At 33.0% G+C, this 115,343-nt stretch carries 96 protein-coding genes and 1 pseudogene (2 of these 97 cut by a window edge); 42 read left to right on the top strand and 55 right to left on the bottom strand.

Features of this window, described 5'->3' with window-relative positions; genetic code table 11:
* From NH26_RS07500 to NH26_RS07525, 6 genes are all read left to right on the top strand, one after another.
* A protein-coding gene (locus NH26_RS07500; protein WP_084812091.1) for a sensor histidine kinase crosses the window boundary here: on the top strand, positions 1 to 864 show its 3' portion. The gene continues 783 nt to the left of window position 1, outside the view; only the last 864 of its 1,647 coding nucleotides appear in the window; its start codon lies beyond the left edge, outside the window; it ends in the stop codon at positions 862 to 864.
* On the top strand, positions 857 to 1,564 hold the full coding sequence (locus NH26_RS07505) for a response regulator transcription factor (protein WP_044218371.1): 708 nt from the start codon (positions 857 to 859) through the stop codon (positions 1,562 to 1,564). Before NH26_RS07500 ends, NH26_RS07505 begins: the two co-directional genes overlap by 8 nt.
* Before the next feature lie 237 nt (positions 1,565 to 1,801).
* Positions 1,802 to 2,737, top strand: a complete 936-nt coding sequence (locus NH26_RS07510) for a bifunctional methionine sulfoxide reductase B/A protein (RefSeq protein ID WP_174549707.1) — start codon at positions 1,802 to 1,804, stop codon at positions 2,735 to 2,737.
* 323 nt (positions 2,738 to 3,060) lie between these two features.
* On the top strand, positions 3,061 to 5,265 hold the full coding sequence (locus NH26_RS07515) for an autotransporter outer membrane beta-barrel domain-containing protein (RefSeq protein WP_158021898.1): 2,205 nt from the start codon (positions 3,061 to 3,063) through the stop codon (positions 5,263 to 5,265).
* Between the two features lie 99 nt (positions 5,266 to 5,364).
* Entirely contained in the window at positions 5,365 to 5,937 is a 573-nt protein-coding gene (locus tag NH26_RS07520) for a glutamine amidotransferase-related protein (RefSeq protein ID WP_044218366.1), read from the top strand.
* A gap of 36 nt (positions 5,938 to 5,973) precedes the next feature.
* Entirely contained in the window at positions 5,974 to 8,238 is a 2,265-nt protein-coding gene (locus NH26_RS07525; RefSeq protein WP_044218363.1) for a SpoIIE family protein phosphatase, read from the top strand.
* A 133-nt stretch (positions 8,239 to 8,371) separates the two neighbouring features.
* Here the strand turns inward: NH26_RS07525 and trhA are convergent, their stop codons facing one another.
* The 4 genes from trhA to NH26_RS07545 form a co-directional block, all read right to left on the bottom strand.
* Positions 8,372 to 8,989 carry a PAQR family membrane homeostasis protein TrhA gene (gene trhA, locus NH26_RS07530; protein WP_044218360.1) on the bottom strand — a complete coding sequence of 206 codons (618 nt, stop codon included), beginning with the start codon at positions 8,987 to 8,989 and terminating at the stop codon, positions 8,372 to 8,374.
* Between the two features lie 235 nt (positions 8,990 to 9,224).
* The gene (gene nqrF / locus NH26_RS07535; protein ID WP_044218357.1) at positions 9,225 to 10,535 is read right to left on the bottom strand and encodes an NADH:ubiquinone reductase (Na(+)-transporting) subunit F; all 1,311 of its coding nucleotides are present in this window, start codon (positions 10,533 to 10,535) and stop codon (positions 9,225 to 9,227) included.
* Positions 10,536 to 10,781: 246 nt separating this feature from the next.
* Positions 10,782 to 12,083: an ABC transporter permease gene (locus tag NH26_RS07540; protein ID WP_044218354.1), complete on the bottom strand. Its 1,302-nt coding sequence runs from the start codon at positions 12,081 to 12,083 to the stop codon at positions 10,782 to 10,784.
* Positions 12,076 to 13,014, bottom strand: coding sequence for an ABC transporter ATP-binding protein (locus tag NH26_RS07545; RefSeq protein WP_044218352.1), 939 nt, complete (start codon positions 13,012 to 13,014; stop codon positions 12,076 to 12,078). Before NH26_RS07545 ends, NH26_RS07540 begins: the two co-directional genes overlap by 8 nt.
* 243 nt (positions 13,015 to 13,257) lie before the next feature.
* On the opposite strand from NH26_RS07545, the gene NH26_RS07550 reads away from it, so the two are divergent.
* A complete protein-coding gene (locus tag NH26_RS07550; protein WP_044218347.1) occupies positions 13,258 to 13,467 on the top strand; it encodes a hypothetical protein in 210 nt (69 codons plus the stop codon).
* Positions 13,468 to 13,657: 190 nt separating this feature from the next.
* Complete coding sequence (locus NH26_RS07555) at positions 13,658 to 14,251, top strand: YtfJ family protein (protein ID WP_044218344.1); 594 nt, start codon at positions 13,658 to 13,660, stop codon at positions 14,249 to 14,251.
* A gap of 87 nt (positions 14,252 to 14,338) precedes the next feature.
* Here the strand turns inward: NH26_RS07555 and NH26_RS07560 are convergent, their stop codons facing one another.
* The 3 genes from NH26_RS07560 to NH26_RS07570 form a co-directional block, all read right to left on the bottom strand.
* On the bottom strand, positions 14,339 to 15,523 hold the full coding sequence (locus NH26_RS07560) for an RluA family pseudouridine synthase (RefSeq protein WP_242427307.1): 1,185 nt from the start codon (positions 15,521 to 15,523) through the stop codon (positions 14,339 to 14,341).
* Between the two features lie 207 nt (positions 15,524 to 15,730).
* Positions 15,731 to 16,489 carry a tetratricopeptide repeat protein gene (locus tag NH26_RS07565; protein ID WP_044218341.1) on the bottom strand — a complete coding sequence of 253 codons (759 nt, stop codon included), beginning with the start codon at positions 16,487 to 16,489 and terminating at the stop codon, positions 15,731 to 15,733.
* A gap of 114 nt (positions 16,490 to 16,603) precedes the next feature.
* Entirely contained in the window at positions 16,604 to 17,479 is an 876-nt protein-coding gene (locus NH26_RS07570; protein ID WP_158021899.1) for a prephenate dehydrogenase/arogenate dehydrogenase family protein, read from the bottom strand.
* Positions 17,480 to 17,623: 144 nt separating this feature from the next.
* On the opposite strand from NH26_RS07570, the gene NH26_RS07575 reads away from it, so the two are divergent.
* Together NH26_RS07575 and NH26_RS07580 are read left to right on the top strand one after the other, a co-directional pair.
* Entirely contained in the window at positions 17,624 to 18,922 is a 1,299-nt protein-coding gene (locus tag NH26_RS07575) for a hypothetical protein (protein WP_044218335.1), read from the top strand.
* A 29-nt stretch (positions 18,923 to 18,951) separates the two neighbouring features.
* On the top strand, positions 18,952 to 20,964 hold the full coding sequence (locus tag NH26_RS07580) for a M13 family metallopeptidase (protein WP_084812093.1): 2,013 nt from the start codon (positions 18,952 to 18,954) through the stop codon (positions 20,962 to 20,964).
* A gap of 19 nt (positions 20,965 to 20,983) precedes the next feature.
* Here NH26_RS07580 and NH26_RS07585 read toward each other — a convergent pair whose 3' ends face one another.
* Together NH26_RS07585 and ppk1 are read right to left on the bottom strand one after the other, a co-directional pair.
* Positions 20,984 to 21,472 (bottom strand): regulatory protein RecX, encoded by a 489-nt coding sequence (locus tag NH26_RS07585; protein WP_044218332.1) that lies wholly within the window; start codon positions 21,470 to 21,472, stop codon positions 20,984 to 20,986.
* 113 nt (positions 21,473 to 21,585) lie between these two features.
* Positions 21,586 to 23,706 carry a polyphosphate kinase 1 gene (ppk1, locus tag NH26_RS07590; protein WP_044218329.1) on the bottom strand — a complete coding sequence of 707 codons (2,121 nt, stop codon included), beginning with the start codon at positions 23,704 to 23,706 and terminating at the stop codon, positions 21,586 to 21,588.
* A gap of 453 nt (positions 23,707 to 24,159) precedes the next feature.
* Between ppk1 and NH26_RS07595 the strand changes: the two genes are divergently transcribed.
* The gene (locus NH26_RS07595) at positions 24,160 to 25,464 is read left to right on the top strand and encodes a pyridoxal phosphate-dependent aminotransferase (protein WP_044218326.1); all 1,305 of its coding nucleotides are present in this window, start codon (positions 24,160 to 24,162) and stop codon (positions 25,462 to 25,464) included.
* 123 nt (positions 25,465 to 25,587) lie between these two features.
* Here NH26_RS07595 and NH26_RS07600 read toward each other — a convergent pair whose 3' ends face one another.
* Together NH26_RS07600 and NH26_RS07605 are read right to left on the bottom strand one after the other, a co-directional pair.
* On the bottom strand, positions 25,588 to 26,979 hold the full coding sequence (locus NH26_RS07600) for a DUF5723 family protein (RefSeq protein WP_139262934.1): 1,392 nt from the start codon (positions 26,977 to 26,979) through the stop codon (positions 25,588 to 25,590).
* Positions 26,980 to 27,023: 44 nt separating this feature from the next.
* Entirely contained in the window at positions 27,024 to 28,718 is a 1,695-nt protein-coding gene (locus NH26_RS07605; RefSeq protein ID WP_139262936.1) for a hypothetical protein, read from the bottom strand.
* A 277-nt stretch (positions 28,719 to 28,995) separates the two neighbouring features.
* On the opposite strand from NH26_RS07605, the gene NH26_RS07610 reads away from it, so the two are divergent.
* Genes NH26_RS07610 through NH26_RS07620 form a run of 3 tightly spaced genes read left to right on the top strand, consistent with a single transcriptional unit; the run spans position 28,996 to position 33,330 of the window.
* Complete coding sequence (locus tag NH26_RS07610) at positions 28,996 to 32,421, top strand: AAA domain-containing protein (protein ID WP_044218319.1); 3,426 nt, start codon at positions 28,996 to 28,998, stop codon at positions 32,419 to 32,421.
* A 38-nt stretch (positions 32,422 to 32,459) separates the two neighbouring features.
* A complete protein-coding gene (locus NH26_RS07615; RefSeq protein ID WP_044218316.1) occupies positions 32,460 to 33,035 on the top strand; it encodes a hypothetical protein in 576 nt (191 codons plus the stop codon).
* 43 nt (positions 33,036 to 33,078) lie between these two features.
* A complete protein-coding gene (locus tag NH26_RS07620; RefSeq protein WP_044218314.1) occupies positions 33,079 to 33,330 on the top strand; it encodes a hypothetical protein in 252 nt (83 codons plus the stop codon).
* Positions 33,331 to 33,437: 107 nt separating this feature from the next.
* On the opposite strand, the gene NH26_RS07625 is transcribed toward NH26_RS07620, so the two are convergent.
* The 3 genes from NH26_RS07625 to NH26_RS07630 are packed head-to-tail and all read right to left on the bottom strand — an operon-like array spanning position 33,438 to position 35,343.
* Positions 33,438 to 34,436: a GRP family sugar transporter gene (locus NH26_RS07625; protein WP_044218311.1), complete on the bottom strand. Its 999-nt coding sequence runs from the start codon at positions 34,434 to 34,436 to the stop codon at positions 33,438 to 33,440.
* Between the two features lie 12 nt (positions 34,437 to 34,448).
* On the bottom strand, positions 34,449 to 34,571 hold the full coding sequence (locus NH26_RS25785; RefSeq protein ID WP_262494264.1) for a hypothetical protein: 123 nt from the start codon (positions 34,569 to 34,571) through the stop codon (positions 34,449 to 34,451).
* A 37-nt stretch (positions 34,572 to 34,608) separates the two neighbouring features.
* Positions 34,609 to 35,343, bottom strand: a complete 735-nt coding sequence (locus NH26_RS07630) for a ribokinase (RefSeq protein ID WP_262494265.1) — start codon at positions 35,341 to 35,343, stop codon at positions 34,609 to 34,611.
* A 472-nt stretch (positions 35,344 to 35,815) separates the two neighbouring features.
* Between NH26_RS07630 and NH26_RS07635 the strand changes: the two genes are divergently transcribed.
* Entirely contained in the window at positions 35,816 to 36,184 is a 369-nt protein-coding gene (locus NH26_RS07635; protein WP_044218309.1) for a winged helix-turn-helix transcriptional regulator, read from the top strand.
* On the opposite strand, the gene NH26_RS07640 is transcribed toward NH26_RS07635, so the two are convergent.
* Complete coding sequence (locus tag NH26_RS07640) at positions 36,160 to 36,672, bottom strand: lactoylglutathione lyase family protein (protein WP_044218306.1); 513 nt, start codon at positions 36,670 to 36,672, stop codon at positions 36,160 to 36,162. The two genes, NH26_RS07635 and NH26_RS07640, sit on opposite strands and share 25 nt — an antisense overlap.
* A 468-nt stretch (positions 36,673 to 37,140) precedes the next feature.
* Here NH26_RS07640 and NH26_RS07645 point away from each other — a divergent pair, with 468 nt between their 5' ends.
* The 3 genes from NH26_RS07645 to NH26_RS07655 all read left to right on the top strand — a co-directional run bounded on the left by NH26_RS07645 (position 37,141) and on the right by NH26_RS07655 (position 44,705).
* Complete coding sequence (locus NH26_RS07645; protein WP_071397115.1) at positions 37,141 to 37,764, top strand: DUF4251 domain-containing protein; 624 nt, start codon at positions 37,141 to 37,143, stop codon at positions 37,762 to 37,764.
* 162 nt (positions 37,765 to 37,926) lie between these two features.
* Positions 37,927 to 39,000, top strand: a complete 1,074-nt coding sequence (locus NH26_RS07650) for a PorP/SprF family type IX secretion system membrane protein (protein WP_052431773.1) — start codon at positions 37,927 to 37,929, stop codon at positions 38,998 to 39,000.
* Positions 39,001 to 39,017: 17 nt separating this feature from the next.
* Entirely contained in the window at positions 39,018 to 44,705 is a 5,688-nt protein-coding gene (locus NH26_RS07655) for a PKD domain-containing protein (protein ID WP_044218302.1), read from the top strand.
* 49 nt (positions 44,706 to 44,754) lie between these two features.
* Here NH26_RS07655 and hemF read toward each other — a convergent pair whose 3' ends face one another.
* The 4 genes from hemF to NH26_RS07675 form a co-directional block, all read right to left on the bottom strand.
* A complete protein-coding gene (gene hemF, locus NH26_RS07660) occupies positions 44,755 to 45,666 on the bottom strand; it encodes an oxygen-dependent coproporphyrinogen oxidase (protein ID WP_044218299.1) in 912 nt (303 codons plus the stop codon).
* A complete protein-coding gene (locus tag NH26_RS07665; RefSeq protein ID WP_044218297.1) occupies positions 45,647 to 50,209 on the bottom strand; it encodes a translocation/assembly module TamB domain-containing protein in 4,563 nt (1,520 codons plus the stop codon). Before NH26_RS07665 ends, hemF begins: the two co-directional genes overlap by 20 nt.
* 257 nt (positions 50,210 to 50,466) lie before the next feature.
* Positions 50,467 to 51,006, bottom strand: a complete 540-nt coding sequence (locus NH26_RS07670; protein WP_044218294.1) for a 5-formyltetrahydrofolate cyclo-ligase — start codon at positions 51,004 to 51,006, stop codon at positions 50,467 to 50,469.
* Positions 51,007 to 52,380 (bottom strand): MATE family efflux transporter, encoded by a 1,374-nt coding sequence (locus NH26_RS07675; protein ID WP_044218293.1) that lies wholly within the window; start codon positions 52,378 to 52,380, stop codon positions 51,007 to 51,009.
* 218 nt (positions 52,381 to 52,598) lie between these two features.
* Here NH26_RS07675 and NH26_RS07680 point away from each other — a divergent pair, with 218 nt between their 5' ends.
* Positions 52,599 to 55,037, top strand: a complete 2,439-nt coding sequence (locus tag NH26_RS07680; protein ID WP_044218290.1) for a bifunctional UDP-N-acetylmuramoyl-tripeptide:D-alanyl-D-alanine ligase/alanine racemase — start codon at positions 52,599 to 52,601, stop codon at positions 55,035 to 55,037.
* 38 nt (positions 55,038 to 55,075) lie between these two features.
* Here NH26_RS07680 and NH26_RS07685 read toward each other — a convergent pair whose 3' ends face one another.
* The 5 genes from NH26_RS07685 to ribD form a co-directional block, all read right to left on the bottom strand.
* Positions 55,076 to 55,537 carry a hypothetical protein gene (locus NH26_RS07685; protein ID WP_044218287.1) on the bottom strand — a complete coding sequence of 154 codons (462 nt, stop codon included), beginning with the start codon at positions 55,535 to 55,537 and terminating at the stop codon, positions 55,076 to 55,078.
* Between the two features lie 104 nt (positions 55,538 to 55,641).
* On the bottom strand, positions 55,642 to 56,886 hold the full coding sequence (gene ltrA, locus NH26_RS07690; RefSeq protein ID WP_242427308.1) for a group II intron reverse transcriptase/maturase: 1,245 nt from the start codon (positions 56,884 to 56,886) through the stop codon (positions 55,642 to 55,644).
* A gap of 673 nt (positions 56,887 to 57,559) precedes the next feature.
* Positions 57,560 to 58,828, bottom strand: a complete 1,269-nt coding sequence (locus tag NH26_RS07700) for a bifunctional folylpolyglutamate synthase/dihydrofolate synthase (RefSeq protein WP_044225206.1) — start codon at positions 58,826 to 58,828, stop codon at positions 57,560 to 57,562.
* 126 nt (positions 58,829 to 58,954) lie between these two features.
* A complete protein-coding gene (locus NH26_RS07705) occupies positions 58,955 to 59,662 on the bottom strand; it encodes a DNA alkylation repair protein (RefSeq protein ID WP_044225113.1) in 708 nt (235 codons plus the stop codon).
* Between the two features lie 4 nt (positions 59,663 to 59,666).
* Positions 59,667 to 60,704, bottom strand: coding sequence for a bifunctional diaminohydroxyphosphoribosylaminopyrimidine deaminase/5-amino-6-(5-phosphoribosylamino)uracil reductase RibD (gene ribD, locus NH26_RS07710; protein WP_242427309.1), 1,038 nt, complete (start codon positions 60,702 to 60,704; stop codon positions 59,667 to 59,669).
* A gap of 151 nt (positions 60,705 to 60,855) precedes the next feature.
* Here ribD and NH26_RS07715 point away from each other — a divergent pair, with 151 nt between their 5' ends.
* The gene (locus NH26_RS07715) at positions 60,856 to 61,758 is read left to right on the top strand and encodes an RluA family pseudouridine synthase (RefSeq protein ID WP_044225110.1); all 903 of its coding nucleotides are present in this window, start codon (positions 60,856 to 60,858) and stop codon (positions 61,756 to 61,758) included.
* On the opposite strand, the gene NH26_RS07720 is transcribed toward NH26_RS07715, so the two are convergent.
* Positions 61,750 to 62,415, bottom strand: coding sequence for an alpha/beta hydrolase (locus tag NH26_RS07720; RefSeq protein WP_044225106.1), 666 nt, complete (start codon positions 62,413 to 62,415; stop codon positions 61,750 to 61,752). The genes NH26_RS07715 and NH26_RS07720 overlap by 9 nt on opposite strands.
* A 56-nt stretch (positions 62,416 to 62,471) precedes the next feature.
* On the bottom strand, positions 62,472 to 64,169 hold the full coding sequence (locus NH26_RS07725; protein ID WP_044225201.1) for an AMP-binding protein: 1,698 nt from the start codon (positions 64,167 to 64,169) through the stop codon (positions 62,472 to 62,474).
* A gap of 538 nt (positions 64,170 to 64,707) precedes the next feature.
* Between NH26_RS07725 and NH26_RS07730 the strand changes: the two genes are divergently transcribed.
* The 3 genes from NH26_RS07730 (at position 64,708) to NH26_RS07740 (ending at position 66,679) form a co-directional block, all read left to right on the top strand.
* Entirely contained in the window at positions 64,708 to 65,142 is a 435-nt protein-coding gene (locus tag NH26_RS07730) for a J domain-containing protein (RefSeq protein ID WP_052432091.1), read from the top strand.
* A gap of 19 nt (positions 65,143 to 65,161) precedes the next feature.
* On the top strand, positions 65,162 to 65,887 hold the full coding sequence (locus tag NH26_RS07735; RefSeq protein ID WP_158021900.1) for a PspA/IM30 family protein: 726 nt from the start codon (positions 65,162 to 65,164) through the stop codon (positions 65,885 to 65,887).
* Positions 65,888 to 66,148: 261 nt separating this feature from the next.
* Positions 66,149 to 66,679 carry a hypothetical protein gene (locus NH26_RS07740; RefSeq protein ID WP_139262938.1) on the top strand — a complete coding sequence of 177 codons (531 nt, stop codon included), beginning with the start codon at positions 66,149 to 66,151 and terminating at the stop codon, positions 66,677 to 66,679.
* Between the two features lie 50 nt (positions 66,680 to 66,729).
* On the opposite strand, the gene NH26_RS07745 is transcribed toward NH26_RS07740, so the two are convergent.
* From NH26_RS07745 to NH26_RS07770, 6 genes are all read right to left on the bottom strand, one after another.
* Complete coding sequence (locus tag NH26_RS07745; RefSeq protein ID WP_044225098.1) at positions 66,730 to 67,548, bottom strand: serine O-acetyltransferase; 819 nt, start codon at positions 67,546 to 67,548, stop codon at positions 66,730 to 66,732.
* A gap of 153 nt (positions 67,549 to 67,701) precedes the next feature.
* Complete coding sequence (locus NH26_RS07750; protein ID WP_044225095.1) at positions 67,702 to 68,301, bottom strand: 1-acyl-sn-glycerol-3-phosphate acyltransferase; 600 nt, start codon at positions 68,299 to 68,301, stop codon at positions 67,702 to 67,704.
* Positions 68,302 to 68,419: 118 nt separating this feature from the next.
* Positions 68,420 to 69,145: a tRNA threonylcarbamoyladenosine dehydratase gene (locus NH26_RS07755; protein WP_044225090.1), complete on the bottom strand. Its 726-nt coding sequence runs from the start codon at positions 69,143 to 69,145 to the stop codon at positions 68,420 to 68,422.
* Between the two features lie 34 nt (positions 69,146 to 69,179).
* Complete coding sequence (locus NH26_RS07760; RefSeq protein ID WP_044225088.1) at positions 69,180 to 69,845, bottom strand: TatD family hydrolase; 666 nt, start codon at positions 69,843 to 69,845, stop codon at positions 69,180 to 69,182.
* Positions 69,846 to 69,930: 85 nt separating this feature from the next.
* Positions 69,931 to 70,839: a PfkB family carbohydrate kinase gene (locus NH26_RS07765; protein WP_044225083.1), complete on the bottom strand. Its 909-nt coding sequence runs from the start codon at positions 70,837 to 70,839 to the stop codon at positions 69,931 to 69,933.
* Positions 70,840 to 70,968: 129 nt separating this feature from the next.
* Positions 70,969 to 71,337: a hypothetical protein gene (locus NH26_RS07770; protein WP_071397118.1), complete on the bottom strand. Its 369-nt coding sequence runs from the start codon at positions 71,335 to 71,337 to the stop codon at positions 70,969 to 70,971.
* Positions 71,338 to 71,592: 255 nt separating this feature from the next.
* Here NH26_RS07770 and NH26_RS07775 point away from each other — a divergent pair, with 255 nt between their 5' ends.
* Positions 71,593 to 72,594 (top strand): META domain-containing protein, encoded by a 1,002-nt coding sequence (locus NH26_RS07775; RefSeq protein WP_052432090.1) that lies wholly within the window; start codon positions 71,593 to 71,595, stop codon positions 72,592 to 72,594.
* A 174-nt stretch (positions 72,595 to 72,768) separates the two neighbouring features.
* Positions 72,769 to 76,215, top strand: a complete 3,447-nt coding sequence (locus NH26_RS07780; RefSeq protein ID WP_044225078.1) for a CHAT domain-containing protein — start codon at positions 72,769 to 72,771, stop codon at positions 76,213 to 76,215.
* On the opposite strand, the gene NH26_RS07785 is transcribed toward NH26_RS07780, so the two are convergent.
* The 4 genes from NH26_RS07785 to NH26_RS07800 all read right to left on the bottom strand — a co-directional run bounded on the left by NH26_RS07785 (position 76,216) and on the right by NH26_RS07800 (position 86,354).
* Positions 76,216 to 78,690: an OmpA family protein gene (locus tag NH26_RS07785; protein WP_084812095.1), complete on the bottom strand. Its 2,475-nt coding sequence runs from the start codon at positions 78,688 to 78,690 to the stop codon at positions 76,216 to 76,218. It abuts the gene before it with no gap.
* Positions 78,691 to 78,696: 6 nt separating this feature from the next.
* Positions 78,697 to 79,611 (bottom strand): PorP/SprF family type IX secretion system membrane protein, encoded by a 915-nt coding sequence (locus NH26_RS07790; protein WP_084812096.1) that lies wholly within the window; start codon positions 79,609 to 79,611, stop codon positions 78,697 to 78,699.
* Positions 79,612 to 79,631: 20 nt separating this feature from the next.
* The gene (locus tag NH26_RS07795; RefSeq protein ID WP_044225070.1) at positions 79,632 to 85,127 is read right to left on the bottom strand and encodes an Ig-like domain-containing protein; all 5,496 of its coding nucleotides are present in this window, start codon (positions 85,125 to 85,127) and stop codon (positions 79,632 to 79,634) included.
* 165 nt (positions 85,128 to 85,292) lie between these two features.
* Positions 85,293 to 86,354, bottom strand: coding sequence for a lactonase family protein (locus NH26_RS07800; RefSeq protein WP_044225067.1), 1,062 nt, complete (start codon positions 86,352 to 86,354; stop codon positions 85,293 to 85,295).
* Positions 86,355 to 86,513: 159 nt separating this feature from the next.
* Here NH26_RS07800 and NH26_RS07805 point away from each other — a divergent pair, with 159 nt between their 5' ends.
* The 4 genes from NH26_RS07805 (at position 86,514) to NH26_RS07820 (ending at position 89,682) form a co-directional block, all read left to right on the top strand.
* Entirely contained in the window at positions 86,514 to 86,792 is a 279-nt protein-coding gene (locus NH26_RS07805; RefSeq protein ID WP_044225065.1) for a SelT/SelW/SelH family protein, read from the top strand.
* A gap of 143 nt (positions 86,793 to 86,935) precedes the next feature.
* On the top strand, positions 86,936 to 87,844 hold the full coding sequence (gene gldA / locus NH26_RS07810) for a gliding motility-associated ABC transporter ATP-binding subunit GldA (RefSeq protein WP_044225062.1): 909 nt from the start codon (positions 86,936 to 86,938) through the stop codon (positions 87,842 to 87,844).
* Positions 87,845 to 87,972: 128 nt separating this feature from the next.
* Positions 87,973 to 88,782, top strand: coding sequence for a DUF2490 domain-containing protein (locus NH26_RS07815; protein ID WP_044225060.1), 810 nt, complete (start codon positions 87,973 to 87,975; stop codon positions 88,780 to 88,782).
* Between the two features lie 9 nt (positions 88,783 to 88,791).
* Positions 88,792 to 89,682: an MORN repeat-containing protein gene (locus NH26_RS07820; RefSeq protein ID WP_084812098.1), complete on the top strand. Its 891-nt coding sequence runs from the start codon at positions 88,792 to 88,794 to the stop codon at positions 89,680 to 89,682.
* 71 nt (positions 89,683 to 89,753) lie between these two features.
* Here NH26_RS07820 and NH26_RS07825 read toward each other — a convergent pair whose 3' ends face one another.
* From NH26_RS07825 to NH26_RS07840, 4 genes are all read right to left on the bottom strand, one after another.
* Positions 89,754 to 91,307: a M20/M25/M40 family metallo-hydrolase gene (locus NH26_RS07825; protein ID WP_158021901.1), complete on the bottom strand. Its 1,554-nt coding sequence runs from the start codon at positions 91,305 to 91,307 to the stop codon at positions 89,754 to 89,756.
* A gap of 197 nt (positions 91,308 to 91,504) precedes the next feature.
* Complete coding sequence (gene murI / locus NH26_RS07830; RefSeq protein ID WP_044225054.1) at positions 91,505 to 92,284, bottom strand: glutamate racemase; 780 nt, start codon at positions 92,282 to 92,284, stop codon at positions 91,505 to 91,507.
* Positions 92,284 to 93,198, bottom strand: coding sequence for a hypothetical protein (locus tag NH26_RS07835; RefSeq protein WP_044225051.1), 915 nt, complete (start codon positions 93,196 to 93,198; stop codon positions 92,284 to 92,286). Before NH26_RS07835 ends, murI begins: the two co-directional genes overlap by 1 nt.
* A gap of 3 nt (positions 93,199 to 93,201) precedes the next feature.
* Complete coding sequence (locus NH26_RS07840) at positions 93,202 to 94,296, bottom strand: DUF1573 domain-containing protein (RefSeq protein ID WP_044225048.1); 1,095 nt, start codon at positions 94,294 to 94,296, stop codon at positions 93,202 to 93,204.
* A gap of 407 nt (positions 94,297 to 94,703) precedes the next feature.
* On the opposite strand from NH26_RS07840, the gene NH26_RS07845 reads away from it, so the two are divergent.
* Together NH26_RS07845 and NH26_RS07850 are read left to right on the top strand one after the other, a co-directional pair.
* Positions 94,704 to 95,261: a SiaB family protein kinase gene (locus NH26_RS07845; RefSeq protein WP_044225046.1), complete on the top strand. Its 558-nt coding sequence runs from the start codon at positions 94,704 to 94,706 to the stop codon at positions 95,259 to 95,261.
* A gap of 12 nt (positions 95,262 to 95,273) precedes the next feature.
* Complete coding sequence (locus NH26_RS07850) at positions 95,274 to 95,651, top strand: DUF1987 domain-containing protein (RefSeq protein ID WP_044225043.1); 378 nt, start codon at positions 95,274 to 95,276, stop codon at positions 95,649 to 95,651.
* A gap of 59 nt (positions 95,652 to 95,710) precedes the next feature.
* Here the strand turns inward: NH26_RS07850 and xerD are convergent, their stop codons facing one another.
* The 3 genes from xerD to NH26_RS07865 form a co-directional block, all read right to left on the bottom strand.
* Positions 95,711 to 96,628 (bottom strand): site-specific tyrosine recombinase XerD, encoded by a 918-nt coding sequence (gene xerD / locus NH26_RS07855; RefSeq protein WP_044225042.1) that lies wholly within the window; start codon positions 96,626 to 96,628, stop codon positions 95,711 to 95,713.
* 2 nt (positions 96,629 to 96,630) lie between these two features.
* Positions 96,631 to 96,927, bottom strand: coding sequence for a hypothetical protein (locus tag NH26_RS07860; RefSeq protein ID WP_044225039.1), 297 nt, complete (start codon positions 96,925 to 96,927; stop codon positions 96,631 to 96,633).
* Between the two features lie 214 nt (positions 96,928 to 97,141).
* Positions 97,142 to 97,750 (bottom strand): beta/alpha barrel domain-containing protein, encoded by a 609-nt coding sequence (locus NH26_RS07865; protein WP_052432088.1) that lies wholly within the window; start codon positions 97,748 to 97,750, stop codon positions 97,142 to 97,144.
* 214 nt (positions 97,751 to 97,964) lie between these two features.
* On the opposite strand from NH26_RS07865, the gene NH26_RS07870 reads away from it, so the two are divergent.
* The 7 genes and pseudogenes from NH26_RS07870 to NH26_RS07900 all read left to right on the top strand — a co-directional run bounded on the left by NH26_RS07870 (position 97,965) and on the right by NH26_RS07900 (position 104,740).
* Positions 97,965 to 98,282 (top strand): thioredoxin family protein, encoded by a 318-nt coding sequence (locus NH26_RS07870; protein WP_044225035.1) that lies wholly within the window; start codon positions 97,965 to 97,967, stop codon positions 98,280 to 98,282.
* Entirely contained in the window at positions 98,282 to 98,521 is a 240-nt protein-coding gene (locus tag NH26_RS07875) for a DUF6952 family protein (protein ID WP_044225032.1), read from the top strand. The genes NH26_RS07870 and NH26_RS07875 overlap by 1 nt, the downstream gene beginning before the upstream one ends.
* A 62-nt stretch (positions 98,522 to 98,583) precedes the next feature.
* A pseudogene (hisE, locus tag NH26_RS07880) lies at positions 98,584 to 98,856 on the top strand (phosphoribosyl-ATP diphosphatase); the annotation flags it as partial.
* 80 nt (positions 98,857 to 98,936) lie between these two features.
* On the top strand, positions 98,937 to 99,287 hold the full coding sequence (locus NH26_RS07885) for a hypothetical protein (RefSeq protein WP_044225030.1): 351 nt from the start codon (positions 98,937 to 98,939) through the stop codon (positions 99,285 to 99,287).
* Positions 99,288 to 99,698: 411 nt separating this feature from the next.
* Complete coding sequence (locus NH26_RS07890; protein ID WP_262494266.1) at positions 99,699 to 101,204, top strand: helix-turn-helix domain-containing protein; 1,506 nt, start codon at positions 99,699 to 99,701, stop codon at positions 101,202 to 101,204.
* An 84-nt stretch (positions 101,205 to 101,288) separates the two neighbouring features.
* Positions 101,289 to 103,877, top strand: coding sequence for a TonB-dependent receptor (locus NH26_RS07895; protein WP_044225026.1), 2,589 nt, complete (start codon positions 101,289 to 101,291; stop codon positions 103,875 to 103,877).
* A 2-nt stretch (positions 103,878 to 103,879) separates the two neighbouring features.
* Positions 103,880 to 104,740, top strand: coding sequence for a DUF4249 family protein (locus NH26_RS07900; RefSeq protein WP_044225023.1), 861 nt, complete (start codon positions 103,880 to 103,882; stop codon positions 104,738 to 104,740).
* A gap of 8 nt (positions 104,741 to 104,748) precedes the next feature.
* On the opposite strand, the gene NH26_RS07905 is transcribed toward NH26_RS07900, so the two are convergent.
* The 3 genes from NH26_RS07905 to NH26_RS25610 are packed head-to-tail and all read right to left on the bottom strand — an operon-like array spanning position 104,749 to position 106,763.
* Entirely contained in the window at positions 104,749 to 105,300 is a 552-nt protein-coding gene (locus tag NH26_RS07905) for a hypothetical protein (RefSeq protein ID WP_044225021.1), read from the bottom strand.
* Positions 105,301 to 105,305: 5 nt separating this feature from the next.
* A complete protein-coding gene (locus tag NH26_RS07910) occupies positions 105,306 to 106,154 on the bottom strand; it encodes a hypothetical protein (protein WP_044225019.1) in 849 nt (282 codons plus the stop codon).
* A gap of 6 nt (positions 106,155 to 106,160) precedes the next feature.
* Positions 106,161 to 106,763 carry a hypothetical protein gene (locus NH26_RS25610; RefSeq protein ID WP_071397120.1) on the bottom strand — a complete coding sequence of 201 codons (603 nt, stop codon included), beginning with the start codon at positions 106,761 to 106,763 and terminating at the stop codon, positions 106,161 to 106,163.
* A 232-nt stretch (positions 106,764 to 106,995) separates the two neighbouring features.
* Between NH26_RS25610 and hpt the strand changes: the two genes are divergently transcribed.
* A complete protein-coding gene (gene hpt, locus NH26_RS07920) occupies positions 106,996 to 107,541 on the top strand; it encodes a hypoxanthine phosphoribosyltransferase (RefSeq protein ID WP_044225017.1) in 546 nt (181 codons plus the stop codon).
* 347 nt (positions 107,542 to 107,888) lie between these two features.
* Here the strand turns inward: hpt and NH26_RS07925 are convergent, their stop codons facing one another.
* The 6 genes from NH26_RS07925 to NH26_RS07950 all read right to left on the bottom strand — a co-directional run bounded on the left by NH26_RS07925 (position 107,889) and on the right by NH26_RS07950 (position 112,175).
* Positions 107,889 to 109,178, bottom strand: a complete 1,290-nt coding sequence (locus tag NH26_RS07925) for a DEAD/DEAH box helicase (protein ID WP_044225015.1) — start codon at positions 109,176 to 109,178, stop codon at positions 107,889 to 107,891.
* Positions 109,179 to 109,271: 93 nt separating this feature from the next.
* On the bottom strand, positions 109,272 to 109,478 hold the full coding sequence (locus NH26_RS07930; protein ID WP_044225013.1) for a YwbE family protein: 207 nt from the start codon (positions 109,476 to 109,478) through the stop codon (positions 109,272 to 109,274).
* Positions 109,479 to 109,482: 4 nt separating this feature from the next.
* Positions 109,483 to 109,992, bottom strand: coding sequence for an FKBP-type peptidyl-prolyl cis-trans isomerase (locus NH26_RS07935; protein ID WP_044225010.1), 510 nt, complete (start codon positions 109,990 to 109,992; stop codon positions 109,483 to 109,485).
* A gap of 147 nt (positions 109,993 to 110,139) precedes the next feature.
* Positions 110,140 to 110,679, bottom strand: a complete 540-nt coding sequence (locus NH26_RS07940) for an FKBP-type peptidyl-prolyl cis-trans isomerase (RefSeq protein ID WP_052432087.1) — start codon at positions 110,677 to 110,679, stop codon at positions 110,140 to 110,142.
* Positions 110,680 to 110,847: 168 nt separating this feature from the next.
* Entirely contained in the window at positions 110,848 to 111,288 is a 441-nt protein-coding gene (locus NH26_RS07945) for a hypothetical protein (protein WP_044225008.1), read from the bottom strand.
* 23 nt (positions 111,289 to 111,311) lie between these two features.
* Positions 111,312 to 112,175, bottom strand: a complete 864-nt coding sequence (locus NH26_RS07950; RefSeq protein ID WP_044225175.1) for a lysophospholipid acyltransferase family protein — start codon at positions 112,173 to 112,175, stop codon at positions 111,312 to 111,314.
* A 144-nt stretch (positions 112,176 to 112,319) separates the two neighbouring features.
* Here NH26_RS07950 and NH26_RS07955 point away from each other — a divergent pair, with 144 nt between their 5' ends.
* Positions 112,320 to 112,907, top strand: coding sequence for a Crp/Fnr family transcriptional regulator (locus NH26_RS07955; protein WP_044225172.1), 588 nt, complete (start codon positions 112,320 to 112,322; stop codon positions 112,905 to 112,907).
* Positions 112,908 to 112,945: 38 nt separating this feature from the next.
* Here the strand turns inward: NH26_RS07955 and NH26_RS07960 are convergent, their stop codons facing one another.
* Together NH26_RS07960 and NH26_RS07965 are read right to left on the bottom strand one after the other, a co-directional pair.
* The gene (locus tag NH26_RS07960) at positions 112,946 to 113,473 is read right to left on the bottom strand and encodes an NADPH-dependent FMN reductase (protein WP_044225005.1); all 528 of its coding nucleotides are present in this window, start codon (positions 113,471 to 113,473) and stop codon (positions 112,946 to 112,948) included.
* 1 nt (position 113,474) lies between these two features.
* Positions 113,475 to 113,894, bottom strand: a complete 420-nt coding sequence (locus NH26_RS07965; RefSeq protein WP_044225002.1) for a MarR family winged helix-turn-helix transcriptional regulator — start codon at positions 113,892 to 113,894, stop codon at positions 113,475 to 113,477.
* Positions 113,895 to 114,040: 146 nt separating this feature from the next.
* Between NH26_RS07965 and NH26_RS07970 the strand changes: the two genes are divergently transcribed.
* Together NH26_RS07970 and NH26_RS07975 are read left to right on the top strand one after the other, a co-directional pair.
* Positions 114,041 to 114,631 carry a Crp/Fnr family transcriptional regulator gene (locus NH26_RS07970; protein WP_044225000.1) on the top strand — a complete coding sequence of 197 codons (591 nt, stop codon included), beginning with the start codon at positions 114,041 to 114,043 and terminating at the stop codon, positions 114,629 to 114,631.
* 41 nt (positions 114,632 to 114,672) lie between these two features.
* A complete protein-coding gene (locus NH26_RS07975) occupies positions 114,673 to 115,251 on the top strand; it encodes an NAD(P)H-dependent oxidoreductase (protein WP_044224998.1) in 579 nt (192 codons plus the stop codon).
* Between the two features lie 76 nt (positions 115,252 to 115,327).
* Here NH26_RS07975 and NH26_RS07980 read toward each other — a convergent pair whose 3' ends face one another.
* On the bottom strand, positions 115,328 to 115,343 hold the 3' portion of the coding sequence (locus NH26_RS07980) for a cytochrome-c peroxidase (protein ID WP_044224996.1). The gene runs 1,757 nt beyond the window's last position; the window shows 16 of its 1,773 coding nt (coding positions 1,758-1,773); its start codon lies off the right edge, out of view; its stop codon occupies positions 115,328 to 115,330.

Raw genomic sequence — 115,343 nt, forward strand, 5'->3', positions numbered from 1 at the left:
AAAGATATCTTCGATGAATCAAATATCCTTTACCTTCAATTTCCTGAAGAAAATAGGTTTTTGATAAGTAAAATGCGTTTTGTTCTTTTTTCTTCTTTAGGGTTTATTTTGTTAACACTTCTTACTTTTGTGTTTGCAGCTAGAACTATAATTGAGCAAAAACGTATTTCAGAAATAACTAATGATTTTATTTCTAACATGACACATGAACTAAAGACACCAATATCCACTGTTGCTCTTGCTACTGAAGCGTTATTGGATCCAGATGTTCAAAAGATGCCTAGTATTACAGGTAGGTATTTAAGTGTAATTAAGGATGAAAATCAAAGATTAAGCCGACAAGTCGAAAGAGTACTTCAAATTGCTCGAATCGAAAAAGGCGATCTTAAGTTAAGAATGGTTCCTGTAGAAATGCAGAAAGTATTAAAAACCGCCTACGAAAACACTTTAATTAAAATTGAAGACCGTGGTGGACAATTAAGCTTAAACTGGGACGCTAATTCAGCAAAAGTTACTGGTGATGAGTTACATTTATCTAATATTATTTTTAACTTGTTAGATAATGCTAATAAGTATTCTCCTGAGACTCCTAAAATAGATCTTTCAGCATCGATTAAAGGGGAAAACTTAGAGATTAGAGTAAAAGACTCTGGTCAGGGAATACCGAAAGAACATATTTCAAAGATCTTTGATAAATTTTACAGAGTGCCTACAGGAAATGTACATAATGTAAAAGGATTCGGTTTAGGTCTTAGTTATGTAAAAAATATAGTCCAAGCCCACAAAGGCACAATAAAATGCAAAAGTGAACTTGGCCGAGGAAGTGAATTTATAATACAACTACCAATATCTGAAAATGGATAAAACGAGAATTTTACTTGCAGAGGATGATCCTAACTTAGGGATGTTATTAACAGAGTATCTTGAAGTTAAAAATTTTGAAGTTACTCGTGCGCAAGACGGGGAAGAAGCATTAAGAGCTTACCAAGATGGCGATCACGATTTATGTATCTTTGATGTAATGATGCCTAAGATGGACGGATTTACATTAGCAGAACGTATCCGTAAATCTGATGTTGATATTCCAATATTTTTCTTGACGGCTAAGTCGATGAAAGAGGATACATTAAGAGGATTTGAAGTAGGTGCCGATGACTATATCACTAAGCCATTTAGTATGGAAGAGTTATTAGCTCGTATTACTTCAATTTTACGTAGAACTAAAAGCAAAACTGATTCAAAAGAGAAACAAACTATTTTTGAAGTTGGACAGTTTACTTTTGACTTTAATGCTCAAATGTTGAAGCATAATGTTGACGGAGCTGAACAACGTTTAACTTCTAAAGAGTCTGCGTTATTACGTCTATTAGCGATCCATAAAAATGAAATCATGGACCGTTCTTTAGCTCTTAAGAAAATTTGGTTAGATGATAACTACTTCAACTCAAGAAGTATGGATGTATATATTACTAAGCTTAGAAAATTCTTAAAGCCTGATGATAACTTAAGAATCGTGAACGTTCACGGTCAAGGTTTCAAATTGGTTGAATTGACTTCTGAGTAATAATCACAGAATATATTTTAAGCCACCTATTTTAGGTGGCTTTTTTTATGCCTAGTATTTTTTAAACTTATCAAATACCCTTTTATTAACCATAAAATTCTGTTAAAATCATCCATATTATAAACAAATGTGAACTCTACCACATTTCATTTTAGATGACTTGCTTAAAATTGCAATATCAAATTATTATTACACCTATACGATAGCTCAGTCGCTTATCAACAAAACATTAAAATTATGCAAAAGATATTCAAGTTTATTACTCTACTATTATTTATATCCATACAAATAAACGCTCAAAATATGAACGATAAATCTACTTGGAACAAGTTAAACGATTTTGAAAAATATGTCATCGTAAATAAAGGGACAGAACGTCCTGGTACAGGTAAATTTGATGCATTTTTTGAAGATGGTACATATACTTGTAAAAGATGTAATGCTCCATTATACAAATCAACAGATAAATTTGACGCTCATTGTGGATGGCCCGCTTTTGATGATGAAATCGAGGGTGCCGTAAAAAGAAAGACAGATGCAGATGGTCGAAGAACTGAGATTTTATGTGCTAATTGTGATGCTCATTTAGGACATGTATTCGAAGGAGAAAGAATAACTGATAAAAATGTTAGACATTGTGTGAACTCAGTATCTTTAAATTTCACACCAGAAGAAGAAAAAGCAGTAGTCAAAACGGAAGAAGCCATTTTTGCAGGTGGTTGCTTTTGGGGAGTTGAATATTTCTTTACAGAACTAGATGGCGTTCTAGCGACAAGCGTTGGGTATACAGGAGGTGCTAAAAACAACCCTACTTACAAAGAGGTATGTTATACTGATACAGGTCATGCGGAAGCATTAAAAGTTACCTATGATCCATCTAAAGTATCCTACGAAGAATTAGCACGTTTATTCTTTGAAATACATGATCCAACACAAGTAGATCGTCAAGGTCCTGATGTAGGTAAACAATATAGATCAGAAATATTCTACACCAGTGCCACACAAAAAGAAGTTGCCAATAAATTAATTGGTGAATTAAAAGGTAAAGGTTTTAAAGTAGCCACTCAAGTTACTAAAGCTGATACTTTTTGGGATGCGGAAGAATATCATCAAAAATATTACATAAAACACAAGAAAGAGCCTTACTGTCATGTAAAAATTGAAAGATTCTAAGTGAACATTAATTGATAAAAAATTCTATCAAAATATAATTAGAGTTTCAAATACATTCGAAAGAAAGCCTAAACACAAGAGGTTGTCACATTTAGCTATGAGACAACCTCTTTTTTATTTATAAATTTTCATTTCATATGAAAATACAAATGGATTACCCCTACTAAAACAGCTTCGTAAAATTGAATTTATCCAATTTCGATTATCAGAATACTATTAATAAGTCCAACTACTAATTACTTCATGAACCTGATACCATTCAAATCTGTTTTAAAAATTACAACCAGTATTCCCAAACTATGAAAATCACCCAATTAACTTTCATGTTACTATTTTTAGTGACATCACTATCGAATGCAACAACAATTACTTGGAACGGTACAAAAAGTCAGGATTGGCAAGACCCAGACAATTGGAGCACTAATTCTGTCCCCTCTACTTTAGATGATGTTGTTATCTCGGCAAGTGCTAGTGACACACTTGTCATTGATGAAAACGTAACAGTAAGCACAGTAACCATAATTGGCGATATTAAAATTATTACAGGCGGTGAATTAAATTGTAATTATTTTTTTATGGACAACGGATGTTCCTTTACTATGACCGGAGGGCAATTGGATGTTAATTATAATTTTACTGGTGATGGAAGTTATGAAGCAGAAGGAACAATGACTTTATCAGGTGGTAGAATAAATGTAGGAGCAAATTTCTTATTTAGCTCACGAAGTAGTAGACAAATTGTCAACATATCTGATGGAACAATCGCAATTGGAGGCAACTATCAAGCTGATAGTTACACATGGACAATTACTGGTGGTGAGACCATATTTACCACTACAAATTCTACGAAAGCCACCATTCAATCTGCCACTGAGTCTCCAGGCGGAAGTAAATTCCCTACTTTTTATAATTTAACTATATCTGCTGATGTTGCTACCGACTCCATCATTACAACATCTAGTTATGCCAAGTTCTTTAAAGTAAAAGCTATAACAACAATTAATCAAGGCATATTTGCCCCTGTTGCAGATAAAGATATTGAAATGGATAGCTCATTAATAATCAATGGAGGCTCATTTATCCCAACAGTTGGGAGTTCTAATAGAACCTTGTTCATAAACGGTTTAACTGTAAACGCTGGAACAATAGATTTAAGTAACATCCCTGGAACATCTGATGTGCATTTAGAACAGTCAACAAAATTTAATGGCGGAAATTTAGTTCTATTTGAGTATAATTCTAATAACTATTTCGAAATCTATGATGATGCCGATTTTAGTGGAGCATCTATATCAGGTACAGGAACCTCTTTATTAGTAGATGGTACTACTAATAGCAATATCAAATTAACCTCAGGAAGTAATACTTTTGAACATTTCTTTATATATAATAATGTGGATGTAGAACTTCAGGATAATTTGACAATATCAGGAAGCTTAAATTTTGAATATGGACATATCAGTACTAGTAGCAATGCTGTAGGAGTAATTTTAGAAGACAATGCAACTGTAACTGACAATAGTAATTACTACCCTGAAAATATAGCCCATGTTAATTGTAAAGTAACAAAAAAGGGAGACGATGCCTTTATTTACCCTATTGGTGATGGGATAAGATATAGGCCAATTAGTATATCCGCTCCATCAAATACTACAGATCAATTTACAGGTACTTATTTCTATTCTTCACCAAATGACGCAGGGTATGATTCGACATCACATGTAGGGTCTATCACAAAAAGCATCAATGCCAATGAGTACTGGACTTTAGATCGTGACAACGGTTCTTCTAATGTGACTGTTACATTAACTTGGGATGATAGAACGACCAACACTCCAGAAGCTGATAACTTAAAAGTTGTTCGATGGGATGGTTCAAAATGGGATGATCATGAAGGAGTTGCATCAGGAGATGCTAGTAGTGGTGCAATAGTCTCTAATACAATTTCTAGTTTTAGTCCTTTTGCCATTCACTATGAAGGAAGTTTAGACCTTCCTGTTGAGTTAATTGATTTTTCTGCTAAACTAGTAGAGGATGATGTTTTTATAAAATGGGCTACTGCTACAGAGATTAATAATAAGGAATTTATTGTTCAGAAAAGTCAAGATAAAAAACATTGGGATGAGGTAGGTAGAATTACCGGTGCAGGTAATAGTAGTATTAGAAATGATTATCATTTACTAGATGCTTGGAATCCCGCTTTTGGAGTATTCTATTACAGACTTGTACAAATAGATTTTGATGGAACAAAAACCTACTTCACTCCGGTTATGGTTAAAAATAACGATACGAATCACATCGTTTCTACTTACCCAAACCCTATTAAAAATGGTGATTATTTGAATATAAATCTCAACAGTTATGATCATTATAAAGTGAGAGTATTTAATTATCATGGACAATTAATTGATGAATTCGATGCAGAACATTCTCATCACTACTTAGTACAAGGTCATCACGGAATTATATTTATAGAAGTAATCCTACCAGATAAAAGGTTTACAGAAAGAATTTTGATAAAGAATTGATCAAACTTTTCTAAATTACATCCACTAATTAATCGAGTACAGCCGTAATAACTATAATTACGGCTGTTTTTTTTAATTTGTAACTAAACAACAAAACATATGAATTCGACAAAACACCTTATTATTAATTGTGGATCAATAAAAACACCTCAAATTACAGCATTGCTTGAAAAGGAAGGCTTATTAAACACTTGTATTCCTCTCTCAGAACTTAAAGATGAAGACTTTAACCACTATGATAAAATAATAATTAGCGGAGCTCCAATTCTTCTTCATAAAGAAGATCCCACATCCTATATCAAAGCATTACAACCTTTAATCTCTATCAATAAACCTGTGCTTGGAATTTGTTTTGGGCATCAGATGCTTGGGCTTTTAGAAGGTGGAGAAGTTACATTAACACAGGAAAAAAGAGATAAAGAAATTATCCATCAGTTAATATCTGATCCTCTTTTTGAAGAAATAGAACAAAATTCAGAATTTGAAGAAGATCATTGTGAAAGTGTATCGCTACCATCTTGTTTTCTTTTATTAGCTGATTCTGAAAGTTGTAGTAATGAAGCTATGAAACATAAATCAAAACCTTGGTATGGAGTTCAATTTCATCCTGAAGTCACTTCCCCTATTGGCCATCAATTAATAAAAAATTGGCTCAATCTATGTTCTATATAAACAGAATATATAGAATTACTAACTACACATCGAAAAGTGCATTCAACAATTAAGACATTTATAGCTATTACAATTCATCTTTTTCTATGCTTAACTTTTAATAGTTTTGCACTAGATATTGATGACAAAACCACCTTAAAAGAAATAGAAAAATTGGAAGACTCTCCTCATAAGGTTTCTCAATTATCTCAATTAGCATTAAGGTATCAAATCAATGCTCCTCATCAACATAGTATGCCTATTTCGATTGCAAATAAAGCAATTAAGATCGCAAAAAAACTTAGAAATAATACTGCTATCATTGAGGCTACTAATACTAAAGCTATTGTTTTTCGTAACTTTTCTACCTTTGAAGAGGCAATCCAATTACACCAAGAAGCATTAGAACTAGCTAAAAAGATTAAAAGTGATGCTTTAACAATAGAAATTCTACTGGATTTAGGTTCTACTTATAATGCTGAAAACAATCATGAAAAAGCTGATGAACTGTATAAATCAGCTCGTTCTTTATCTAAATTAAGTATGGATTTTGAGATGGAATGTATCTCTATCCTAAACCTTGGATTTTTAGAATTAGAAAAAGGAGAAAACAGTACAGCTGGTTCTTACTTTAGTGTTTCCAAAAAAATATCGACAAAATATAAATACAAAGAGATCTATATTATGTCTGAAATGGGTTTAGGAAAAGCAAATTACACCAACTCTACTAAACAGAGAAAAAAAGCTAAAACCTATTTATTAGGTGCTGTTTCAGCCTCTAAATCTAGAAAAAAACCTTATTTAGAAGCCATTGGTAAAGTCACTTTAGGAAGAGTTTACCTTAGAGAGAATAACTTATCAAAAGCCAATACATATTTTGTTAGTGCAGCAAATATTCTTGAGAAATTTAAAAATACAACCTATCTCAAAAAAAGATACAGAAGTTTAGATGAACCCTTCAATTTTAAATCTAATTATGCTGATGCTCTTTCGTACAAAAACTCATTACGATATTATAGAGGAGAAATATCCCAATCGCAATACAACAGAGCCGTTAAAGAAGAATTAGCATTATTCGGAAATCCTGATCAAGAAGAATTAGAACATCTAAGAAATGCACTACAGGAACTTAAACAACACTATACCTTCTTAGATTCTATTAATCAGTTGGATGAAGAAGCTGCAGCAGTTTTACTAAAAACTTATCTTGATCAACAAAAAACAAAATTAAATAATTTAGAAGGCGACAGATCATATTTAAAAAACCTTCTAGAGGAAACTGAAAAACAAGCAGAAGAGAAAATTGAACTCCTTGAGAGAAAAAATGAACTTCAAGGTGTCTTCATTGAAAAACAAAAATGGGCGTCATTATCCTTAGCTTTACTAGTCATATTTATTGCGTCTGTCGGATTTTTTCAATTTAGAATCGCCACCAATAAGAAAAAGGCAAATAGAGAATTAGAGAAACAAAATGTCAAAATTTCTGAACAAAATATTGAGATTAGTGTAGCTGCAGACAAGCTTAAAGATGCATTAACCTCATTACAGTATCAGAACAAAAAAACAGAGGAAAGTATTCAAGCAGGATGGAAAATACAAAATGCGATGCTTCCCGATCCTTCATATATTACAAATCTCATCGATCACTATTTTGTGTTATATAAACCAAGAGACATTGTTTCTGGTGATTTTTATTGGGTCGGTAAAAAGAAAAAACACATCATTATTGCAGCGTTAGATTGTACAGGTCATGGTATTCCTGGAGCATTTATGTCTATGATGGGTAATACTTTATTTAATCAAGTAGTCAATATTGAAGGTGAAATTTCTCCTGATAAAATTTTAATGAAAATTGATAGGTACATTGCTGAAGCTCTTCATCAAAACAAAAACACACATTCTAGGGAAGGAATGGACGCATCTATTGTAGTGATTCCGCCTGAGAAAAATGAAATTGAATATGCAGGTGCCAAAAATCCTTTAGTTATCGTCAGAGAAGGAGTGGCTCAAATTCACAAAGGAGTAAATAGACATGTTGGAGGTAATCTTATGAAAGGCAAACAAATCCAGTTTATAAAACATGCTATTCCTGTTGAAGAAAATGACACATTCTATATTTATTCTGATGGTTTCCAAGATCAATTTGGAGGACCTGAAAATAAAAAATTCATGAGAAAAAAATTATTAGAGGTATTTCAATCTATTTCTAATTTATCTATGGAAGAGCAGAAAGCTTATCTTGAAAATTTATTTGATCAATGGAAAGGAAATAATAAACAATTAGATGATATACTCATTTTAGGATTCAATTTGCAAGCTTAATACTCGCATTTTCTATTTGATCAATACAGAGTTAAGTCATTTCATTCCTACGATATTTGAATGAAAGAATAACGAAATAAAAAAGGGAAACTTCTTTTCAGAGTTTCCCTTTTTCTGTTTCTAATGGTTACTATTAAGTAAATAGATAAACACTTAAAAACATAAAAGCACTTCCTAATAGTACGAACATATGCCATATAGCGTGTGAATAAGGTAATTTCTTCATCACATAAAAGATAACTCCAATCGAATAAGATGCACCACCAGCAATTAACAGCCAAAAACCATCTTGTAGTTCGGTATGTAAACTTGATAATTTAAATACTGCAAGCCACCCCATTGCTAAATACATAAGGTTCGATAACCAGGCATATTTTATTTTAAAGAACAATTTATAGATCATCCCAAATAAAGCAATCGTCCATACAATTATACCAATATATAATCCACCACTATGTTCTAATGATATAAACGCAAATGGTGTATAAGTACCAGCTATTAATAAAAAGATACCACTATGATCTAATTTCCTTAAAAATAATTTCGTCTTCTCAACAGCCACCATATGATATATTGTTGATGAAGAGTAAAGTGAAATCATACTTACACCAAAAATAGCATATACTATATATTCGGTAGATGAATCTGCTTTTTGTATCAAAAGAACAGAAGCAATAATACTCAACAACACACCTAGACCATGGGTAAGTGTATTCATTATTTCTTCTCTATCACGGGTAATATATTGCATTATGAATTAGGCTTTTAATTTAATAAGTAAGGATAGATTTCGTATAAATGATTATTCATTCACTAACCTAAGACAACTCATCATCATAAAATGTTTGTTAAAATAAGTTAAATAAAATTAGTCGCTTTGTAATAGTTTAAGTGATGACGGTTTGAAGTAAAAGTAAGTTTTCTTAATAAAAAAAAGAGGCTGCTTTTTCAAGCAACCTCTTTCTATATCTATGAATTCATATAGATTAACCACCGAAGTCGTCAAACGATACATTTTCTTTAGGAATACCGAAGTCTTCCGTCATTTTAATTACTGCTGCGTTCATCATTGGAGGTCCACAGAAGTAGAATTCGATTTCCTCTGGCTCATCATGTTTCGACAAGTAGTTATCAATAAGAGCTTGGTGTACAAACCCTGTGTAACCATCACCTTCGCTATCGTCCAAACTAGTTTTGTTCTTCCAATTATCTTCTGGTAAAGGTTCTGACAATACTTTGTAGAACTTAAAGTTAGGGAATTCAGCTTCGATCTTAGCGAAATCTTCTTCGTAGAATAATTCACGACGAGAACGACCACCATACCAGAACTGTACCTTACGGTTAGTTTTAAGTGTATGGAATAAGTGGAATAAATGCGAACGCATTGGTGCCATACCTGCACCACCACCTACATAAATCATTTCAGCATCAGTGTCTTTAATAAAGAATTCACCGTAAGGACCTGAAACAGTTACCTTATCACCTGGCTTACGTGAGAATACGTAAGAAGAACAGATACCTGGGTTCACATCCATCCAACCGTTTTTCGCTCTATCCCAAGGTGGAGTTGCGATACGGATGTTCAACATGACAATGTTACCTTCAGCAGGGTGGTTTGCCATTGAGTAAGCACGGAAAATCTCCTCATCGTTGACCATTTTAAGACTCCAAAGACCGAAGTTATCCCAATCTGGTTGGAATTCATCTGGTTTTTGGCCCATACGAGGGTGTGCAGTGATATCCATGTCTTTGAAATCAACTGTTACCTCAGGTACATCAATTTGGATATATCCACCTGCTTCGAAGTCCAATGTTTCTCCTTCTGGAAGTTGTACTACGAATTCTTTAATGAAAGTTGCTACGTTGTAATTAGATACAACTTCACATTCCCATTTTTTGATTCCGAAGATTTCCTCTGGTATTTGAACTTGCATGTCATTTTTTACTTTAACCTGACAAGCAAGGCGTACATTTTCATGTTGTTCGGCACGAGATAAGTGACCTACTTCGGTTGGGAGAACATCTCCTCCACCGTCTGTAACGCGACATTTACACATCGCACAAGTACCACCGCCACCACATGCAGAAGGCAAAAATATTTTTTGCGCTGAAAGTGTAGTCAAAAGTGTTGAACCCGCAGCAACAACTACTGGGTTAGACTCGTCTCCGTTAAGAACGATCTTAACGTCACCACTTTGTACTAACTTTTTCTGGGCGAACAGAAGTACAAAAACCAATAACAGGATCAAGGCTGTAAAAGCCACAATCGCTGCAGGTACTACTACTGATAGTTCCATGATAAAAATTTGTGGAAAAATAAGTGTATAAAACAATTTTATATGGCTACAAATATAAAAGGCATTCTTTCCTATTAAAAGAAAATAGGCTTTAAAAAATACAAAAGTGATGTATTTTTTAAGGTTTTATGCTTGATGACAAAATCTACAATTCATTTAGTGAGTTTCGTCATTATATTTTATAGTGTAACCTACAATTAGAAGTAATTGTCTATAGGAAATGTTTGAAAACAGAAGGTTGATCTATTAGTTATTTCTTAGCAACCATTTAAAGATTTCTGAATAGGTTGGTTTTTTACCATAGGTAAGTAATCCTATTCTATAAATTCTTGAAGCTACCCAAACACTAAAAATAAAGCCTATAAATAAAAATAACATAGAGATAATCACCTCAAGGCCAAAACCAATAAAAGGCATTCTTATCATCATAATTACAGGAGATGTAAGAGGTATAATTGAAAACCAATAAGCCAAACTACCTTGAGGATCGGATACAATTCCACCTGATAATGCTATAGCCAAAATCAAAGGCATTGTTACTGGCAGCATAAATTGTTGAGTATCTGTCTCGTTATCAACACTTGCTCCTACTGCAGCAAAAAGTGATGCATACATTAAATACGCAAAGATGAAATAGAAGACAAAAACGACTAGAATACTTATAAAGTTAAAATCATGTAACATATAAAAAACATGCGACAATTGATCTATTTCTACTTGGTTTGCTTGATTTTGTAAATTAGCTTCTTGAATTTGATCGTAAGGTATTTCAACGAATGAAGAAAGAATTGTAGTACTTATTACTCCAAGAACAATCCATAAACCCAATTGTGTTAGACCTACCAATCCCACTCCAAGAATTTTCCCAAGCATTAATTGATAAGGTTTTACAGAAGAGACAATCACTTCTACTACTCGGCTTGTTTTTTCTTCTAGCACTCCTTTCATCACCATTGTTGAGTACATAAAAACAAAGAAATAAATGACGAGACCTCCGATTATTCCAATTATGGAGGAAATGGTCACATGACTATCAGACTCTTTCCCTTCATCATTTAAACTTACTGTTCTTATTTCTAAAGGTTTATTCAAGGCTTTCATTTGCTCTTGAGTGACACCCAGTTGAGGTAATTTTAAAGTTCTGATTTTTTTCTTGAGCTTTCCCTCAATATCAGCTACCGCTTTTGCTCCAAGTCCTTTTGATTCATATAGCATTATACCATCCATTTTCTCTAATGAAAAACTTTTTGGTATATGTAAGAAGCCATCAATATCTCCTTTTTGAAGCGCATTTTTACCCTGTTCTACTTCAGTATCTAAATAATGAAAGATAAAATGATCGTCTTGTTCTTCAAATACAGATTGAAACCATCCTGTTTCATCAATTACTGAAATTTCTTTTTCTTCACCATCAGAGATACTTGCCCAAATAATAATCCCATAAAAAGCCACAATCATTAAAGGTCCTAAAATGGACATAATGATAAATGATTTTTTACGAACACGTGTAATGTATTCTCTTTGTATAATTAGTAATACTTTATGCATTCAATTCTTCGTTTGTTAGTTTTTTGATATTCCCATTCTGCACTGCTTCCAAGAAAATATCGTTCATACTCGGAATATTTTCTTGAATTCCCAAGACTGTTGTTTTTTGCATCACTTCTTTTAATAAATCATTCGGTGACGCTTCTTCCAGCTGTATAGTTTGCTTGTATCCATATAACTGAGAAGTAGACTCATGTATCATTTTATGAGGTGTCTCTTGTATAGTGATTGGGTCAGCTGTAGTTAAATCAAACTGATTATTTCTATATGCTTTTTTAATATCAGATTGGGTACCTTCTATTACTTTTTTTGATTTATTAATTAAAGCTATTCGATCACATAGTTGTTCAACAGATTCCATTCTATGTGTAGATAAGATTATGGTAGCTCCATCATCTTTTAATCGAATAATTTCATCACGAATTAGTTGAGCATTGACAGGATCAAAACCTGAAAAAGGTTCATCTAAAATTAATAAGGCTGGTTCATGAATCACAGTACATATAAATTGCACTTTTTGCTGCATCCCTTTAGATAGGTCCTCTACTTTATGTTTATGCCATGGAATCAAAGAAAGTCGTTCTAACCAAATTTTTGTTTTTTGCTTAGCTTCTTTTTTTGACATCCCTTTTAATTGAGCAAAATAAAGTATTTGTTCTGCAACACCCATTTTTTTATACAGCCCCCTTTCTTCGGGTAAATAACCCATTTTAAAGACATCCTCAGGTTTTAATAAGTGTCCATCGAAGAATATTTCTCCCTCCTCAGGTGAGATAATTTGATTAATAGACCGAATTAAAGAGGTTTTACCTGCTCCATTAGGTCCTAATAAACCAAAAATACATTGTTTGGGTACCTTAATTGATACATTATCCAATGCTGTATGATTGGCATAGCGCTTAGTTAGACCTTTTACCTCTAAGATGTTCAATTTGCGTTAATGTTATTATAAAAAGATAGAATTGTATGCAATTTAATGTTTTCTTCCGATTTCGGCTTATTTTTTTGAAAAGTCTGTCAATAGTTTACATCACGTAGTTATTCCAAATAATATTTTTTAAATTGTGTTAAAGCTGATATAATAAATCAGAAATACCATTACTTACGACTAACAATTTTGTACTATTCATTTAGTGCCACTACATTATGTTAAACCTAATATTTATTACTTACTATGTTTAAATCATTTAGAGCACGCTATAATTTTCAGCGTACAGCAGCGAAACCAAAAGTGAATCGTGAACTTGAAGGTTTTGAGATTAAAATTAATTCTGCAGGGGAGATCGAAAGTTCTTATACTATCGATCAGCTTAACGAATTTTTAAATCGGAAAGTCTTCGATAAGAAGCTTCAAAATGAAGTTGAAAATAACGATATTCAATAATTCTACTTACTTTATTTACCATCAAATTACAGTATAAAAGAAAATATATTTACACCTTATTATATATAATAAACCCTCCTCGTGAGGGTTTATTTATGAGATATCCCTTGTATGGTATCAAACATTTCTAAATAAGGTCAACTTCAATACAACTTTCAGCGTCTTTAAACATATATCAATTTTTATCAAAATGAATAAAATCTTAAAACTCGCTATACTTTCCCTTATTTGCTTTTTTTCGCAAAACATACTATTTGCTCAAAGTACCTTAAACAGAGGTGATAAAATTGAGAAAGTAGATATTAGAGATTTAAATAATAAACCTGCGGTAACTCCTGGTATTGGTGAAAAAGTAACATTAATCTTTTATCCAGACCCAGACAAACCTTCTATGAACGAAACGTTTATTGAAGAAGTTAAAAAATGGAAGTTTCCAGAGGATGAATATTTGGCTTATGGTATTGTCAATCTAGCAGATTCACCTTACCCAAATAGCGTGATTCGTTTTATGACCAGAATGGTTAGAAAAAGATCAAAACAAGAAGCCGACGCTTTAATTTTAACTGATCCAAAACGCCTAGTACAAGATGCTTGGCATACTGGTGACTGTAATAATACTTTTGCTATTCTATTAGTAGATGCTGAAGGAAAAGTATTGTTCTGGAAAGCAGGTGAAATGGATGAAAGTGAAATTGAATTTGTGATAAATGAAATAAAAGCCAATGTTTCAACTTCCCATAAATATACAGAGGAAGAATTGAAAGCATTTGAGCTTGCAAAATAAACACTCAATAGGAGAATTTTTCCTGTGACCTAATAATAATTGACCAAATAAAAAGCCTTCTGATGTATTTCAGAAGGCTTCATTTTTTTAGCTATATTTTAAATAATCATCCCAACGTTTTAATAGCTTTTGCATATCCTGAGGTATCTCAGAATCAAATTGCATCCACTCATTGGTGGTAGGATGAATAAAACCTAAAGATTTTGCATGTAGAGCTTGTCTTGGACAAATCTTAAAATTATTTTCTACAAAGGTTTTATACTTTCCTGTACGTTCCCCTTTAATAATTTTATCTCCACCATACATTTGATCAGAAAACAGAGAATGCCCCAAATGTTTCATATGCACTCTAATCTGATGCGTTCTACCCGTTTCTAGCTTACACTCTACTAAACTCACATAACGTAAGTCTTGCAATTGTTTAAAATGTGTAATCGCTTTTTTACCTCTAGTAGTATCATCAGGAAGTACAGTATACATTCTTCTATCGCTATCAGAACGGCCAATCATTGTGGTTAATGTCCCTTCTTCTTCCTGATCTGTAAATGTTCCCCACACAATAGCTTGATAAGTACGTTCAATTGTATGATCGTAAAACTGTTTTGCTAAATGTGTTAAAGCATTTTCATTTTTAGCGATAACTAGTAGACCAGAAGTGTCTTTATCTATACGATGTACGAGTCCTGGCTTGTCTTCTCCATTAAATGAAGTGGGTAAACCTTGAAAGTGATATACTAAAGCATTCACTAACGTACCACTAGTGTTATTATAACCCGGGTGAACCACCATTCCTGGTTTTTTATTGACAATAAGTAAATCGTCATCCTCATAGACTATGTCTAATGGAATATTTTGTGGTTCGAGTTCTGTGGAACGAGGTTTAGGCATAAACACCATTACTACATCTCCGGGAGTAACTTTATAGTTTGGTTTTACAGGTAGTCCATTCACCAAAAAGTGTCCTTCTTTTAATCCAGATTGAATTCTGTTTCTCGAAAGATTGGGAATACGGTCTACTAAAAACCTATCGATCCTTAAAGGCTGTTGCTTTGGATCAACTTCAATTTTTAATTCGTCAAATTCTTGTACAGACTTAAGATCGTCCTCCGTAAGGTCGAAATCTTCAGGTCTGTAGTAGGTATCATCGTCAGGATCGTTATGACCTTGTTGATTTGTTTTTTTAGCGTCGGTCATATTTTGTTTATCGAGATGATTTAAATCGTCATTATTTACAACCTTGCTTGTTCCGCTTGTCATATCTCTTCTAGTCATGATAGGTAATAATCAAAGTATTTAATAAACATCAGAATTGTTGTTTATAGGCTTGAAAGAAATGATAAAGTAATTGATGAAATAGTGTAATGGCATCGTTTGGGAGGTAATATAAAATATTTTATTCACACCCAAAACACTGTACACGCTTTGATCAATCTTTCCTATTTTTTTCTTAATACTTTGATGTTATATATTGAAAAAAGATTATTTATCTTTATTTCCAGGTAGTTTAAATCCGTTTTTGATAAAATCAATAAATTCTTTAAACACCTGTTTGTCAGTAAATACACTTTTTACAATACCCCAATATCCTTCAGACTGAACTTTTTGCTGTTCAGCCAATAATTGTTTTTTATTTTCTTCAATGATGCGTTTTTGCTCCGCCTCTTGTGCTTCTTTTTCTTTTTTCCAGTCTTTCAGTAGATCATCTACTTCTTGTTTTTCTGGATTAAGACCTTCATATCCCACAAGATCATTTGATTTCTTATAATGTTCTTGTGCTTGATCCCAAGCTCCTTTTTGCTCTTGGATCAAACCTAAGTTATTATGAGCAATAGCGTCATCAGGATCTAATTCGATAGCTTTTTTATAATCTTCAATCGCACCATCGGTATCCTTCATATTAGCTTTAATAAAAGCTCTACTCGAATAGCGGTAAGGGTTTGATGGCTCTAATTTCACTGCCTTATCAAAATCTAAGAGTGCACTCTTAGATCTTTTTTGCATATGTAAAATGATCCCTCTATGTGCAAAATAATCTGCATTCAAAGGTTCGAAGTCAATAGCTTTATTGATAGCCGCTACAGCACCATCTAATGCCTTCATTTTATAGCGAGCAACCGACAAATGATAATAAGCACCTGAGTGCCTTTTCTCTTGAGCAATTACTTTATTTAACTGAGCTACCGCTTCTTGGTAATCTCCTTCTCTAATTAAGTTTACAGCGTGATTATATTGTTCCATAACGTCTGAGACTATCCTCCCCTACTTTTGAGTGTCTTTTATTCTATTCTTTAATAAAACTAGGAATGTAAAGTTTTCACTTTAACAATCAACTAATTACTACTAAGAGATGTTCTATATATCCTCTAATTTTTGACTAAGTTTTTGCATGAGATGTGATGAAACCTCAATATCTCCAGAATTTTGAGAGAAAAACTCTTGCATATCAGTAATGTAATTCATAAACTGATCTCTATCCCTTGTTTGAATGATATCAAAAAGTTTATTCATTTCATCTCTGAAAATCCTTACTACTTCATACACATATTCGTTACGCATCTGAATATCTGCATAAAGCATTGGGTTTTGCATCACATAGCGAGTATAAAATACGATAAAAATTCTGTAAGGAGGAGAAGCTACACTCTTAATATCTTCAAAGTCTTCATTAAAACGTGCCATTGTTTTAGCAGAGACAAAAACGTTAAAGTGATTTAGTCCTTGAACAAGACCCATCAATTTATCATGTTTGATATATTCTACATCTTTCACTACACCTTTATCGGCAAGGAAAACTTCTTTTAGTTGTGTTTCTAAATCCTCTGCTCCGTCGTTATAATTAAACAAAACAACGTTGCCATCAAAACTTTTAATTCTGTGACTAAACATGGGGTGCATAGAAATATACTTTGGCAATACTTCTGTATACACAGAGCGTAATTGTTCATATTTTTCTACCACAAACTTTTTAACCGAACATACATCGATTAAATACTTATCATCCAAAGCTGGAAATACTTCTTCCATGACATTGGACATTGCCGAAATCGGTACTGCAAGAACTACAATATCAGCCCAATGAGCCAACTCTAAATTGGATTTAAATTCTGAGTTTTCACCTCTACAAGAGAATCGTGCATCGATCCCTTTTGAGCGAAAATAACTCACTACCCAACTACCTAATCCTTTGTTACCACCAACAACACCTATTTTTTGCCTGTCTAGTTCCACGATTATCTCACTTAGTTTTTTTATATTCGTAAAATTACCACAAATTTGAATATTGAAAAGCAAAACTTTTTGCAATCAAGCGACAAAAGTACGTATTTCATTTTTTATTTGGGAGCAGAAAGAACGTGAAGTGGCACAATGACGATGACTTTTGATTATTTTATGCCTGCAGACTGTACAGGCACTACATTAGACGACTATTTAAAAGAGGCTTGGTTCCGTGATGGACCAATGATGTCTCGATACGAAATGATTTACTTTAGAGAGCACGTCTACTCTATTGTACCTATTCGTGTTGTCTTAGAAAATTTCCAATTTACTAAGAGTCAGCGTAAGCTTATTCGAAAAAACAACGAATATAAAATAAAAATCCAACCGCTAGAAATTACCCCTGAGAAGGAAAAAATGTATGCGGAACATAAAGGAAGGTTTCAATCTCCAAACTCTCCTACCACCTTAAAAAATTATTTTTTGGAGGAAGGAAATGAAGAATCACCTTTCGAAACATGGGAATTACAAATTTTAGACGGAGACCATTTAGCGGCCATCTCTTTTATTGATATTGGAGAAGAAGCTATTTGTAGTATTCTCGCACTCTTTGATCCATCGTATAGTAAACAATCTTTAGGGATAACTTCTATGCTCTATGAGATTGAATATGCGCAAATGAGTAATAAAAAGTATTATTACCCAGGGTATGTCTTGGACGAAGATTCTGTATTCGATTATAAAAAAAGACTCAATAATCTTCAGTTTTTCTCTTGGACTAATTTTAATTGGCACAGTTGGAAACTTTTTGATAAAGAAGAGACTTCTAATCTTATGATTAGGGATAAACTGAACGGTCTACTCCAATATTTTGACGAAAGCAAAAAATTAGAGTTAGATATTGTTCAGAACGAAGCCTTTTTCTATAATGTGTGGCACAATACTTTTGATGTATCTGGTATTGTACCCTCCCCTTTATATCTAGAATGGGAATCTACTTGGTTCCATATTCTAACTATTGATTATGCCATTAATGAAGAGGAAGAAGAGTTTTATTACTCTTTAAGACACTCACAGGTTATTTTATATGAAACAAAAGACCCTGAAGAAATTGCTGAGGCAATGCAAAAATGGCAAATGAAAATTCGAAATTCTGCCATTATTCAACAACAACACCTTTTTTCTCTAGAAGAAAAGTTATTGGCAGAAGGTATACATACAGACCCTTCTAAAATGTTTTCGAACGGCAATAAATTGGATGGTTTTATCGAAATGGCTATAGAAGGGAAACACCTCACGATGTACATCTCTTATTATTGTAATCAGAAAATTTTCACCTTACAAGCTTCTAATGACCTAAGAGATATTACGATAGATTCTTTTGCTACGGCTAAAGATTGTGCCAATACAATTTGTGAATGGATCAACCGTAAAACTTTAAGTATTGTCTTGTAACCTATCACTTGATGTTCTAATTTGAGATCATGAAAAGTTATTTACTTTTATGCTTGGCATTAATCGCTTTAATGAGTTGTGAAACCGAGAAAGGTCACATCACAGAAACTTACATAGATTTGTCGGACCTTGATTCTGCCGTTTCGCCGCAAGATAATTTTTATCTATATGCCAATGGTGGATGGCAAGAAAGAGAGGAAATACCTAAGAATTTAGGGAGCTGGGGAAGTCATAAAGCCTTAAAAGAAAAAAACAATCAAAAATTAGAAGCCCTTTTAACACAAGAAAAAAAATATCCTGAGGGGTCTAACCAAGCCAAAGCGATTCAATTTTATAAGGTGGGTATGGACTCTTCAAGAATTAATAACGAAAGCTATTCACCTTTAGTGAATTTTTTAAACGACATCAAGCATATCAAAAACTATTTTGATCTTCAAGACATGGTGGTTCGTTTTCATAAAATTCAAATACATCCTTTTTTTAGACCTACCATATTTCAAGATCAGAAAAATAAAAATCAACAAGCTGTTTATGTTGAATTTGAGGGTATGAGTATTCCTAACCCTAATTTTTATCTTATGCTAGATTCTATATCTATCCGTAATAGGAAAGATTATCAGCATCATGTTGAAAAAATGTTCCACCTTTTGGGGTATGACAAAGATGAAAGTAAGAAAAAGGCCAAAAACGCTTACCAAATTGAACATGATATTGCTCAAGCATATAAAACATCCACTAATAATCAACAAAATTCTAATTACTACAACCCTAAAACATTAGAAGAACTCACAAATATTTGTCAAACATTTTTATGGGGTGAATATTTCAAAGCTCTTCAGATTAAGACTGAAAGTGTTATCGTTACCAATCCAGAGTATTTTAAAAATATTGATGCCATTATTTTAAAAAATGGTTTAGATAAAGTGAAAGACTATTTACTTTGGAGACTTTTACATTTTTCTGCCCCTCACCTTTCTGATGAGTTTGTACAAGAAGACTTCTCCTTTTTTGGGAAGATAAGTTATGGGTTGGTTGTAATGCCTCCTCGATGGAAAAGAGTACTGAAAGAAACCAATAAAGCGCTTGGGTTTGCTGTTGGTGAAATTTATATAGAAAATCAATTTTCTACTGTTGAAAAACAACAAGTAGAATCCCTAATCAATAATATTCTCAGCACGGCAGAAAAACGACTAAATAATGTCTCGTGGATGTCTCCTGAAGCTTTAAAAATTGCAAAGTTGAAGTTGAAAGGATTGCATATGAAAATAGGATATCCAGAACAATTCCCTTCTTATACTTCTTTAGAATTAACAGACGATTATTTGTCTAATATCTTTAAGGTAAATGAATGGTCATTTCATCAAAAAGTAGCTTCTTTAGGAGCTCCAGTTGATAAAAACCGATGGATTATACCTCCTCAATCTGTCAATGCTTATTACAACACTTTAAATAATGAGTTTGTTATAGCAGCAGGTATATTACAGCCTCCTTTTTATACTCCTAATGCCGATGATGCTATCAATTATGGGGCTATTGGTGCAGTTATAGCACACGAAATTACTCATGGATTTGATGATATAGGAAGACAATACAATGAAAATGGTGATCCAATCAATTGGTGGACTCAAAAGGACTATATCAAGTTTAACCAAAGAACTCGTATTCTTATCAACCAATACAATAAATACGAACCTCTTCCTGGTTATTTTGTAAATGGGCAACTTACATTAAATGAAAACATAGCAGATTTAAGTGGTTTATCATTAGCTTATAATACATTTAGTGCTTTCAATAAACAGCACAATAAGATCGATGGGTTTACTCCTGAACAACGTTTTTTCCTATCATGGGCTAAAGTATGGAGATCTAAAACACGAATTGAAGTACTTAGAGATAAGCTTGTGACTGAATCTCATGCACCGGGAGAATACAGAGTAAATGGGCCTTTATCTAACTTTGAAGGTTTTTACAAAGCATTTGATGTAAAAGAAGGGAATGGTATGTGGAGACCAGAAAAGGATAGAGTAAGTATTTGGTACTAAGATTAACTTCCCTATACTTCTAGTTTTTTTCTATCAATTCATAAATAGCATCTTCTGCTGCATTATAACAGATTTCAGGTTCGAAACCTTTACCTGCTAAATATTGAAGTGTCTTACCTTTTAGAATATGTTTTTGGTCTTCTTTAGAAAGAAGTTGCTCTAACTTTTTTAGTGCTAGTTTTAATGCCATATCATAATATTCTTGTTCAGGAATTTCTGTTTCCATGGCTTTTTTCCCCATTTCCTGATCAATACCTTTTTGATACAAGGCCATTGATATTTTTCTTTTGCCCCATTTATTTCCTCGGAACTTGCCTCTCACAAAAGACGCTGCAAACCTTTCTTCGTTCCAAAACTTATTATCTCTTAGCCACTCTAAAATTGTCTCCCAATGTTCCTCGGGACACTCCCATTTTTCCAATCGTTTTATAATATCTTGACGACAACGATCTTGGTAAGAACAATATCCAGAAATTTTTGGTAGAAGTTGTTTGACAATCCTGTCCATAATCAATGAAATAAATTTTGAGTAAAAAAAACCAGAGACAAACTCTGGAAAGTTACCTGAGTTTAACAAGATGATTTTCTCCTAAAACTCAGGTATATATTTTGACAAATAATTTAGAAAATTTTCGCTTTGTTGACGATCTTCTGAGTTACATTATAAAACTCTTTGAATACATCAAATGGCTTTTCACCATTTTCTCTTGTCATTTTAGAATAAGAACCATCTTCATTCATCACAAAGCTATTGATGTTATCCTTTAAATTATAATCTAAGATATTGATCGCTTCTTTTTTACAAAGCGGATCTACTATTTCAAATTGAGATTCAATTCTTCTATCGAAAGATCTTGTCATAGCATCTGCAGAACCACCATAAATAATTGGTTCTCCTTCATTATGGAAATAAAACAGACGAGTATGTTCTAAATAATCTCCAACTATTGATTTTACTTCAATGTTCTCACTTAATCCTTTTCTTCCTGGACGAATACAGCAAATACCACGAATTATTAATCGGATAGGTACCCCAGCTTGAGATGCTGCATATAAGGCATCCATCAGTTTATCATCTTGTAAAGAGTTGACTTTGATTACAATTCCAGATGAAAGACCATCCTTAGCATTTTTCACCTCTTGTTCGATTAGATCAATAAACCCTTTTCTCATTTGCCTAGGGGCAGTCAAGAGTTTGTTGTATCGTTTTGGTTGAGAGTGCCCTGTGATGGCATTAAAGAACTCAGAAACATCTTCACCGTAAGCATCATTCGTGGTAATCAAGCCAATATCAGTATAAAGCTTAGCTGTAGATTCATTATAGTTACCAGAACCAAGATGAACATATCTCCTCACCTTATCCGACTCGTTTCTAACCACCAACATTAATTTAGTGTGAGTTTTAACAGCTGAGACACCATAAATAACGAAGCACCCTGCCTCTTGTAATCTTTTGGCCTCAATCAAATTATTTTCTTCATCAAAACGAGCTTTCACCTCAAATAACGCTGATACTTGTTTACCATTTTCAACGGCTCTAAGTAATGCTTTTGTTACCCTAGAATCTTTCGCCAAACGATAAATGGTCATTTTAATAGCCATTACCTTAGGATCGTCTGCGGCTTGTTCCAATAATTCTAACATGTGGTCAGGACTATTGTAAGGGTGATGCAACAGAATATCTTGCTTTTTTAGACGATGAAAAATATTATCACTATCTCCTCTTTTAAAAGATTGAACTGCCACAGGAGTAGCATAATTAGGAGAAGGAGGCTGAAGGTAAGCAAACGCTTTATGACCTACGATTTGCCAAAGTCTAGTAAAATCTAAGAATACCGGTGATTCAAAAATATTGACATCACTAATATCAAATTTCTCAATCAAGGTTTCTTTTAAGAGTGGGTTTGGATTGTCTGTAATTTCCATCCTCACTACTCTACCTGTTTTACGAGTTCTTAGTTTGGCTTTTAATTCATTTAAGAAATCAGTGTCAACATCATCACTTTCGTCCAAAGTAAAATCACCATTTCTAGTAATTCTGAATGTGTCTACTGATTCGATTTCTACATTTCTAAACAAATGAGAAATATAAGACTCAATAATATTTTCTATAGGAATAAATACCCAATAATCTTCTCTTTCTATTTGATAAAATTTGGGAAGATTCTTCGGGATTTGAACGAATGAAATTTTTCGTCTATTTCCTGTTTCTTCTTTTTTATTGTTGGTTACTACTCCTAGTATTGTCAAAAGGTTATTTAATACTGGGAAAGCATGATAGGTATCATAGACCATTGGAGTAAGCATAGGAAAGACCATTTTTTCAAAATAGTTTTTCACAAACCCCTCTTCAGTAGGTGTTAAATCGCTTACATTTAAAATTTGGAAACCATTATCTTCAAATTGCGGAGAGAGTTCTTTTAAAACAAGGTCAAATTGTTTTTTGGTAAAATCATGTACATCAGCAAATAATTTTTCCTTGAACTGATCTTCTCTTAACCCAGAATAATCCAATCTTCTTTTTCCAAAATCAAGGTAATTATACAACGACCCAATTCTAATCATAAAGAATTCATCAAAATTAGAAGCTGTTATGGCTAAAAATTTCAGTCGTTCAAAAACAGTACGAGAAGGCATTTGAGCCTGTGCAAGTACTCTATAATTGAATTGTAACCAAGAAAGATCTCTTGAGATATAATTACTACTATTGATTAAAGCTTGAATTTTATCGTGGATTACCATAAAAGTTTTTGGTCGAGTTAATGTTACCTATGTGTGTAATTTCTTCTTATGTAAAATTACATAATATTAAATTAAAAATTCGGTTTTAAAGATTTTAATTGACTTTGTTTTTTGCTATTTCATAAAACTTGAACTAGATGTAACCTTCTTCAAAAAAAGTGCTTCTAACCGAATGTCATCTGAACTAATGAAGTCAACTATTATTATTAATATCACATTTTATTATCAGTTTGTTAGTAAGTTGAACAACTTTAACCTCATTTTTTTGATATTCTCATTAACATCACCCAATTTTGAATACCACATCTACTTCATTTATCAGATTATAGAACACATCAAACCTAAAGGAGCTCATATCCTTCCGTTTTGATGTTTTTATCTTTTAAGATGTATTGTAGGTTGTATCATTTTTTAAGGCTCTTACTTTGGCGGGTAAGTTTTTAATTTTCAGTGATGAGAAAAAAATTATTAAGGGATGGCGCTAACGAATTAAGTTACGAAATCCGAGGAATTGTAAAAAAAGCAGAAATCCTTCAGAAAGAAGGAAAGAAAATCTATTGGGAAAATATTGGTGATCCTATTCAAAAGAATGCCTCTATGCCTGATTGGATGCTTGAAATTATTAGTGGTTTGATACAAGAAAACTCTACTTTTGGGTATTGTCATTCTAAAGGTGTCTTAGAAACAAGAGAGTTTTTAGCACAAAAAACCAATACACTTAACGGTGTTCAGATCACTGCCGAAGATATCTTATTTTTTAATGGCCTTGGTGATGCCATTTCTAAATTGTATCAATTTTTGGTACCTACTTCCCGTATTATCGGGCCATCACCTGCTTACTCTACTCATTCTTCTGCTGAAGCCGCCCACGCCAACACTACTCCATTAACTTATAAACTTGATCCTGAAAACAATTGGTATCCAGATATGGAAGACCTTTATTTAAAGATCAAGTACAACCCAAATATTGTAGGTATTCTGATTATCAACCCAGATAACCCTACAGGAATGGTTTATCCAAAATCAATTCTAGATCGATTTGTGGAAATTGCCAAAGAATTTAACCTATTCTTAGTATCCGATGAAATCTATGCCAATGTAACCTATAATGGTGCAGAAGCTATTCGATTAGCAGAATACATTAAAGATGTACCTGGTATTGCTTTAAAAGGAATTTCTAAAGAGTTTCCATGGCCAGGTTCTCGATGTGGATGGATGGAATATTACAATAAGGAGAGTGATCCACAGTTCAATGCACTTTGTCAGACATTAGATAATGCAAAAATGATTGAGGTGTGTTCTACCAAGTTACCTCAAATGGCCATTCCTAGGATTATGAAAGATCCAAGGTATTTACCTTACCGAATGGAAGCGAATAAAGCCATAGGTAAAAGAGCAGAAATAATAGCTTCTTTATTAGGCGATTTACCTCAGCTTACTTTTAATAAAACGTATGGTGCTTTTTACAATACTATTATTTTTAAAGAAGGTGTGCTTAAACAAGGGCAATCTTTAACTATTGATGATCCTAAGTTTAAAGCACTTCGTGATGATTGGGTAAGTGAAGACATGCCGTTGGACAAACAATTTGTTTATAATTTACTAGCTTCCAAAGGTGTATGTGTTGTTCCTATTTCTTCTTTTTGCTCTGATTTAGTTGGATTTAGAGTCACACTACTTGAGGAAAACGAAGAATTATTAACGGAGACATTCACTCACATTAGAGAGGCCGTAATAGAATATTGTAGTAGTAAATAATACTATTTACCATAAAAAGAAATGCCGATCAATATGATCGGCATTTTTAGTATTAGTAGTTGTTTATAGATGACAAGCATCCGTATATCTTAATATGAATTGATTTCTATTTATGATCTTGTATTAATTATTATCGATTCTTTTCTGTAATGAAGCTGGAACATCATCATTTTTCACCTTACCAAAAGGTAAATTGATACCAAACCTTAGATTACCTCCATTTACTTTACTGTAATCCATTGCAGCAGTAATGATATTATCAGACAAAACATATAATTGGAAACCAGGAAATCCTACCGAAATCATTCCTCCAAGGTTAAAACCTTTATATTTATTTCCAGTATAACTCACTCCTAATCCAAACCATTTTCCAAATTGCTTATCCACAGAAACTGTAACACTTGGGTAATATTCTCCTTTGTAGAATGTCTGTGAAAATAAGGCACCTGCTGTCGCTCTGTCCCAGAATTCATAAGTAGCTGCAAGATTAAAACTAGCAGGTAAAACTGTATTGTCTGGTTTTGTTCTTTCTAAATCATTAAAGGATATAGTATCGGTTAGAGAAGGGAAAACATTATCTGTTTCTCCGTTAATTAAACTTACAGGGTCCATACCATCAAATGATACATCTTGAAGTGGAGCTTCATAATTATTTTGATTTTCTTCTTTCCAATAGATCGCACCAAGGTTAATAGCAGATGCTTCAAAAGTTAACTTATCACTGAATTGATATGTGGCTCCAAAATCAAAAGCAAAACCTATATTATCAAATGAGGTAAATGATTTTGTTAAATCATCGGACTGCAAATCTAAATTCCCTTCCTCATCTACAATATCACCCAAACCATTAGAAGATACATCTACATTACCATTGACAACCAAACCTAAATTAGCTTCATCTTCTTGATAAATATTTCCATTAATTTTTGCTTCAACATTATGTGTTCCGAAAAGTACTTTAACAGACGTACCAATAACCAATTTATCATTGATTCTATAATTACCTCCTAAGGATACATCTGCAAAGGCCACAGCATCTACAACGGATTCTAACTTTTGTTGCTGTCCAAAAACTTCTGGAGATGCTGGCCCTCTTAGCACAGTGTTTAAAAGACCCTTGGTATAGGTCATATGTTGTATGGTTGTATAATTCACTCTAAAGTTGAAGCCAAATTTATGTTTTTGATAATACAGTCCGAACAATTGAGTAGACAAAGCTGTCAATTCATTATTATCATTATCTAGCTGACCTAATAACCCATCAATATCTAAAAAAGTAGAATCGTTGGACCTATAGGTAACATCGCTTAGGCTGATTCCTGTGTAACTATGCAAAGACATATTGGAAACAGGAATAGCAATTGCCCATTTATTTTCGGATTGTTTACCAGGATTTAATCTTGCACTTTGCGGGACACTATTCATAAAATACATCGTATTTACTTGTTGTCCCATCACCATCAAAGAAAGAAATAAGAGTGAGATGGTGATATATATAGCTTTAATATTTTTCATAAGGTTAGGTTTCATAATTCAAGTTCTATAACATCAACCAAAACTTAATTACTACCATTTAAGTCAACAGTAGCATCAAGTAGTAGCCCCATCTGTAAATTCATTCTTTGATTTTTCTTAATGAGCACTGGATCAGGGTAATCTGTTGTCGAATCTGCATCACCTACTAAATCAAAGGATATATCTAAATACCCTGCATTTAATAATGTTCTTACTTGATCTCCAGTTAATTGAGTTTCTAGATATTGTTCTTTACTTTCTATCACCACACCATTATCATCCACAATGGCTGATTTAATTACTTGTTGTCCATCTTGGTTGCCATTGACAATAATAGAGTCTATTGTACGCCCTCTTTCTCTATTCTTAATATAGAATTTTAGCGTTCCATCTACTGGCAATCCATTGTCTACTTTTGATCGTAAAATAGCAGAATTTACATCATCTAATTCTGATGAAAAATCAAGATTTAAGTCTGATCCACTTGTATAAGTCATTCCTGAGAAACCAATATGTAAAGGTATCCTTGTGGTGAAATAAGCCTTTACACTGTCGTCATTTGTAAAGAAAACTTCATCTCCAGCACCCACATTATAATTAGCTCTACCGGCAAACCTCATTTCTGTAGGTCGGTTACTCATTATGTTGGAAGCATTACACATAAACTTATTGGTACGTGCAGCGTTATCAAAATCGGTGGCAGCTGCTACGGTAATTATTTGAGAACACTGGCTAACTGTACCTGTATCTGCAATACTACCTGTAAAAGATAGCGGTAAGTTACCATTAGGAGTCACTGCTTCTACTCCTCCGTTTACAGAAAGATCGATCGATACGCCCGTTCCTATTGGATTATCAAAATCAAAATTAATTAAAGGATCTTGGAAGGTGATCTCTGCTCCATCGGGGAAAATTTCTGTTAGATAATCTGTTTCAATGGATTCTTGTGGAATATCAAAACCGGCAGAACTTAGACCTGAAGGAAATAATACTCTTAACCTATCTGCATTGTTATCAGTAGACATACCTATATCTGTTAAGGTACCACTGCTTGATGGGTTTCCAGAAGCATCTGTCACAGACATTGTTAAAGTAGGTGTATCTGATAATTGAAATTCAACATTTACAAGACTAATACTCGCTGAAGTTTGAGAAGAACCTTGAGTTACTGTTAAGGAGGTTTCCCCATTTGGTCCTGTAATATTACTTAAAACCATAGTAAAGGTTTCTCCAGCGTTCACATTATAATCTACATCCATAGTACCTTGCATAAACCGTATATAGCTTACTTGAGATACGTCGTTTTGTAATTCTACGCATGGCAAGGGAGTTGACGTACAGGTAGAAGCATCTGACGTAAATTTCAATGTTACTCCTTGACTTGGTATTGGTAAACTCACTCCAGTAATTGGGTTTGGAAAATCAACACTAAAGAAATCATCCGTTCCCCCACTACCAAAAGCACCTACTAAATCATCTGTTGTGGCGATGACTATAGCAGTATCAAATTCAAAATACATCGAACTATCATCAGCAATTTCTAAATCAGATAATTCATCTTCTGGAATTAGATCTGTAAATGAAATATCACCATCAAGAATAGGTACTCCTACCTTATAATTTTCAATAGGTGGTACAACTATTTCATCTAGGGTTGGTCCACAAGCATACAATGAGGTAATTAAGGACAATAAAACTATAATAAATTTATAGTCCTTTAATCGGTAGATTATATTCATAGTTATAAATAGTTCACTTTAGAATAGGCTAAAGTCAAGATTGATTTTACAAGTATTTGGGTTATAAAACAGTTACCTGATGTTGTGATTAAAGTAGCGAAGAAAGGTAGTTCATCAGGTTCTATTCTAATTTAACCTATTTTTTCAAAGATCTAATCACCTTATTTGAATAATGCAAACATCTAATCTATTTTTACAAGAGATCAAATCATACGATTAAGAAGTAGGTAAAAAAAGTTCCTTTCTTCACTATATTTTTTTCAAATTATTACAAATCATGCTCAAAGCGGAAGATTTTTATCAATATATAGATCAAACGATTCACGACGATTCTTACTCAAATCTAGAAAAGCATCATAAAATAAAAGAATTACTTGAATGGGTTTGTAAAGAGGAAACTAAAGGAGAAAAAGTACTTTTATCTAGCCTATTTTCTAGGATTGCCTTTATTAGTCAGAAAAGAAAATTACGTCCCTTATTAAGTTGGCGATTACAAAAAATCCGTATCAACGATAGGCAGTCTAAAAGATCTACCAAATTTATTTCTACGCATGATGTTCAGTTTGCCGCAAGAGGTGTTGCCGAATTGGTAAAAGAAGTGCATGGTGTTATCGTTCCTGAAAAATTAGATCAGCTTCTACCAGAATTACCTTCTGAAGAATTAGTCAATAAGCATAGAGAAAATACTATAGAGGTTTTAAAGGTGGAAGTTTTAAAAATTGACATCGAAAACAATCGCATCCTTTGTTTAGAAGATGATGAAGATAATGAAACCACTGCCCCTTTAGAAGTACGTTTTAATGTACAAGGTTACAATGATATTTATACTTCGTTTATCCATAAGTTGTGGGAAAATGCTCAGCTAATCCTTATCAATGCCCGTATGGAAGAAGATGATAGTGTTTCTCCTCAACATTTTGTTTTAGAGCCTGATTACCTCATTGATGTGACCGCTGTCGCTGAATGTTTCAGTAGAAATACCACCATCCCTTTGATGCACCTTTTGAAAAAGTTTTCAACCTCAAAAAGTTCATCGGCTATGTTGTTGGGAAATGTGGCCAACTATTTTTTAGATGAGGCAATTCATGTGGAGGATACTGATATTTTAGATTTTAGAGAGGTCTTTACTAAAACCTTTAAATCTAGTCCTTTAGAATACATAACATTAGATGAACTTCAAACTCGAGAGGGATTTAATGAGTTCATGAAAAAAGCAGAAGATCAGTTCAATAACATAAAAAGAACAATCAAAGAAGATTTTCTACAGCAAAATATATATAAAGACGGTTGTATTATCGAACCTTCCTTTTACTCTCCTAAATATGGGTTGCAAGGTCGATTGGATTTACTTCACATCAATCAGCAGCAAAAAGAATTTAGAATTGTAGAATTAAAATCAGGATCTGCTCCTCAGACAGGTTTTGGTAATTCAGGGTTATGGATCAATCATCAAGTACAAACCTTGATGTATCAGATGATTTTAAGAGATGCTTACAATGTAGAGAGTCAACAAGTGTTCCCGTACATTTTCTATTCGAAAACTATACAGTCGCCCTTAAGATTTGACACCTACACTTTGAAGATGGAACAAAGCATTTTGCTTACGAGAAATGAAATCGTTTTAAACGAATTAAAATTATCGAAAGCAGAAACTTTGCAAGAAGTACATAAAGTTATTTGTCAGTTAAATGAACCTGCCTTTGCGGGGGCTCCACCGTTTATAAAAACAGAGGTAAATGAGTTTATCCGAAACCTAAAAGGGTTAAACCGAATGGAGAAAGCTTATCTCTATGCATTTACTAGCTTTATTTCTAAAGAACAGCAACTTTCTAAGGTAGGTGATACTATTTTTAATCAGGGAGCTGCAGCTCTGTGGAAAGATGATTTTGAAGACAAAAAAGATAGTTTTAAGATTTTCTTTGATTTAGAGGTAGCCGAAAATTACGCCAATGAACCTACTCCTGAAATCATTTTTAAACGTACCAATGCTGAAAATGCATTTGTGAATTTTAGAGTGGGTGATATCGTCACGATTTACCCAAGAAATAGTGCCGATACTATTCCTACTCAAGGGCAAATTAATAGAGGTACAATCACTTTTATATCAAATAGCGAGGTAAGAGTACAATTAAGACACCGACAAAGAAATTCAGAAATATATGATGCACCCACCAAATGGGCGTTGGAAGGGGATTTTATGGAAGCATCTTTTAATTCGATGTATAGAGGTATTTTCAATTTTATCAGTTGGCAAAATAAAGAAAAGAAAGAGCGTTTATTGGGGTTGAATCCTCCTAAATATCCTGATAAGATGTATACTCATGAGGAAGTAAAATCGCTTGCTCAAGATAAAAACTTAAACAAAACAGAACTTTCTACATTAGCTAAGGCCTTGTCTACGGAAGATTACTGTTTAGTTGTAGGACCTCCGGGTACTGGTAAAACATCTCGAATGTTAAAAAACCTGGCTCACATTCTTCATAAAACGGATAAGACTAGAAATATTCTATTTGTAGCTTATACCAATCGTGCGGTTGATGAAATTTGTGAAGCATTGGATGAAGCTATTGAAACACCTCTAGAAGATGGTAGAAAATTTCTAAGAATTGGGTCAGAACATTCCTGTTCTCCACAATGGAAAAGCTCTTTGATGCATCAATTAGCACAAAATGCAAACAATAGAAAGTTATTGAAAAATGGTATCGATCAGCATAGAATTTTTGTTTCGACATTGGCTTCTATTGCTGGAAGGTCTTCCCTGTTCAAAATCAAACAATTCGATATGGCGATTATCGATGAGGCTTCTCAAATTCTGGAACCTCAAATTGTAAGTTTACTTACTAAAGTCAATCGTTTTGTATTGATAGGCGATCAGAAACAATTACCAGCCATCACACAGCAAGATCCTATTTTATCAGAAATAGATTTTGAAGAATTAAAACCTATTGGGCTTACCGATAGAAGAACAGCTTACTTTGAACGTATTTATGCTTTATGCCAACAAAACAATTGGCATTGGGCATTTGATCGTTTAAAGAACCAAGGTCGTATGCACGAACTATTGGGGGATTTTGCCAATCAACATTTCTATCAGGGTAACCTTACTACTGTTCCACTTCCTTGGCAAAGTGCTTCTTTTGAGTGGGAAAAACGATCGCATCAATCTGCTTTAGAACAACTATTAATCGAACACCGTCTACTATTCTTCCCTACTCATGGTAGAAATACAGCTTCTTCTGACAAGATCAATATGGAAGAAGCAAGAAAAATTGCACAGGTGGCTATTGCGACCAAAAAGAGATATTTAGAACAAAAAGGTAGTTTCGATATTGATAAAACGTTGGGAATTATCGCCCCATATCGAAATCAAATTGCCGCTATCCGTCAGGCTTTAGAAGAAGCAGGGTTTGAAGATGCTCACTTATTAAGTATTGATACCGTAGAGCGTTATCAAGGTTCTCAAAGAGAAGTAATTTTGATCTCTTTCTGTGCCAATACTCCATTCCAATTGGAAGGTATGATTAGTTTAACCGCTGATAGTAAAGTGGATCGCAAATTAAATGTGGCCATTACTCGTGCAAAACAACAAATGATCTTTTTTGGTAATCCATCCATTTTGATGAGGTCTTCTATACATGAATCCTTAATGAACTGGGTTAAAGAACAAAAGGGTTGGATTGATAACGATAACCTATTATTTTAGTAAAACCAATATTAACGACACCTACAACCTTGATAAATATGTCTTCGCCTAACTTAACAATAGAAGAAGAAAACCTAGCTATTGATGACATGAAAAACTTTGAAGAACACTGTGAATGTGCACGGGATAATTTCTGTAATTTCGTTCAGAAAAATCAGAAATACGACCAAGATCAAATTGATTATTTGATCGAACATAGCTTAGGGAAAGACATCTCTAAGGTTTTTCGTGTGGGGTATATATTGATTGTTTGGAGCTTTGTAGCAGTTTGGATCGATAACTTTTTAATTCCAGCTGCCCTTGGCTATTCAGTAGTACAAGGTGAGGCTAGTTGGATTACTGCTATACCACTTATTTTCTTGATAGTAAATGCCACATTAAAGGCCATATTTATAAAATATCGTCTAAAAAAGCAGATTAGTTGGTTGGGGGCTTATTGGTCAGCAGTACCCTATATAGGTTTTGCTTTCTTATTACAAACACAGTTTAAAACCGATAAACTGCTTTACAAAGCATCAAAAGATTATTTTCTATATCAAAAGGTGGTAATAAAAAGAGAAGTTCGCCGTTTTTTTGGTTTAAAATCAAAGACAGAAGAAACTGAATTAGGATAAATTCCATACATTTGTTCATCAAAATTATCAACCAAATAATGCCATGGACGAAAATATGATCGCAATGCAGTTTGCGAATGCCATTAATACTACAGAAGACGAAAATCAAATTGCTCAAATGATGCAAAGCGCCTTCATGATGTTACAAGGGATGAACCTACCTGCAGAAAACGTTAAGGATATTGCCGGTAAAGTATCTACCTTTCTATCTACTGTAGAAGTAGAAGAAGGATCACAACCTGCTAAAAATAAAGCAATGGCTATTAAAACTTTAGATGAGTTATTGAATAGCTAATTCAAATGTACTTTTGAAGTATAGAAAAGGCTGTCTCATTTTTGATGAGACAGCCTTTTTTGTTCTATTCCACTTAAGGAATATAATCATTCATTATTTGAAACTATTCAAATCTTTGAATAGACAATTAACCCTAAACCCACTATAAATAGGATAAACATTAATGAAATTATTTTATTTGTGCCTTTGGGTGCAGATTTAAATTCTTTCCAAATCACCACTCCCCAAAATGCAGCTACCATAGTTGCTCCTTGTCCTAAGCCATAAGAAACGGCAGGGCTTGCTACTTCTGATGACAAGAGGTTTAACCCCATACCTAATCCCCATATTAATCCTCCTAAAATTCCAATAGCATGAATTTTAAAAGTTCCTTGTTTAAAATAGGCTGTAAATGATGTTTTCTCTCCAACTATTGGCCAATACATATTTATGGTATTCCAAATAAAGTTCGAAAGGAAAATCCCTATTGAAAAGATGAATAGAGCAGAGTAAGGAGTAAATTTCCCCTCGGCAGGATGTACAAAATCAAAAGACATAGATTCGGCTACAAAACCATAAAAGAATCCCATCAGAATACCCGCTAATAAGGCTAGTGCAATTCCTTTGGTGCTTTTCTTCTTCTGATTTGGTAATTTCTTATAAGCAACGGCATTTAGAATAATCGCCAAGGCCACTAAAATTAATCCTGAAAAAATCAAAAACTTATTGGCAGATGGATCTTTCATGTAGTTATCTAAAACGCCTATCACCAAAGCTAGTCCTATACCTAAAGGAAAAGCGACAGACATTCCTGCAATATCAATTGCGATGACTAATAATAAGTTAGCCAAATTGAAGATAATTCCACCGATTAAAGCATTTTTATAACTAGAAGTATCAGCAATAAGTAAATCATCTATAAAACCTCTTCCGTCTTCACCATAAGAACCTAAAGTGAAGGATAACAGTAAAGAAATGAGTATAATTCCTATAGTGTAATCCCAGTAAAATAGCTTAAAATCCCATTGCTTGCTGGCTAATTTTTGCGTATTCGCCCACGATCCCCAACAGAGCATTGTAATAATACAAAAGCACACTGCCAGCGAATAATTTTCTACAATAAACATATTTACTTGGTTTTAAAGTTCTGCTAAAGTTGGAATAGAATCTTGTGCACCTAATTTGGTGACTGACTTTGCGGATGCTACAATAGCAAATTGGATACTATCAATTAAATTATTGGAAGAAGAATAATGAGCCACTAAAGCTCCATTAAATACATCTCCTGCTGCTGTAGTATCAATAGCATCTACTTTTAAATTTAAAATGTTGCTTAATATTTGGCGATGATAGATAACATCCTTGCGCTCCTAGGGTAACAATGATGGTTTCTACCCCTTGATGATGAAGTTGATCTACTGCTGTTTGAAAACTTGTTTCGTCTTTAATTTCAACCCCAGTTAGTAGGGTCAATTCTGTTTCATTGGGAGTTATTATATCTACAGATTGTAATGTCTGCTTTTGTAGCTCTTTTGCGGGTGCAGGATTTAAGACAACAGTTGCCCCATTGGACTTACACTTATTAATAGCATATTCTACTGTTGGAATAGGTGATTCTAACTGTAATAAAACAATAGTATTTTCATCAATCTCCCCTAAAGTTTTATCTATATCCGACTCATTTAATGTTGCATTGGCTCCCGGAATAACAACAATACTATTTTCTGCAGCAGTATCCACTGTTATTAAAGCAACGCCTGTTGGTTTTTCTACGGTTCTTATGTACTTAGTTACCATACCTTCTTTGATATAGGAATTAATGGCCATTTCTCCATGTGCATCTTGTCCTACATTGGCTACAAAAGTTACCTCTCCACCTAAACGTGCGGCGGCTACTGCTTGATTGGCTCCTTTACCTCCTTGATTCTGGAAAAAATCATTACCAATAATTGTCTCGCCAGGTAATGGTAATCTGTCAATTTTAGCGACCAAATCAATATTGGCACTACCCATAACAAAAATTCGTTTACTCATTTCATTGTTGTTTGTTTCGTAAATAATTTGCTTCGTAATCTTTAGTTCTTCAGAAAAAAAATAAAGATTATATAATAATTAAGTAATTGTCCATTGAGAACAGAAAATTTAGTCTCTCTTTTTTAGGGTAGTGATTTCTAGAACTTCATCACATAGTTTAGACTATGCTCTCCAATTCTGATTTACATTAACTAAAAAATCATTGACTAACTTTTTCAAGTTCAAATGTTCACGGTTTAAGTAAAAGTTTGCTTACAATGTTATTGATAATTTTTAATAAATGGAAATGAATAGGTAGAACTAATCCAAATCTCATGTTAAATAAAATAGAAACCTGCAGTATTTTTACCATTTTTTTTAATGTAAAATCCAATAACTTATAAGTGGTTCAATACGTACTATAAATACAAAATATCAGTTGATATTATATATTTTCATTTTTCTAAATGATGTCTTAGATTTAAATATCAATATGGAAGATCATTCTAAAAACCTCATTAAATACAACGATAAAGAGTTTAATTGTTCATTGGCTTTTGCTCTACAATTGATAGGCGATAAATATAAAAGTTTAATTATCTATCATTTAAAAGATGGACCACAACGTTCAGGAGAATTACAAAAAAGTATTACTGATATATCTAACAGAATGTTTACTTATTCTATTAGAGCGTTAGAAAAAGACCAACTTGTTAAAAGAAAAGTGTACCCTGTAACACCGCCAAAGGTAGAATATGAACTTACAGAAGTGGGTAAAACACTTATCCCCATTGTTCTTGAATTAAACAAATGGGGACAAGAATTTGCTAAAAAACATTACTTATATGCTCCGGCAGAATAGTGTAATTCATATGAATGAGAGTAAATTTCGAAAACAGTTCCAAACGGATCCTCAACATAACACATTCTGTAAGGTTTTTCTCCAGGGTAATATTCTCTAATTGGCATACGTTGCTTACCACCTGCATCTACAATTTTTTGTACCAAACCTTCAACATCAGGATCTTGAATTGAAAAGTGAAATAATCCTGATCTAAAAGGTTCAAAATTTGGTTTTAAATCTTTGCTTTCTGGAAATTCGAACAACTCAAAGCCAATTTTGTCTCCTGTTGATAAGTGAGCGATTCTAAAAGTATCCCAATCTTCTCCAAAAACATCGATACACATCACACCAATAGCAGTTTCACTCTCTTTTTTTACTACTGTAGGTTCCATAATGACATAGAAGCCTAATACTTCAGTATAAAACTTTACTGCTTCTTCGATATTAGGAACAGTAATTCCAATATGAGAAAATGTTTTAGGGTAGGTATTTAATGAATTATCCATTTTATTTTTTATTTAATGAATTATTAAAGTCTTTAATATTTCGTTTCTTTTTTTGTTTTACAACACTACAAATTAATAATTTAATTATTTAATATACAATAAGTTACAAAAAATGCAGATAGTTACACAAATGTGTATAATTAAGAGTTTGAAGAAGTTATAAACGAAAAAAAATTGAAAAAAATATTATTAATTCATTCATTAGATTGACTTTGTTATTGATTTGGCTACTTCAATAAAAAGCTTATTTTTGTAATAGCATTCATTTCGAAAGTTTAGTGATGTAAGATTTAAAATTCTCATATCATTATTTTTATAATAACCTATATTAAAATTAGAGTATTTGGTAATAGAATAATTGTTTAACATCAAATTAACTTTATTTTTTCAAAATTATCATTTTTTAAAAGTGATTCTCCGTTAAAACAATTGTAGTTCAATAAAACGAATACATAATCTATTTACGCTATGAAAAAGAATATCCTATATAAATTCGTGATGTCCATCATATTAGTGATGGCAATTAGTTTAAGCGCAAGTGCTATCAATATTGTTCAGGATACAACTTTATCTAAAAAAGAACAAAAAGCATTAAAAAAAGAACAAAAACGTAAAGCTAAAGAACAAAAGAAAGCAGAAAGAGAAGCTTTTGAAAAATTAGTTAATCAACAAGCTCAAGTGGCTATAGATAGTCAGTCTTTTGTACTAGAAGCAACACAATTATATGACCGTAAAGGAAGAACGGTGAACGTACAATCTAATATCAACTTCTTAAAAGTAGAAGGTAATACTGGTGTACTGCAAATTGGTTCTGCACACCTTGTAGGTTGGAATGGTGTTGGCGGTATTACTGTTGATGGCCGTATTAGCGACTGGAAAGTAAAAAAAGATGAAAAAACTGGACGTACAAGAGTGGAGTTTAATATTATGGGCTCAGTGTTAACTGCACGTGTAACTTATGATTTAGATGGAACCGGTAACTTCTGTAATGCCACAGTAAATGGTGTATTCAGTAACGGTCAATTAAAGATGAGAGGGCAGTTAGTTCCGAATAACATAAGTAGTACTTTCGAAGGAATGATAAGATATTAATTGAAATAAGTAATACTTAAAGATTCTCAAAAAGAGCTAGTGATTCAATTCACTAGCTCTTTTTTTTATCTGCTTTGAATTATTAATTAATATAAATAAAAATCAAAAAAAATATGTATTTTTGAAATATTGCAAACTATTACTCTGGTGACAATCAAACTTATGTTTTCTAAACCTCTTCACTTATTTGTTTGGGTACAAATTGTGATACTGACTACATCTATTCTTAATTTTTTACATGCACAAGATGCTCAGTTATCTCAATTTTATGCCTCCCCTCTCTATCTAAATCCCTCTCTTGCTGGTACAGGAGGAGACGGTAGAGCAAATATTAATTACCGTAATCAATGGATAGGTGTTCCATTAAATTACAATACCTTTATGGCATCCTTTGATACCCCTATTCCTAAAAAAAATATTGGATTGGGTATTTTAGCTCATCAAGACCTACTCGGTGTGTCCTCAGGACCAACAATGAGTCGTTTTACCTTTAATATTTCAGGAGCTTACCATTTAAAAATAAACAAAAAACACAATCTTAGTCTAGGATTACAAGCCGGCATCCAACAGTCTTCATTGGGTTTTAATCAACTAGTTTTTGATGATCAAATTGATAATAATGGTAACATAAACGGATCTACTGCAGATAAACTTTCTGATCAGAATAAAATATATCCTGATATTTCATCTGGCATTATGTATTACACAGATCATTTTTGGGTTGGTGCTGCATTTTATCATATGAATCAACCTAGTATCTCTAGACTTGAAAACGGAATAGATATACTTCCTTTAAGATATAGTATTAATGCTGGCTATAAAATTCCTCTTACTTATAGGTGGAAAGGTGCTATTGCAGATTATAATGATAAAACCATTTCCTTGATGATGCATTATCAATCTCAAGGAACTAGTGATCAACTTAGTATAGGTGCCAATTTAAACTACAACCCTCTTCTATTCGGTATATGGTACAGAGGCCTACCATTGAAACTAAATAATCATCCTGATAAAATTAATCATGATGCAATAGTATTAATGTCGGGAGTTAAACTAAAAAAAGTAACCATAGGTTATAGTTTCGATTTTCCAATAGGTGGGCTTAAAGTCGGAGAAGGAAATTCACATGAAATCTCCATTCGTTATGATTTCAATTTCTTTCCGAATTATTACAAAAAAAGAAATCTTAAAAAAGATAATCCTAGTCAAGTCAACTGTCCTCTACCAACTTTATAATAAAGCAAACTAACAAGATGAAAATTAAACTATTAAATACCATACTTCTTCTTTCCTTATTTATCTTCTTACCTAAACTCACCAATGCTCAAAAAATTATGGCTAATGGGAGTGAAGGTTTTAAAGATGGTGATGATATTACTGATAAGACCATAGATAGATGTAAAACTTATTATTCTTATTTTTATATAGATGATGAGGGTAAGGGGAGTATTAGTAACATATCTTGGGACTTTGGAGATGGTAATACATCTACTGAAAAAAATCCTTTTCATACCTTCCAAACAAATGATGAGAAAACATTTAAAATTGTTGCATCGTTCACCCAAGGAGGTTCATCAAAATCTTTAGAAGCAACTATAAAAATATCAAAATCTCCAGAAGTAAACTTTAAAGCAAGTACTACTGAAGGATGTGATGGTACAGAAGTATTTTTTACTTTAGAATCTTCAATTGAATTAGGAACAGTTCAATTTATTCTGAATGGTCAGGTATTATCTGAAAACGAAAAATCAAGACCTCTTGCAGCAAGAGATCAACCGTATATTGCTACAATTAGAGGTACAACTACAAATGGTTGTGAGATTGTTCAGCTTCAAGAATACATTACAATATCTGAATTGATTGTACCAAGTGTCAGCCCTATGGAAGTCATTTCATGTGCTACATCAATTAACCAAACATTTAAAGCATCTGCTATTTTTGATGAAACACAACAATCAGTCACTACAGGTGTATCTTATGCATGGGATTTTGGAGATGGCAACACAGGGCAAGGTGCTGAGGTAAATCACTTTTATGATATTTCTAATGGAGATCAATATACGGTAACTCTAACAGCTACTTATGGAGGGTGTACACAAACTCTAAATATTCCAGTTGCTCTAGATGTAGGAACAAATATGTTTTCGTATGAATTACCTGAAACATTTTGTGCTTTTTACCCTGTAACCTTCACTCCTAACCTTCCTGAAAATTTACATGATAAGGATGTCAAATGGAAGTTTGGATTATATACAGAAGAAACATCTACCTACCCCGATCAAATTACTCACAATTTTACCAATTCAAGTAATTTCACTAAAAACGTAACAGTCACTGCATATGTAGGTAACAGTTGCAGCTTTTCTCAAATAATTGCTGTACCTCCTATGGAACTTTCTGATATCTTTATCACTGCTTCTAGAAAAGTCTTTTGTACTGAAGACTTCTATACTGACTTATATATCAACAATTTACATGGAATCAGCAATTACTTTTGGAGAATAAAAGGTACTACTGAAAAACTCTTTGAAAATGAAACAAACCCTAGATTTAATCTAAATGGTTATGGTGTGCATACTATTGAGTTTGTCTCCAATGATGCTGGTGAATGTGTGGTTACAGAAATTGATATCACTTCATATCCAATTTCAGTTGAAATTATTGATGTAGTCAACTCATGTGCTCCTCATTCTTTAGAAATTAGTTATTTGCTCGAACAAAATAATGCTTCATTAAATGATAATTCTAATAGTAGAAATTGGATAGCAAAAGGAAGAAAAACAGGTAAAACAGTTACAAGTCAATCAAAAAAGTTTGCTATGAATAATTTAGTAGCAGACACTTATGATATAACACTTACTCTTGAATTTGATGCTGGATGTTCAGTAACGACTACTACAGAACTAAAAGTCAGTCAATCTATTACAGCAAATTTTGAAGTACTTAACGGACCTGATTTTTGTAATGGAACCTACATCGAATTTAAAAATACCTCTAATTTAGGTGAGGTAGATGAAAGTGAAGTGACTTATTTATGGGATTATTTTGGAAGCGATAATTGGGTTCCTTCTGCTAATCGTACGGGTGCACAAACCTATGATCACCTTGAGCCTGGAGTATATAATGTTGGGTTAAAAGTTGTTCAAGATGGATGTGAGGGACAACCGACCTATAAAAAAGTAACTATTTTAAAACCAAGAGCCTATTTTGATTTAGGAGTTACTGTTTTATGCGACCCCAATAAAATATTTATCAAAAATAGATCTAAAGGAGCCGATAATAATAGTGATTACGTTTGGCAGATTACTGTAGGTCTAGATACTGCCATAATTATCACGAAAAATATTAATGAGGACATTGTTAATCATCCTGATTTCTTAGGGTTAAATATTGATTATGGTGATGAAGTACAAGTATCATTAACTATAGAAAATCAATCTTCAATACCTTCTGTTACTCCTCCAGAGTATTGTATTCATAATTATACAACTTCTATTACAATAGCTACAAAACCGGACCCTGTAGATATTCATTGGGACTTCACGCTTCATGATAATATCAATAGTTATAGTAATCCAACAGAAATATGTCAAGGTACTTCTTTATACTTTGACCCTAAGGTAACAAATGCAGGAACATATTATTGGTCATTTAGAAATGTAGATACCAATCAAAAGATTTATCCTGATTATAACTCTAGAAGACAAAATATGACTTTCGATGAACCTGGTAATTGGGAGATTGAATTGAATGTCTATTATTATAATGGTTGTACAGAAACTACCTCTCAAGGTAAAATTAAAGTTCATGCAATGGATTTTGTTATAGAATCATCCACTAACGGTACTTGTTTAGGAGAAGAGATGATCTATTCTGTTAAATCAGGATCTAGAATTGAAGCTCCGAGACCAACATGGGCCTGGCTAGTAAATGGTAAAGAAATTCTAAAGGGTAATGGTAAAGTAATTTCAGACTTTAAATTTACTTTTGATGAATTGAATATCCCTCAAAATCAAGAAAATGAAGTTCAACTTATAGTCTATGCTGATGTCACAAATTGTGAAGTTTATTCCAATGTGGTAAGGACACTTGTCACAAAACCAATCATCAATATATCTGATGATGTATCCAAATACATCGACTTTAATTTTCAATGTGATTATATAGAAACATATATTGTTCCCAATATTTCAGAAACAACAGTCTATAATCCTTATTTTGCTCATTATAAATGGACTCATCAAGATCCTGATGGAGTAAAATCAGAAATTACTGAAGATAATAGATCTAGTCATATTTTTAGATTTGATACATTCAAAGAAGGTACTCATACTCTTGAACTAGAAATAACAGATTCTAATGGATGTTCTTCTTCTGATTCTTTCACTTTTGATGTTCCTGCATTACCCATTGGCAATGCAGCATTTACACCTTCAGAAACAGAACTAGATTGTCCTGCAAAAGTTGATTTTATTGATGATGCAGATGGATCGCCTGGAAATTCTACCTTAAGAACGTATTATAGTGGTGGAGATGTATCTATTTATAAATGGATGTGGTATGTAGAACAAGATGGTTTAAACATCAACTACATTGAACTCTACAACGGAAAATTAGAGTATTACTTTGGTCCTGGTGATTATGAAGTTTACTTAGTTACAGAAGATGTTCAAGGTTGTATTTATACCTCAGATACTGTGTCTATTTCAGTAAAAGGAGTAAGTGGTTCTTTCTACATCAATAAAAAAGCGGGTTACGCTCCAGTAACAACAGATATGATTGCACTTCCTGCTTTTGTTTCAAGTGAGGTAAAAGAAATTGGCTATATATGGGCTTCAGGTGATGGTTATGAAGGTGTTGACTCCCTACAAACCTTTACCTACTATAACGACTCAAATTGGGTCTATACCCCAAAATTAGTTTTTGAATCTACGTTAGATTTAGGAAATGGTGTAGAAGCAAAATGTAATTATGATGCGATCACCGATGAATCAATCACAGTATTTAAAAAGCCAGAATTAGAAATTGATGATGTTGTTGCATGTATTTCGGATATATCAAAAACAGTCAATGGATATGATGAAAACTTTGAAGTTGCTAACCATGTAGAGTACGGAAAGTTTAGTTATAAAGGAACAACAAAATACCAATGGAGTGTTGATGGACAAGAAATACCATCGGCCTCAGGTGGTACTGATTCTTTGGGTATTTTTACTACTGGAAGTAATGGTGGTTATTTTGAAATTGATCCTTATAATTTAAACGGAAGGGACTACACTTTAGAAATTTGGATTGATGCTGTTTATACTGATTTTATTAATAGCGATAATAATCATACCGATACAAAAGTGGGTTATTCTTCAAGAACTTTCAATGTTAAGTTCGTAGCTCCGCCTATTTCAGTTACTGACATTGTAGCAGAGGTTTGTATGCTTGACTCTGTTACATTTGATGGTAGTAAATCAAATTTTGCTCCCTACCCAGCTGGTGAAATCACTAAATATACTTGGGACATTTTTGATGGGGACAATCTTATAGATAGTTATTCTACTTCGGAAGCTATTTCAACATATAAATTTTCACAAGAAGGTACTTTCAATATCAGTTTAACTGTTACCTCAGATAATGTGTGTAACACACATACTTCATCTACTAATATCTTGGTTCATCCTTTACCTGCAATAAGTTTTGATGCCCCTTCTGTTTGTATAGGAGATGAAACAGTTTTTACAAATACCTCAACATATAGTAATAAAAGTTTGAATAATGATCCTTCTCTTGTTAAAAGTATTTCATGGTATTTTGATTGGGAAAATGATTCTACGAATGTTAGTTCATCAGCAGTTAGTGCCTCATTTATTTACCCTAAATCAGGAACTTATAAAGTGAAATTACTCATTGAATCTTTTAATGGATGTATTTCTGAATTAACTAAAGATGTTATAGTTACTGATTATCCTTATTTAGAGCAAAACGAAGACTTTTATTTATGTGAAGGATCATCAACTACTTTATCAGTACAAGGAGGAAGTATATTTGAATGGAGTACTGGAGAAACATCTTCTAGTATTACTGTAACACCAACAGAAGATGAAACTGAATATACTGTCAAAGCTTGGAATGATATAGGTTGTTTTGTTGAAGAAAAGGTCACAATTAAAAAGATAAAACTTCCTCAACCTGAAATAACTACTTTTTATGCGTGTGAAGGCGATAGTGTTCTTATTGATGGAACAATAGTAGGCTTTGAAGGTACATTGGGGGAATACAATTGGACTGATGGAACAAAGGGTGCTACTATAACTGTGAATAAACCAGGAAAATATACATTAACCAATCTTGTCACTCATGATATCTCTGGTATAGAATGTCTTGTTTCTCATGAATATGAATTTATTCATCGACCGTTACCTCCTGATTTTGCAGTAAAAGATACCTTATTCTGCTTTGAAGAATTAAATCAAATTAAGATTCAAGCACCTCAAGGAAATGGCTTTGTTTATCATTGGGAAGATACAAATGAAACAACCTCTTCTGTGATAAGATATGATGGTGGTGAATATACAGTACACATTATTGACACCTCTACGGAGGACAATTGTGAAAATACCACCACTATGAATGTCACGAGAGGATGCCCTCCCATTTTCTTTAATCCAACTGCATTTTCTCCAAATAAAGATGGGTTAAACGATGAATTCTTAGTTAGATCTAAATATGTGATCAATCTCAAAATGACCATTTATAATAATTGGGGAGAGATTATTTTCCATTCTGATTACAAAGATTCTAGGGAAGCACAAGAAAACGGAACGGGTTGGGATGGCACCTATCAAGGAAAATTAGTTTCTAGTGGTATTTATACTGTGATACTAGAATACGATAGTGAATTTTTTGGAACTCATCATAGAGATGCAACACATCTTACGGTGGTTAGATAATAAAAAAGAGCTAGTGATTTGAATCACTAGCTCTTTTTATATCATTTGATTATTGACCTAACCAATCTATTCCTTTCTTTAATAAAGATTGTGTCTCTTCTTCTCTTGATCCCTCTTTAGGTTGCACATCGTAATCCCAATGTGCTTCTGGAGGTAAACTCATTAAGATGGATTCTGTTCTACCATTGGATTCTAACCCAAATTTAGTCCCTCTGTCCCATACCAAATTAAATTCAGCATAACGACCACGACGAAGGCGTTGCCATTTTAATTCGTTTTCCCCATACTCTTTGTCTTTAAATCGAAGTGCTTGTTCTTTGTATGCAGGAATAAAGCTTTCTCCTACATCTTGAACAAAATGCCATAATTGATCGGGGTTTAACCCTTCCGATTCATGGTGTAATCGATCAAAAAATATACCTCCTATACCTCTTGTTTCATTACGATGAGGAATAAAAAAGTAGTTATCTGCCCATTCTTTAAAACGGTCATAGTACCCTGCCTTTGTATTTTCGCAAGCATCAGAAAGATGTTCATGGAATAATTTTGCAGCCTCTTTATCTACATAATGAGGGGTAAGATCAATCCCTCCACCAAACCAATAAGTACCATTAGATAATTCGAAGTAGCGTACATTCATATGTATAATAGGAACCATTGGGCTTTTAGGATGTAGCACAATAGAAACACCGGTAGCTTTAAACTTTTCTGCTTTTTCTACCTTTAATGCTTTTGCCATTGGTTCGGATAAATCGCCTTCCACTAAAGAAAAGTTGACCCCTCCTTTTTCTAGAATATTTCCTCCTTTAATAACACGTGTTCTACCACCTCCTCCACCAGGTCTTTCCCAAAGATCTTCTTGAAATTTAGCTTTACCATCTAAAATTTCAAGGTCTCTGCATATATCGTTTTGTAAACCTTTAAACCAGGCTATAATTTCGCTACTCGGAATGTTTTTCATGATGTTTATTTGCTTTCTTTTCTTCTCTTTTTTTCTTTCGGATGTATTTTCTATAACCTTTTGGTTTCTTTGTTAATTCTCTTTTTGTTGGACTTTGAGTGATGTCTTTGAACTTATCAAAACTCTTAGTATGCATCATACTCGCACCTGTTAAAGATGTATTGTCTTGGTTTGTTGTCGTATAATAAACATCCTGACGGTACTTTTGATAGAACTTCATTCTAAGCGCTCCGTCCTGAGACAACACTACTTCTACCGTCCAATCCCCTAAAACAGAAGCTGCGGTAGTTTGGTTCTGATTATCCGTAAAGCCACCATCTCTGGTGACTCGCACTTTACCTTGAGCAAAAGTATAAGATAATCGCATTTGCAGGTTTTGTAATGCTTCTCTATCCAATCCACTCATATCTAAATCCACTTCAAAATTCTCGTCTACTTGCGATAATATATAACTCAATTGATTGGTAAGAAGCTCACTTACAGAACTAGAAGCAGTTTGTCCAAATCCTGTATAAGAATCATTCGATAATAACTGTCGTAATACAATTAAACCAAATACCTGACGGTTCAGTTCTTGTTCATCCCTATGTATTCTTTCTTCAAAGCCTGCTACATAACTTTCTAGTGAAATTGGTCCTCCTTCTGTAACTACAGTAGCAGGGTAATCATGAATATCAATATCAAAATTTAATACTGGCGTAGATAAATCTCCCTTGATTAAAAGGTCTACATCTGTAGGATAACGTTTCGTGATTTCAGGGGCATTTCTTACGGTAGAATCTTGCACATCAATCAATGGTAATAAACTTACTCTCTGATTGTATTTTGCCACAATATCCATTTGAGCGGAATAAGGATCGCCATTCCATGAAAGTGTTGAACCAGGATTAATCACAAACTTCTTATCCACCAAGTTAAATTCAGCCACTTTCATAGTGAAATTATAGGCCCCTTTTACAATTTCTACATTACCGAACATTTCAAAGTTTCTAAACTTATCAATTTTCATTTGTAATTTACCTTCACCATTACCACGTATAATATCTCCAGATTTTTTATCAAAAATCATCTCACAGTAAGCATCAGGAGTAATATCCAAATTCATATTCACTTGGAAATTTGCTTGATCTGTTACGTCTTTTTTCTCCTCTATTTCATTTTCTGTTTGATTATTGGAAACCGTATCCTTTTGAACATAAACGATATAAGGATCTCCCTCCGCATAATCTATAGCATTTAATGGGATATATATTTTGGTTCTCTTATTAGTTTTTGCATTGACATCAATAATAATATCATCAAAAGGTCCTGCTATTGATATATTACCTGACCCAAAGGCAGTACCATAGAATAAATCGTTTCCTACTTCTTCTTTCTTCATTATGAAAAAATCTTCAAAAGAAACGCCTAATTCTGTAATCATATTATTAAAACCTTCTTCGAAAGTTAGACCTCCATTTAAAAAGGCAAAATGACCATATTCATCGACTACTTTTAAGTTTTCGGTAGAAATACTTGTAGGTCTAATCACTATTTTTGCATCCTCACCTTGTTCGCCAAATTTATAGTCTACATTAAGGTAAACCATTTTAATGTTACCATTTTTGGCTAAAACATTACCCCAAAGTTTAGGTGCTTCCTTAGTACCATATATTTTTATCCACCCTGTAGCCACACCATCTAATCGATCTACAACTTCGTTGACATAAGGCTGAAAAATACCCAATGGTAATTCTTTTACTTCCAATTTCATATCAAATTGATCCTCCTCTTTCATAGGATAATATGAACCAGTTAGTTTAAACTTTTGAGCTGTTGAATCTGATATATTTAAATTCATATTCAACTCTTCCTTTGTCCAATCTGACTTACCTGATAAGTGCCCTAAATAATATTCATCTAACTCTAAATCTTTAACATCAACGTGTCCGTACACACGTAATTCAGTAAATATATCTTCTATGTAAACGTCCAAGCTATCTACAACTCCTTTCACATCTTGGTCAATAACCTGAGGTAAATACGCTAAATTTAGATTATCTATTTTAATGTGAAGAGGTAAATCAGTATCTTTTTTTGCAAAACCGTCTAAGAGAACTTGTTCATCCTCATTGAATAACTGGAAGTTTTCAAAGTGTGCTCCATCCTGATACACAATAACTTTTGAGGCTTTTGTTGAAGCAGTTGTCCAATACTTATCTTGGTATTTAATTCGAGATTGAGGTAAACTGAAAACCAAAGAATCGTGATGAATATCGACATCACCTTTTAAATCAATTTTAGTATTGTATTGATAGAAATCTGCTTGTGTGTTAAACATCATATTTCTATCAATAGAAAATGCTTGAAATGAAAAATCTGATGACAATACTCCTTTGATGTTTTGATCTTTTGATTCAATCCGAACCGATGTATCAAAGAAATCCTCCAATGCTTTTTTATCTGAATCATAGATCATCACATTGGAATCTAAAGTAACATCATAAAAGGATAAATGATCACTGTAAAGTTGAGCAGAAACATGTTGCTTACTACCAAAATCAGCTGCTAATAAGGCTTGGGTATTGTTAGCTATGGAAATACTATCTGTAAATATTGATAATAGATTATTAATGTTATACACCTGTAAATCCATATCTACAGAATAATCTACCACACCATTTTCTTCTATCTTCTTTTCCTTTTTGTTATAATAATCAGCTACTTCTTGAGACGACTGATCAAATAATGAAAGCTGAGCTTCTTTAAAAATTTGGTTAATGTCTTTTGAAAAAGTAGAAATATTAAAATAACCTGCCATGTTAAAACCCAAGAAATCAGAATCGAGATTAACCAAGCGTAAGCCACTTTTATCTATAGTAGTTACAAAGGTAATTTTATCTATATCGAGTTCCTTTTGGGCATTATAAAGTTTAGTATTATCTAAAAAGAGTCCTCCAGAGAGACCATTATCTATGACATTATCAAACTCTGCTTCAACACTTGTTTGAAACCCAATTTTCTTTTTTGTGAAATTCAACTTTTGAAGATCCTCGGCTAATATACCCGAAGAAAAATGGAATGTGCTGTCTCTAAAATCCAATAGACCATCGACATACATTTTAAGATTAGGATCATTGACCCTTAAACCTCCATTAAAGTAGCCTTCCTTCATGTATGTACTATCCAAATAGATATTATGGTAGGTATAATCATTCAGTTCTAAACTATGGATTCGCGCATCCACATTTAATTTTAATTTATGAACTGAAAAACCCTTGCCATTAATGTTACCATTAAAGTCCATTCTACCTAGCCAGTCTACATCAAATATTTGCCCCACATTAAGACTATCGGTTTTTAAATAACCGATATAGGTTTCTTTCGGGATAGAGATTTCCATTTTCGGAGTCATCACTCCATATTCAGAGTTTAGAATACCGTCCAACATAAATTCATCTAAGGTACCTTTAAACTCTCCTGAAATAGAGGTGGCTCCAAATAACTCCACGTATTCTCTATAATCTACTGGTATGTAAGGAAGTAGATCTTCTGTAAAGTAATAACTATTATCGAATTTCAAATCCATAATAGTTCGTTCTTTATCTATTATTTTATTAAACTTAAAATCACCTCTAATAGTACTTCCTTGTCCGAAACGGAGATTACTTTTCTTGACTTCGAGATCATTGACCCTGCCTTCTAATTGAACATCTCCACTAATGTAATCGTGGATACTATCAAAATAGGTGAAAAAGTTAGCTAAATCATCGGTGTGAATATTACTGTTTTTTAGTTTTGCTTTCATGAAAACACAGTAATAGAAATCGTTATAATCGGTGTAATCGTCTGTATCAAAAGCTATTTCCCCATTTATAAAACTTGAACCTAGCTTGCCGTAAAGGTTCTTAAGAATTAATCCTGTGGTGGAAATACCAAAATCAGCATCCATATCCTTAATCCTAATTCTACTTCTACTTTCAAAGGCATGAAGGCCCTCGATTTTCATAGCAATGGTATCTTTATCAATCCTTAACTGACTAACATTTGCGTCGATATTAAGGAATTCCATGTCGGTTACATCAAATTTCCCTGCTTCTCTATGAGGAACAAAAGGGTTGTTTAAAACGTATCGAGCATTTATCAATTGTACATTTTCGAAAAGAATATGAGTTTCTCCTGGCTCTGTAATATCGTATCTATGAATTCCTTTAGGGTCACCTGCTAAGTGACGAATCCATCTCGTCATGTTATTCATAGAGTCCAAACGGGAATCCATGATCATTTCTACATTGGCTCCTGTTAAAACAGCATCTTCAATATGGATGTATCTATCTTGGTTGTAGAGTAAGTTGATAAATGAAAAGTTTAAAGAAACTTCTTCTACAGCAATTAGCGGAACACTATCTAAGTCAAGAATTTGTACTTTTTGCAATCGCCACCTATCAAACCAATCTAATTTTACAGATTTTATTGTGGTTGGATGATTAAACTGCTTTGAAACTTTTTCTGTGATTTTATGAATAACAGCAGTTTGTACAAAAGGAAGTTGAGAAAAACTCATTAAACACATCCATAGGAAGGTCATTACAGCCAAAAAGCGAAATATCCATACACGCACAAAACGGAAAGTCTTTTTTATTAAAAAAAGCTTCCTCTTTGTTGAAAATGAATTCTTTGAAATATGTGTGCGTCTAAATATTTTCACTAAAAGTTATGCGAGGCTGTCTGTCAGAATGTTTAATTCTCTACCTGATCATTACTTCAGGCATCTACAAAAATACTCTATGTATCAAGAAGTAAAAAGTATATGATAAAAAACTAGCCAATTATTAACGCATCCATAGGTATGTCGTGCTTTTCTAGGGGTAAATCATCAATTATCTGTAATTTATAGGTGATTCCCCACTTTTTTGCTGAAGGATATTGAGGTAAAAAAGTATCGTAATATCCTCCTCCGTAACCCATTCTTCCATTACTATTAGAAAAAGCAACTCCAGGAACTAAAATATGATCGATTTCCCCTTCAAATAATTCTTTCCTTTTAGGAACAAATGTCCCGAACTTTTCTTTCTCCAAATCTTCTAAAGAATGAAGAATCAAGTGATTCATTTGTCTATTTTTTAAGGTTTGAGGAACCACAACAGTCCAATTTAAAGCCAATGCCTTTTTTATGATTGACATTGTTGATGCTTCATTATTGATAGGAATGTAGGTATGCAATACTTTCGGTAATTCATCTACCTCCTTCCAAAATTGCTCACTGATGATAGACTCTGAGATCAATATTTCATTCTCAGTCAACTGATTCCTCTTCTGGATTAATGTTCTTCTTATCGATTTCTTTTGTTCCTCTAACACTTATGCTTTTATTTTTTGTGGTGTGCCCTTTTGAATTTCATGGTTGGTTTTCCATGTAAATCTAGCAAACAGAAGCAAAGCAGACAATGTTAATCCTAGAGATAAACCAATCCATACTCCTAAAAAGCTCCAATCGGTATAATTAGTTAACACATATCCTATAGGTAGAGAGACTACCCAATACGAAATAAAACAAATTAATGTCGGCATTTTCACTTCTGATATTCCTCTCAGAGCACCTGTCATGATCACCTGTAATCCATCTGATAATTGGAATAACGCTGCAAAAACTAACATTTGAGAAGCATACATAATCACCTCTTTATCACTTGTGTATAAAGTTGGCAGCCATTCATTAAAAACATAAAAAGTTGTGGCTGATATAATCATCGCTAACATGGCAAACTGAACTCCGGTAAAACCAGCATTTTTGGCTTCCACCCAGTTGTCCTGTCCGTAATAATTGGCAACTCTTACAGATACTGCAGAAGACACACCACTCACCATCATGAAAGTCAGAGATATCATACTCATTACAATCTGATGGGCAGCAATTGGATTCGTTCCTACTGTACCAATTATCATTGCACCTACAGCAAATGCTCCTACTTCCATTAAAGCTTGTAAGCCGATAGGCATACTCATTTTAAACTGAGCCCAAAGCTTCTCTTTATTGATTTTTACTTTATTAAATCCTGCTAAGAATGGGTGGAATGATGGACTTTTTAAAACATATATCATCATACCAACAGAAGCCACTAAACGTGCTATAAAAGTACCGATACCTGCCCCCAACAAACCTAATTCAGGTGCTCCAAAGCTACCGTAGATCAATAAATAGTTGATAATCACATTAATGATGTTAGCCAATAATGTAAAGTACATCGCAACTTTTGTGAATTTTACTCCCTCAGCAAATTGCTTGGCTGTAAAAAACACCATCAACGGAATTAATGAAAATGCATTAATCAAAAGATAGGGTCTTGCCGCAACAACTACTTCTTCTGTCTGTCCCATGTAATTCATTACCGTAGAAAGAAGTAATAAAATAATAGTAATTGCAATCACAAAAACAGTATTCAGAGTAATACTATGTCGGAAAAGGCTTCCCATTTCTTTATAGTTTTTCTGACCATATGCTTTACCCACTAGTGGAGTAACACCTACAGCAAAGCCAATTCCAAATACTAGAAAAATGGCAAATAAAGAATTGGCAAATCCAGCTCCCGCTAAATCTACAGTATTGTAATGTCCTACCATTACATTATCTAAAATGTTGGTTAGGTTTTGTCCCGCCTGTGAAACTACTACAGGAGTAGCTAAACGGATGGTGTCTTTATAATGTTCTGAATATCTTGATATTATCTTTCGCATGGAAGAAATCTGTAGTAACTGATTAATGCTGATTTGAGGGGTCTTACCAAATCAGCATGCAAAGGTAATAGAAAATTCTATGAGTTGTTATTCTTGATTGAGATCATTAACGAAGAGGTAATTTAATGCATAATCTCATCAAAAAAAGAAGGTTTGTTTAACACAATAATATTACTTTCTTAGTAAGTTGCATTATTACATTTTCTTAGATCAGTTTTATGAGCACGAACTTAAGTATCGATTTTTCTTCTTCTTTTTGGAAAGCTAAATACCTATTAATAGATAGCAGAATGTTGACTGCACCTAGTCAAACTATCTTCTTTGCTTTGAGTGGTATTAAAAGAGATGGACAAGATTTTATTGATGCTCTTTACTCTAAAGGAGTAAGAAAATTTGTGGTCACTGCTGACTTTGATAAAGGGTATATTTATAAGGATGCAGCATTTATCTATGTGGATAATGTTTTAGTTACTCTACAAGAAGTGACTACTTATCACCGAGAATTGTTTCCTCAATTACCTACAATCGGTATTACAGGATCTAATGCTAAAACAATTGTCAAAGAGTGGCTTTATACATTACTAGAAGCGGATAAAAATGTTGTCAAAAGTCCCAAGAGTTATAATTCTCAAATTGGTGTTCCTCTGTCTGTTTGGCAAATCAATGAAAAACATGAATTAGGTATTTTCGAAGCAGGTATTTCCCAAGTTGATGAGATGCAGAAACTTCAGAAAATCATTCAGCCAACGATAGGTTTATTTACTAATTTAGGATCTGCTCATGATAAACTTTTTGATAGTAGAGCTCAAAAACTAGAAGAAAAGGGAAAACTTTTTGATCAATGTCAGCATATTATTTATTGCAGAGATCATGAAGAGATTCATCAAGAATTACAAAAAAAGAAAGGTATAGCATTTCATTGGGGAGTACATAAAGATGCTACTTTACGTATTGAAGCTATTGATAATCAAACTGTATCTATCTCATTCAATCAAGATATACATCAGATTGATATTCCTTTTAAGGATGAAGCTTCTTTCGAAAATGCAATGCACTGTGTAGCTGTTCTTGCTTTCCTTGAGTATCCTTTTGATGAAATCAATCAAAAATTAAAGTTCTTGAAAAGTCTTCCGATGCGTTTGGAGAGAAAAGAAGGAATTAACGGCACAGTATTGATCAATGATTTTTATAATAATGATTTAGGAGGACTTCAGATTGCTCTGAGTTTTATGGGGCAACATCAAGAAAACCTTCCGAAGACGTTAATTCTATCTGATTTACTTCAAGGACATAATGATAAATCAGCATTACATAAGAAAATAAATGAACTGATTCATGAAAATGAAATAGAACGTTTTATTGGCGTAGGTAAACATTTGATGCAATATCAAAATGAAATTACTATTGATGGAGAATACTTTGCCTCTACTTCAGAATTAAGAAAACACATTAGAGATCATAAAATCAGCTTTCAAAAGGAAATGATTTTATTGAAGGGAGCGAGACAATATGAATTCGAAAAGATTGCCTCTCTACTTCAAAGAAAAATTCATAGTACCCGTCTAGAAATCAATTTAGATGCAGTGGTACACAACCTTATGTTTTATAAATCGCAACTAAAATCATCTACTAAAGTGATGGTAATGGTCAAAGCTTTAGGTTACGGTAGCGGAAAACATGAATTGGCAAATACACTTCAATATCATTTGGTTGATTACCTTGGGGTAGCCTTTGCTGATGAAGGAGTAGAATTACGTGAGAATGGAATAAGAACTCCAATTATGGTATTAACTCCTTCTCCAGATTCTTTTGAAACAATGAAAATGCATCAATTAGAACCTGAGATTTATAACTTAGAACTCCTTGAGGCATTAAAAGACTTTCTGATGGAAGATGAAGGTGATCAACTCTTTAAAATACAGATCAATATTGATACAGGAATGCACCGTTTAGGTTTTAGAAAAGAGGAGTTTTCTACCCTTTTAGCTACACTTAGTCGTATAAAGGATAAAGTGAAAGTCACAGGTGTATTTACGCATTTGGCTGGTGCTGACGAAGAACAACACAACAGCTATACTCTTGATCAAATTGCTCAATTCAAAAATCTATCTCATCAATTAGAAGAACATCTAGGATATACAGTCATTAAGCATTGTCTTAATTCTGCAGGTATCGTTCGTTTCCCCGAACATCAATTAGATATGGTGAGATTAGGTATTGGGTTACACGGCATAGAAGTAAATCATATTAAACAAGATGATCTACAAACGGTAGCTACCTTAAAGTCTGTAATAGCTCAGATTAAAACCATCCAAAAAGGAGAAACTATTGGATACGGTCGTAAGGGTGTAGCAACTAAAGAAATGAAAATTGCTACTATTGGTATTGGCTACGCCGATGGATTTAATAGAAGATTTAGCAATGGGGTTGGACAAGTGATTATCAAAGGTAAAAAAGCCAATGTGATCGGGAATATTTGTATGGATATGACTATGGTTGATATTACCGAAATTAATGCTTCTGTAGGTGATGAAGTAATTATTTTTGGTCCAGAATTAAGTATTAATCAATTGGCACAATCTATTGATACCATTCCTTATGAGATACTAACCTCTGTGAGTTCACGAGTAAAACGTGTTTATTATTTAGAAGGATAAAAAAAAGCTCCTCAAATGAGGAGCTCTCGTTAATATTTTTACAATTTTCTAGGGATCTTTGCACCATATTCAACATCATTGTCGGTTGAAGTGTAGATATATACACCATCTTGTAACTTCATTTTTCCTCCGATTCTAAAATGGGCAAAATTTTCGCCTAGCTTAATAATTTTCTCTTCTCTAATGATTGCTCCACCTTGCTCATAAGAATATATCGCTTTGATGAGACCGTCATGAATCGTTCCTATTAGTTTTCCTGAAATTCTTTCTGTATTTGACGTATTTCGATCTAACTCTCCAAAAACTTTCTCCTCTTCAATATTCAATTTTAGCACCATCGAATCGATAAACTGAATCATTTCACCATTTTCTACCATAACGGGAGAACTTGTGATTACTTTTTCAAAAACCATTTGATGTTCTTCTGAATTAAAATCACAAGAAGACAAATAGATTGTAACGAAAGATAGTAAGGTGTAGAATATTTTTCTACAAATCATATATAAGACAATTGGTTAAATCGAGTAGACCGCCCCGTCAGTAAAAACTGACAGGGAGAGCCTCTCACACCACCGTACATACGGGTCTCGTATACGGCGGTTGGCTACTTTTCGGTTGCCTTAGTGTAAATATCTATCATGGAAATGTAACCTCTTTGTCTTAACCTACCCAACGTAATTGTTGTGTTAAGAATAGGACTTTGAGCTACAGCCCAACCACCTTTTCGCGTTCGACTCCATGCATATGCCTGACCTTGAGGAATACCTAAACGGATTAAGTTTTTACGCTTACGTTCGGGTTTCTTCCAGTCGTGCCAAATGCAGTAACGAAGCCTATTTCGAAGCCATTCGTCTAACTTTTTAAGTTTCAACTTGATGCTTCCTAGCTTAAAATAATTCACCCATCCACGTTGCACTTCTAGAAGTTTCTTGATGCGTTCGTCAAAACTCATAGGTTTGGTTTTACAAGTGACCTCTTTTAGAGAATACTTCAATCTTTCCCATGCTTTTTGCTTAGCCACTAACTGAAATTTCCCTTTAGTACCCTTCTTATAACTAGGAACAAAAGTGTAGCCGAGTACCTCAAATTGATGCGGTTTTCTTAGCCCACTTTTCTCTCTATTTATTGGGAGTTTTAGATGTTCTTTTAGAAAACAATAGATACTATTTCCTACACGTTTGGCTGCTTTTGCAGACTTTGTGTAGATACTGAAATCATCAGCAAATCGTATAAAAAGTAAACCTCTAGCTTCTAGAGTTTGATCTAATTCATGTAAGACAATATTAGAAAGTAACGGACTTAATGGACCTCCTTGAGGAACACCTTTTTGTCTTTTCTGTAATTTCCCTTGAATTAAAATAGGAGCTCTTAGAAACTTTCGAAGTAATTTCATGACTATTGTGCATTTTACTTTTCTATACACTAGTTCTAGTAAAATACTATGATCTACTTCGTCGAAGAAACTTTTCAGATCAATATCTATAATTTTCTGATAGCCATTATTGATATAAGCTAGCGATGTTTGAAGTGCTTGATGTGCACTTTTATTGGGTCTAAATCCATAACTATGTGTAGAAAAATCTTTATCAAAAATAGGAGATAATACCTGGAGCATTGCTTGTTGAATAAGTCGGTCCTCAACAGTAGGAATACCAAGAAGTCGCTTCTTGCCATTAGGTTTTGGAATTTCCACCCCTTTTATAGGTTGTGGAAGAAACCGACCTTCTAGTAGAAGTTGCTTTTTGATAGGCCATGTCTTGTTAAGATGAAAGTGCAATTTATCGAGGGTCATTCCATCGACACCAGCACCACCGCCATTACTAAAAACACGCTTATAAGCGTTATACATGTTTATTTTTGATACAACTTTTTCTATCATAATCTACATTAAAAATTCCTAGTCTCTCTTCTTTAAGGCTAACAAGAAATTCCACTGCTGTGTCAACATTTCTTGCCTCCATTAAAAATTTGAGACACTGTAACCTTCAGTCCTTCAGTAAGGTGAGTTCTCCGAAACTTGTCGGTACTTTTATTACCTACTACGACCTCGGCTGACTTCTCTTGTTGAACCTGCAACGAAGAGATCTCCCCAAGTAAGGACACCTTCTTTCCATTGATCACTGCTACATCTACATCATTAAGCCACAGCATAGTCGTGGAGCTAGATCGCCTTTGGACTTCACAAAGATGTGCTTGCTCATCCCATTAATGATGCCTCTTATGTAGTTTCTGTTCGTCAGTACCAACTTTTGCCGTTTGACTTACTTCAGTGCATTCCTCACGGAAAACCACCTTGTCACTTGCTAATGCTTCGGGATCGTACCCCGCACATAAGGGACTTGCACCCTCTAGAAGATTATTATATCTTTAAAATAAAATAAGGCTGTGTCCATTTTGGGCACACACATAAAATAGTCAACAACTTACGTCATTGACTATTCATTATCTATGAGACAAATGTATAGTTTTTGTCTCTTCATCTAGCAAACTTGATGTTAAAAAATGTTTTTTGAAAGATTTGTTTACAACTCATTTATCTCTGCAACCACAAAAGTACTGCCTCCAATAAAGATCAAATCTGTCGATTTAGCCTGTTCTTTTGCCTTAGAAATTGCTTGATTCACATCAGAAATACTCTCTCCTTTTAAACCAATTTCTTGAGCTGCTTTGAATAATACATCAGCCTCTAATCCTCTTGGAACATTAGGTTTACAGAAATAATAAGTAGCTTCTTGAGGCAACTTACTCAACATATTAGGCAAATCCTTTTCTACAACAACACCAAGAACAATATGTAAATGATCGTATTCTTCTCTTTGTAATTGATTCAATACAAATCTCCACCCATCTTCATTATGTCCGACATCGGTAATAATTTTAGGTTGCTGTTGTAATACTTGCCATCTACCTTTTAAACCCGTATTATCAACTACATTAGCTAAACCTTTTTGTATATGGTCTTTACTAATATCAAAAGAATTATGTTCATTGAGGTAATAAGAAAGTGCAATCACTCCTAAAGAATTGTGCTTTTGGTAATCGCCTTTTACTCCAATTTCAGCCTCTTTTAAATAGACTTCATTTTTAAGATAAATATCCTTTTCCTTCCAGTGGAGATAATTCTCTGCAAATACCAAAGGAGCATTTTTCTCCTGGGCCATTTCCATAAATACACCCGAAGTTTCTGGTTGTTTCTGACTAATTATTACAGGAGTTTCACTTTTTATGATCCCTGCCTTCTCTCTACCAATTTTCTTCAATGTGTTCCCTAACATGTCCATATGGTCCATACCTATATTGGTAATTAAACATGCTTCAGGTTTGATCACATTAGTAGAATCTAAACGACCACCTAGTCCTACTTCAATAATGGCAACATCTACTTCTTCTAGAGCAAAATGATCAAAAGCCATAGCAACCGTTAATTCAAAAAAGGAAGGTTGAATTTCTTCAATTGCTGGCTTCACTTTTTCTACAAAATCAATTACTTGTTGCTCGCTAATACCGACACCATTGATTCGAACTCTCTCGGTAAAACTCTTTAAATGAGGTGAAGTATACAACCCCACTTTATACCCTGCTTCTTGTAAAATAGAAGCCATTAAGTGAGAGGAACTTCCTTTACCGTTTGTTCCTGCTACATGAATCGATTTAAATTTTCTTTCTGGATTATCCAAAAAAGAGCACAACGCCAACGTATTGGTTAAGTCTTTCTTAAAAGCAGACTTCCCATCCCTTTGGTACATAGGAAGTTGTGCATATAGAAAATCTAGGGTTTCTTGATAATTCAACGTTTTCAATATTTATTCTGAACGACTAGGGAAAGCTAAAAGGTGAGATCTGTACCCATAAACACAAAAAATGCCTATTACTAAATGATTATAGGGGGCAATCATTTCACTACCTCTGCAATCTATTTAACACCTCGTACTTTTCTTTTTCTTCCCTACTCTATCCATTGATCTAACTTTCAATATATAATCTTCAGCTAACGGAACTTTACAACTTGTTTTGCCCATATTTACAGACACTTTACCAATAGTTTTACCTACAGCTAAAGCTCTTTCTGATAAGCTTTCAACATATGCTCCTACTGAAATCACAAACCCATTAAGGCTATAACGTACCCTATTTTTTTGGTCGTGAATCTTATTTTCTGCAAAAGTAAGTAATTCTTCAATTTTTAAAAGATCTATTTCATCATCATTATGAATTGATAAATAACCCGCTAATGTACACCAACCTGCACTACAAATAAATTCTTCGTCAGATTGTATCCATTCTAATCCTAATTCCCAACCAAATGAAGTAGAAGCCACAACACCTGCTATAGCATAATCACTAATCATATACCATGTTGCGCCTTGTGCCCATTCTTGCATTTCTTCTTTGGTGGCTAATTTTGGGTCGGCAATCATACCTGCAAGATATTGTGCATCAGAATTTCCCGTATCAAATAATTCTAACGCCAATTGATGATTGACTTTAATCTTCTTTTGTAACTTTTTCAGATCGCCTACCTTCACTCCAAAAAAGGGTTCAGGGGCACCATGATTCATATAAATTCGCTTTGTACCTTCATTACCGAATTGATACAAAGCATCCATCACTTCATTTAATTCCATAGTATCAGTCTTTTAAACGATAATATATAGAATAATCATCACCTAAGATATTTTTAGCCTTTACTTTCTCTTTATTCGTTAAAAGAGGAGCTGAAATTCCTTTTCCAAATTTTGAAGTAGATGATGTAAACACATGTGCTTCATCCCAAAGTCTTTGATCAATAAACTGTTGAAGGACAAAACTGCCTCCTTCAATAATCACAGAATGTATTTTTCTTTCAAATAGATCATTCAATAATGAAGAAAAGAAATCATCCTCTTTTAGAGCGATATATTTTAAATGGTCAGTTTCTTTCGACTTTTCAATATTATATACTAAAGTTTCTACAGATTGATCAAACAAATGATATGATAATGGAAGGCTTAAATAACGATCTATCACAATTCTGATAGGATGACTCCCCGTCCAATCTCTTACCGTTAAAGACGGATTGTCGTACAAAGCTGTATTCTTACCCACTAAAATAGCATCTTCTTCTGCTCTTAGTTTATGGACTAATTGTCTTGATTGAGCATTACTAATCCACTTAGAGTCAAAGTTTTCCCTAGCTACAAATCCATCTGCTGTTTGAGCATATTTTAGAATAACATAGGGTTGCTTTTGTAGCATGGCTTTAAAAAACCTCTTATTCACTTCAAACCCTTCATCCTCTAGAAGTTTGGTTTCTACCTCAATACCTGCGTCCTCTAATTTTTTAATCCCTCTACCTGCTACTAATGGATTCGGATCTAAATTACATACATAAACCTTTTTAAAACGATGTTTTACTAAAAGGTCAGCACAAGGTGGCGTTTTACCATAATGACTGCATGGTTCTAATGTTACATACATTTCAGCATCTTGAAGTAATGCTAAATCCTCCGTTTTTACAGATGCTACAGCATTTACTTCTGCATGAGGTTCACCATACTTTTTATGATAGCCTTCGCCAATAATTGTATCATTATATACTATAACAGCCCCTACCATAGGGTTGGGACTCACATTACCTTTACCCAATTGTGCCAACTGAAGTGCACGTTGCATGTACTTTTCTTTCATCCGGATCGTATTTTAAACGAATTTACAACTTCCGATTGGTGAGAAAAAAAAATGATATCGTTTTTAAAGTATTTAATAGAATGATTTATGAATACTTACGGAAAAGCGATAATTTGTCCTTTTCAAAATCGATTTCTTATCAAACATTTTTATGGCCATCTTATTTGATCATCATATTGAAACTACACCAGAGAAAGTCAGAATATTAGATTACTTGATAAAAAGTGATGCGTCTTTAAACACTAGAAATGGTTTAAAAAAAGCATTCAAACAAGATAGAATTACTTTAAATGGTACTGTAGCAAAAGGACATGAATGGATCGGTTCAGGTGACCATATTATCATACATGAAGAAGAAGCTACCCCCCCTAAAGTATTTGAGTTAAAATTGGATGTTTTATTTGAAGATGATGACTTGGCAGTTGTTTACAAACCTGCCGGACACCCTGTGAGTGGTAATCAATTTAAAACCATAGAAAATGCCTTAGTTTATAACTTAACACCTACTACAAAAGCTGATAAATTGTTATGGCCTAAACCTTGTCATCGGTTAGACGCACCAACATCTGGCGTGTTATTAATTGCAAAGACTAGAAAGGTAAGAGTAGATTTAGGAGATCAATTTGAAAGCAAAGAAATCAAAAAGAAATATACCGCTGTAGTTATGGGTTGTTTGGAAGGAAGTGATGATATTCATACACCTTTGGATGGAAAAGAATGTCATAGCAGCTACACTTCATTAAAAGTTATCTCTTCTTTACGTTCAGGGCATCTTACTTTAGTACAACTTAGTCCCCATACAGGCAGAACACATCAATTAAGAAAACATATGGCTGGAATTGGCCACCCAATTGTTGGCGATACTCTTTACGGTGAAAAAGGAAATACTCTTGAGGGAAAAGGGCTTTTTTTAAGTTCTACCGAGATCAAGTTTCGACATCCTGTATCGAATGAAATGCAAGAAATAAAAAGTCCCTATCCCAAAAAGTTTGATACTCTTTTTGAGAGAGAGACGAAAATGTGGGAGAAATTTAAAGGTAATACATCAAATTAAATGATGATTCTGGAGGACATTTTTTAACGTAGGTCGATTGACACTATGACCTCCTCTAAATGTAACAATCTCCGTTTTACAATTTAATTGCTTGATAAACTCTTTTAACTTTTCTATTTCAAGGAAACTTCTAAAAGGGTCATTATCACCAATTACATAAATCACCTTACTGTCTTCAGATAAAAACGAAAAATCTTCTGGTGTGAATTCTGTAGGAATATCAGCCGCCCAAAGAATTAAAGCATTTACTTCAGGCTGGGCATCCACTAACCATCTCAAAAGTGTCGCTCCGCCTTGTGAAAAGGCAAAGTAGTTACGTTTCACATCAAAAGAGGGAATAGAAAGTAATCTATTCTGTACCACTTCTTCTATATATTTTTTTTGATGAACGATATCTCTATCACGATGCATTCTTGTCATCCAAGAAGCACCAATTTTCTCATACTTTTCATCTAAATAAAAACGTGACAGTCCTTGTAAAGCAACAACATGATGAGTGATTGGATTTAAAATATCAAATCGTCTAATAAAATGTTCTGCTAATTGACCGTATCCGTGAAATAGGAACCAAACATGTTCCGTTTCCTTGGTAGTTTGTTCGTTATAAATAAAGGGAGCATCTATTTGTATACTCACCCATTCTTCTTTATGGCTCATAGACTAAAAATTAAAAAGGCTATCTCAATTTTAAATGAGACAGCCCTTTATTTATCTTAATGAATGGCTTGTTTAAACCTTTCCATTTCTTCTTCTTTTAATGTTCTTCTCAAGATTTTACCCACATTTGTTTTAGGTAATTCTGTTCTGAACTCATAGTGCTTAGGCACTTTGTAACCTGCAAGGTTTCGCTTACAGTATTCTTTCAACTCGTCTGATGTTAGGTGCTGATCTTTCTTCACCACAAAACATTTTACTGCTTCGGTAGATTTATTATCGGGTACACCAATAACAGCGCATTCTAATACTTTATCATTACTTATTAGAACTTCCTCTACTTCATTAGGATATACATTGAAACCAGATACAAGAATCATATCTTTTTTACGGTCTACAATTTTAAAATACCCATGGTGATCCATTGTAGCAATATCTCCAGTTCTTAACCAGCCATCAGGAAAGAAAGTATCTTTTGTATCTTCTTCACGTTTCCAGTATCCCTGCATTACCTGAGGTCCTTTCACACAAAGTTCACCTACATCTCCAATACCAACTTCTTTTCCTTCATCACTCATGATTTTCACATCAGTAGAAGGGTAAGGTAATCCAATCGTTCCTATTTTAGGACTATCCAAACGATGCACACAAACAACAGGAGAAGTTTCTGTCAAACCGTAACCTTCTGCTAAAGTACAACCTGTTACATCTTCCCATCTTTTTGCCACTGTCATCTGTACAGCCATACCTCCACCAATTGTCACTTTTAGATTAGTGAAATCCATATCGGCAAACTTCTTATGATTCAACATACCGTTGAACAAAGTATTTACCCCAGTAACAATAGAAAATTTATATTTAGACATCTCCTTTAAGAAGGCGTTCATGTCACGAGGATTGGTAATTAGAATGTTTCTAGCACCAATTTTCATCATAGTCATACAATTGACGGTTAAGGCAAAAATATGATATAACGGTAAAGCGGTGATTACTATTTCTTCTCCTTCAGTTAGCACCCCTTTTAACCATGCATTAGATTGTTCGAGGTTGGCAACAATATTTCTATGTGATAAAATCGCTCCTTTGGCAACACCTGTAGTACCTCCTGTATATTGTAAAAAGGCATAATCATCGCCCTTTAAATCAGGTTCGTTATAAGGCTTTTCAGCACCCATAGTTAAAACATCCTTGAACTTTACCGCTGAAGGCAAGTTATAGGTAGGAACCATTTTTTTGATATGCTTCACAACAGCATTTACAATAAGATTCTTAGGGAATGTCAACATATCACCTAATTCTGTTGTAATGATGTTTTTCAATGTCGGAACTTTGTCCTTGATATTCTCTAATTTATCAGCAAAGTTAGCTACTATAACTACTGTTTTCACTTCTGCATCTGTGAACTGATGCAGCATTTCCCTTTCAGTATAAAGTGGATTGGTATTTACCACAACACAACCTGCACGAATAGCACCAATCATAGCAATTGGGTATTGTAAACAGTTAGGCATTTGGATAGCGATTCTATCGCCTTTTTCCATTCCACATTCATTTTGAAGATAAGAAGCAAATCTTTTAGACTGAACTTCTACCTCTGAGTAGGTTAATTTACCTCCCATGTTTTCGTAAGCAATCTTATCAGAAAACTTACCGAAGGCTTCATTAAATAATGATAAAAGTGACTGGTAGTTATCAGGATTAATTTCCTGAGGTGTAAAATCTGCGTAATGTTTGTACCAAGGACGGTTCTGTTCCATGTTGATCATTTTTTTTGGTATTGTTTCCTCTACAAGAAATCCAATACATTAAGCACTACTAAATTTAGATAATAAGCTAAAGGCCAATTTGATAGTCAATTGATAATAAAGTATCTAGTTTAAGATCTTAAAAATTTAATGACTTCATATTCATATCTTATCAAGTTCGAGGTTACCCTCTATTAAGATAAACAAAATTCAGAAGACTATAAAGTGCCCCCTCAATTTGTTTATTCACAATCAAATTTAGTAGTAATAGTTTAAATAATAGCAACCTTTGTTTTAAAGTTTGGTGGGATTAACAATACTTTAATCCTATTAATCGTCAAATATACATTTATGATATACAAAGTCAAAAAATAAATGAATATTCATTCTTTTATTTTTTTATTTTCAAAAACACATCCTTTTTCTATCTTTTTTCGTGATATATATAGAGACTATACTTTTAATTCACGTAAAGTGAATCAAGAAATGCTTTTATCTTAAGATTAATCTTTATATTATAAGTGTCAAATAATAATTATCAAATAGCAAAATGTTAGTAGACCGCTTCAAAGATATCCTCAGAAGTACCATCAATGATCAATTGACCAACAACTCTGTTTTAAATGATCTTTTCTCGGATGATTTTGAGAAAGAATGGAAAAAATATTACGAGGACATCATCAATAAAAATAAATACAACGAGCAAAATGATACGAGTTATACTAATGATAACTCAAGTAATTATCAACAATCGTATCAAAGTAAAAGTAGCACTCCTCCTCCATCACAAGAGGACAAATACTATAATGCCCTTGAAGTTTCTAAAGGTGCTGACTTCCCTACAATTAAAAAGGCCTATAGAAAAATGGTAAAAGTTTACCATCCCGATTTATTTCAAGGTGACCCTAAAAAGCAAGAAATGGCACAAAAAGTCACTTTAGAAATTAATGAAGCTTACAATTACTTTGAGAAAAAATTAAAATAAGAAAGATATGTTTAAATGGTTGAAAAGACTTTTTGGAATAGTAGAATCAGAAACACATTCTGTATTAGATAAACTTGAAAACCCAATCAAGCAAACAGAACAAGGTATAAGAGATTTAAAAGCCGACTTATCGAAGTCTATGCAAGGTTTAGCTGAAGTCAAAGCTTTAAATATTAGAGAAAGAAAGGAACATCAGACTAATGTTAGGTCTGCAAAAGAATTTGAGCAAAAAGCAATGATGCTCTTAGAAAGGGCCAATCATGGACAGATCAATCCTCAAGAAGCAGATAGGTTAGCTACTCAAGCGTTAGAAAGGAAACAACAACTGGAACAAAGAGCCGGTGCAAATGCCACTAACCTTAAAAACTATGAAGGGATGCTTACCAAAATGGAAAGTAATGTTCAACAGTTAAAATCTCAAATTTCTAAGTGGGAGAACGAACTAAAAACTTTAAAAGCTAGAGCTACTGTTAGTGATGCTTCTGCAAAACTTAATAAACAGTTATCTAATGTAGATTCGTCAACAACAATTGCTCGTTTAGAAAAAATGAGAGAGAAAGTAGAAGAGAAAGAAGCATTAGCCGATTCTTACGCGGATATTGCTAGTCTATCTAACACAACCGTAGAAGATGAAATAGATTCTGCTTTAGGTCTTCAGGGGGGGAATAGTCCTCACACTTTAGGTGCGTCTTCTGAATTAGAAAAGTTAAAGGCACAATTGGCTGAAAAAAATAATACTAAATAATCTACTTCAGGTAGAAATGAATTTAATTTAGAAAATATGGTAGTCACTTCAGAAATGGAGTGACTTTTTTTATGAAATCATATTTTTGATCATTCCATTCTTTAAATTCAAAGTCACCCATTTATATTTTGTTCGATAGTGCTAATACTGTCTGTAAAAAATCATCAAATTGCATTATAGCAACTATTAAATATCACTTTACCAATTTATTGAGCAATTTCTAACCCAGCTTTGTTACCCACTTGTAAACCAAATAGACCTATGAAAACGCACATTTCAACCTTAACACTTACTCTCCTATTTATTTCCTCCTCATTGTTTGCACAACATCATGTTATTGTAAACGATATCAATGAAGCCTATGATTATTACCAATCATCTCATGAAGGAGCAGAAACAGCATTACACTATATCAGCGAATGCTTTGATTGCCACAGCATTGATTGTATAAAAGAAAACATGAAGTTGGCTAAATCTGAGGCAGAAGCAGCAATGAAAAATGCTCATTATGCCAAAGGTGAAACTCATGAAGCAAAAAGTCAGGCTTATGATCATTGCATCGTAGCAGGAAATCAAACACACGATGCACATGGTTCATTTCATGATGCAAAAAAAGTATTGGATATGGCTTCTAACACTTTAGGGGTTGCTCATTTCTCTGACGATGTTACTGAAATACACTCTTATCTTAACAATGCCATTGATCATATTCACATTGCCATTTCTCATTTAAACAATGGAGTTGATGGTTTAAACAATGCACTTGGAGAATTAGAAGTATGTAAAAACTAATTGAAAAATTATTTAAATAAAAAAGGGTAACCATTGGGCTACCCTTTACTTTATATGTTATTTTTCACTTTTTGCTTCACACTTACGGAGGCTTTAGTATAAACTGTAGAATGTGGATCAACACTTTCTGTTAACCAAACATTTCCTCCTATAATTGAATTTTCACCAATTACGGTTTCACCTCCTAAAATTGTTGTACCAGAATAAATAACCACATGGTCATCTATTGTGGGGTGCCTTTTAATTGTCGCTAAATCTTTGCTTACGCTTAGCGCACCTAAGGTGACACCTTGGTATAGTTTCACATAATTACCTATCACACAAGTTTCTCCTACAACGATACCCGTACCATGATCTATGCAAAAATGATCTCCTATTTGTGCCCCAGGATGAATATCTATTCCGGTTTTAGAATGTGCATATTCTGAAAATAACCTTGGAACAATAGGTACTTCGCATTTAAATAGTTGATGACTTAATCTATGTACAAAAATAGCGAAGAACCCTGGGTAAGTTAAAATGACCTCTTCAATATATTTTGCTGCAGGGTCGCCTTCAAAAATGGCTTCTGCATCCATCAATAATTGTTGATGAATGGAAGATAAAGCATCAAAAAAACGATCTGTTACATCGGTACATCCTACATCAAATTGATCACGAATGGGTAAAAATAACTCTTGAAGTTTTCCTTGCAAACGGATTAATGCCAATTCAGCAGCATAATGTCCTTGTTCTACACCAGAAACTACAGGGAATAAAAAACGAAACATATCATCTACAAATTCCTCCGCTTTCGCTTTTGAAGGCATTTGAAACATACATTTCGATTTATTTATTTGATTTATGATTTCTTTTTGAATCTTTTCCATGTTACATCTTCGTCTATCAATTGTTACATTATTAAGTTTTCACTCTTAATTAGTAACAATGTACCGATCGTTCTTACAATATTAAGCAAGTAAAATTAAATAAGGAAACATTCCTAATAAAGAACAAAATGATGTTATGGTAAAGAATACTTACTAGTGTTTTGAAATATATCTTTTGTCATAAGAAAACAATTCCGGGAATTTCGGGGCAGGATGGTGCTTTTCATAAACACTTGTAATATATTTCATATCAGCCTCTATGTCTCCTGTAGGTTCAAAAGCTTCTATCACCCCTGCCTCTTTTTTATCGTAATCTAAATAAGCCAATAAAATAGGTACTTTAGCTGTTAAAGCCACATAGTAAAAACCTGTTTTCCATTCTTCTCTTAAAGATCTTGACCCTTCAGGTGGAATCACTAATGCTAATTCATCATGCGTCTCAAATAAATTCGCCATGGCTTCTACCATACTTAATTTCTTTTGACCTTTTTCTTTTGGAGAACGATCAATTCCAAGAGCTCCCATTGGGCTTAAAGCTATATTCAAAGGAAACCTTACCCATTCTTTCTTAATGGCAAATCTCAGTTTAATACCAATCTTTCTCATGGATGCAACCATATAAACAGCATCCCAGTTAGTGGTATGTGGTGTTGCTAAGAATACACTCTTTTTTATGGTTTCTAATGGAATATGATGTATGTTCAACTTCCATCCGTTGATCCAATAAAGAAATTTAAATAATAATCTGATCATTGATTATGATAATTTTAATTTAGGTTTTGACATCTTTTGATACCTCAAAAGAAAACCAATGCATGTAGAAAAATGTGACAAAAGTAGCCACATTTTTCTGATGACTTTCAGCATCTTTTTATTTATCCTCTTCTAAAATACCCCTGAGAGCTACAGAGGCACAGGTAAGACCAAATACTGCTGGCATATAAGATATTGTTCCGATAGTGGATGCTTTATGCATAACACCTTCGACCGTTTTCACTTTAGATTTATCGATCAATTCGGGAGAAAAAACCACCTTAAGTTTTCTCTTGATACTCTTTTCTTTAATTCGTTTACGAATTTTCTGAGCCAACTGACAATTATAAGTATCTTTTAATCGAGCAACTTTGGTTTGAGTAGGATCTACACGCCCACCCGCTCCCATTGAGCTAATTATTTTAATTTTATTTTGAATCGCAGTGGTAATAATTTCCATCTTAGGAACTAATGTATCAATACATTCTATGATATAATCATACTTCTCTGCCAAAAGAAGTTCTTTGATATTATCCCTATCCAAGTAGATTTTTTTTACATCTAATTCCACATTTGGATTTACATCTTTTATTCGGTTACCAATTACCTCTGCTTTTGGCATTCCGTCTGTAGAAATTAAAGCTGCAATTTGTCTATTTCTATTGCTTTGTTCAATTACATCTCCATCGACTAGTGTAATTTTGCCTACACCAGCTCGACCAACAGCTTCTGCGGCAAAACCACCAACACCACCTACTCCAATAACAAGTACGTGTGCTTTAGCTAATTTATCTAATCCTTCCGATCCAACTAAGAGTTCTGTTCTTTCTTGCCAGTGTCCCATATCAAGAATAAGTGTTTAAAATTCGGCTGCAAATTTAAAGAAGTACTTTAATTTTGGGAAACATCTTAGACGCTAATTGACATTTTTCTTCGATTAATTGCTCTATTTTGACATCAAGTAACTTTGCCCCCTGCTGATAAACTTCTTTTATTGATATTTTGGGGTCATCATCCGTTTCAAAAAACACATATTGAGCATCTACTTCTTTCAGTGCTTTCATTGTTTTTTGATGTCCTTTCATTAAATGTTTTCCAAATGATAAATAACAGTTATTACTAATCAATTGACGAGCCACTTGTGTATTCCCTACAAAACCATGAATAATCCATGGCTGAGTACATTTAGATTGTTTTTTAATCTGAATAATATCAGGGTAACTTCTTACAGAATGTACCACTAAAGGAAGTTGATGTTTTTCTGATAATTCAATATGCTTCCTAAAGATTTCTATCTGATAATACCAATCAACATCGATCAACCTGTCCAAGCCACATTCTCCAATAGCATCAATTTGATCTATAACTTCTGATAAATCTTTCAAACAAGCATCGATATCTAATGTGTTGATGTGCCAAGGATGAATCCCAGAAGATTGCAATTGGGCATCCTTAATAGAGGTAAAAGATTGAATAAAGTTATTTCTGAGACCTACCTCGTTTTCTTTATCTTTATAATGTGTATGAGCATTAAAGCAAAGCATAATTTAAACTACAATAATCGATAATAGAAAAAAAGGGAACACTACAATTTGTAATGTCCCCTCTTATTTATCTTAAGAATTTGACCTAGAATACAGTCAATTCTTCAAATTCTTTTACTCTTGCTTCTAGATCAGCTTCTGTCATTTCTAATAGACGCTCTGTACCAAATTTCTCCACGCAGAAAGAAGCCATAGCAGAACCATAGATTACTGCTTTTTTCATGTTATCAAAAGAGATATCATCTGTCTTTGCTAAATAACCGATAAAGCCACCTGCAAATGTGTCTCCTGCTCCTGTTGGATCAAATACTTCTTCTAAAGGTAATGCCGGGGCAGAGAAGATTTTATCTTCATGGAATAATAATGCACCATGCTCACCTTTTTTTATAATCAAGTACTTTGGTCCCATTGCCATAATTTTCTTTGCTGCTTTTCTTAAAGAATACTCTTTAGAAAGTTGACGAGCTTCTTCATCGTTTACAGAAAGAACATCTACCATAGAGATTGTTTTCATCAAATCATCCCAAGCAATATCCATCCAGAAGTTCATAGTATCCATTACTACCAACTTTGGTCTGTTTTCCAAACGCTCGATTACTGTAGATTGTACTTGTGGCGATAAGTTACCCAACATTACATATTGAGCATCTTGATAATTAGCAGGAACAACTGGATCGAAGTGTTCCAATACATTAAGTTCAGTCACCAAAGTGTCTCTAGAGTTCATATCATTGTGATATTTACCTGCCCAGAAGAAAGTTTTTTCACCTTCTTTTACCTGAAGACCATCTGTATTTACACCTTGATTTTCTAACGTTTTGATGTATTCCTCTGGAAAGTCATCACCAACAACAGCAACAACATTTACTGGTTTTTTAAAAAACGATGAAGAAATAGAGATATATGTACCTGCTCCACCGATAATTTTATCTGTTTTTCCGAAAGGAGTTTCAATAGCATCAAAAGCCACAGAACCTACAGTTAACAAACTCATCTGATATTATTTATATTAAGTATATTAAAATTAGATTTCAAAAGTAAACATAATTCCCATAAAATAAGAAAGACAGCTAAAGTAACTTGCCTTTAACTGTCTATTCTTTAAATCTATTATGGATAGATCTTATTGTGATGATGGTAAATTATCTATTTCACAAGAATATTGTATATTGATAATATCAACTTTCATCTCGTTTATAATCTTATTTGCGGTTTGTTCATCGTCTATATTATTTCCCTCCTGAAGCACTAAATAAATAATGATACAATTTTGATTTTCTGATATGAACGTTATTGCCTCTTCAGAATAATCTTGAATTGTTTCACAATCCGATAACTTCACTGCCTCTGTTAAGATATTTCTATAAAATTGATATTGTTCTCCAATACCGTTTTGATCGCATGTAGTTACTTTTGATTCTTCAGTATTACATGAACTAAATATATAGAGACAAACCATACTAAAAAGTAAAGTATAGATTGTTGTTTTCATATTTTATTAATCGTTACACACTCTTATTTCATTCACAAAGTAAGACAAATGAAATTATATGGAGAACAAAAAATGTCAGAAGATTTTTAAAATTTTTTTTTTAAGATGACATTTAACTTTGTTTAACCCCTTTAGATTATCTAATTTATAAACTCGTAAATAGATTTACCGTTAAAGAATAACATTGGATGAACTTAAACATAAATTTGAAAACTTTTACTCATCCGTAATCAATTAGAAATACTACACAAAATTATGACAAATACATTTAAATTGGGTTTTACTCTAATCATAGCCCTATTAGCAACTGCTTGTGCTTCAACAAAATCACCTGAAAAAAATACTAAAACCATCACAGTAAGTAGTCAAATGACAGACTGTACAGGTGTTGGTCCTCAAAAATGTTTACTTATTAAAGAGGACGGCGATACTGAATGGAAAAACTTCTATGGTAAAATTGAAGGTTTTGACTACCAAGAAGGAACAGAATATATAATCGAAGTCTCTGTTAGTAAAGTAGATAACCCTCCTGCTGATGCCTCTTCTTTACATTATAAATTAGAAAAAATCGTGAAAGAACAACAAGATAAATTGGCATTATTAAATGGAACTTGGGTAATAAGTAAAATTGGCGATTTAGAGACTGACCCTCTTTTAACTTATATAAATTTTGAGGTTTCTTCAAAAAGAATCAATGGTTATGCTGGCTGTAATGGCCTAGGAGGCGGATTTGAATACGATGAGGAAAAAGATGAAATAAAATCTGGTCCTTTTATGTCTACAATGATGTTCTGTGAAGAAGTAGCAGAAAATGAGAAAGCACTAGGTAAAATTCTTGACAGTTTCAATAAATTCGAAATTAATGGTGATGAAATCACTTTAATGAAAGATGATGAAGTTCTTGTCACTGCAAAAAAAGGTGTTAATCATAGAGATTTATCTAAAAATTGGGAAATCACATACATAGAGGGTATTGAGGATTTAAATGGTAACATCCCAAATTTATTTATTTCAAACAAAGGTGATGTAACAGGAAGTGGAAGTTGTAACAATTTCAAGGGTAAAATTAAGTTAGATGCTTACTCTCAAAAAGTAAAACTTGGTCCTTTAGCTGCAACAAGAAAAATGTGTGCTGATAACGAAGTTGAGCACATCTTTTTCGCTAAGGTCGATTTAGTTGATAATTATAAAATTGTGGAAGGAGAATTACAATTACTATCTGGGAAACAAATAATTATGAAAGCGAAGAAAAAATAAGGTCTTCCTTTTAAAAGAGAAAAACACGTTAAATATCACTTTAACGTGTTTTTTTTATGTCTTAATTGCATTATTTTAACACTTCTCGCATCAAATGCTTAATAACATTAAACACTATCATTCTATTTTAGTATATTTGAAATCCATCCTTTCTTATAAACTACCCCTAATTTTATGACAATCCATTCTAGAAAACTCATATTTTTATTAATCCTAATATTCAACATTCAATACTCCCAATTATTTGCCCAAAAAAATCAGGGTATTACTCCTCAAAGTATCAATAATTTATTTGATGAAGGAAAAATGTCTGAGGCTAAAGACCTTTCTAAACAATGGATTAATCAATCAAAAGTAAAATTTGGCAACCAAAGTATTGAGGTAGTTATCCCTCTATTAGTTTCTTCAGAATTGTCTATCAATAGAAACGAATACAAAACAGCAATAAAAAAAATTGACGAAGCCATTACTATAATGGACAAATCATCTGGATGGCTGTATCCTGATTATGCTTTAGCATTAAATTACAAGGCTTTTTGTTTATTACAACTCAATCAAACTTTTCAAGCTATTCCTCTTGTAGATGAAGCTGAAACTATTTATCGCAAAACCCTTTCTTCTGAACATCCCGATAATGTTTATACGGCCATCAATAGAGCTGTCATTTATAGAAATTTTAAAGAATATGATAAGAGTGAAGAGTATTTTATAAAAAGTCGAGAATTTAATTTCAAACATGAAAAAGAAAAAGTAGGATTAGAAAATACGATTGACGATGATTGGATACAAATTCAAATGGCCAAATTATATATTAAATCGTATAGAACAGATATTAATTTAGTCAAAACTCTTAACGACTTAGAACGTTATTACCACAAAAATAAAAAAACCAATACCTCACAATATTTATTATTATTATCTACAATTGGTGATGCTTATGAGCTTCAATCCAATAACAGTAAAGCCAAAGAGTACTACAAGAGAGGTTTAGAAAAACATATTAAGAATTATGGAAGTAATCATATTTCTACTCTTATCACGTTATTTCAATTGGCTAAACTCAACAAAAAAGAGAGTAACTATTTAGAAGCTACAGCACAATTCCAACAAATCATTAATAAATTTGATCAGATAGAAGGTGATCCTGTTATGCTCAAAGAAGCTTACTATCATCTTAGTGATATCTCTTTGAAACAAGGAAATACAAAAGCAGCTTCTAATTATTTAGCAAAAGGTGAAGAAATTGAAACATACGACCCAGAACTTCACTTATTTAGTCTAAAACTACAAGGAACCTATCATTTCATCAATGGAGAATATGTAGAAGCAGAACTAAGATTAACTGAATTGTTATCGTTTGTTCGCCAAGAAAAAATATTCTTTACTATTCATTATAGTGAAACAGTGGCGCTATTGGCAGAAATGTTTATTACTCTAGGTAGGATTAATGAAGCGAAGAACATCTGTGAAAATGAAATCCGTTTTTTAGAAAAACGTGCTAAAGAAAATTCATATGCTTATTTTTTAGTTAGTGCTGCTTTATATGAAATTTATCTAGATGAGGGAAAGACAAAGGATTTAAAGGAAAAAGTAGACACTTTAGAAGTTAATATTAAAAAGGTTTTAACTGAAGATCATGCATTGCTGATAGAAACGCAATTTATACTTGCAAACTTAGCTTTTAGAAACGGTGATATTGAAAAAGCTAATATGTATCATGTAAATGCTCAATCAATTGCTAAAAGCAAGAAAATCTCTGACAAGCATTATCTTATCTTAAAAATTATTGATCAAAAAGCATCTATTTATCTTTCTCTTAATGAGTATGAAAACGCATATAATGAATTAAAAAAGTTAGAGAATACTTTCGATAACAATTCTATTCATAAACCAACAATTAAGGGTAAAATGGCTTACATAAATTCCTTATTAGGAAAATGGGATGCCGCCGAACGTATGATCCTCAATGCTGTTGACTTAAAATTTAAACAACTCAATGAACAACTTACTTTTACTAGTGAGGATGAAAAAGTAAATTTTATACATAATACCAGTTTAGCATTCACTTATTTCTTTAGTATGATGGCTACAGATGAAGGAATAAAATCTCCTTTAATGAGGAGTAAATGTTATGATATACAAGTGAATTATAGAAAATTCTTTTTAAAAGAATCCATTCTTAGAAAGCACAATATCAACAAACTAAGTCAGTATAGACAATCAGTTAAATTCACCAACTACACCAAAAGTTTAAATCAACTGAAATCAAAACTAGCTACGGCTAATTTCTTATCTCCAACTGAAAGAAAAGAAATTAATTTTAATGCATACGAAGTAACAGATCAAATAAATAATCTAGAAAAATCTCTTGTATATGCCACATATTCAAACACTGATTCTACTCTTTTAGATATGCAATATACTTGGAAAAGCACTCAAACTAGATTAAAAGAAGGTGAGATTGCAGTAGAAATCATCAAACTCAAAAATATACTTGAAACAAAAGTTTCTTATGGTGCAATCATTATTTCAAAAGAATTAGAGCGCCCTAAATTTGTTCCAATTGGTAATGCAAAGATCTTAGAACAAGATATTTTAAGAGAATATCAAAGTATCACACAGTTTAAGACTCGATCATTAATTGTTACAAAAAAACCAAAAAAGAAATATTATGCATATGATTTTTATTGGAAACCCATTAGAGAGACAATTAATACTTTAGGTATAAAAAGTAATAAAATTTTCTTGAGTAACGATGGTATTTATAATTCTATTAATCTTAATATTCTTACTAACCCTAAAACTCAAAAGTATGTCATCGAAGAAGAGAACATTCATTTAGTAATGAGTACTGCTGACATATATCTTTACAGACAAAAACCTTTACTTAATAAAGAAATTTTATTAGTTGGGAACCCTGTTTTTCAAAAAGAAGAAACTAGCTTATCAAGAGATGTTGAAGAAGATAAAGCGAGAGGAAACGAGCAAGCTTATTATTTTAATCTCTACAATTTACCAGGTACTGAAACAGAAATAAAAACAACTGCACAATTATTTGAAGCTCATAATTGGAAAGTAACTTCTTGGTCACAATTAGATGCTACAGAAGAAAACATCAAAAAAATAGAGACATCACCCTATATCCTTCATTTAGCAACACATGGGTTCTATTTAGATGCTCTACGATACCCAATTATCAACAGCCCCTTATTAAAATCTGGTTTGTTTTTTTCTGAAATCACATTCAAAGAAAACAAGAAACTTAAAGACATATATAACTCTGGAAATGATGGTATTTTAACCGCTTATGAAGTAAAAGGGCTTAACCTTAATAACACAGAATTATTAGTGTTATCGGCTTGCCAAAGTGGGGTTTCAGAATTAACTTCTGGAGATGGTATTTCTGGACTACAATATGCGTTTAGTATCGCTGGTGTAAATTCTATTATTATGAGTTTATGGAGTGTTGATGATATTGCAACACAAATGTTGATGAACGAGTTTTATAAACAATGGATTGCTGTTGGTGATAAAACTATAGCCTTCAAAAATGCTCAAGAAGAACTTATTAAAACCTATCCACACCCCTATTATTGGGGTGCGTTTGTGATGGTCAATTAATCATTTATAAATGGTGATATCAAAGTTCGATTTTCCGTCAAAATCTTCTAAAGTAATTACTCTATGGGTAATTTCTATACCTTCTTTTTCTAATACTAATCTGTATTTGTACTGATTTGATACCGTCAAATTAAACACTCCTTCTTCGGTTGTTTTATCTTTGGCTAATAGTTTCCCCTGATCATCGAATGCTTTTACCTCATATCCCTCTACGCCTCCAATAAGGCTTACAAAAATACCTGTAATACTATTAAAATTCGATCTCATAATTTCTTTATCGCCGTCCACTAAAACTTCTGATAAAGAATCTGGGTAGAATTTATTATAATCAGAGCCAAAATATCCTTTTTCATTAATATATCCGGTTACATAAAACTCCGTTCTTCTATTCAATTGATGCTCCGCTTCTGAACATCTTTTTTGCTTACAATCTATTACAGGCATTGTTTCACCATACCCTTTGTAAGTCATTCGTTCTGATGCAATACCTTTATTAACCGCATAATCAAATGCCTCTTTAGCTCTACGGTCTGAAAGAGTTTGATTATAAGCATCCCTACCTCTTATATCTGTATGAGATGATAATTCAATGGTTATTGTCGGATTATATTTCATTACATTGACGACAGTATCTAATGAGTGAGATGCATCGTCTCGTATATTAGACATATCAAAATTATAATAGATTCTGATACGTTGCCCAACAATAGGATTCATTGCTATATCTCTTACCGTCCTATAATTATTCTGGGTATTACTTGCTTGTCTTCTTGTGAAATACCTTGGTCTTTCAGAGATAAAATCATAATGTTCTTCGGCTTTTACAGGGATTCTATAATACCCCGTTGAATCTGAAAACACCACTTTTTCTTTTTCCGTAGACCTTTCTTTTATGGTTAAGCGAGCAATGACAGGCTTTTTGGTTAAAGAATCGTAGACATGCCCTTCAATAAAAGGTTGAGACAGTTCTAAGACTATTAATTCTCCTATTTCGATGTGCTTCTCAGCTTCCTGACCTGCTAATGTATCGGAAGCATAACTTTGCTTTTTACCAATGATAGGAGACAAATCTGGCCATTGATCAAATCGAACTTTAAATAAACCAGAGGAATCCGATTTGGTGACTGTTTTACCATTAATTTCAATTAATGCATCTTTAATTGGGGTTCGTTCATACTTATCAATGACTATTCCTTTAAAGAACACTTTTTCAACTTTAAGAATGTTATCGTTACCTTTATCAGAATAGTTTGTTACTCTATTTGAAGAAATAAAATAACGTTTCATATCAATTTTAGTTCCGCCAAAATCGTCATAACTAGAATTAATTGGAGCATGTAAATGCAGTGGTTTTTCGTATAAACTATCTAAATTTTGCATCACAAAATCCAAACCTCCAAGACCTCCCCATCCGTCAGATGAAAAGTATAATTTTTGACCATCTACAACTGGAAAAACTTCATTTTTGATAGTATTTATTTCTTCTCCCATTAGTGTAGGTGAAGACCATTTCCCGTTAGAACTTAAATCTGAATAATAAATATCTGAGCCACCAACGCCGCCTGGTCGATCAGAAACAAAATATAATCTTTGACCATCTGAAGAAAAGGAAGGATGACCAGTAGAAAAGTCTGTTTTATTCCATAAAAATTCTTTTGGTTTATTCCATTCTCCATCAGAACTTTTTGTTGCAATCATTATCTGTAGATTACTTTCTTTATCCTCTGTTTGTTCTTTAGCTGAACTTCGAGTAAAAGCAATCATATTCCCATCAGGACTAATAGATGCTGAAGCTTCATGGTATTTTGAGTTCACTTTAGAAGAGAAGTTATTTACACTCCCTAAGGAATCTACATAAAACAAGTCTAAAAATGATCCTCCATCCCATGCATATTTCTTACCACCAGTTTGCTTGGCTTTTCGGTTGGATGAAAAAACATAACCACCATTATATTTAAAGGGGCTAAAATCATCTTGATCAGAATTAAAAGTAGAATTCTTTACCTCAAAAAGGTCCTGGTCTTTTAATAAAGGGGATATGGTAGATAAGTTTTTTAATTTTTGATATACCTCAGAAGAATGTTCTGCCCCTTTCATGTTAAAGGCTTTCTTATACCACTTTTCTGCTTCTTTGTATTCCCCTACATTAAAAAGAGCATCAGCATATAATATAGTTGCTCTTTCATTAGAAGCCAATAAAGACGTATCCATTTTATTGAATAATTCTACTGCTTTTTGAGGTTTATTCAACTTCTGAAAACACTTCGCCATTTGTAGGGCATACTCTTCCTTTTTTTCTGGATTACTTTCTTTTTGATATTTCTTTTGATACTGTTTTAACGCTTTAGCGTAATCCATATTTTGAAAGCGTTCTTCGTTTCTTTCATCAAAGTTTTGTACTCTTTGATTCTGCATTGTTTGTGCAATTAGCAGAGGAGATACCAGCATCAGGAGTAGGTAGATTAAATGCTTCATGTGCTGTTAAAAATATCTTGGTGTTTTAATTTTTTTCTTCTTGTTCTCAAAGAATACATTAAGCATAAACTCATGAGAACCATTTGTAATATTGGAAGCTGAATTAGTAATCATATCATAGGAGTATCCTATTCTAAAGGTTTTACCCAATTGAACTTCTGTTATTAAGGCCACAGATTCTTGTGTTCTATACGACAGTCCAAACCAAAGCCATTCCATTATTAATGCATTTAAGTTTATATCCGCTTGTAAGGGTGCTCCTTCGGTTGCCCTTATTAATACATTGGGTTTCAACATCAACAAATGTGTTAATTCGATAGCATAACCAGCTGATATAAAATAATGTCTTTTCTCTTCTACCACTAAGGTCGAATTTGGGTCTCCCAATTCTGAACTAATTAATCGAGGTGCAGAGAATCCAACATATAAATGATCTGTATTGTAAAATAGTCCAGCTCCAACATTAGGAGAGCTTCGTCTCACTGTTTCATTAGGTAAAGCAGGATCTGGTAGAAAAGAAGTTAGGTCTGCAAAATTTACAGCTACACTATTAAATCCTCCTTGTAAACCAAAGGATAAGGTACCTGAAAATAAGTTGATTCTATAAGAAGCCACTACATTCACATTTTGTGTAGTGGTAGCTCCAATTTTGTCTTGAGAAAGCAATCCTCCTATACTCATTCTTTTATTTCCCAATGGAGAATCTACAGCTAGTGTTGTGGTATGAGGAGAACCACCAATGCCAGACCAATGTTGTCTGTAAATAAGAGAAGAATTTATGCCTCCTTGACTACCTGCATAAGCAGGATTGATAGTCAAACCATTGAACATATATTGAGTATATAAGGTAGTCTGTTGGGCATTGGTTTGATGAACTATCAAAATGATCATCAACCATATAAATGCAAAACAATGTTTCATCTTTTTTTGATTTGGGTTACTTACTTTGCAAGAACTACATAGCCTGATCTAGCTGGTGTTCCATCATTTAAATCAACTTTATAGAAGTATGTTGAAGCTGGTAAAATACTTCCTCCTACTCCGTTTTGGTTATTGGTTCCTTCCCATTTTACAGAAGTGTTATCGTATCCTCTTGAATTATAAATTACATTACCCCAACGATTATAGATGGTCACTTCATTGTTAGGATAAAACTCAATATCCTTGATGTGCCAATAATCATTTATACCATCATTGTTAGGTGTAAAAGAAGAGTAAATCACCAATTCTGGTCCTATCTGTATAAAAACAGTAGCTTCCTCATCTGCATATTTTTTATCATTGGATGCATTCCATTGAATACTATCATTTCCTGCAAAATCTACATCTGGGGTGTAAATCAATTCATCCAAACTATCGGCATTAATAATTTGATTTATAATGACATCTTGATCATCATAAGTTAAATCACCATGTTCAGGTAATGATAGAATTCTAATTTCGGTCATTGCCGAATCCATAGGATCAGTAAAATGTTCCTGAAAATCGTTAATAGAGATTGGGATCTCCTCATTTTCACTTCCTTTTTTGGTAAAGTCTGAAACTACAGGAGTAATATTATCTAGATCTTCAACTATAAAAATGGATACTCTTGAAGATGATCTTCCCCAGAATTCACCATTATAGACATTGTATAAATAATTATCGTTACCTAAGAAATCGGTATTAGGCCTGTATACAAGATTACCTAACTGATCTTTATCAATATGCTGACCTAAAGCTACAGGGCTCCCATTAAATAATAACGTCCCATCACTAGGTAGATTAGCTATAGAAACACTATCTAAAGGCATATCATTTGGATCTCTATAATGATCTTCAAAATCTTGAGTTGCAAATGTTAAGTCTTGATTTTTCTGTCCATACTTTTCAAATGGTAATGGAACAGGAGCATCAGGAGAATTAACAACAGTTAGCCTAATGATCGCTTCGGCAGAACCATCAGTATCATCAGTTATAAAATACCTAGCATATGTTAGCCCTGTAAAACCTCTTGAAGGAGTAAACTTTACTTGTCCGTTTTCAATTATAATAGTTCCATCATCAACATTTCGCTCCTCCATGTGAGCATCTGTGATACGAATAGGGTCTCCATCTTGATCAGAATCATTGTCTAAAACATCTATTAAAACAGGGGTCATTTCAGTTGTAGTTGCTACATCATTTTCAGCAACGGGTGGGTAGGTTTTTTGATATAAATGTATCCTAACATTCGCATCAACATCTGCATATTGTATATTATCTGATCCGTTCCAATGAAAATCTTCTGTAATTTCTTGCTCAGGTAGATTGTTGATGTAATACAACTGATCTGCATCAGCAATATTTATTTCTTGATTGGCAGAAATAGCGGTTTGCGGAAACATATAAATCGTTCCTTCTGTAGGTAAAGTTGGGAATTTAATCTTCGTTAAATCCTGACTATCAAAGAATCGAGCCTGAAAATCTCTGGCTGAAAAATGTATAGTATCTCCTACATAACCACCGTAGTATAAATCGTTTACGACTGGAACGTCATTGGTAATATTTATAGAAATAACAGCAGAACTCGACCCTTCTTTTCCATCTGAAATTGTATAGTTAATTCTTGCTCCATTAACATCACTACCTATATATCCATCTTCAGGTATAAAATAAACTTGCTGATCGATGATACTTGCTTGACCATGTTCCACAGAATTAATTCTAGTAATAAAAATAGAATCATTATCGTCATCATAATCATTCGATAAGGCATCAACAAAAATAGGTTGATTTGCGATTGTCCCTGAAAAATCATCGACTGCAACAGGTTCATGCCTTACATCTCGAATAATAATATTAATCGTAGCATCCTGTGAACTCACATCATTTATAGCATCCTCGACATTATATAAGAAGGTAGTATAGCCAACAAAATACTGATTTGGTTCAAAAATAAAATTGGGGGTAGTATTGGGGTCATCATCAAAAGCTGTAATATCTATCTGATCACCAATATTTAGTGCTACATCATTAAATTTTAATGTACCATCTGATGGCAATGACTTGATCGTTACCTTTGTTAAAGTTTGGCCTGTTTCACTATGATAATGATTCAAGAAATCATTAGGTTCAAAATATATATCTTGATTTTTCAAACCATATTTCCAGAAATCCAGTATCACTATATCTTTTAATAAATTGATAAAAACATGATAGGTACTATCTGAAGCAGTAGTATTTGAATCTATCACTTTAAAATCAAATTCGGAGTAGTGTATAATATCATCACTTCCTGGGTTAAATGGATCTGATGTATACTGTACTGAAAAACCTCCAGTTGCATCCAATTCTTGATTTAATGTCACTGGTTGATAAGAACCACTTCCATTATAGGTTAGCGTACCTTTAACAGGTAAAGAGGTGATGCGTACTTTACTAAAATTTGCTCCTAAATCCACTGTACCAAATTCAAAGTATTCGGTAATTAGACCTGTCTCTGGAGTAACTTCCCGAACAACCACAGTAGTATCTCTTGAAATAGGTGGGTCTGCAACTGGGGTAACATTAATAGTAAATAAATGACGTATTGAATGATGATGAGATAAGTCTTTGCCTGTATTGTCTTTTACTCTAAAGCTAAATTGAGTATATGGATTGACATTATCATTGCTCTCATTTTCAATAGGATAATATCGTAAGAGGTTTACATTTTTTATCTCATGTCCAATCGTTAATTGATAAATTGTTATAGTATCACCTTCATAAACTAGATGTCCATTAAGATCTCTTGGATCTAAAGGATAGCTTACTCTAATTCCATCAAATGTGTCGCCATCTTCATCATTAAAAGTGAAATCTGAAGTTTGGAATTGGAAAAATGTATCCTCATCAATGGTTCTAGTTTCATCTTGGGAGGTAGGTCTTGATTTAATATCAATAAAAGTACTAGCAATATTACTACTTACATTAGTTGTCGTAATATTTAAAATACTACTTATCGACCTTCTAGAGAAATCTGTCAAAGCGGCATTGGTATAGTGTACCAATTGTAAAGCTGCCTCAAATTCGGCTTTAGTACCTCCTCCACTTATGGTTATTTCATTGGTACCAGAGGAATATGCCCATGTTAAACTTCCAGGGAGAGCACTCCGTATTATTAATGAATCTGTAGACTCAACGGTAGTTAAAGTCACCACCGCATTTGATATAAAATCCGTTCCTAATAATGTGATTTTAGTATCCACATCACCTAATTCTCCTGAAATTTCTGATCCCTTATAATAAACCGTCTGATAATCTGCACCTCCAACACCTGAACTATTGTTGTTATCTAAGTCTACTGTAGGAGGAATAACACATCCATTAATTTCTAATTTCAATGATAAATTGTTAGAGTAATCACACTCAAGTAAAGGAGTATATACTGTATCCGCCGGTAGAGGAACACTTACAAAACTACCATCGAAAGCATAAGGATTATGATTAGCTAAAATGTATAAGTTGATAGTATTTGCCCCATCTTGCGGTACTAACGCCTCTACAATTGTTGATTCTCCTGGCTGGATGGTTCTTTGTAATAATACTGTGTCAATTACAGTAGCTGTAGCACTTGTGTAAGGATCTCCATTAAATAAAGTTACAGGAGTACCTAAAGCGGCAGACCAATCTCCTTGATTTTCAATTGTGATAAAAATAGGGATATCAGATCCATCGGCACAATCTGTTAAATCTGCTTCAATATCAGGAATTATTAAATCTGGAGTAGCAAATGAAATATTTAAACTATCTGTAATAAATGGGGTTTGACTTAAAAATGAATTAAGATTACCTTCAAAGTAAGGATTGAAATTATCTTGAGGAGATATTGGTACGGTTAAGTCATCATTTATGTTAGTGACATGATAACCATGTTGATTCCATAAGTTTCTACAAGAAACCCAAGGAGAATCATACGAACCCCAAACTTGTATATACCCTAAAGCATCATTATCGGGTCCATTGATATCTTGTGCGGACATCACAATTTCTGCTTGGCCATCCGCATTTACATCGGCTACTAAAGGGTATTCTGTTCTTGTTCCTGCACGAGAAACTACTTTTGAAACTTCTATAAATGTTTGTGCATCTTCATCCCAACGCCAAATAAATAGATTTTCTTCTTCTGAATAAACTACTTCAATATTACCATCTCCGTCAAAATCAAATAAAGTAGATCCTGTCATTTCAGAACCATCGTCTAATCCAGATTTTTTCCATTTTTCTACTAAACTATTCGAATTAGCATTGTATTCTAGTACCACATATTGGTTTCTCCCTGCCGTCCCCACTTCTATCATTCCATCATTATCAAAATCTCCTAGATTACATCTACCTAACTTAGCTGATTTATCAAAAACATAATTTCCTAAATAGGTTTGAGTATAAGGCGACCACAAATAGATGGATACATTATTATTATTTACTTTAGAAGTAACAGCCACCTCTAATTTATTATTTCCGGTAAAATCACCAATACTCACAAAACCATCTCCTGGTCTATAATGATCTGAATAATCAGAAGGTAAAGGACAACTAGAAACTTCTGTTAATCTACCTGCTGTTAGATCTACTGCATATACTTTCCCTCCTGCAATTAATTCTAAACCTGCTACTTCATCACCAAAAGTACCTCCATTTGGATTCGCATCGCCTGGCTGAAATACATCATATGCTAATGGATATGCATCTTCAATTTTATTTCCATCATCCCCACTTCTACTGTAGGAATAAGAGGCACTATTCTTTGAGGAATCTGGAGCAACTAGTCTTGCTAAAGTCAATGAATTATAAATAGCATTACCAACATATACTTCGGGTACACCATCACCATCAAAATCTGCTATTTGAGGTGTCTGCATGTTCGAAGTGTTTTTTTCTTGGTTACTAGCTTCCGCTATAAAACGATCTGTTCGGTATTCATATCGTCTTAATATTCTATTTTCATTCACGAAAATATCTCCAAGACCATTCTTATCCACATCAGCTACAGCTACTTGGGTATAGGCATGGGTATTCCCTTTTTCAATGATTTGCTGTAGTAGCTCCCCATTGGCTCCGCTAAAAATATTAATTTCACCGGGTTCACCTTTAGGCATATTTTTACCTATTAATTCAGGTATACTATCCAGATCTAAATCTGCTACCATCACACCAGATCTTTGTTCAATTTTAGCCACATTGGGATCCGTTGAAAATTTAGGAACGATATTAAAATTAGGAACAATTGGAGGTATCACCTGGCAGCTAGCAGTGTCATTACCAAAATAAAAGCCATCGCAACCTGGGAAATTGGTACAATCTGGATCAAAACAATCGATTAATCCATCATTATCATCATCAATACCATTATCGCATATTTCACTTTGGGCTAAAATAATTGTTGGTGAAATAAAAAGTATGATGATGATACTTAGTTTATAAAAACGAGTGATCATCAGTAATTTATAAGAGAGTTAATTTTTGAGTTATTTAGTAGATTGATAGTTAAATATAACAACATTTACAATGTTACAAGCAATACTAAAATTATTTTTTCACTAAAAATCAAAAAAAGCACTCAATAAAATTATTGAGTGCTTTTTTTGTATTGCGATTTTAATCTAAAATGTAATATTTACGGGACTACTAATTTCTGCTTCTGACTTAAAAATTAGTTGACCTGTTTCACTATTTCTTTCAAACAATGTGATATTATCAGACAATTGGTTAGCTACAACAACAAATTTCTCATCCGGAGAGAAAGAAAAGTCTCTTGGTGAGTCCCCATGAGTATCAACTAAATTTGATAAAACCAGTTTATTATTTTTAATCTTAAAAATAGCAATACTATTATGACCTCTATTAGACGCATATAAATACTTTTTATCCTTACTCATTTTTATCGCAGCACCTGTATTCTTGCCTGTAAAGTCATCATTTAGTGTTGAAATCTCTTGTATTTCATCTGCTCCTCCTTTATTGTTCTTTTTCATCACAGTAATTTTGGAAGTCAGTTCTTCTAAAACATAAATATATTTTCCATTTTCAACTAAATGCCTTGGGCCATTGCCTGGTTTTACCTGAAATGAAAACTTTTCTTCTAGATTTTTTTTACCTACATGGTAGGCATGGATTTCATCACCTCCTAAATCTACAGTATATACTGTACTTGAATGTGATTCATAATTAGCAAAATGAGCATGTGAGGCTTCTTGCCTAGCGGCGTTTGGTCCCGTTTTATCGTATTGGATTAGTTGTTTGAGATCAGATAGTTTTTTGTCTTCAATTGAAAAAAATGAAATATTTCCTCCTCCATAATTGGCTACAAAAACATTTCCTTGATGATCAAATGATAAATGACATGGATAAGAACCATTGGTTTGATGTCTATTTACCAAATGAAATTGTCCATCCATCTCTTTATATAGACATAAACCACCATCTTCAATTTCATTGACCACACCAAGATATTTTCTATTGTGAGAATACGCTAAATAAGAAGGGTTCTCTGTTTTTATGACTACCCCATCAATAACTAAATGTCCGGTTTCCTCTTCGATGGTAACTTGATACACACCTTTAGAATCTTTATCAGTATAGGTTCCTACCAAAAAAGAAACTTGTTGAGCATAAACAGAACAGGTTGTTATTAATAAAGCTAGAAGGGTGAATATTTTTTTCATTTTTTGTCAGTTAGATAAAATAATACCAAATTTGATCATTATTGAATGGGAATTTATGAAATAATCAATCAGTATAAAACACTATTCGACGTATCTTACGATTTGTTGTACGGATTACTTAAATCCTACAATGAATAGTACTAATATTTAGTAGTAAACATGAATAAAATAATTATATCTATCGAATTTTGTACACTGTGTCATTGGACACCAAGAGCAGTGTGGATGACTCAAGAGTTACTTTATACATTTCAAAATGATGTTGCAGAAATTAAATTGATTCCTTCGAATGGAGGTATTTTTAAAATTTCTGTTGATAATGAAACGGTATGGGATAGAAAACAAGAGGGGTTTCCAGAACCAAAAGCAGTTAAACAAAAAATAAGAGATGTGATTGATCCTAAAAGATCATTGGGACATTCTGATATAAATAAATAATTGAAAATGATTTACACCAAGATTAATTGATGTATGCCTCCCCGTAACTAAAATGATTAAACATTCCCTAATTTATGATTTTTTGTACGGGTAATTATACATTTATAGAAAATATCTCTCTCAATTTATTCTAATTTTGCACAATGAGTATTCAAGTAAAAGGACTTACAAAGAAATACGACGATCAAGTAGCTGTCAATAATATTAGTTTTGAAGCTAAGCCCGGAGAAATTCTTGGCTTTTTAGGACCTAATGGTGCTGGCAAATCTACTACAATGAAAATAGCCACATGTTTTGTTCCTCCAACAGAAGGTAGTATTTCTGTTTGTGGTTACGATGTGGTTGATCAACCTATCGAAGTAAGAAAAAAAGTAGGATACCTTCCTGAGCATAATCCATTGTATTTGGATATGTATGTAAGGGAATACTTAGATTACTCCGCATCTCTATACAAAATAAAAGGTCAACAGAAGAAAGAGAAAATTGAGGAGATGATAGAGCTTACGGGACTCACAAGGGAACGTAAGAAGAAAATTGGTGCATTATCTAAAGGATATCGACAAAGAGTAGGTTTAGCACAGGCGTTAATTCATGATCCCGAAGTATTGATTTTGGATGAACCCACAACAGGACTTGATCCTATTCAATTAGAAGATATTCGAGCTTTAATTAAAAAAGTCAGTCAGAATAAAACCGTCATGCTATCCACTCACATCATGCAAGAAGTACAAGCATTATGTGATCGTGTAGTCATTATCAGAAAAGGGGACATTGTTGCGAACGACAGTGTTGAAAATTTACGTCATTTAGGTGCGAAAACCACCATCAGTTTAACATACGAACATCCAACAGAAGCATCATTTTTGAACACTATCACCGGAATTGAAAAACTTGAACCAATTAACGAAAATAAAATTTTAGTACACTACTCTCAAGACATTGATTTAAGAGGAGATATTTTTAGAGCATCAGCTAAACATGATGCCGCTATTATTGAAATGAGCATGCAAATGCAATCTATGGAAGAAATTTTCCAGCAACTAGCTCAATAATAGAGAACTATCTTTTTTTTTATTAATTTTACTGCATTACTGTAATTTGTACTATTAATTATTCGATGTTAAGTTACCAATAAAGGTATCTCTCAATAGCATTTTTTCTCTTCTTACATTTTTTTTTCATGCTAAGAAAACTACAAACTTTATTTATACTTATTAGTATAACTTCGATGAGCTTATACGCTCAAGATGCACCAGAGGTTAATCTTGAAGAAACCGGCTTATGGGAAGGTGTGTACATTAAAGTCCGATTTTCTGAGAAATTCGGCTATTATGGAGAACACCATTATAGATCGAGAAATTCGCTCGATAATTTACACTCCTATGTTGGACGTCCTCGTCAGGTCTATAACAGAGCAGGATTAAACATTTTCTTTAATGATTATTTCGAGGCGGTTATTGGTCCTACTTATGTAGTGAACTTTACACCTGAACCTGGAAATGATGAAGCTTACGAGCCATTTACCAATGAGTTTCGTATTTGGCATCAGTGGTTATTTAAAATGCCTGCAATGGGAAGGGTGAAAATGTACCATCAGTTTCGTTTTGAACATAGATGGAAAAGAAAAAATGATGTAGGTGCAGATTATGACTATACCAACAGGTATCGTTATAAGTTGTTTGCATACATTCCTATTAATAAAAAGAAGATTGAAAAAAACTCGTTGTTTGTTTCTCCTTCGGTAGAAATTTTCATGCACTCGGGTAAAAGTATTGCCTATAATCCTTTTGAAGATTTTAGAACGTACAATGGTATTGGCTATGTCTTGAATAATAACTTTACATTATTTGCTGGACATATGTGGACTTTAGGTCAGAAGACTTCGGGGTATCAATACAAAACATCACATATATTTAGAATTAACGTATTCATTGGTTTAGATACTAGAAAGAATAGCAATGCTCTTCCGAAGATCAACCTTGGTTACTAATTAATAATTATGAAAAAGATAATATATACACTTCCCTCTCTTATAATACTTATTGTCATAGCCTTTTACATGAAAGGTCAAATTGATGACCTCAAAAAAGAGGTAACTGTTTTAGAGGAAAAAAATGATGAATTAGAAAAGTTGTCGCTTAAAACCACAGCTGATTCTCTTTTGATCAATCATAACTTTACTGAAGCATTACTTCATTATCAAACTTTGGATAGTTTACATCAAACAACCGAACATACTGATAAAGCTATGAAGTATATCTCCAGTCAAAGAGTACCTTATAATAAGATTAACCAACTTGAAGAGAGATACTACAATAAGGAAAATCATATTAATGAACTTAGATTTAATCAAGATGAACTTTCTGATAGTATTTCGTACTTAAAAAAGGTCAATCATACTTTAACGATTAGTAAAGGACATTTAGAATCTGACCTTTTCAAAAATCATAGAGAAATTAAGAACCTTAAACAGGAACTTGTTTCCAAAGAAAAACAAATTAACCGTTTAGATATCATCAATTTCGATGGAGCTGAAATTAAATATATTGGTGAGGTTAGAGATGAACAAGCCAATGGTTTTGGATATGCTGTTTTCGAAAAGAAAGGGTTTTACGAAGGTCTTTGGGCTAACAATATGCAAAATGGTAAAGGTATTTATACTTGGGCCAATGGCGATAGTTACGAAGGAAATTATAAAAACGGTATCAGAGATGGTTTTGGTGTCTATTACTTCACTTCTGGTGAGAGATACGAAGGTTTCTGGGCTAATAATTTAAGAGATGGCTTTGGGGTTATTTTTGATAAAGACAATAAAAAAATCTACGAAGGAGTTTGGAAAAAGGACAAACCAAAAAGTGGTAAAAAGAATAAGGGAGAGAAGGAGTTATAATCTTTCTTTTTCATAAAAAAGGCCTGATAAATCATTACGATTTATCAGGCCTTTTTTTATTTTGGAATAGTTTACTCGTTAGCAATATCCCAAATATTTAAATAGCTTAATCTTGTGATTTCTGCAGCTTTATCCATCATAATCTTATCTGCATGATCAGAAACCTGATGATAATCTTCATGACCTCCTGTATGATACCAGAAGTAAGGTATTCCGTAAGTATCGAAGTTCACATTATCAGAACCACCTGCTTCTCCTCTTTTAGATTTCCCATCAAACATTTCTAAATCGATATTGTAATCTTTAATATTTTCCTGATTTAGATCCCATGTTTCAGGGTGTTCTGCAGTATAAATAAAGCTCACCTGATTATCTTTTGAATGCCAATCACCTCTTCTGCCAATCATATCAAAATTTAAATACATCTTGATTTGAGATGGATCGTCATAATTCAACAAGAAATTCTTAGAACCATGTAGCCCTTTTTCTTCAGCTGTCCATGAAGCAAACAACATTGTTCTTTTAGGTTGTACTCCTGTCGCTTTTACCGCCTTAGCAATTCCTAAAATAGCTGCTACACCAGATGCATTATCATCAGCTCCATTCCACACATACCCTTCTCTTTTGCCTAAGTGATCATAATGTGCACCAATCATCACTACTGAATCAGGCATCTGACCTGTTACTTTAGCCAAAACATTTCTCACTCTTTTTCTTTCTACGATAGCATTTGATTGAAATGTTGCACCTGTAGCAAATAATGATGGCGTATATAATTTACTTTCACCAATACTATTAACGTACTTCATCACTTCATTTTTATCAACTATACTAGCCATTAAGTATTCTCCTCCCATAAATACAGGGGCAATTTTACTTGGCTTAGAAACTGGACTGTATAATCTTGTATCGTAGAAAGATGATAGTTTATGATCACCTTCGTAATATTTTCTATTATCTCTAAAAGGAAAATTTGAAGCTGTTTTTGGTAACTCACCTAAAGCATCTATTTCTATAACAGCTAAAGCTCCATATTTCTCAGCTAATTCCTCTTTTATATTATGTAACTGTTTTGAAGGTAGTTCTTTTAACGCTTCACCAACTTTTCCTTTTGCTGGCTTTCCTTTAAGTCGTAACCAAACTTTTCCTTCCACATTTTTTTTATAGAAGTCGTTGTACTTCAAAGAATCAATATCTAATCCGTAGCCTACAAATACTATATTTCCTTTGCCTGAAATAGAGGCAGGAGCTGCTTTTACTTCAAAATCTGTATGATAGGCAAATGTATATTCCTGACCATTTTTAGCTTGAACAGAAAGAAATTGCTTGTCTGATGCTTTGTATTCTAGAACATCAAAATTCTGAAAATATGTTGGTTGGCCATCAATTGAATCGCCCGCTGGCTCTAATCCCATAAACTCGAACATACTAGCAATATAATCTGATGCTCTATACGCACCTGGATGTCCCGCTTCACGCCCTTCCATCCAATCAGAAGCTAAATAAGACAGTGAAGATTGTATAGTGGCTTCGTCAATTACTTTTAGACCTTTATCTTTTGGCGACTCTTGTGCCATTACAGAGAAAGTACTACATAATAAAGCTGTTATCAGTAACTTTTTCATATTCATTTTTGGTAGTAGTATTTATTATTTAACCCCTCCTATCAACATTACTTAAAATGATGATACATTAAGCATTTAATCTAGGTTTCAAATACGAAAATCGTTAATTAAGAGAGAAATAGAAATAAAGAGTCGTTAATAAACTTCATCCTTTTGGAGTTTATTGATCAGGAGTTTCACCTTATTGAAATGATTAATTACTCATACATAAACAAAGTATTCTCTTCATCAACAGTGATTAGAGAAAGGACATTACGTCGAAATTCTTTTACATTATCTCCTGAGGTAATAAATCGGTAATATTTTTTTACTGTTACTTTATCATCTACATTTTGATACAACCTTTTAGCTTGTTGAGCTACAGCAGGAGCAGGATCTATCAATTGTACTTGTTTACCCAACATCTTTTGAAGATCCTCTTTTAAAAAGGGGTAATGTGTACATCCTAAAACCAATTGGTCGATTTGATGTGCTTTCATCTTATCTACAATAGGAAATAATACTTGATGGGCTTTATAAGTACCCATCAACCCCTTCTCTACTAATTCTACAAGACCTACCCCTTCTTGAATAACCACCTCTATATCTTGGGCAAATTTCTCTTTAGTTTGATTAAACAGACGTCCAGAGAAAGTACCTTCAGTGGCTAACACTCCTATTTTTTTAGTACTAGATGCCATTGCTGCTGGCTTAATAGCCGGCTCCATTCCGACAAATGGAATATCATATTTTTCTCTAAGTGCATCTATTGCAGCTGCTGTAGCTGTATTACAAGCTACAATAATTAACTGGGCACCCATATGAATCAGAGCATCAGCAATAAAAAATGCTCTTTCTATAAGTTCTTCCTTAGATTTTCTTCCATAGGGACAAAACTTATGATCTGCAAAATAAACTATGGGAACATCGGGTAATGTTTTCATTACCGCTTTTTGTACTGATAAACCTCCGTATCCAGAATCAAAAATTCCAATCATTATCTCATCGACTTTTTTCTTGGGTCATTTGCATCAAAAAAGTGCCAAGACACAAACATATCCTGCACTTGGTCTGGCGATAAAACACCAACCTCTTTAGTTAACGGAAAATAAAAGAAAACATTATCATCAAAAGGAAAAACCTTAAATGAAGTATTATATGTTGCAACCATATCGAACATTTCAATTTCGCAAAATGGTTTAAACTTTTGAACCGTATCCTGAAAAAACAGGGTACCATCTCTATATTCTTTTACTTGTAATTTTGGTAAGGCAGAAATAAACTGATAAGTAGCAGCAGAATCCAATTGAGAAATGCCTTCTACTTCATAAAATGGTTCTTTAAATAAGATATCAACATTATTTTCTGGATGCATTGTATAATGTAAACCAAATGATTTCATAGACCTCCAAGACGTTCTAAAAACGGTTTTATCTCTCCATGATTTTTCAGATGCATCAAATATTTGTTCGATGTTGATAAACTGTCCTGGTATTTCTAATTGATATACTTCTCCATTTTTTTCGCCAAAAGTGGCTACATCTCCTGAAGAAGATATGATCCCTTCAAAAAGAGTTGCTCCAGAGGTAGTTAACTTTATTTCAACACCTGAAGTAGGTAAAGTGGCATCACTTTGTTTCACAATTGAAGTCTGTTGTATGGCCTGAAAAATATTGCCGATCATGCGAGGAGCAACATCTACTTTATCATTCATCAACCAACGTCCATCTTCTTCACGCTGAATTTTAATTCCATTGAGCACAAACCCATCAACGGTAGACAAATCCAAAAGATCAAAAAAGGGTTTTCCTTTCTTCTCATTTGAGGATGTATCAAAAGTGAAAAAAGATAAACCTATGGCCGCTAATAGACATAAGTTTACCCCAATAAGTATTTTTATTTTCTTAGTCATAATTTATTCTTCAGCAGATTTCACATCAGCAGAAATTTGTAAAGTATTTTCAGGATGGTCAGGGTCGTTGGTAATCACAGTAATTGATTTTGTTACCGAACGGTTATAGTTTCCTGCAGTGAAAGTGACATCAAGAGTGGTTGATTCTCCTGGTGCTAACTCTGTTTTATTTGGTTTAGTTGCTGTACATCCACAAGATGCTTTCACCTTTCTAATTAATAAAGTAGATTTTCCATCATTGGTGATTGTAAATTTTGTGGAAGCTTTATCTAGTGCTTTCATTACTCCGAAATCATGTTTTCTTTTATCAAAAGATGATTTCGGCCACTCTTCTTTTTTATTGGCAACAGCAGAAAAATCTTCCTTAATGTGAGCAGAAATATTTATTCTTTTCTTAGGTTGATTGATATCAGATGTTGGTATTTGAAAATACTCAAAAATATAACCGTAATCCGTTTTTAAAGAAGCATCATAGCTTAAATACAAGATGACTGTATCTTTAACTGCTACTGTAGTCTTATTACTCCACACTTTTACATGGCTAGGTACTTTAATTTGATCAATATACAACTCAATAGGTGATTTCCCTTGGTTATAAATAATTGATGATAAAGTATCTTTTGCCGTATTTTTAATATTATTGAAAACGAAATGGGTAGTTTTAAATCTTAAATTCCCTACTTCCATTGGGTACCAATCTTTAGGACCTTTTGGTCTAGCAATTACATTTCCTTTAATTGTGAGAACTAACACCTGAGGCACTCCATTAGTTCTAACAGAAATAGTCTTACTAAAAACACCCGGTCTATTCTTTGTTGAATATTTTACATTGATGTATCCTTTTTTATTAGGAGCTACATCTTCTGTTGACCAATCTGGAGTAGTACAACCACAACTTGCTTTTACCGAAGTTAATGACAGAGGCTTATTTCCTGTATTTGTAAATTCAAATACAACTTCCGCATCACCATCGCTTTCTTGTATTTCACCAAAGTCATGAATATTCTTATCGAAACTGATTTTAGCTTGAGCTAATAATGAAGAGTGATGAAATAAAATTCCTACACAAATTAATAACCAACTGATTTTTCCTTTCATCTTAACTGTATTGAAAATATTTTTTATTTGAAAACACAAAATTAAAAGATCATTTATATACTGACAATCATTTTTTACCGTTATGACAATAAGTGGCAAAAAAGTTGTAGCAATAAAACATTATAGAGTTGAAATATTTCATTCAACGGTGAAATACATCATTTAATCCTGCTAAATAAGGCAAAATGATTGATTTAATACACTATTTTTTTTATTCGTTTCACAAATTGATGACGAAAAATAGATTTTTTTCACCTTAGAATGATAATAAACTTACTCTTAATGAAATTATTATATAAAAAATAGTAATATTGGATACCATATCCAGACAACATAATCAGTTTTTCAACTATTGCCTAATTAATAGTTTTACAGATTTTTTTAACGAATAAGACAGGCCGATACTTATGGCATATATAGAACATTTTAGTGTAAAGACTTTCAAACAGCAGTTATCTGAAAGACAAATTTCTTTGGCTTTTCAAGGAATTTTTTCTCAAGATGTCCTTGCACTTATTGGTAAAAGCTTAAGAAATACACAAGAAAGTCGAGTTATTGCTAAGCGTCTTTTTGCTATTGTTATTGAAATGGCTCAGAATATTCATCACTATTCTGCAGAAAAACAATACTCAGAAAAAGATGCTAGAGATATTGGCGTGGGAATTGTAGCTATTGCCGAAGATGATGATCATTATATTATCACTTCTGGTAATTGTATTATTAAAACTGAAGTTCCTCCACTTATTGAAAGAGCAAATTACATTAATGGATTGGATGCGGATGAATTGAAAAAATTCTACCGTGAACAACGTAAAATGCCTCAAAGAGAAGGAAAACCTGGAGCAAACCTTGGGTTTATTGATATGGTAAGAAAATCAGGTAACCCTGTAGAGATAAACATAAAAGACTACGACGAAACAAGATCATTTTTTATTTTGTCGGTAAAAGTTAACAAAGAACTATAAAAAACGAATAGCATGGAGAATTTCCATATTGACGGATCAACTTATATACCTAGAATTGACTTTAATGCTCAAACAGGAGTATTAGAACTTGAAGGTGAGTCATACCACGAATACACAACTGAATTTTTTGGACCTATTTTTAGTTGGCTAGAAGACTACCTTGAAGAAGGTAGTAAAACAATAACATTAAATTTTAAGATGTCATACTTCAACACCTCTTCATCGAGACGTTTCTTGGAGATCTTAACAATGTTAGAAGATTATCAAAATGATAAAGAAGGTAAAATCACTGTAAACTGGTACTACGAAGAAAACGACGTAGATATGCTAGAAAGTGGTGAAGAATATGCAGATGATGTTGAATTAAACTTCAACCTTCTACCTTATTAGTTGATATAAAAAAATCTGTAAAAAAGGCTGCTTCATATAAAAATGAAACAGCCTTTTTTTTATGATTCATTTTGATGAATTCTTGGATGAAAGTCTGTGATAATTTGTTGTAAGTAATCTTTATTAAGGTGTGTATATACTTCTGTAGTGGTAATTGATTCATGACCTAACATTTCTTGAACAGCTCTTAAATCTGCTCCTCCCTCTACCATATGGGATGCAAATGAATGCCTAAATGTATGAGGAGATATATTTTTACCCAATTGAATTTGTTCCGCTAGCCTTTTGATGATCGTAAATATCATCACTCTCGTTAGTTTACCTCCTCTTCTATTTAAAAATACTATATCCTCGTCTCCCTTTTTAGGCGATTTAGTAATTCGATCATGAGTTAAATATAAATTTACTTGTTTAATCGACTCACCTCCAATAGGTACAAAACGCTCCTTATCTCCTTTACCGATTACTTTAATAAATCCTTCTTCAAAGTATAAGGCATCTAATTTTAGGTTAACTAACTCAGATACTCGTATCCCGCTCCCATACAACACCTCTAAAATTGCCTTATTTCGTCTACCTTCATAAGTAGTTAAATCAATGGCTTCTATTAATTTATCTATTTCTTCTACCGATAATGTATCTGGTAATTTTTGAGGTAAACGAGGTGCCTCAATCAGTTCAACAGGGTTATTTTCTGTTTGATCCGTCTCATTTAAATAGGAAAAAAATGATTTTAATGCGGATAAAAGTCGTGCTTGAGAAGATGTCGCTATATGAAATTCATTATTTAAATAGCCTAAAAAAGTAACAATATCAGATTGTTGAATATTGGATGGAGTCCTTTTAACCTCCTTAATTAATAAATAGGTAGAAAGTTTTTGAACATCTCTTAAATACCCCTCTAAAGTATTATCAGACATACTTCTTTCTAGCTTTAAGTAGATCCCAAAATCTTTAATAACAACGTCCCAATTCATTTTTATTTATTTGACCACTGTTGTCTCATTTTAACCTTTTCCCATTCACGCCTTAACGCTAATCTTGCTAAAGCATCCGCAATATCCGAAAGACTACCTTCTTTGAAAGCTTCTTTTACTAGATCCTCTTTCACATCAATTCTGTACAAACCATTCATCAATTTACTTGAATCAGTTCTTAATAAATGCTCAAAGTAAGCCGATAGTTTGTCAGCTGTCTCTCCAAAGGACTCTGCGTTGTAGTCTTCTTCTTCGATCTCAAAACGATCGCATATTTTTTTCCAAGCCTCTAAATACATAATCTTGAAGATAAAAAAAGAAGAGGTCGTCTCATAATTTAATCATACTATCTTCTTATCATACAATAGGTAAAGACATTTATAAAAAATCTTATCTATCCTTTTTGATAGATTTCAGACACTTTTACTATTGTCTCTACATTTTAATTAGAGATAATTTTCTAATATGATTTATGTAACAACCTCTTCCTATTACAGAAAATTATTTAATTTCTTAATTCCATTCATCCGTTTCAATAGCTTCAAGTACTTCTACCAAGCCATCAAAAGTATTTACGCCAATTGATACTTCAGATCCACCTTTTAAAGCAATCCCCTCAGGAGTAGCATTATCCAACACATTATTTATTGAATCTTCATCAAATCCACCACTAACAATAATCTTATATTCTTCAGTTAATGTTTTGATCTTATTAAGGTCCTCAGCAGATAAATCATTATCAAATTCTAAGATAAATGTATCAACATCAGCTTCTAACATAGCCATTTGTTGTTCGATAGCATCAAAGCTATCCACCTTAATTTTATATATTAAAGTCTTTCCGTGTCCAGTGAGATCTTTCACTAATGCTGGATTATCAGTAAGTACAGATTCTATGGCATCATAAGTACTTAGATCTACATTAGAATGACTATAAATTTCTCCGGCAAATTTAATACCTGCCAACCAACTCGATATTTCTTTGAATTTTTCAGCAGATACGAAACGTGGGTGGTCTTCTTCAATTGGAAATCCAATCATTTCCACTCCCATTCCTGCACAATATCTACCGTCACCTAGATTATCAACATCAGATACAAATACTCTTGTTTTAAGTCCCATAAACGTATTATATGAAGGAATTTATAAAGTTTTTCAATAATAAAAAATCATATTTTTTTTATGGTTGAAACATACTCTACTACATCCCTAGAATTTCAATATTTATTTCTATTTTTGCAAAGGTTGTAAAATTGATTGAAAGGTGAAAATACAATATTCATTTTTGTGATTTTTAATTTTATAATCCATTAATCACCTTTAAAAAAATAAAGAAATGCCAGTAATTGATGCAAATGATAGCAACTTTAAAGAATTAATTTCTGAAAACGACAAAGTTGTGGTAAAATACTTTGCCGGTTGGTGTGGTAGTTGCCGATTATTTAAACCAAAGTTTAAACGACTTTCTGGTGATGAAAGGTTTGAAGGAATTGCATTTTTAGATGTAAACGCAGAAGAAAGCCCAGAAGCAAGAGCTTTAGCAGGTGTAAATAACTTGCCGTTTTTTGCCATCTTTAAAGGAGGGAAGCTTGTTGAAGGAGGCCCTATGTCTAAAGAAGATGCTGTTGTTGAACTCATAGAAAAATTGAAATAATGAAAATTCCTGTGATTAAAAAATTAGTTGAATCCTACTCATTAGAACAACTTCAAGCTGCTGAAGAAGCACTTGCAGAAGAACAAACACCTAATATAGAAATTGAAGGTGAAGATGAAGGAGAACAATTAACGCATGCTTTTGCTGCTATTTGGATTAAAGAAAAAGTGCTTGGAGGCGAAGAATTCAAAACAGCACTTCGTGCCTATACAACAATGGTGAGAGGAAGTATTTCTTAATTTATTTCAAAACCTTTCGCTTAATAATTAATTATATAAATAGAATAAAAATGGCTATAGAATTTATAGAAGCTCTAGAAAAAACAATTAAAGATAGACACGAAAACCCTTCGGACTCGTCTTATACTAGTAGCTTATTTGCCAAAGGAATTAACAAAGTAGCTCAAAAAGTTGGAGAAGAAGCAGTTGAACTTGTTATCGAAGCAAAAGATGATAATGAAGACTTATTCTTGAACGAAGCAGCCGACCTACTTTACCATTATATTGTATTATTAAGAGCTAAAGGTTACAGCTTAGAAGATGTGACAAAAATATTAGAAGAACGTCACAAATAAATTGGCTTCTAAAGTAGCTTTTTGTTATCTTATTCTTACAACACACAAGAATAATTAACACGCTCTACTACTTTGTATAAATGAAGACCCTAGAAAACTTATCATTTCAAAATATTACACTTATCGAACATTATTTCGATGGAAAATTATCTCAGTTAGAAACAGAAAAATTTCTAAGGAGATTAACTATGGATAATGATTTAAGAGATGATTTTGACCTTGTTATAGAAATGAGTCCACAAATGGTGACATGGTCTCTTGAGAAAAAAAGACGAGTTCGCCTTGCCTTTTCTACAAGACACTACGGAGCTGCCGCATTACCTGTAAAAGGTAATATAGCGAAAGATCTCGTTGCCTATGGGACAGCCACAATTGCTGCTGCAGGATTGTTGGTATTTATATCAGGATTATTTGTTTTCCTAGCGTCTTAAAAAGTATATAAACTAAAAAGTCTACCCTCTGAAAAGGTAGACTTTTTTTTGAAAACGAAAAATTATATATCTGATTATTAGCTTTCCCTTTTCTGGAAATAGAACAGAAGAAAAGCATAATTTTATTTTTGCTTTTAATCAATTCGCTAATCTATGATTCAAAATTAAAGAAACGTAACAGTAAATAAAAGCGAAATTTCGCAAAACATTATATTTTTTTATAAAACTGTCCTAATTTTACAGATATTATCTATTTAAGGTAAAAAATCAGAATAAATTTAGGTTAACTTTATCTTTCATAGATGTAGGAAAAGTCCAAACTCTACCTACCCTAACATAAAAGGAAACAAAAATAGCTTATATTTATGCTATTATAGGAACCATCATTAACCAAGTGCGAAATAAAAGCCAGTGATTTTAGAGGAAAACATCCGTCTCATCTTCGGACTCAAAGTCCGTATGTACAGACAAGAAAATAACTATTCGTTATCTGAATTAGCCAAAAAAGCAGAAATGTCAGTTTCATATATCAATGAAATTGAGAAGGGAAAGAAATATCCCAAAAGAAATAAAATCACTGCATTAGCTGCCTCACTCGGTGTAAGTTATGATGAGTTAGTTTCTTTAAAAATCTCTAAGAAATTAGGGGCCATATCAAAACTTCTTAATTCTAATATTCTACAAGAATTACCTCTTGATGTTTTTGGTCTTGAACCAAGAAATCTATTAGAGTTAATGTCTGATGCCCCTTCTAAATTATCTGCATTTATCAATACAATTGTAGAAATTTCTAGAAATTATAACCTCACTGTAGAGAATTTCTATTTCTCTGTTTTAAGGTCTTATCAAGAAATTCATGATAATTATTTCGAGGATATCGAAAAGGCTGCTAAAGAATTTAGAGCCAAGCAGCTTAATGACAAGGATCCTTTAGAGCAACAACTCTATTCCTATTTAAGAAATTACTGTGGGTATGAAATCGATGATGAATCGCTAAGCGAACATCATGCATTAGATTCTTTTAGGTCTGTAATCAAACCTAATAAAGATGGGATTCCCACTTTAATGATTAATAAAAAACTTAACTCTAGAAGAAAAACATTTATCTATGCTAGAGAAGCTGCTTTTCAGGTACTAGGCATTAAAGAAAGATCTTTGACTTACTCTTGGATGAGTGTGAAGTCTTTTGATATGCTCTTTAATGATTTCATGGCTACCTATTTTGCTGGTGCTCTAATTATTTCAGAAGATAAAATGATTGCCGACATCAAAGAGGTGATTGAAAGTAGAACTTTCTCTTTTGATGGTTTTATTGATTTAATTCTGAAGCATAATACTTCTCCAGAGACTTTCCTCTATCGTTTAATGAGTATTCTTCCAAAACATTTTGGTTTAAGTAAAATATTCTTCCTTAGACTAGATCATATTCCTGGAAGTAACAAATACTCACTTACAAAAGAACTTCATTTAGACGGTCTGCATAGCCCCCATGGTACTGTACTTTCAGAACACTATTGCCGTAGATGGGTTTCTCTAAAAATATTTGATGATTTAGAGAAAAGTAGACAAGAAGGCAAAGACAATAAATACATTTGTGATGCTCAAGTGTCTAGATATATTACTTCTGGCAAAGAATACTTCTGTATTAGTGTTGCACGTGCTTTACCTCTAGTTGATGAAACTATAGATACCAGTATTACTATTGGTTTCTTAATGAATGACGACTTCAGGCAAAAAACAAATTTCTGGCAATCTGAAAAGGTAAGAATGGAATTTGTAAATGAAACTTGTGAGCGTTGCCCTTCTGTAGACTGTTCTGTAAGAGCCTCTGAAGCTGATGTATTAAAAAAACATCAAATAGAAAAAGAAAGATATGCTGCACTAGAAGCATTATTAGGAAAAGGAGTTGTATCTTAAAGGGTTATTTAGCCTACATAAGTCTATTCTAAATTGATCAACAAAAAGTTAACATACTTATTCTTCACTTTCTCACTATTTTTCTTGACTACTTTCAACAGTACCGCTCAAGAAAAGAGGTATAATTTTGACTTTTTTGAACTAACCTATACAGAAGCAATCCAATATATCACAGATTCTTGTGGAGTAAACTTTATCTATAGTGATGATAATATCCCTATGGTTAAAAGAATTACTTATGACAAGAACGCTACTTTAAAGGAGGTATTAGACTTTATGTTTGATGGCCGTTTTCTGGGTTATCGAATTGATAATAATGAGGTAATTATTTCTGTTAAACGTATTCCTCTTGATTCTAAAGAAGGAAGACGATTACCAAAATATACTGTAAGTGGTATTATAAGAGAAAAAAGTACCAACGAAACTATTATTGGTGCCACCGTATATTTTTCAGATTTAGATATAGGTACAGTAACCAATATCGGAGGATTCTTCTCAATATCTGTACCTCTAGGTGACTACAACATCAAAATAAAATCTCTTGGCTTTAAAAGTACAGATACATTAGTACATATAAATCAGGATTATCAATTAAACCTAAAACTTGATATGCATGAAACAAAACTAAAAGAAGTTTTGGTGCTATCGAGTAACTCAGAAATATTTGAAGGGGTATTAGAACTAAGTAACATTACAAAGGTAACTCCCGAACTCACAAAAGAATTACCCATGTTCTTAGGAGAAGGTGATGTTATCAAATCATTACAATTAATGCCCGGATTTAAGAGTGCCAATGAAGGTAGTAGCGAATTATCTGTTAGAGGTGGAGGAACAGATCAAAACCTATTTTTAATTGACAATGTCCCCATTTATAATGCGACACATAGTTTAGGTTTCTATTCCATTTTTAACACCAACTCTTTAAAATCAGTTAAAACATATAAAAGTGGTATCCCTGCCAAATATGGAGGAAGAGGTTCATCAGTAATTGATGTGCATTTAAGAGAAGGAAATAACCAACATTTTAATGTTTCTGGTGGAATTGGGACAATTTCAGCCAATGTAACTTTAGAAGGACCTATTCAAAAGGAAAAATCATCTTTTATTATTTCAGGGCGTAGACCTTATACAGATTTATTTCAACTCAATAGTAGCGATGGTCTAAACTCAATTCTATTTTATGATCTTAGTGCGAAATTAAAATTTCAACTCGATCCAAAGAATACCATTACTACTTCTGGCTATTTTAGTAGAGACAAGCTCGCTTTTGAAGATGTATCAAGTAGTGAATGGGGAAATAATACAGCTAACGTAACTTGGACTTCATTATTATCACCTAAATTATATAGCAATTTAGGCTTATGGTACACACATTATAACGTGTCTAATATTATTAATTCTGTCCCCGAAACTAGTTACAAAACTTCATATACTATTGATGATGTTGGTTTAAAGTATACTCTAGAACATTACATCACCCCTTTTGTCACCATAAAAGGGGGAGTTGAAAGTATGTTTCATCTTTATAATTCGGGTGATATTACACCTTATGATGAAAAGAGTATTGTGACACCAACAGAAGCACAAGATATTCGCTCTTTAGAAAGTGCTGTTTACTTTGATGCCGAATGGAATATTGCAGACAAAGTTAAATTGGGAATTGGCGGGCGGTTTTCAAGATTTGACAACTTTAAAAACAGCAGAGAAATAATAGAAAACGCAGTTCCATATACTCCAAATAACACCAATAGTAGTGTTTCTGTTCTTTCAGATACCATTTATAATAAAGGCTTACAGATTGAGAATTCTCATCATAACTTTGACCCTAGGTTATCCATTAGTATTGGCTTATCAAGCAATCAATCTTTGAGAATTGCTTATGATAGGATGTCACAATACACTCAAGAATTAAATATATCCACCTTGCCTTCTAACGCTGGTGTTTGGATTCCTTCAGACAAAACTATTGCACCATTAATCAATAATCAATTTAGTATTGGATACCTCAATAAGATCAATGAAGGCATGTTTGATATTTCTTTAGATGCCTATTATAAAGACTCTCAAAACATATTGGAATTAAAACCGAATGGACAACTATTAACAGTAGACAATTTCTTAAATGATGTCACAACGGGTATCGGAAGAAGCTACGGGTTTGAGACATTATTCAGAAAAAGAAAGGGAATAGTTACAGGATCGGTTGCTTATACTTGGAGTTATTCATTGATGCAAGTAGATGATATTAATAACAACAATTGGTATCCAACCAATCAAGATCAAAGACATGTTTTTAATATATTAGCTTCTTTCGAAATCACAAAACAGATCCAATTTTCTGCTGTTTGGAACTACGCTTCTGGTAGACCGTTTACTTCTCCTATTGGCAAGCACCATAAAGATGGTTATGTTATTCCAATCTATGGAGATAGAAACGCCGCAAGACTACCAAGTACGCATCACTTAGATATTTCGCTTACTTTCTACCGTAAAATGCATGAACAAAAAAGAAACGAAAGTAGCTTTAACTTTTCTATCTACAATGTATACGCTAGAAAAAATACTTATTCTTATATATTTAGAAGTAATGCTATAAATCCTGAGCAATTAGAAACGGTAAAAGTCTATTTGTTTAGTATATTGCCGTCATTCAGTTACAACTTCAAGTTCTAACAATGAGGCTTAAGTATTTATTTTTTATTCTCCCGTTATTAGTATTCTTTGGATGTGAGGAACCTATTTTTCTAGATGTTCCTATCGGAGCTACACGCACAATTATTGATGCCAACGTTTCAGAGAGTAACTCCCTATCTAGAATTATACTTTCTCGCTCTTTGCCTTATAACGATACCACCTCGTTTCCTCCTATAGAAAATGCCTCTATTGTATTATTTCCGACAGACTTTGGTAATAATACTTTTCCTTTTAATTTCCAGGGATCTTTTAGCTATGGAGCATTATATACTCCACAGACTCAAATAAGGCTTATTCCTAAACAATTTTATACGTTAAACGTCTTTTTACCGGGTAACGAAGTTGAACAAGATACCCTATTTCAAGCACAAGTGAGAGTCCCCACTGAAGTGCCTATAGAAAAAATCTCTTTTCGTAAGAGTCAAGATCAGTATATAGTGAGGATACATTTTACAGACCCAAAAAATGAACTAAATTATTATAGCTGGAGAATTTCACAAAAGATAAATGGGCAATTTATTTTACTTTCCCCTTCAAGGATTCCATTATCCACAGATAGAGGTATTGATGGTAAAAGTGTATTCGTAGAATATCCATTTACCTCTTTTTCGCTGAATGATACCTTACAAGTTCATTTAAAAAGTTTAGATCAATCGGTTTACAATTACTATGTGGCGGTCAATAATTTAATTGAAGCATCAGGCACAAATGTATCGGTAGAGAACCCTCCATCCAACTTTGCGTCTACCGTTACTGGTCAATCTCCTCTCGGTTTTTTATCTGTCGAATCCGTTTCTGACACTGAGGAGTTTGCCGTAATAGATTCTCTTTTAGTTAATTGATAATGATGTCATACATCAGATTTCTTCAACTCTTCTTTCTGTAGTTTTTTGAATAACCACTCTCCTATCTTTTTTATATCAAAAGATAACCTTAACAGTTTTGGTGATAAAAATTTCAATACTTTTTTTCTAAAAAAAGCTGTAATAAAGGGAATAGAAAACCAACCCAATGAAACTAAAATGTTATTAAAATCAACTACATAAAGTAGTGTAATAGCATTAGAAACCCATAAAATCACATCTGATAATAAATACCATAGTTTTCTACTAGATCCAAGCTTATAAAAAGCAAATTCAACTTCATACCAATGCCTTTGGGCAATGTTGCCCATTTTCCTTGTATACTTAGTTAAGTCTTCTCCTCCAACATCTGGAAAATAATTAATCACATCAGCATCTAATTGGATTAAAGTAGTAAAAGCATGAGAAGTACCATTTAATTCAAATGGAGTATGTATTGTTATCCCACCTTCTTCAAAAGAATTCCATATCAGTTGTGCTGCTTCTTTAGAAGCTTTAAGAGACTGTAACTGTTCTTCTGCTTGTTTTGAAGTAATCATGCACTTTATTTTTTACCAAAAAGCGATGAAAAAGCCTGTCCTGTTAAATCGGCTAAAACTTTAAATAACGAACTCCAATGTGTTGTTGCCTCATTGGTAGAACTCTGATGAAAATTCATTACCATTGTTCTTAAATCAGCAGGCATATGTACAAATTTCGGTGTTAAATAAGAAGTTACATCTCCGTCTATCTGAACAACAGTCTGAAGTAACACTTGTTGTGTCCCTAGCTCCCAAGCTTTTCTTATAGCTGTAATTTGGTCTGTCTCTAACTCCAAAGGCTCCACCTGATTCATTTCTGCAAGGGTGATATCGTTATTCCAACGATGTGACCCAAACTGTGACGGGTACATTTGATCTGAGGCACTACCTTTATCATTAAAACTATCGTCAAACCCTTCTTTATTTGCCTTAATTTCTGATTGGTATTTTTGACGTTGATTTTTGAATAAGCCAATCATACCAGAAGATTGTCTTTCGATACGATAAAGCATTTGGATACGATTTTTAAGATATTCTAAATCTTCATCCGTTTGCATTTTACTTTGCAAGCTTTCATAATATTCCTTTCCTCCTTGAGCGGCATGTTTTACCTCAATATAAGAATATTCACCCGCTCCGATATTTCTCAAGACGGCCTTATTGTATCCTTGTTTATCTGTTGATTCATTAGGCTGACCAACTCTATAAGCTACACCATATTCAATAAGTACTTTACGATACCTTTCAATAATATCTCTTAAAGCTATTCTTTTATTGATAGGCATTTTAGCCCCTGTAGTATTCTCTTTAAAGATCGTATTGACTTCTAAAGTAAGTAGTTCGCTTGCTAAAGATTTTAAAGAATTCTCCATTTTAGTTTATTGTTTAGAATCGTCGCCTTCTTCTGCTATTTGATTAAAATCATCTGCTGGAGCTTCAAAATCAATTGCTTCTTCTGCAGGAACATCAGCTATTTCAGGATGAGAAGTAGCTGGAGCTTCTAAAGTTGGTGGTGCGACTACTGCTTCCATTGGATTGAACGCTGCCTCAGAAGCCGTATAAGCTGCGGTAGAAGAAGCTATTTGTGGTTGAGTAAAAACATTAGATGCAACATTGGGAACGTCTACTCCTTTCGTTTTTTGATATAACTCAAATAAACTATAAATAGCTTTAATATTATCATTTATAATTTTATGACCGTGTGCCTCTTTTTGAGCATGAAAATCTCTTACCCAAGCATACTTATCTTGAATAAGTTCTTCACTTACCTTAGATGTTATGTCACCTTTTAACAAATGAATCTCACTACTCATCACTTTAAATTCTGAGTTTTCTTTTTTGATGACTTCATTCTTCTCTCCTTCTACTCTAAAATCTCCTACAACTGTTTTTACATCTAGAGTAACTAAATTATTAATGTAATCTTCAATATTATTGACGAACCTTGAAAAAAATCCTTTTTGTTCTTCTTCTTGAGACATATCTTTTTTATTTGAGTAATGTAAAAGGGCTTAAAATATATTAGGAATCAAACTATTAATGAAATTCCTTTATTTATACTATTAAAGTTGATTGAATTTGATGAAAAATCCAAAACCTTGAAATAATCTATTCTTTTAGGAAATACTCACAACTTTTATTGGAATGCTCTTCTTATATTTGTCTCTTTAAAAACAAAAAAAAGTATTAAATCAATTTTTAGATTTATCACTCATGGCTGAAGTAACAAAAGTTCTTGATAAAGAATTTGTTCCATTTATAAGTAAAGAACAAATTGCTACCCGTATCCAAGCTTTAGGAAACGAATTAACAAAAGAGTATCAAAACAAAGACGTACTTTTTGTTAGTGTATTGAACGGTGCATTTATGTTTACATCTGACTTGGTCAAAGAAATCAAGGTACCTTTAGAAATTTCTTTTGTAAAATATGCTTCTTATGAGGGTACTGAAAGTACTGGTAAGGTAAAGCAGTTAATTGGCTTTAACGCTGATCAAGTAAAAGGTAAGCATATCGTTATTGTTGAAGACATTGTAGACACTGGACGTACAATGCAAGCATTAATTAAGGACTTAGAAGGAATGGAACCTGCTTCTGTTAAAGTAGTTTCCTTATTGTTTAAACCCGAAGCATTAAAAATACCTATTACTGTAAATTATGTTGGGTTCGAAATTGATCCCAATTTTGTTGTAGGATATGGATTAGATTATGATGGGTTCGGAAGAAACATCCCAGAAATTCTAGTTTTAAAAGATAAATAATCAACTATTCTTGCTTCTACTATAAAAGCATTAGAATTATCTAAATTGTTGATATAATTAGTGATACTCAAATGAGTATCACTTTTTTTATATAAAAAAACACCCTCATATTATAAATACAAGGGTGATTGAACTTAACTCTCTCTCAATTTTTTTCACTTATTTACTAAGTGCATTCATCTAACTTCTGATTATATATACCTTACAAGTTGTTTTTTTGTTTCATTTTAAACAAATAATATTCTAAACAAAACCAAACACTGTTTAATATCAACCAATTTCGGTAAAAAACGAAACAAAAAAAGGCCAAACTTATAAAGTTTGGCCTTCTATATAAACAGAGAAACTTATTTCTTCTTGGCTTTTTTAATAGCCTTCTTTTTCTCTTTTTTCCTATTCGATTTTTTCTTAGCCTCTTTATAAGAAGCCTGATCAGAAGCAATTTCTTTCATTACTGTTTTCCAATCTGTTGAAGTTTCTTCAGAATTACCCACAATACCTGCATATTCACCTTTGTCCATTGCATGAACAGCAATCTTAGTTGTGGTAAACTCTTCTATTGCCATCAATAGTTCTTTTTCATTTTCAGCACAGAAAGCAATAGCGTCTCCTTTTTCAGTACCACGACCAGTACGTCCGACACGGTGAACATAATTTTCTGGTTCTTCAGGTAAATCATAATTCACAACAAACTGCACATTCGGAATATCAATACCTCTAGCAGACACATCGGTTGCTATAAGCATTTTAACATCTCCGTTTTTATAAGACTTCATGGCTTCAAAACGCTCTTTTTGAGCTTTACCTCCATGAATACTAACTGCTGAAATATCTACCCTTTCCATTGCTTTTAATACTCTCTCTGCACGAACTTGTGTTCTTACAAAGACAAGAATCTTTTGGTCAGGGTTTTCTTTACAAATTCTTTCTAAGAAGTAACGTTTATCGTCCATTGAAACGAAAACTACACCATGGTTCACATTCTTAGAAACAGGATCTTTTGGAGATATCTGAATTCTTATGGCATTTCTCACTAATGAATAAGCTAATTTTTTAATTTGCTCATCAATAGTAGCAGAGAAGAATAAAGTTTGTCTATGTTTTGGAATTATCTTGATTACATCCTTGATATCTTTGATGAATCCTTTTTCCAACATATGATCGGCTTCATCCAAAACTAAAACTTCAATACTTTTTAGGTTGATATACCCTTGGTGATTCAAATCGAACATTCTACCAGGAGTAGTCACTAAAATGTCAACTCCTTTTTCCAATTGCTCTATTTGATCATCTTGTGGAACACCACCATAGATACATAAAGTAGAAAGTTTGGTATACTTACCAATTGATTTAAAAACTTCTGTTATTTGTTCAGCTAGCTCCCTTGTAGGTGCCATTACTAAACATCTAATTGCTTTTTTTCTATTTCCTTTTACTTTATTACTTAAAAGCTTTTCCATAACTGGAATGGCAAAAGCAGCTGTTTTACCTGTTCCGGTTTGGGCAATAGCCAATACATCTTCACCTCGTAAAATCGGGGGAATAGATTTAAATTGGATATCTGTTGGTCTTTTAAAACCCTTTTCAGCCAAACTTTTCTTTAAGTTTTCTGAAATACGGTATTTCTCAAATTTCATTGATTACGCATTAAATGTGAAAGGATATGAGTGCATAATGTCTTTCACTCTAATCCCGTAAGCATGTTATTTCATGCAATAAATAGCCAATTATTAAAATTCGCCATCTTCTAATATTTCCTTAACTCTACCCACTTCTCCAGTTTCAAGTTTTACTTTAATACCGTGTGGGTGTGTAGAAGATTTTGTGAGAATTTTCTCTATAAAACCTTCCGTTAGGTCACCTGTTTTTTGATCTTCCTTTAGGACTATCATCACATGACCACCTATTTTTATATTGCTTCTTTTCTTTCCGTCCATAATATTATGAAGGCATTATTTCTACTCCTTCTCCGTCAAAATCAGATTCTTCTTTCGTAGGTTCACGTACTTCAACAATTTTTCCATCAAAATATAAATCAATTCCTGCTAATTCATGATTCATATCCATCAAAACATCTTTCTTATTAACTTGGATAATTTTACCATCGTAAACATCTCCATCTTGATCTGCAACAGATAAGATATGACCTACTTGAAGGAATGCTTCCTCTTCTTCCTTATCCACAAAACCAAAAGCATTTTTATCTACTTTTACATTTTGATATTGTTCAATAAGTTCACCGTAAGCATCAAGATATCCTAAAGCCAATTTAAAATTGTCTCCTTCACTTTTACCCATCAATGCCTCCTCAAATTTTGGAAGAACACCGCCGGACCCTACAAAGAACAAAAATGGTTCTTCAGGAGTTGCCTCTTCGATAAATTTACCGTTGGCATCTTTTTCATATAATTTATAAGTCAGTACAACGACTAATCCTTCTTCTACTTTCATCGTAAATTTACATTTAGATCTTTTGAGCAAGAATTATAGTATTCCTCTCCTGCTCTCATAAACTTATAAAGCTTCCTAACGGAAATTAAGTTCGTTAGGAAGCTTTGAAGGTTCTATCAATAAATAATAGAAACCGTTTTATTGGGCTTATTGAGGTAGATTACTTAAATCTACATCAGAAAGACCATTCATATTTTCTTCCGCTTGTTTTGCTTCAGCCATTTCTTCCTCTGTAGCAGCTCTAACGTCTAAAATCTCTCCTGTAAAGTAAAGGTTTTTACCTGAAAGTGGATGATTAAAGTCCATAACTACGTGATCTTCATGAACTTCTTTCACTTCACCTTCCATTGGCATTTCATCAGGTCCTACCATAGGAAGAACATTTCCTACTTTAAGAATTTGCTCCTGATCTACCTTATCTTCAATATTAAAAACTTCTTTTGGTATTTTGATTACAGCTTGTTGTTGAAAATCACCATAAGCTTCATCTTTAACAATCCCAAATTCAAAAGAATGACCTTTTTCTTTCCCTTTTAAAGCTTCTTCAAAATGAGGAAGAACATCTTTATAACCGAATAAAAACTCAAATGCGTCGTCAGATTTCACCTCTTGTAAAAGTGTTCCTTCTGCATTTTCGTCGTATAAATTGTAGGCTATAGTAACTACAGTATCTTTTATTGCTTTCATATTATTTTCAATTTTGCACAAATGTACGATATTAATACTGTATCCAATATTAATTGTTGAATTAAGAAAGGGTTATTAGGGAATAATATTAATTTTGGTATTAGTTAGGAAGATATTTCATAGATAACAACATGAAAACTAATCGTTTAACAAATAGGTACTACTTTTTTAATCTTCTATTTTATTGATCATCATAGTTAACCTAGTAGAAGAATGCCTATCTGTAAAATCATCTAAAGTGATCACTATTTTTGCCTCCTTAATCCTAGCCGTATAGTGTTGTTTTTTTCGTGCCCTTTCAAAAGTTCGTTCAAATGTAGTATTGTATTCTGCCTGTAAGTGATATATCAAATTCTTAAATTCTTGTTGATATATCCTTAATGGGTTTCGTCCATCTAAAGTAGGTACAAACCCCAAGCTCTTAATTTTCTTCTTACGATCTGTGTAGATAAAAAGCGTTCCTTCAATCCCTCCAACAGACAACCTAATCATATCATTTTCCTGATCAAAATGATCTCCAATATGATAATCTGTAAGTTCTTGAGCACATACAGAGGAGAAGAAGAACAAAAAGGTAAAAAGGGTCAAGTGTTTTATGATCCATTGCATATGGCAATTTAATAGAATTGAATCTATTCCACTTCATCTCTTGTGTATTTCCATCGCTTGTGAGACCAAAGCCAATTAGAAGGTTGTTCTTTGATACATTCTTCTACCAATTTAGAATATGTTTTTAAGATTTTATTAGAACCTTTTTCGTATTCAGAACCATCGTGAATATCAATAATCTCTACTTCATAATATCCTCTTTTTATTCTTTTTATTTTAGAAAATATCACCGGGTAGTTCATGAACTCTGTTACTTTTTCTGGTCCAATAAAAAAAGCAGACTCCTTACCAAAAAAGTCTAACCAAACTCTTTTTTTATCATATCCAGGAGGAGATTGATCAGCTACCATACCAAAAGAAAAGACCTCTCCTTTTTTATGTTTCACTAATATTTCTCTCATTGTTCGTTCCATAGGTACAACATACCCGCCGAAATTTGTTCTGATATTCACCATCAAGTTTTCTGAAAATTTACTCGCTAATGGTTTATAAACAGCACCAAAAGGAACCCCCATGGTGGCGGTGTATGCTAATAATTGCCATTCCCAATTACCAAAATGTCCTGTCATTAAGATTACAGGCTGTCCATTATCATGGTATTTTTTATACTCTTCAGGATTCGTAATCACAAGATGCTTTTTCATATCATCTTGACTCATTGATAATGATTTTAATGCTTCAAAACCCACGTCACAGAGGTTTCTATAAAAATCATGAATAATCTTTTTTTTCTCTTGATGGGTCTTTTCTGGAAACGCAATACCAATATTTTTCTCAATTACTTTTCTTCTATATCTAATCACATTAGCCATAAAGAAGGCAGTGATATCAGAAATAATATATATGATCGAGAAGGGTAATTGCGAAAATAATCTTATAAAAAACATAGAAATAATTTTCATTTACTCATCAAAAATAATTATTGAAACATTTTTAGCAAAAACAATTCTCAAAAACGTTTAAATAATCAATTTGTATCTGTAAATTATAGTAATACCCTTCTATTATTCTCAACAATAAGATGAATGCCAATGACTGTTGATTTATTTTCTATTGATGTTTTCAAAGAACTTTTTCTTACTGATATTGAAAAAGAAGCCATCCAAAAGTGTTTTCAATTTAAAAAATTAAAAAAGGGAGAAACTTTTATTGTCAACGGAGATGATGTGAATACAATGTACTATGTAGTGGATGGTTGTATAAGAAATTATTTCATTGATGAGAAAGGAAAAGAACATACGATACAGTTTGCAGTATACGATTGGTGGATTACTGATTTGATTGCATTCTACTCTGATACCGAAGCAGTTTATAATTTAGAGTGTCTTTCTGATTCCCAGGTTTTTGGTATACACAAAGACGATATCAATAGATTAAGTTTACAAATTCCTGAGTTTAATAAACTCTACAGAGCCAAGTTACAAGCATCAATTGTTGGATACCATAGAAGAATAATAGCCAATCTTTCTAAAACTGCAGCAGAAAGGTATGAAGAGTTTATTAATCGATATCCTGATATAGAAATGAATATCAAGAATTACCATTTAGCTTCTTATTTAGGGATCACCACCGAAAGTTTAAGTAGAGTGAGAAGAGAACTAATGAAAAAAGGAACATAAACTATGTTCCTTTCTCAAATAATATCTCTATTTATCATTTAAAGTGCTGTTTCAAAATTTGAAAAGGCTTCTTTAAAACTAGTTTTTAATGCATCGTCTGTAATACCTTCTGAGAAGTTTGAGGAGAATGATGGCAATGAAAAACTACCCGTTAGATTAGCACCTGCATATGGTAATGTTGATGTTGCTATATTTAATACTCCTGCTCCACCTCGTGGTCCTGGAGATGTAGCCATAGCAAATACAGGCTTTTGGGCGTAAACATTTCTCTCTGCTCTCGATGCCCAATCAAATATATTTTTATATGCTGCAGAAAAGTTACCATTGTGTTCTGCAAAAGAAACTACTATCCCATCTGCGGCGGCTAATTCTGATAAAAATTGTTTTGCCTGCTCAGGTATTCCTGACTCTTGTTCTTTATCAATACCATAAATAGGCATTTCATAATCATTCAAGTCTAATACTTTTACATCACTATTTTCAATTTGTTTTCCTGCCCATTGAGCTAATTTCTGATTAATTGATCCTTTTGAATTGGATGCGGCAAATACTACTAATTTTTTCATTTTATTCTCCTTTTAGCTTTTTAATTAATTTTTCTAATATCTCTGCCTCGTCATCTGTTAGATTATTGATGTAAGGTGAATGAAACTCTAATACTTTCTTATTCAACTTTTCTAATTCATCTAATCCGAATGAGGTTATAGTTATATCCATTTTTCTTCTATTAGTTGGACACTCTTGTCGGTTGACCAACCCTTTGTCCAAAAGTTTATCCACTATTCTTGTTACGTTACTTGAACGCTGAATCATTCTACCTTGAATGTCTTGAACTGTAATTGGATTCCCCTTTTGTCCTTTTAATATTCTTAATACATTAAACTGTGGCTCTGTAATATTATCCTCTTTAAGTACCTGACCAACAGTATCTGTTATCCAGTGTCCTGTTTTTATGATTTCATAAATCGCTTTAGTATATGATTTCATGATCTTTATTTGTTTGAACAATTAATGTATGTACAATTATAGAAGATAGAATTAATAAATGCAAATAATAAGTTACTTTTTATCAAAAAAAATGTCGGAGGATGATAATAATAGAAGTAACTTGTAGCATAAATAAATAGAAACTCATGGCTAATATTAAATCGTTCTTAAGTTCTTTTGATATTCTTACATCTAGTGAAATTGATGACTTTGTCGAATTAACTTATCCAAAAACTGTAAAAAAGGGAGAGCTTTTAATAGAAGAAGGAGCTATCGCCACTGAAATAGGCTTTGTTGTTTCAGGGGTATTTAGATCCTATTATCATAATACTACTGAAGAAGAGGTTACTTATTGCTTTACTTTTGAAAATGCTTTTGTTGGAGCATATTCCTCTTTCATTTCTCAAACCGAAACACCAGAGAATATAGAAGCACTCACAGATGTTACATTATTGATGGCACCTAGAGATAAATTATTGGCTCTCGAAGCAAAAAGTGTAAATTGGATTAAGCTATCAAGATTTATTGCGGAAAGAGAATACTTGAAAATGGAACAAAGAGTATTTATGCTTCAAAAAGAAACCGCTGAAAGTAAATATGAAAACTTATTAAAAAATCACCCCGAATATTTACAAGCAATTCCTATTAATTATCTATCAAGCTATTTAGGGGTTACTAAAAGGCATTTAAGCAGAATTAGAAAGGCTTTAATGGAAAAGGACATATGTCCTTTATGATGTCACAAAGATGCATTTCATTTGTAAAAACATCTTGAACTATGAAAAAAGTATTAATCATTAACGGACACCCAGACAAGGAAAGCTATAATTTCGCTTTAGCAGAAGCGTATAAAAAGGGGGCTGAAAGTTCACAAGCAGAAGTAGAACAAATCAACATTACAGATTTAGATTTCAATCCTAGTTTACAATTTGGGTATAGAAAAAGAACCGACTTAGAGCCTGATTTAGAAGATGCAATACAAAAGATTAAAGCTGCAGATTTATTAGTTTGGGTATTTCCGCTTTGGTGGTATAGTTACCCTGCTATCATGAAAGGTTTTATTGATAGAACTTTCCTTCCTGGAATTACCTACGAACCCATTGAAGGACAAGCTTTGCCTAGAAAGTTATTAAAAGGAAAAAGAGGGAGAATTATTGTTACTGCTGACTCTCCAAGTTGGTACAATAAATTTTTCATGAAAGACCCTGCCATTCATTCTTTAAAGCGAGGTACATTAGAATTCTGTGGTGTTTCACCTGTGAAAGTCACATACATTGCCACTATTAAAAATTCTACTGAAGTTTTTAGAAAAAAATGGCTAGAGAGAGTGCATAAATTGGGTAAAGACCTTTTCTAAAAAAGTTCTACCGCTAAAAAAACGGTAGAACTCTGACATCTAGACTATTATACATGACTACATCGTCATGATGGACTTACATAAAATTTGAA

Origin of the sequence: Flammeovirga pacifica (assembly GCF_000807855.2) — a bacterium.
GTDB lineage: Bacteria > Bacteroidota > Bacteroidia > Cytophagales > Flammeovirgaceae > Flammeovirga > Flammeovirga pacifica.

Coding starts and splice junctions, on each gene's coding strand:
- NH26_RS07505 (WP_044218371.1), top strand. CDS start 857: ATGGATAAAACGAGAATTTTACTTGCAGAGGATGATCCTAACTTAGGG.
- NH26_RS07510 (WP_174549707.1), top strand. CDS start 1,802: ATGCAAAAGATATTCAAGTTTATTACTCTACTATTATTTATATCCATA.
- NH26_RS07515 (WP_158021898.1), top strand. CDS start 3,061: ATGTTACTATTTTTAGTGACATCACTATCGAATGCAACAACAATTACT.
- NH26_RS07520 (WP_044218366.1), top strand. CDS start 5,365: ATGAATTCGACAAAACACCTTATTATTAATTGTGGATCAATAAAAACA.
- trhA (WP_044218360.1), bottom strand. CDS start 8,989: ATGCAATATATTACCCGTGATAGAGAAGAAATAATGAATACACTTACC.
- nqrF (WP_044218357.1), bottom strand. CDS start 10,535: ATGGAACTATCAGTAGTAGTACCTGCAGCGATTGTGGCTTTTACAGCC.
- NH26_RS07540 (WP_044218354.1), bottom strand. CDS start 12,083: ATGCATAAAGTATTACTAATTATACAAAGAGAATACATTACACGTGTT.
- NH26_RS07550 (WP_044218347.1), top strand. CDS start 13,258: ATGTTTAAATCATTTAGAGCACGCTATAATTTTCAGCGTACAGCAGCG.
- NH26_RS07555 (WP_044218344.1), top strand. CDS start 13,658: ATGAATAAAATCTTAAAACTCGCTATACTTTCCCTTATTTGCTTTTTT.
- NH26_RS07560 (WP_242427307.1), bottom strand. CDS start 15,523: ATGACTAGAAGAGATATGACAAGCGGAACAAGCAAGGTTGTAAATAAT.
- NH26_RS07565 (WP_044218341.1), bottom strand. CDS start 16,489: ATGGAACAATATAATCACGCTGTAAACTTAATTAGAGAAGGAGATTAC.
- NH26_RS07575 (WP_044218335.1), top strand. CDS start 17,624: ATGACTTTTGATTATTTTATGCCTGCAGACTGTACAGGCACTACATTA.
- NH26_RS07580 (WP_084812093.1), top strand. CDS start 18,952: ATGAAAAGTTATTTACTTTTATGCTTGGCATTAATCGCTTTAATGAGT.
- NH26_RS07585 (WP_044218332.1), bottom strand. CDS start 21,472: ATGGACAGGATTGTCAAACAACTTCTACCAAAAATTTCTGGATATTGT.
- ppk1 (WP_044218329.1), bottom strand. CDS start 23,706: ATGGTAATCCACGATAAAATTCAAGCTTTAATCAATAGTAGTAATTAT.
- NH26_RS07595 (WP_044218326.1), top strand. CDS start 24,160: ATGAGAAAAAAATTATTAAGGGATGGCGCTAACGAATTAAGTTACGAA.
- NH26_RS07600 (WP_139262934.1), bottom strand. CDS start 26,979: ATGAAAAATATTAAAGCTATATATATCACCATCTCACTCTTATTTCTT.
- NH26_RS07605 (WP_139262936.1), bottom strand. CDS start 28,718: ATGAATATAATCTACCGATTAAAGGACTATAAATTTATTATAGTTTTA.
- NH26_RS07610 (WP_044218319.1), top strand. CDS start 28,996: ATGCTCAAAGCGGAAGATTTTTATCAATATATAGATCAAACGATTCAC.
- NH26_RS07615 (WP_044218316.1), top strand. CDS start 32,460: ATGTCTTCGCCTAACTTAACAATAGAAGAAGAAAACCTAGCTATTGAT.
- NH26_RS07620 (WP_044218314.1), top strand. CDS start 33,079: ATGGACGAAAATATGATCGCAATGCAGTTTGCGAATGCCATTAATACT.
- NH26_RS07625 (WP_044218311.1), bottom strand. CDS start 34,436: ATGTTTATTGTAGAAAATTATTCGCTGGCAGTGTGCTTTTGTATTATT.
- NH26_RS07630 (WP_262494265.1), bottom strand. CDS start 35,343: ATGAGTAAACGAATTTTTGTTATGGGTAGTGCCAATATTGATTTGGTC.
- NH26_RS07635 (WP_044218309.1), top strand. CDS start 35,816: ATGGAAGATCATTCTAAAAACCTCATTAAATACAACGATAAAGAGTTT.
- NH26_RS07640 (WP_044218306.1), bottom strand. CDS start 36,672: ATGGATAATTCATTAAATACCTACCCTAAAACATTTTCTCATATTGGA.
- NH26_RS07645 (WP_071397115.1), top strand. CDS start 37,141: ATGAAAAAGAATATCCTATATAAATTCGTGATGTCCATCATATTAGTG.
- NH26_RS07650 (WP_052431773.1), top strand. CDS start 37,927: ATGTTTTCTAAACCTCTTCACTTATTTGTTTGGGTACAAATTGTGATA.
- NH26_RS07655 (WP_044218302.1), top strand. CDS start 39,018: ATGAAAATTAAACTATTAAATACCATACTTCTTCTTTCCTTATTTATC.
- hemF (WP_044218299.1), bottom strand. CDS start 45,666: ATGAAAAACATTCCGAGTAGCGAAATTATAGCCTGGTTTAAAGGTTTA.
- NH26_RS07665 (WP_044218297.1), bottom strand. CDS start 50,209: ATGAGTTTTTCTCAACTTCCTTTTGTACAAACTGCTGTTATTCATAAA.
- NH26_RS07675 (WP_044218293.1), bottom strand. CDS start 52,380: ATGCGAAAGATAATATCAAGATATTCAGAACATTATAAAGACACCATC.
- NH26_RS07680 (WP_044218290.1), top strand. CDS start 52,599: ATGAGCACGAACTTAAGTATCGATTTTTCTTCTTCTTTTTGGAAAGCT.
- NH26_RS07685 (WP_044218287.1), bottom strand. CDS start 55,537: ATGATTTGTAGAAAAATATTCTACACCTTACTATCTTTCGTTACAATC.
- ltrA (WP_242427308.1), bottom strand. CDS start 56,886: ATGTATAACGCTTATAAGCGTGTTTTTAGTAATGGCGGTGGTGCTGGT.
- NH26_RS07705 (WP_044225113.1), bottom strand. CDS start 59,662: ATGGAATTAAATGAAGTGATGGATGCTTTGTATCAATTCGGTAATGAA.
- ribD (WP_242427309.1), bottom strand. CDS start 60,704: ATGAAAGAAAAGTACATGCAACGTGCACTTCAGTTGGCACAATTGGGT.
- NH26_RS07715 (WP_044225110.1), top strand. CDS start 60,856: ATGGCCATCTTATTTGATCATCATATTGAAACTACACCAGAGAAAGTC.
- NH26_RS07720 (WP_044225106.1), bottom strand. CDS start 62,415: ATGAGCCATAAAGAAGAATGGGTGAGTATACAAATAGATGCTCCCTTT.
- NH26_RS07725 (WP_044225201.1), bottom strand. CDS start 64,169: ATGGAACAGAACCGTCCTTGGTACAAACATTACGCAGATTTTACACCT.
- NH26_RS07730 (WP_052432091.1), top strand. CDS start 64,708: ATGTTAGTAGACCGCTTCAAAGATATCCTCAGAAGTACCATCAATGAT.
- NH26_RS07740 (WP_139262938.1), top strand. CDS start 66,149: ATGAAAACGCACATTTCAACCTTAACACTTACTCTCCTATTTATTTCC.
- NH26_RS07745 (WP_044225098.1), bottom strand. CDS start 67,548: ATGGAAAAGATTCAAAAAGAAATCATAAATCAAATAAATAAATCGAAA.
- NH26_RS07750 (WP_044225095.1), bottom strand. CDS start 68,301: ATGATCAGATTATTATTTAAATTTCTTTATTGGATCAACGGATGGAAG.
- NH26_RS07755 (WP_044225090.1), bottom strand. CDS start 69,145: ATGGGACACTGGCAAGAAAGAACAGAACTCTTAGTTGGATCGGAAGGA.
- NH26_RS07760 (WP_044225088.1), bottom strand. CDS start 69,845: ATGCTTTGCTTTAATGCTCATACACATTATAAAGATAAAGAAAACGAG.
- NH26_RS07765 (WP_044225083.1), bottom strand. CDS start 70,839: ATGAGTTTGTTAACTGTAGGTTCTGTGGCTTTTGATGCTATTGAAACT.
- NH26_RS07770 (WP_071397118.1), bottom strand. CDS start 71,337: ATGAAAACAACAATCTATACTTTACTTTTTAGTATGGTTTGTCTCTAT.
- NH26_RS07775 (WP_052432090.1), top strand. CDS start 71,593: ATGACAAATACATTTAAATTGGGTTTTACTCTAATCATAGCCCTATTA.
- NH26_RS07780 (WP_044225078.1), top strand. CDS start 72,769: ATGACAATCCATTCTAGAAAACTCATATTTTTATTAATCCTAATATTC.
- NH26_RS07785 (WP_084812095.1), bottom strand. CDS start 78,690: ATGAAGCATTTAATCTACCTACTCCTGATGCTGGTATCTCCTCTGCTA.
- NH26_RS07790 (WP_084812096.1), bottom strand. CDS start 79,611: ATGAAACATTGTTTTGCATTTATATGGTTGATGATCATTTTGATAGTT.
- NH26_RS07795 (WP_044225070.1), bottom strand. CDS start 85,127: ATGATCACTCGTTTTTATAAACTAAGTATCATCATCATACTTTTTATT.
- NH26_RS07800 (WP_044225067.1), bottom strand. CDS start 86,354: ATGAAAAAAATATTCACCCTTCTAGCTTTATTAATAACAACCTGTTCT.
- NH26_RS07805 (WP_044225065.1), top strand. CDS start 86,514: ATGAATAAAATAATTATATCTATCGAATTTTGTACACTGTGTCATTGG.
- gldA (WP_044225062.1), top strand. CDS start 86,936: ATGAGTATTCAAGTAAAAGGACTTACAAAGAAATACGACGATCAAGTA.
- NH26_RS07815 (WP_044225060.1), top strand. CDS start 87,973: ATGCTAAGAAAACTACAAACTTTATTTATACTTATTAGTATAACTTCG.
- NH26_RS07820 (WP_084812098.1), top strand. CDS start 88,792: ATGAAAAAGATAATATATACACTTCCCTCTCTTATAATACTTATTGTC.
- NH26_RS07825 (WP_158021901.1), bottom strand. CDS start 91,307: ATGAAAAAGTTACTGATAACAGCTTTATTATGTAGTACTTTCTCTGTA.
- murI (WP_044225054.1), bottom strand. CDS start 92,284: ATGATTGGAATTTTTGATTCTGGATACGGAGGTTTATCAGTACAAAAA.
- NH26_RS07835 (WP_044225051.1), bottom strand. CDS start 93,198: ATGACTAAGAAAATAAAAATACTTATTGGGGTAAACTTATGTCTATTA.
- NH26_RS07840 (WP_044225048.1), bottom strand. CDS start 94,296: ATGAAAGGAAAAATCAGTTGGTTATTAATTTGTGTAGGAATTTTATTT.
- NH26_RS07845 (WP_044225046.1), top strand. CDS start 94,704: ATGGCATATATAGAACATTTTAGTGTAAAGACTTTCAAACAGCAGTTA.
- NH26_RS07850 (WP_044225043.1), top strand. CDS start 95,274: ATGGAGAATTTCCATATTGACGGATCAACTTATATACCTAGAATTGAC.
- xerD (WP_044225042.1), bottom strand. CDS start 96,628: ATGAATTGGGACGTTGTTATTAAAGATTTTGGGATCTACTTAAAGCTA.
- NH26_RS07860 (WP_044225039.1), bottom strand. CDS start 96,927: ATGTATTTAGAGGCTTGGAAAAAAATATGCGATCGTTTTGAGATCGAA.
- NH26_RS07865 (WP_052432088.1), bottom strand. CDS start 97,750: ATGGGACTTAAAACAAGAGTATTTGTATCTGATGTTGATAATCTAGGT.
- NH26_RS07870 (WP_044225035.1), top strand. CDS start 97,965: ATGCCAGTAATTGATGCAAATGATAGCAACTTTAAAGAATTAATTTCT.
- NH26_RS07875 (WP_044225032.1), top strand. CDS start 98,282: ATGAAAATTCCTGTGATTAAAAAATTAGTTGAATCCTACTCATTAGAA.
- NH26_RS07885 (WP_044225030.1), top strand. CDS start 98,937: ATGAAGACCCTAGAAAACTTATCATTTCAAAATATTACACTTATCGAA.
- NH26_RS07900 (WP_044225023.1), top strand. CDS start 103,880: ATGAGGCTTAAGTATTTATTTTTTATTCTCCCGTTATTAGTATTCTTT.
- NH26_RS07905 (WP_044225021.1), bottom strand. CDS start 105,300: ATGATTACTTCAAAACAAGCAGAAGAACAGTTACAGTCTCTTAAAGCT.
- NH26_RS07910 (WP_044225019.1), bottom strand. CDS start 106,154: ATGGAGAATTCTTTAAAATCTTTAGCAAGCGAACTACTTACTTTAGAA.
- NH26_RS25610 (WP_071397120.1), bottom strand. CDS start 106,763: ATGTCTCAAGAAGAAGAACAAAAAGGATTTTTTTCAAGGTTCGTCAAT.
- hpt (WP_044225017.1), top strand. CDS start 106,996: ATGGCTGAAGTAACAAAAGTTCTTGATAAAGAATTTGTTCCATTTATA.
- NH26_RS07925 (WP_044225015.1), bottom strand. CDS start 109,178: ATGAAATTTGAGAAATACCGTATTTCAGAAAACTTAAAGAAAAGTTTG.
- NH26_RS07930 (WP_044225013.1), bottom strand. CDS start 109,478: ATGGACGGAAAGAAAAGAAGCAATATAAAAATAGGTGGTCATGTGATG.
- NH26_RS07935 (WP_044225010.1), bottom strand. CDS start 109,992: ATGAAAGTAGAAGAAGGATTAGTCGTTGTACTGACTTATAAATTATAT.
- NH26_RS07940 (WP_052432087.1), bottom strand. CDS start 110,679: ATGAAAGCAATAAAAGATACTGTAGTTACTATAGCCTACAATTTATAC.
- NH26_RS07945 (WP_044225008.1), bottom strand. CDS start 111,288: ATGCAATGGATCATAAAACACTTGACCCTTTTTACCTTTTTGTTCTTC.
- NH26_RS07950 (WP_044225175.1), bottom strand. CDS start 112,175: ATGTTTTTTATAAGATTATTTTCGCAATTACCCTTCTCGATCATATAT.
- NH26_RS07955 (WP_044225172.1), top strand. CDS start 112,320: ATGACTGTTGATTTATTTTCTATTGATGTTTTCAAAGAACTTTTTCTT.
- NH26_RS07960 (WP_044225005.1), bottom strand. CDS start 113,473: ATGAAAAAATTAGTAGTATTTGCCGCATCCAATTCAAAAGGATCAATT.
- NH26_RS07965 (WP_044225002.1), bottom strand. CDS start 113,894: ATGAAATCATATACTAAAGCGATTTATGAAATCATAAAAACAGGACAC.
- NH26_RS07970 (WP_044225000.1), top strand. CDS start 114,041: ATGGCTAATATTAAATCGTTCTTAAGTTCTTTTGATATTCTTACATCT.
- NH26_RS07975 (WP_044224998.1), top strand. CDS start 114,673: ATGAAAAAAGTATTAATCATTAACGGACACCCAGACAAGGAAAGCTAT.